This window comes from Mesorhizobium sp. M0715 (assembly GCF_040320355.1).
GTDB lineage: Bacteria > Pseudomonadota > Alphaproteobacteria > Rhizobiales > Rhizobiaceae > Mesorhizobium.
Genome location: NZ_JAMYPL010000007.1, coordinates 112,963 through 222,974, shown reverse-complemented (window position 1 = coordinate 222,974; position 110,012 = coordinate 112,963). Strand labels below are relative to the sequence as shown.

Sequence of the window (110,012 nt, the reverse complement as noted above, 5' to 3'; positions counted from 1 at the left end):
TTTCAAATCCGTCAGGAATTTGGCGAAGGTCATTGAACCTTCGGGCCACGGCCCGAAGCCTGAATCCGCGTTCAGATGACCGGTCTCGCCGGCATCGATGAATAGTGAGCCCCATGCACCGGCAATGTCTTCGGCGACATCGAAGGCGCAGAACGGATCGTTGCGGCTGGCGATCACGATCGAGGGAAAGGGCAGCGGCTCACGCGGGTAGGGACCGAAGGTCATCAGGTGCCTGGGCCTGATCTCGGGATTGGCGACGTCGGGAGGTGCCACGAAGAAGGCCCCGGCGATCGGCTTGCGGAATTGCGGAATGGCTTGCACCGCAGTGGTGACGCCGAGCGAATGCGCGACCAGGACGACCGGCCGCTCGGCCTCGTTGACCGCCTTGGCGACGCTCGCGGTCCAGTCCTCGCGAACCGGCTTCGACCACTCGGCCTGTTCGACGCGGCGCGCCGTCGACAGTTTCGACTGCCAGCGGCTCTGCCAATGGTCGGGGCCGGAATTGGTGTAGCCCGGCACGATGAGGATATCTGCGTCTCTGACCTTCATGGCGCTGAGATAGCGAGCGGCATCGCTTCGTGCAACCGGCGGGAACGCCACTTTTGATCACAATAGTGAACACCACGTTCGCTTCTTCGCGTCTTGTGTGAACGATGCCGATGGACGATCTGTGGTCAGGAAAAGAAACAGCCGTGCGCGGGAACCCTGACTTTGGAACTGACACGACGTACAATGATCGGCGGAGTGGGGCTTCTCGCTTTGGGAGCTTCATCGCAGGCCGGTCGAACGGAGCATTTGATGAGCGAGTTGCCTTTTGCCGCCACCACCCCAGTCAGCGTTGCCCGCGTCGGGCTGAAGGCGCGCGACGCGGAAAGCCTTGCCGCATATTACCGCGAAATTGTCGGTCTGCAGGAGTTGAGCCGTGCCGATGGTTCGATCACGCTGGGCGCCGCCAACCGTCCCTTGTTGGTGCTTGAGCAGGACGCTTCAGCTAAGCCGGATGATCCGCGCAGCGCCGGGCTGTTCCACACCGCCTTCCTGCTGCCCAGCCGCGCCGATCTCGGCCGCTGGATCAACCACGCTATATCGAACAAGATCGCGATCGAGGGCGCTTCCGACCATCTGGTCAGCGAAGCTCTGTACCTGACCGATCCCGAAGGCAATGGCATCGAGATCTATGCCGACCGCCGTCCGCAGGACTGGAAGTGGAATGGCGACAAGATTGCCATGGCGACAGAACGGCTGAACATTCCGTCCGTCGTTGCCGAAGTGCCGGCGGGTGATGCCGGCTGGCAGGGTACGCCGGAAAACAGCATTGTCGGCCATGTCCACCTGCGCGTCGGCAGGCCGGAAGACGCCGAAGCCTGGTGGAATCAGGAATTTGGCTTCGACACCATGGCCAAATACGGTGGCCAGGCGGTGTTCCTGTCGTCGGGCGGCTATCACCACCACATCGGCGCCAACGCCTGGCAGAGTTCGGGCGCCGGCCGCCGCGATCCCTCCCGGTCAGGTCTGGCCTGGGTCGAGATGCGTTCGGACAAGGCATCCACCGAAACCACGCGGGAAGACCCGTGGGGCACGGTGATCCGCACCGTGCCTGGCGCTGCCGGCTAAGCGCCCGCTGCGCTCTTAAACAGAACTGGCGGCGTAACCGGTCAGCAATCCGTGTGCCCAACTGTCGAAGCCGGCCGCCGTCGCGCGGCTGGATGCTTCGGCCCAGTCATAACTGACCGCGTGATGGCTGAACGACCATTCTCCGCGCTTGCGCGTGGCGAGGGCGTAGCGGGCATGCGGGCTGCCGGTCACGGTAAGGCCGGGAAACGCCTGAACACCGACGCTGCCGGGATTTAGGATCGTCTGGCGGTCGGAAAGCCGCACGACGCGCGGCGTATGGGTGTGGCCGCACAAGGTCAGCCCGGCATCGATGCTGCCGAGCTTGTGTCTGATTTCTTTTTGATTGGATGGATAGAAGTGATTGCCGCCGTCTTCCTCGAGCAGGAACGTCTCGTCGTCGCTGGGGCTGCCGTGGCAGAGCAGAATTTCAGGGGCGAGCGTCAGGGCAATCGGCAATGCCAAAAGCCAAGCCAATGACGTCTGGGAGAGGCAATGGTGGGTAAAGGCATCGACGTCTTCCAGCCCGGAAGCCGGCGGCTCGATCAGCACACGGTCGTGATTGCCGCGCACGGTCGGCCAGTTCTGTGCAATCAAATATTGCGCGGTTTCTTCCGGCCATAGCGGCCCGGAGAGACAATCACCCAGATTGACGATGATGTCGGATGATGTCGGGAGAATTGTCCTTGATCCGCGCATGAACCGCTTCAAGCGCGCGCAGATTCCCGTGAATGTCGGAAAGGACAGCCAGTCGCATGGAAATCCTATCCGAACACCCGCTTGAAGATCGTGTCGACATGCTTGGTGTGATAGCCCAGGTCGAATTTCTCGCGGATCTCGGCTTCCGGCAGCGCTGCGGTCACTTCCTTGTCGGACAGTAATTCCTCAAGAAAATCAGCGCCTTGCTCCCACACTCTCATGGCGTTGCGCTGCACCAGCCGGTAGGAGTCTTCGCGCGACAGGCCCGCCTGCGTCAGCGCCAGCATGACGCGCTGCGAATGCACGAGGCCGCGGAACTTGTTCATGTTCTTCAGCATGTTGTCGGGATAGACGAGCAGCTTGTCGATGACGCCGGTCAGCCGTGACAGCGCGAAATCGAGCGTGACGGTGGCGTCCGGGCCGATCATGCGCTCGACCGAGGAGTGCGAGATGTCGCGCTCGTGCCAGAGCGCCACATTCTCCATCGCCGGCAGCGCCATCGAACGCACCATGCGGGCAAGGCCGGTGAGGTTCTCGGTCAGCACCGGGTTGCGCTTGTGCGGCATGGCCGACGAGCCTTTCTGGCCCGGCGAAAAATACTCTTCCGCCTCCAGCACCTCGGTGCGCTGCAGATGCCGGATCTCGATCGACAGCCGCTCGACCGAGGAGGCGATGACGCCGAGCGTGGCAAAGAACATGGCATGGCGGTCGCGCGGGATCACTTGCGTCGACACCGGCTCGGGCTTCAGGCCGAGCTTCGCCGCGACATGCTCCTCGACATAGGGATCGATGTTGGCGAAGGTGCCGACTGCGCCCGAAACGGCGCAGGTGGCGATGTCTTCGCGCGCGTGCACCAGCCGCTCGCGGCAGCGCGAGAACTCGGCATAGGCCTGCGCCAGCTTGACGCCGAAGGTGGTCGGCTCGGCATGGATGCCATGGCTGCGGCCGATGGTGACCGTGTCCTTGTGCTCGAAGGCGCGGCGCTTGAGCGCTGCAAGCAGACCATCGATGTCGGCGAGCAGGATGTCGCTGGCGCGGGTAAGCTGCACCGCAAAGCAGGTGTCGAGAACGTCGGACGAGGTCATGCCCTGATGGATGAAGCGGGCGTCCGGCCCGACGAATTCGGCAAGATGGGTGAGGAAGGCGATCACGTCATGCTTGGTAACGCGCTCGATCTCGTCGATCGCCTCGACATCGAATTTTGCCGCCCCGCCCTTTTCCCAGATGGTTTTTGCCGCTTCCCTGGGGATGACGCCGAGTTCGGCCAGCGCGTCGCATGCATAGGCTTCGATCTCGAACCAGATGCGGAACCGGGTTTCTGGCGACCAGATGGCGACCATTTCCGGCCGGGAATAGCGAGGGATCATCGGTCAGTCCTGACATATCGAGAAGTTTGCCCGCGTCCTAACAGAGGCGAGCAAAATGCTCAACGCCGCTGGCGCGCAAACCAGACGCCCGCGGCAAACAGAGCGATGAAACCAACTGGAAAATAGAGCCGGATGCCCAGCACCACGAACTGATAAAGCGCAATCAACGTCGTGAAGACGAACTGGAGGACCCAGGTGCGGGTGAAAGCAGGCGCATGCCACTCGGCATAGTAGGAGCGGTACTGCAGGGCAAACAGCCCGGCGGTCAGGCCGATCGTCGCCGCGGCTAGGCACACGAAGGCCGCGGCAAAGGCGACTTCCCAGCGTCTTCCCTGCGAAACCAGCCGCGCCGCGAACAGGCCGATAGGAAAGGCCAGCGCAGCTCCCACCGCGAACAGTACGGTGACAATGCGGATTTTCGCCGGCGTCTCCCAGTCGTCCAACAACAGGGTGACGAGCGCACTGGCGCCCATCGTCGTGGCCCATAGCAAGGCGCCATAAAACGCAGTGCGCGGCGTCGGTATAGCGCGGCGAAGGCGGTTCAGCGAACGATCGCGCGGGGCGGGTGGGACAAGCGGTGTCACAGGCAGCCGGTCACCGCGATCCAGCGAAAGTCCGGGCCTTCAAAGCCGTACTGGCGCACCGCGATCAGCACGGCATAGGCGCTGAGACTGTCCATCGAAAAGGTCTGCACGGCGCCGATGCGGTAGCCGTTCGGGCAACCCCGGCTTTTCGGTATCGCCTTATCCTCGTGCAGCAGCTTGGTGGTGCCACCATCCTGCGCCTCGATGCGCAGCAGCCGGAAGCCGTTGATCTCGCCCTGGCTCTCGCAGCCCTCGGTGTTGTTCATGCCGATCTCGTCGAGCCGGAACTCGAGCGGTGGGTCGACCGGCGAAAAGATCGGGCGCGGGTTGACTGCCATCCGGTGCGGATCGGCCGAAAGTTCGGTCACCGGGTTGAAACCGGCGGTGATGCCGCGATTGGCGTCCAACTGGGCCTGACTGACAATGGCTTCGCCTTTTTGTCGGGCCTGAAGGCGCGCCGCATCCAGTTTGGCATTCTCGTCCTCAAGCCGGACCCGGATCGGCGTGCCCTTGAGAAAGCTGTCGGTGCTGGTGTCGATGTAGTAGCGGTTGGCATAGGGAAAACCCGATCCATCCTGCACGCCATATTCCTCGAAAGCAAAGACGTTGCCGTCCTTGGTGAAGCCGAGGATTTCAAGTTCGGCGACATCGCCGGCATGAGCCGCGATCGAGGTGGCAAACTGTGCAAGCAGGCCAACGGCAAACAGAAAGAGCATTCGCATCGGTCTTCACCCCGGTGATCGTCTCAATCCCCTAGCACGCCGAAATCAAAACGTCATGCGGTGCGAAAGCCGATGCATCCAATCGGCCCGTCATTTGTTATGGTCGGCAGTCCCAATGGAGAACCACCATGACCGACACCAGCAAAATTCGTGAGCATATGGAAGTCGTCGGCGCCGACGGCGTGCATGTCGGCACTGTCGACAAGGTCGATGGCCAGCGCATCAAGCTAACCAAGGCCGATAGCGGCGAGGGCGCTCACAAGGGCCATCATCACTATATTCCCCTGAGCCTGATTGCCGAAGTCGACGGGAAGAAGGTCTGGCTGTCGGCGAATTCCGATGTTGCGGTGACGTTCGAGGAAGAAAAGTCCGATCGGGTCTGATTGATCGCTTCACCTCAGGCGTGACGACCAGACCGGAAACAGATCGTTTTCGGCAGGCGTTGCCGCATAGACGCCGCGACTGATGGCGCGCGCCATGGTGGCGCCGGCGGCGGCGTAGAGATCGATTGCGGCATCGGCGGAGAGTTCGATACCGCTCGTGCCGGTCGCCAGCGCGAACACAAGATCGCCATCGGCCGGTGTGTGCGTCGGCCATATGGCGCGCACGAACCCGTCATGCGCCGATATCGCCAGGCGCTTGGCGGCAGCTTTTGTGAGCACCGCATCGGTGGCAATGACGGCGATGGTGGTGTTGCCGCCGGTCTCCATCTGCCTGCCAACATGCTTGTCGCGGTGTTTCAAAAGAATCCGTTTCGCATCGTCCGGCATCGGCGTGGGGTAACCAAGCCCGCCGAATTCGCCGCCGATTTCGAATGGTGCTGCCCAGAAATGGCGGGTTCGGCTGACGGTTACCGAGCCCGTCGGATTGACGGCGGCCAGCGCGCCGATGGTGACGCCACTTTCCAGCAGCGTCGAGGCGGAGCCGAGGCCGCCCTTTAGCCCCGAGGTCAGCGCACCGGTGCCGGCGCCGATTGTGCCGAGTTGGAAATCGGCGGTGGCGGTTTGCGCCGCCTCATAGCCAAGCTCACGGTAGGGCGGATAACGGCCCCAATCCTTGTCGCCGCCATTGCGCAGGTCGAACAGGATCGCCGATGGCACGATCGGCACGCGAAAGCCACCGACCTCGAGGCCGATGCCGCGTTCGCGCAACGCCGCCTGCACGCCGGATGCCGCGTCGAGGCCGAAAGCCGAACCGCCTGAAAGCACGACGGCGTGCACCACATCGACCGAATTGTGCGGTTCGAGCAGGTCTGTCTCGCGCGTGCCCGGCGCGCCGCCCAGGATCTGAACGCCAGCCACCGTCGGCGCATCGCAAAGCACGGTCGTCACCCCGGATTTCAGCCTGGCGTCGGACGCATTGCCGACGCGCAGGCCGGCAACGTCGGTGATCAGGTTGCGTGGGCCGGTGCGAAACATCAGTTGCTTTCCAAGGGCGCAAAGCGCGTGCCGTCGAAACGAAAGACGCGGTAGGGGCTCTGGCTGAGGTCGCCTTTTGCATCAAAGCGGATCGGCCCGATCGCCGTGGTGAAATCCTGCCCGGTCAGGGCTTCAGCCAATGGCTTGCCCGAGCTTTCGGACAAGCTTGATGCCGCCTTGGCGATTTCGACCGCGGCGTAGGCGGGCAGCGCATAACCGTCGGGCACGATCTTCCTAGCGTCAAATGCCGCCAGCACTTTTGGATCGGCGACATCGGCCCATTCCGGCGGTGCGATCATCAGCGTGCCCACGGCATAGGGCACGTCGCCCGGCGGTGTGCGGAGATTTTCGCCGCCGGCAAAGACGATGCCCGCCTGAAGCTGTGCGGCATCGCGGCCCATGATGGCGATGTCGCCGCCGTCGCCACCGGCAAAGACATGCGTCGCGCCGGCCTTCTTCAGCCGACCGATCATGCCGATCTGGTTGTCGAGCTGTGGCCGGAACGTATCGACGAACACCGGTTTCAGCGCTGCCTGTTCGGCCGCTGCCCGCAACGTCTCGGCGATCTCACGGCCGTAGATGGTGCCGTCGTCGATAATGGCGAACAGCTCGTTCTGCCACAGATGGGTGAGGGCAGAGGCGACGGTGTTGCGCTCATCGTCGCCGCGTGGTCCGAGGCGATAGACCGGCCAGCCGGTCTTGGCGCGGCGGTCGGTCAGGCTTTCGGTCCGCACGCCAACGGTGATGACCGGAATGCCGGCATCCTTCAGGATCGGCATCGCCGCCTCGATGGCCTCGGTGCAGAGAAAGCCGACCACGATATTGACCTTGGCGGCCGCAAACTTCCTGGCCGCGGCAGCGCCGCCATCGGCGGTGCAGGAATCATCCACCGTCTTCAGTTCGATGCCGTTCGCTTCGGCCGCCAGGCCGGTCCCGGCCTCGATCTGCTTGCCGAGAATGGCAGATGGTCCCGATAGCGGTGCCGCGACGCCGACGAGCAGCGTCTGGGCATCCGCGGCACTGGCCAGAAACAGCCAGAACAGCGCCGCTATTGTTCTTGTCCTGGGTCGCATTCGAGCGATGGGTCCCTCCGTGCCGGCTCTATGCTCCCGGCACTATTACCGCCAAGACCTAAAGGCTGCCCGGCCTTGGTGCAACACGCGAATTTCGGGATATGGCTCAGGCACTTCGCTTGTGGCGGGCTATGTCTGGCCATATATGTCGGTAGGATCCTGACCATGGAAAATTTACGGTGCTGAAGAAGAACGACATTGGGCCGCAGGCCTATCGCGATGCGATGAGCCACTTTGCCGGCCACGTCCATGTGGTCACCACCGACGGGCCGGCCGGCAAGCGCGGCACGACGGTGATCGCCGCCTGTTCGGTGTCGGACACGCCGCCGACCATCCTGGTCTGTCTCAACCGCGAAAATGCCAAGAATGAGCTGTTCGTGAAAAACGGCAGGTTTGCCCTAAACACGCTGGCCTCGCACCAGGAGCCACTGTCGGTCGGCTTTTCCGGCATCACCGGCCTGCCGGTCGAGGAACGTTTCGCGCTTGGCGAATGGGATGTGATCTCTACCGGCGTACCGACGCTGAAAGGCGCGCTCGCCGTGTTCGACTGCGAATTGATCGACACCAAGGATCTGGCCACCCATCGTGTGCTTTTTGGCAAGGTGACAGGTCTGCGTATGGGCGATAATTTGCGGCCGCTGATTTACCACGCCCGCGGCTACCACGTACTGGAAAGCGGAGCGGCGGCGTTCACGGAGAAAGAATGACCGAGCTGAAACCGCGCGCCGCGCCACGGACGATCGACGAGACGCTCGATCTCCTGACCGGTGCGGACTATGTGGCGGACCGGTCGCTGGCGACCGTGCTGTTCCTGTCGTTGCGTATGAAGCGGCCGCTGTTCCTCGAGGGCGAGGCCGGCGTCGGCAAGACCGAGATCGCCAAGGTGTTGGCACAGGCGCTCGGTCGCCGGCTGATCCGCCTGCAGTGCTATGAAGGCCTCGACGTTTCGTCCGCCGTCTATGAGTGGAACTACGCCGCGCAGATGATCGAGATCCGCATGGAGGAGGCGGCCGGCAAGGTCGAGCGCTCCGCCATGGAGCGCAACGTCTTTTCCGAAAAATACCTGATCCGCCGCCCGGTGCTCGATGCGCTGACCGGAAAGACGGGCGCTGCCCCGGTTTTCCTGATCGATGAGCTCGACCGTACCGACGAGGCGTTTGAAGCCTTCCTGCTCGAAATCCTGTCCGACTTCCAGGTGACGGTGCCCGAACTCGGCACCATCAAGGCGGAAGAACCACCGATCGTCATCATCACCACCAATCGCACCCGCGAAATCCACGATGCGCTGAAGCGGCGCTGCCTTTATCACTGGGTCGACTATCCCAATGCCGAGCGCGAGCTGGAGATCGTGCGCCGCAAGGTGCCGCAGGCCAACCAGCGGCTTTCGGCCGAAGTGGTCTCCTTCATCCAGAAGCTGCGCCAGATCGAATTGTTCAAGGTGCCGGGCGTCGCCGAAACCATCGACTGGGCCGGCGCGCTGACCGAGCTCGACAAGGTGGCGCTCGATCCTGAAACCGTCTCCGACACGATCGGCGTGCTGTTGAAATACCAGGACGACATTGCCCGCATCGAACAGGGCGAAGGCCGGCGCATCCTCAACGAGGTGAAGGCCGAGCTTTCGGCGGCGGAGTAGGCGATGTCGCGCCCCGAGCCAAAAGAGGCCATGCCGCACGGGCGGATCGCCGACAACATCGTCTATTTTGCCCGCACCTTGCGCAAGGCCGGCATGCGGGTCGGCCCGGCTTCGGTCAAGGACGCAATCGAAGCGGTGCTCGCCGCCGGCATCGGCTCGCGCGACGATTTCTACTGGACGCTGCACGCCGTGCTGGTGTCCAGGCATGAGGACCACGCCATTTTCGACCAAGCCTTCCGGCTGTTCTGGAAGTCGCGCGAACTGATCGAAAAGATGCTGGCTATGTTTTCGCCGGTGGCACCCGACAACAGGGAAAAGCAGAAGCCACGCGCCGCTGAAAACCGGGTCAGCCAGGCGATGTTCGAGGGCCACCAGAAGAACCAGCCGCCACAGGAAATTCCCGAGATCGAGGTCGACGCCCGCTTCACCTCTTCCGGCAACGAGGTGCTGCGGGCCAAGGATTTTGCCCAGATGAATACCGCCGAGATGGCCGACGCCAAGAAGGCGATCGCGCAGCTGCGGCTGCCTTTCGACATGGTGCGCACCCGGCGCTTCAAGGCCGATGCGCATGGCCGCCGTATCGATCCGCGCGCCATGATGCGTTCGGCCGCGCGCACCGGCGGCGAACTGATCCTGCCGAAATTCCGCTCAGCCCGCGAGGTTCACCCGCCGCTGGTGGTGCTGGCCGACATTTCCGGCTCGATGAGCCAGTACACACGCATCTTCCTGCATTTCCTGCATGCGCTGACCGAAAAACGCCGGCGCGTGCACACGTTCGTTTTTGGCACAAGGCTCACCAATCTGACCCGGCAGATGCGCCATCGCGACCCGGATGCAGCCCTTGCCGACTGTTCGGCGGCGGTCAGGGACTGGTCGGGCGGCACCCGCATCGGCGACACGCTGGCCGAGTTCAACCTGATATGGTCGCGCCGCGTGCTGGGGCAGGGCGCGGTCGTGCTTCTGATCACAGATGGGCTGGAGCGCGACGATGTCGCCGGCCTGTCTGAAGAAATGGAGCGCCTGCACAAATCCTGCCGGCGTCTGATCTGGCTGAATCCGTTGCTGCGCTTCGACGGCTTTCAGGCGCGCGCCCGCGGCGTCAAGACGATGCTGCCGCACGTCGACGAGTTCCGCTCGGTGCACAATCTCGACGCGCTCGCCGATCTTTGCGCGTCGCTGGATAAGAAGTCGGCAGAATCCGTCGATCCGCGCCGATGGCTGGAAGCTGGCGCGAGGCACGCCGCATAGCCATATCTTTCCCATCCGGAAAACAGATCCCGAGAAAAACAGACTTCTGGAGAAACGGTCATGGAAAACAGCATTTATCTGGATGAGGCCCGCGACCCGCTGATCATTGCGGAGGGCTGGATGAAGGACGGCAAGGACGTGGCCATCGCGACTGTGGTCGAGACCTGGGGTTCGGCGCCCCGACCCATAGGCAGCCATCTGGTCATTGATGCCGATGGCAATTTCCACGGCTCCGTTTCCGGCGGCTGCGTCGAAGGCGCTGTGGTCAGCGAGGCCATCGACGTCATCGACAGCGGCAAGGCCAGGATGCTGGAGTTCGGTGTTGCCGATGAAACCGCATGGCAGGTCGGCTTGTCCTGTGGCGGTCGCATCAAGGTGTATGTGGAAAGACTGGGCTAGAGCATGCCCAAAAGTGGGGCCCGGTTTTTGGACAAGATCATGCTCGGACAAGAGATTTCCTGATGGATCCCTACGCCTTAAAAACTTTGAACGCCGAACGACGCGCTCGCCGAGCGGCGATCCTTGTCACCGATCTCGGTGACGGCCGCGACAGGATCGTGCGCGAGGGCGATCAGGTCGCCGGCGATCTTGGCGCCGCGATCGCCAGGGCGTTTCGCACAGGCAATTCCGGTTCGGTCGAAGCCGAGGGGCGGAATTTCTTTCTCAACGCGCATCTGCCGCAGCCGCGTCTGGTCGTGATTGGCGCTGTCCATATCAGCCAGGCGCTGGCGCCGATGGCGAAGATCGCCGGCTATCCCGTGGAGATCATCGACCCCCGCACCGCTTTCGCCACGCCGGACCGCTTTCCCGAGGTGGCGCTTCATGCAGAATGGCCGGAGGATGTGCTGAAGCGCCAGCCGCTCGACAGCTACACCGCACTTGCCGCCGTCACCCATGACCCGAAGGTCGATGATTTCGCCCTGAAGGCCGCGCTCGACGCCAACTGTTTCTATGTCGGGGCGCTCGGCAGCAGGAAGACGCATGCCAAGCGGGTCGAACGCCTGCTGGCGCTGGGCGCGAGCGCCGATCAGATCGCCCGTATCCATGCGCCGATCGGGCTCGACATCGGTGCTGCCAGCCCGGGAGAGATCGCCGTTGCGGTGTTGGCCCAGGCGATCCACGCCTTCCGCTCGCGCGGTTTCGATGCCTCCGCATCGGCTCCAAAATCGAAATCGATTTTGGAAAAGCACGATGCGTAGATTCAAAGTAGTAGAGCGTCCTTTGCGCGTCCAAAAGGACGCGCGGCGCTCTACGGGCGCGGCGGCGTGAAATTCGGCCCGATCCCGATCGAGGCCGCGGAAGGCGCGGTGCTGGCGCACTCCACCACCGCTGGTGAACGCCGCTTCCGCAAGGCGCACAGGCTCAGCGCCGAAGATGTGGCGCTGCTGCGGGCCGCCGGCGTTTCCGAGGTCGTTGCAGCCGTGCTGGCTGCCGACGACCTCGCCGAGGATGCCGCCGCGCAGGAAATAGCTGAGAGCATGACCTTTCGCGGGATCGAGGCCAGGCCTGCCGCGACCGGGCGGGTCAACCTCCATGCCAAGGCGCCGGGCATCTTCACGGTCGATGCCGCTGCCATCGACGCCATCAACGCCATCGATCCCGCCATCACCATCGCCACGCTGGCGCAGCATGCGCCGGTGGAGAAAGGCCAGATGGTCGCGACCGTGAAGATCATCCCCTTCGCGGTCAGTTCAGCGCTGATCGGCGCCGCGACGAAAATCTGCGCCGGTGGTGAGATCTTTGCCGTCAACGCCTACCAGCCGGTGCGTGTCGGCGTCATCCAGACGGTTCTGCCGGGCATCAAGCCTTCCGTGCTGGACAAGACCCTGCGAGTCACCGAAGCGCGGCTGGCGCGCACGGGGGGCAGGCTGACGGCCGAGCGCCGCACGCCGCATGAGATCGCGCCGGTGGCTGAGGCCGCGGTCTCCCTGGTGCGCGACAACGATTTGGTGGTGATCTTCGGCGCCTCGGCGATGAGCGATTTCGCCGATGTCATTCCCGCGGCGATCGAGAGGGCGGGCGGTACTGTCATCCGCGCCGGTATGCCGGTGGATCCCGGCAATCTGCTGGTGCTCGGTATGCTCGGCGGCAAGCACGTCATCGGCGCGCCCGGCTGCGCCCGCAGCCCCAAGGAGAACGGTTTCGACTGGGTGCTGGACCGTTTGATCGCCGGTATCGACGTGACCGCCAGGGATATTGCCGGCATGGGGGTCGGAGGGCTGCTGATGGAAATCCCGACACGGCCGCAGCCGCGCGAACCGCTGCCGGCGAGAAGCCAGGTCAAGGTCGGCATCGTGCTGCTGGCGGCTGGCCGCTCAAGCCGCATGGGCGGGCCGAACAAGCTGCTGGCGCTGTTCGACGGCAAGCCGCTGGTGCGCCGCACCGCTGAGCGGGCGCTTGGCTCGAAGGCGTCCGGCACTGTCGTCGTCACCGGCCACCAGCGCGATCGGGTGCGCTCGGCACTGGCGGGCCTCGACGTGGCCTTCGCCGACAATCCCGATTTTACCGAGGGCCTGTCCACTTCGCTGAAGGCCGGCATTGCCTATCTGCCGGAAGACACCGCCGGCGTGATGATCGTTCTCGGCGACATGCCTGATATCACGTCTGGCGATCTCGACAGATTGATCGATGCTTTCCGCAAGGCCGGCGGCAATGCGGTGGTCCGCGCTTCGCGTGACGGCAACCGCGGCAACCCGGTGCTTTTGCCGCGCTCGCTGTTTCCGGCGATCGCCCATCTCGAAGGCGACACCGGCGCGCGCCATCTGGTCGAGACGGAAGGGCTCGATGTCATCGATGTCGAGATCGGCGCGGCGGCATCTGTCGATGTCGACACGCGCGAGGCGCTGGAAGGCGCCGGCGGCGTGCTGCAGGATTGACAAACCCAAGCCGAATTACGCATGCCTTGGACATGTCTATCCGCTGCCAAATTTTCTGTGCCTTTGCAGTCGCGACCGCGTTGCTGTCTCCGGCCGCGCAAAGCCAGACGCTGTCCTTGAAACCCTTCAAGGACGATCTCTTCGCCTATCCAGCCACGCTGTCGTCCGACACCAACGGCGCCTACACGGTCATCGATTACCGCGAGATGCGCGACATCAACCGGCGTGACCAGGTGCCCGAGCGCCGGGTGAACGTCCAATACACCGACACCGGCGTTCGCAAGGTGCAGCAGGATCTGCTGCTGAAGACCGACGCCGGCGATGTCAGGCATGTCGCCGCAGGCAAGACCGAGGGCGCCGGCATCATCGTGCTTTATCTGCACGGGCAGGGCGGCAGCCGCAAGCAGGGTGTCGACGACTTCACCTTCGGCGGCAATTTCAACCGGCTCAAGAACCTGATGGCCGGCAATGGCGGCCTCTATCTCAGTCCTGATTTCCCCGATTTCGGCGATACAGGAGCGGCACAGATCGCGGCCCTGATCGGTCACTATGCCGAACAGTCGCCAGGCGCGAAGATCTTCGTCGCCTGCGGCTCGATGGGCGGCGCGCTATGCTGGAAGCTGGCCGCGCGCAAGGATACGGGCGGACGCATCAATGGCCTGCTGCTGCTCGGATCGCTGTGGGATGAAAGCTTTTTCACCAGCCCGGCCTTCAAGCGCCGCGTGCCGGTCTTCTTCGGCCAGGGCAGCCACGACGTGGTCTACCCCGTGGCAAAGCAGGAGGCGTTCTTTCGCTCGATCCTGACCAAATCGAAGACCTATCCGACCCGCTTCGTCCGCTTCGAGACCGGCACCCATGGCACGCCGATCCGCATGACCGACTGGCGCGGCACGCTCAACTGGATGCTGTCGAAGGCGCCCTGACAGGCGCTGCCTGCAAGCCCATGTGACGCTCAAGGCGCAGTGTTGTAGTCGACGACAGTCTCGGGGTTTTGCTCGCCGTCATAGGATGCATCGACGTCGTACTGGACCAGCGAGAAATTGCCGTTGCGAAACAGATACGTGCCGGCGTCGGAAGCATCGCCGACCCCGCGCCACTTGTTGAATGTTGTGATCGTGTGGGCAGCCTCGTCATAGCCGGAATTGACCGCCCAGCCGGACGTCTGGAAACCGACGATACTCATGCCCAGCAATTTGCCGTTGCTGTCATTGTTCTCGTAGCGGATGTCCATCTTGGGCTCGGCGAACTGCAACTGCTGCACGCCCGACACGTCGTCGGTCATGTAGTAGACCGAGCTTTCATTGTAGGCCGCGGCCGAACAGGAAAAATCGAACAGTCGCGTCTCCTTGTCGGGATCGCCGGGCTGCGCATCCTTGTCCTTGTATTTGATCGAAAAAACAGTCGGCTCATTGGCGAGGAACTGCTTGTCGCACTGGTCGCCATAGGTTGCCAGAAATGCCTTCTTGGCCTGCTCCAGTGCGGTGTCTTTCTGCGGCGGTGGTGGGCCATCGCCGCAGCTTGGCGGCAGCGCCTCCTCGAAATCGGCGGTGGAGGGCTTCAGTGCCCCTTTCTCGATGTGGATCGGATCGAAGGGTGGCTCCACCTGGGTCTGGGCATTCACCTGGCGCAGCGTATAGCAGCCGGCAAAGACCTTTTCGCCGCCGGCCTTGTCCGTCGCGCGGATGGCGACGGGGACGTTGTAGAAAATGCTGCCCGCCGCACCTTCATCGGAAACCGCCCCGGTCTGGACTTCGACATTGTCCGTCCCATCATAGCCCTTGACGAAACTGGCGAAATCCTTTGCCGGCTTTGTATCGCCGAAATACCCCCATGCGCGGGCGAATTCGTGCCGGCTGATGGCGCTGTACAGCGAACGGACAACCGCATCGGCGCTCGACCGATCGTCGATATAGGGCGCTTCGGGGGCATCGTCGGCAGCCAATACCGTCTGGCCGATCGGTGCCAGGGAGAGAAAGGCAGTCGCTGCGAAAAGGGCGCGTCTCATCGGGAACCTCCGCTCGATAGAGGATTCTACGATGGCGATTGCGGCAACGTGGTGACGCAGGCTCGACGGACTTGAAGAATCGCGCGCGAAGGCGCTACGTCGCGTCCGCCGGCGTTCGGCCGGGCAGGAGATTTGACGTGACGATATCGATGTATGAGGCATCCGTGCCGGTGTTTGCAGCCAGGCTGAAAGCGCTTTCCAATGTGCTGGCGACCGCCGAACAGAATGCGCTTGACCGCAAGATCGATCCGCAGGTGTTTCTGACGTCGCGGCTGGCGCCAGACATGTTCGCCTTGACCAGGCAGGTGCAGATCGCCACCGATCATGCCAAGGGCGCGCCGTCGCGGCTCGCCGGCCGCGAAGTGCCGAAATACGAAGACAATGAGGCGAGTTTCGCCGATGTCCAGGCTCGCATCACGAAAACCCTGGACCTTCTGGCGACTTTTTCGGCTGCCGAGTTCGACGGCTCCGACAACAAGATCATCGAGCTGAAGCTTGGCGGGCGCGAAAGCTCGATGCCCGGCCTGCAGTATCTGCTGGATGTGGCCATGCCCAACTTCTATTTTCACCTCACCACGGCTTACAACATTCTTCGCCACAATGGCGTGCCGTTGGGCAAGGCGACGTTCCTGGGAACGCGCTAAGGAATTGAGTTTTTTGGAGATGTCCCGGATCGATCCGGGACATCACCGGAAGTACCTAGCGAATGGACATTTCGCGGGCGATGCGGGGGAAGTCGGCCGGCTTGATACCGATGTCGGCGCGGTCGGCATTGCTCATCGAATGAAGCAGCGCGAGCGCCGAGCGGTATCTCAGATGCTCCTGCGGCCGCGGCCGGGCGAACATTTCAGTGAAGAAACCCATGATTCAAGCCCCAAATTGGTCCTCCACGGCTGCCAATATATGTGAATCGTTACAATTGTGCAGTGCAGCATTTGCATACCTGCCATGTCTTGGCGAATTTTTCGCCACTTCCTCTAACGGGCGAACTTTTGGCCGGTGCGTATCGTAGCCTCGAACGCTGGCCACATGGCCGGTTTTTCCTCGCCACCTGGCGATTTTCCTCGCCACACCTGGCGAATTCCGGACTGCAAAAAATACAGTCTGAATTTTCGTTCTTGGGGTTGCGGTTGGTCACGCGGTGCAGGCGACGGCTAAATTCGTTAAGATCGGTGGCATGCATTTTTAACGAGCCGGTTCTATGCTTTGATACCCGAATGGTCGGGCGAGGGGGAGGCTGACATCGCTACTGGCGCCAAGCGGGATTTCGCTTCGTTGCTCGACGACCTCTTCATCGCCCCCGACAAGAATGGCGAGGGCGAAGAGGCCGGCGCTCGTCCATCCATCCCGTTCGACTATCTTTCGGTGGCCGATGAACTCCATTCCGGCCGCATCAAGGTTTCCGCTGCCGAATATCGCGAGGCGGGCGCGGATCTGGCGACGGAATTCGCCGCCTTGCTCGATCATGCCAAGCTGGCTCTCGCCGGCGAAGAGCCAAAGCCCGAGGAAAAGCTGCCGCCGATCGATCCCGAAGCCATCGCCATGGAACTCGGCCTCAATCAGCCCAAGCAGGTCGCCGATTTCGGTCGCATGCGCCGCAGCTTTGCCTTTGCCAACCATCCCGACCGTGTCGCCCCGCATCTGCGCCAGCGCGCCATGATCCGCATGCAAGTGGCCAACATGCTGATCGACGAGGCCAAGCGCCGTGCGCTGGCCGGCGCTCGCCGCTAAACCTTTCTGGTTCACGCAAAAGTCGGTCTGCCGAGGCTTGGAGAGCGGCTCTGCTTTGCCTATAGATGCGGCTTCCTCCGCGCAGTCGCGCCAGCCTTCCTCCGGAGCCGAATTCCATGCACAAACGCCGTCTCGGTCGGACCGATCTTCTTGTTACCCAGATCTGCTTGGGCTCCATGACCTGGGGCCAGCAGAACACCGAGGCCGAAGGCCACGCCCAGATGGACCTGGCGTTCTCGCGCGGCGTCAATTTCATCGATACCGCCGAGCTCTACCCGATCCCGCCCAAGGCGGAGACGCAAGGGTGGACCGAAAAGATCATCGGCAGCTGGATGAAAGCCAAGGGCAACCGCGACAAGGTAATCCTTGCCTCGAAGGTCGTCGGCCGCACGGCCAACAGCTGGTTTCGCGGCGACAGGCCGTCGCAACTGGTGCGCGCCGATATCTTTGACGCCATCGACAAGTCGCTGGCCAAGCTCGGCACCGACTATATCGACCTCTATCAGATCCACTGGCCGGAGCGGGATATCCCCTGGGGCGCCAACCCGACGCGCGTCGGCGCCGTGTCGCCGCGCGCCGATTCCGTCGGCGCACCGGCCGACGAAACGCCGGTCGCCGAGACGCTTGCCGTGTTCGACGAACTGGTGAAGGCAGGAAAGATACGCCATTTCGGCCTGTCGAACGAGAGTTCCTGGGGCGTGATGCGGTTCCTTGCCGAAGCCGACAAGGACATCGGCCCGCGCGTCGCGTCGATCCAGAACGCCTACAATCTCGTCAACCGCACCTTCGAGGTGAACCTCGCCGAGGTCTGCGAGCGCGAGCAAGTGTCGCTGCTGCCCTATTCGCCGCTGGCACAGGGATACCTGACTGGCAAATACGACCATGGCGCGCGGCCTCAGGGCTCGCGCACGCAGCTATTCAACCGCGGCCAGCGCTACGAGACGCCAGGTGCTGCCGAAGCACAACTTGAATACAATGAGCTGGCGCGCTCCTTTGACCTGGAGCCGGCACTGTTTGCCAATGCCTATGTCTCAAGCCGGCCGTTCGTAACCTCCAACATCGTCGGCGCAACGACGCTTTCGCAGCTCGACATGGCGCTGTCTTCCGTCGATGTCGTCTGGACCGAAGAAATGCAGAAGGCGGTGGATGCGATCCATCAGCGGGTCGGTAATCCCTGTCCTTGAACGGGGATTGGCCGCTGGCCGAATCCAATGATTACAATGGGAGAAGGGCAACAATGAATTTTCCGATCGAGCTGGTCCGCGAAAGATTTCCCGCTCTCTCCCTGACCGACAAGGGCCGTCGCCGCATCTATCTCGACAATCCGGCCGGCACGCAGGTGCCGCAAGTCGTCGCAGACGCCGTGTCGCGCTGTCTTTTGACCACCAACGCCAACCTTGGCGGCTATTTCGAAACGACGATTGCCGCGCAGGCCGTCGTCGATGAGGCGCATCGGGCAATGGCCGATTTCCTTGGTGCGGCGAGCCCGGAAGAAATCATCATCGGCGCCAACATGACGACGCTGACCTATCACATGTCGCGCACGCTCGGCCGCACGATGAAGCCCGGCGACGAGATCATCCTCACCCGCATGGACCATGAGGGCAATGTGTCGCCCTGGCTGCAGCTGGCCGAGGATCTCGGCCTCGTCGTGCGCTGGCTGCCGTTCGACGAAAAGAGCTGGCAGGTCGAAGAGGCGACGCTCGCCGGGTTGCTATCCGACAGGACCCGGCTGGTCGCGTTGAACTATGCCAGCAACCTGACTGGTTCCATCAACCGGGTGAAGGCGCTGAGCGCCATCGCCAGGAACGCCGGCGCGCTGGTCTATGTCGATGCCGTGCAGTTCGCCCCGCACGGCCTGATCGACGTTCAGGAGCTCGGCTGCGATTTCTTGATCTGTTCGGCCTACAAATTCTTCGGCCCGCATATGGGCATTTTGTGGGGCCAGCATGATGTCATCGATGATCTGAAACCCTACAAGTGCCGCTGTTCATCCAACGGCCTGCCGGAGCGGTTCGAGCTGGGCACGCCGCAGATCGAACTGATGGCCGGCCTCACGGCCGCGGTCGATTACTTCGCCGACCTTGGCGCGGCAGCGGGCGAGGGTGGATCGCGAAGGCAGAAGATCGCCAAGGCGTTCGCGGTGTCGATCGCCTATGAAAACCCGCTGGCGCAACAGCTGATCGACGGTCTGTCCGATATCGAGGGTCTGACCATCCACGGCATCACCGATCCGAAGCGGATTGGCGAGCGCGTGCCGACGGTGTCCTTCACCGTCGACGGCATCGTGCCGGAGACGATCGTACGGCAGATGAACGCCGAGAACATCTTCCTGTGGTCGGGGCACAACTATGCCTGGGAGATCGTCCATCAACTCGGCATCCCGGCCGAGTATGGCGCCGTGCGCATCGGCATCGCTCACTACAACACATCTGCCGAAATCGACGAGACGCTGGAGAGCGTGCACCGGGTCATCGCCATGCTCAGGCAGCAGCGCTCCTGACACTGGCTTGAGTACTCACCGCATCTTGCCGCCGAAGCCGGTGAGGAACGCGGTGAGATTGTCGCCGAGTTCGTCGCAGAGGTAGCCGCCCTCCTGGACGATGACCGTCGGCAGGTCGAGCTTTGCGATGGCCTCGCCGATGCGCGAGAAACCCGGCGTCGTCACCGAAAGTCCGCCGAACGGATCGCCCTCGAACGCGTCGAGGCCGAGTGCCACGACCAGCGCGTCCGGCGAAAAGGCACGGATGCGCTGGAACGCCACCTCGAGCGCCTCGAGAAACGCCGCGTCGGCGGATTTGCGCGGCAGCGGCAGGTTGAAATTGTAGCCGAGGCCTGGCCCTTCGCCGCGCTCGTCGGCATGGCCCCAGAAGAACGGGTAGAAACGCACGGGATCGGCGTGCAGCGAGACGGTCAGCACATCCGGTCGTGCATAGAAGATGCCTTGCGTGCCGTTGCCGTGATGCAGGTCGACATCGAGGATCGCCACACGTGCCGCCTGCTTACGCAGAGCCTGTGCGGCGACGGCCGAATTGTTGATGAAACAGAAGCCGCCGGCGACATCGGCAAAGGCGTGGTGACCGGGCGGGCGGCATAGCGCGTAGGCGGCCGGTACGCCTGACATCACCGCCTCGGCCGCATCGACCGCGCTCCAGACGCTCCACAGCGCGCTTTGCCAAGTCTCGCCCGAGATCGGGCAAGCAGTATCGGCCATGTGGTAGCCGGCCTGCCCGACTGCCGAGGCCGGGTAGGAGCCGTTGCGCGCGATCGGATGGATGTTGGGGATCACTTCGGCCGAAGCGCCCTCGATGCGCTGCCAGCGCGCGTAGATATGCTCGAGGAAATCCAGATATTCGGGCGTATGCACAGCCGCGACCGGGCCGAGCCCATGATCCCGAGACCGCTCGATCGTGCAACCGGCGGATAATGCGCCGGCTAACAATCTTTCGACGCGCTCCGGCTTTTCCGGATTGGGCTGCGCCGCACCGCTTGACAGAAAGGCCTTGGGGTCGTGACGCTTCTGTTCCTCGGCGTAGAAGGCTTTCATTCCTGCTCCTCATTCTCGGCCGTGTCGGCGAAGGCAAAGAAGGCATCGCCGATGATCTTCTGGGTCTGTTCGTAGCTCGACCAGGCGATGCCCAGCCTTTCATAAAAGGCCTTGGCGCCCTCATTGTCGGTGTCGACGGATAGCCTCAGATACACGCCGCCTTCTTTCCGGCACTGCGCCGCAACGTGCCGCAGCAGCCGCTCGCCGATCTTGCGGCCACGAAAACGATCCTCGACATAGAGGTCTTGCACATAGACGCCAGGCCGCCCCATCCAGGTCGAAAAGATCGGGAAATGCAGGCAGAGCCCGGCAAATTCGCCGCCGACTTCGGCGATCAGGGTGGAGAAGGATGGCTTTTCACCAAAGCCGTAAGTTCTGAGATCGTCCGGTGTCGAAATGATCTCCTCGGGCGCGCCGATATGGGTGCCGAGTTTCAGGATCGCCGCGTGGATCGTTTCGACGTCGTCGAGAGTGCCGAGTCGAAGGAGGATATTGGGCGGGGGGACAATCATCGGAGGTTCGGTGCCCAGGCACCCCCCTCTGTCCTGCCGGACGTCTCCCCCGCAAGGAGGGAGATTGGCAGTTTTGATACTACCGCCCATCCTGCAACGTTGGAAGTTAGCGAAAGCCGAAATGACATCCGATCTCCCCCCTTGCGGGGGAGATGTCCGGCAGGACAGAGGGGGGTGCGAAGGAACGCAATCATTTCAGATTGTCTCCCTTTCAAACGCCAGCATCTCAAAACGCCACCCGGTCGCCGCCCTTGAGCGCCAGCATGTCGCGCGCTTCGGTGGGGGTTGCAACCTCCAGCGACAGCCCATCGAGAATGCCACGGATGCGGCGCACCTGATCGGCATTGGATTTCGCCAGCTGGCGGCCGTCATAGAGACTGTCCTCCAGCCCGACGCGGACATTGCCGCCCATGGCCGCGGCGATCGAGATCAGCGGCATCTGCTGGCGGCCGGCGGCCAGCACCGAGAACTGGTAGCTGTCGCCGAACAATTTGTCGGCGATCCGCTTCATGTGGACGAGATTGTCCGGGTCAGCGCCGATGCCGCCCAGAATGCCCAGCACGAACTGGATGAACAATGGGCCAGACACCAGCCCCCGGTCGCGGAAATGCGCCAATGAGTAGAGATGGCCGACATCGTAGCATTCGAATTCGAAGCGCGTGCCGCAGCCCTTGCCCAGTCTTTCCAGCACCCCTTCCATGTCGGCGAAGGTGTTCTTGAAGATCGTGTCGCGGGTGGCTTCCAGCAGCTTCGGTTCCCACTCGTGCTGCCATTCCCTCGGCTTGTCGAGCATCGGGAACAGCGCGAAATTCATCGAACCCATGTTGAGCGAGCACATTTCGGGTTCGGCTCTGAGCGGTGCCGCCAGCCGCTGGTCCAGGGTCATCAGCGACGAGCCGCCGGTGGTGATGTTGATCACTGCATCGGTCGCCTGTTTGATGCGCGGCAGGAACTGCATGTAGACGTCCGGATCGGCGGTCGGGCGGCCGTCACTCGGATCGCGGGCGTGCAGATGCAGAATCGAGGCACCGGCTTCGGCCGCCGCGATCGCCTCCGCTGCGATCTGGTCCGGCGTCACCGGCAGATAGGGCGACATCGACGGCGTGTGCACCGAGCCGGTGACAGCGCAGGTGATGATGACTTTTCTAGGCGCCATCTTTGTCGCCTCAGCCTTCGACCGGTAGGTCGAGTTCGGAGGCCAGAACGTCCAGCGAGTCGCCGATGATGGAGACGATCTCGCCGACCTGCTCCCTGGTGACGATCATCGGCGGCGCGACCATGAAATTGTCGCCGTCGACGCCGCCCTTGACCCTGCGGCCATAGATGATCAACCCGCGTTCATAGGCGAGGTCGAGCAGCCGCTGCGTGGCCTTCTTGTTCTGGTCGATCGGCCTCAGCGTCTCGGGATCGGCAACCATCTGGGCGCCGGTGAGCAGGCCCTTGCCACGCATATCGGCGATGAACGGAAACCGCTTCGCCAGCCCCTTCAGCCCGTCCATCAGCACGTCGCCCATGGCGGCCGCATTGGCGATCAGGTCGAGCCGGTCCATTTCACCGAGCACAGCCAGCCCGGCGGCGCAGGCCAGCGGATTGCCAGCATAGGTGTGGCCGTGCTGGAAGCCGCCGGCGTCAAGCAGCGGCTGCACCAGCCGCATCGGGGCGGCGAGCGCGCCAAGCGGCGCATAGCCCGAACCCAGCCCCTTCGACAGCGCAACGATGTCGGGCTTGCAGTTCCAGTGGTCGCCGCCGAGGAATTTGCCGGTGCGGCCGGCGCCGCTCATCACTTCATCGTGGATGAGCAGGATGCCGTAGCGGTCGCAGATCTCGCGGATGCGCGGATAGTAGCTGTCGGGCGCCACCAGCGCTGCGGTCGCAGCGCCACCGATCGGTTCCATGATGAAGGCGACCACGCTCTCCGGCCCTTCGGCCAGGATCTTCTCCTCCAGCATGTCGGCATAGCGGATGCCGCGCTGTTCCATCGAAAGATTGTCGCGGTCGTGCCAGGCGTTCGGCGCCGGCACGGTCGGCATCACCCGCATCATCGGCTCGAAAGTTTCGGCCAGCGCATCGTCGCCGGTAATCGACAGCGAACCCAGCGTGCCGCCATGATAGGAGGGGAAGCGCGTGATCACCTTCCAGCGGCTGGCCTGGCCGGTGGCGACAGCCCATTGCCGCGCCAGCTTGATGCAGGATTCCGTCGCCTCCGAGCCGCCCGAGACGAAGAAGATACGGTCCATGCCTTCCGGCAGCTTGCCGGCCAGCTCACGTGCCAGTTCTTCGGCCGGCTCGTTCTCGAAATGCAGCCGATAGGCGAAGGTGGCGCGGTCCATCTGCCGCTTCATGGCATCCAGCACGTTGCGGTTGGAATGGCCGATATTGGCGACCATCGGGCCGCTCGAGCCGTCGATAAAGCGGCGGCCGTCCTGCGTCCACATATAGATGCCCTCGGCACGGTCGATCAGCGGCCGGCGCAGGCTGGACAGATAGAACAGATGCGAGTCTCGCCGGACTTCGGTTTCTTCAACGGCGGATTGGATTTTCGACATATCAGGGCTTTCCGAGGTAACGATCGAGGACATTTTTTGTGACGCGTTCGACCATCGGGTCCTGTCTTAGCAGGCCGGCGACCCATTCGCAGCTTCCGGCGTGGAACACCTCGCCCTTGCCGCGCGGGAAATTGACGATCATGCCATTGCCGCGTTTGACCTTTTCCAGATTGGCGTCGCTCGCCTCTCCGAACAGTGTTTCGGCGGTGAAGCGACCGTCTTCGTCGGTGAGGAACTGATCCTCGATCGGAATGTCGGCGCTTTCCTCGACCTGGGATGCCATGCCGACCGCGAGAACCTGCAGGCCGTCTGGCGCGCCGCTGGTCGCTGTGGGGTAGGGCAGGCCGCCGCGTATCTCGAAGTCGAGCCCATCGACTTCATAGCCATAGACATGGCTGTCGGAGCCCAGCAGGTCACCATAATAGATGCCGGTGCCGGCAAAGGCCCAGTGCTCCGGCCGGTAGACCGGAAAGCCACGCACGCCGCGCGGCGCGCAACCGCCCCAACCGGTATAAACCCCGCGCGTGGCGTTGAGCCCGAAGGTCGCCGAACCCGGCCGGCCGATTTCCGGCGCTTCCCAGGAGTTGGTGGCGCGGGTGATGTCGCCGCCTGGGAGATAGGCGGGGTCTTCGGCACGCGCGCGATATTTGTAGCAGACCTGCCGGCGGGCCTCGTCTTCCAGCCGCGTCTGCCACATGAAATTGCCGGCAAAGCGCGCCGCATGGCCGCCGCGCTCGACATAGGCGTCGACGGCATCGCGCATTTCCCAGGTCCAGTATTCGTCATGGCCGACGAAGACGGCACAGTCGTAGCCGTCGAGAATTTCGGACGAAAAATGCAGATCGTGCTGGCTGATGAGATCGACGCCATAGCCGGCCTGTTCGGCGAAGCGGAAGAAATGGCTGTCATAGCTGGCCCAGCCCGAAGAGGCGTATTTCTTCGAATGGCCTGTGGCGAGCGCCCATTCCATATGCGGATAGCGGGGAATCGTCTTGGGTGGCACGGCGACTTCCAGCGGCACGCGCGGCGCGTCTTTCGGCAGCACGACGAAGCCGCGGCACCAGGGGCGTTGCGTCGACACGATGGGCGAATACTGGTTGCGATCCGGCCCGGTGATGCCCTGGTAGTGGTTGGAGCCGCCCCAGGTGTTGTAGGCCAGCCATGTGCCTGTCGCAGCCACCTGCAGCACACGGCCGGGTTTACGGCCCGGCTGCGGGCTGACGATGAAAAGATGATGGGATTGGATCGGTTTGCCGTCGCGGCCGTCGGCGGTCAGCGTGACCCGATAGGCGCCGGACGGCCAGTCCGCCCCGACGCGAAATTCGAAGGATACGTCCCAGCCGCAGCCTTCAACCGAACACTGGTCAGGTGTGTCCTGCCGGCGTGCCGCGATGCCCGATTTTTCGAACGCTTTGGTCTCGCTGCCGCCATCCCGGGTGATTGTCATGCCGAAGTTCGGAGCTGTCGAACTGACATGCAACGCCACCGTTTCGCCGGCGCGATAGGAAAAGCGGTCGCTGTAGCACCAGATCTCGCCGCGCTCGCCATCCATCCCCGGCCATTCGTAGTAATGGCCACGCACCGCGTGGCGGCGCTGCTCCGGCGTCAGTCCGAAATCGGGGAATTCGGTCGGCAGATGGGTCATGAACACCTGAAAGGTCGAAGGCCGCCATTTCGGCGATCTGCGGTCGTTGCGTCAAATGGAAACGATCGGACCAGCATTCGTTAGCCGCACCCTTGGCCGCCTCCATCAAACGGACTATCTCAGGGCAGGCGGCGTTTCCGCCGACGGGGGGTCGGAATGCTCAGAGTGCAAAAGGTCAAAGTCGACGAGATCTACGTGCCGACAGCGCGCAAGAAGACGCTGCATCCCGAGACCGTCCGCCATCTGGCCGAGGACATACTGGAAAACGGCATGAAGACGCCGATCCAGGTCCGCCATGACGGCAAACGCCACATTCTCGTCGAAGGCCTGCACCGGCTGGAAGCGGCAAAGTGGCTCGGCGAGACCGAAATCGAGGCTTATCTGGTGCAAGCCAAGCGCCACTGAAACTTCCTTCGCAAAATTTTCGCGGCCGGTGTCGGTTTGCGGTTCATCGGCTCGTCCTTGGGACGGAAGCAGATCAACGCAGGACGCCATCATGACCATCAAGCTCGACATCGCCCCCACCAACGACCGTGAACTGGTTCTCGCCCGCATCATCGATGCGCCGCGCGAGAACGTCTATCGCTGCTGGACTGACCCGAAACTGATCACGCGCTGGTTCTCGCCAAAACCATGGACGACGCCGCGCGCTGAGATGGATGTGCGCACCGGCGGCTCGAGCCTTGTTCGTCATGGCTAGCCCGGACGGTAACGAATTCCCCAACCCGGGAGTCTTCCTCGAAGTCGTTCCCGGCAGGAAGATCGTCTTCACCGACGCCTACACAGAGGCTTGGCAGCCTTCGGAGAAGCCGTTCATGACCGTCCTGCTGACCTTCGAGGACGAGGGCAACGGCAAGACGCGCTACATCGCTCGGGTCAGGCACTGGAGCGTCGCCGACCGCGAACAGCATGAGAAGATGGGTTTCCACGAGGGTTGGGGACAGTGCGCCGACCAGCTCGAAGAACTCGCCAAAACGCTTTGATCCGCATGACGCTCTGATACCGGCAGGACGAGAGGAGATCGATATGTCCAAAACCCTGTTTTTCGCCATTCTTGCTTCGGTTGTAGCGCTCGTTGGCTGCCCAGGCACCACCAATGCGGAGGAGACAAAACCCGCCATCACGACTGAGACGAACGCACTGCCGAAGCCGGAAAAGTCTGGCCTGCTGCCGATCAACGGCCTGAATTATTATTATGCCATCTATGGCAAGGGCGAGCCGCTGCTTCTGCTGCATGGCGGTCTCGGCACCACGGATATGTTCGCGCCGATCCTGCGGAAACTTGCCGAAAACCGCACCGTCATCGGCGTCGACCTGCAGGGTCACGGCCGCACCGCGCTGGGTGACCGACCATTCACCGTGGAGGCGATGGGCGACGACATGGCCGCCATCATCAAGGCGCTCGGCTACGACAAGGTCGATGTCATGGGCTATTCGCTGGGCGGCGGCGTCGCCTTCCGCATGGCCGTCCAGCATCCCGAAGCGGTGCGCCGCCTCGTCCTGGTATCGACCGGCTACGCCACGGACGGCTTCTATGACGAGATGCGTCCCCAGCAGGCACAGGTGAGCGCGGCTGCGGCTGAGTTCATGAAGGACACGCCGATGTACAAATCCTACGTCGCGGTAGCGCCGCATCCGGAGGAGTTCCCGAAGCTACTCGATACGCTGGGCGGCTTCATGCGTCAGAACCGCGATTACTCGGCCGACGTCGCCAAGCTGAAGATGCCGGTCATGCTGATCTATGGCGACAGCGATATGTACAAGCCCGAACACGAGATCAAGTTCTATCAGATGCTCGGCGGCGGGCTGAAGGACGCCGGCTGGATGCGTGAGAACCTGTCGCAGAACCGCCTGGCGATCCTGCCCAACCGCACCCACTACGACACTTTCTTCGCCCCCGAACTCACGGCCGCCGCGCTGCCGTTCCTCAACGGCCAGACCAAGGTCAAAACCTGGGACGAGGTCGTCGGCGAAACGGAGTGAACGCCAAGGCCGCCGGTTGTTGGCTGGCAGCCGGCGGATCGTCATGCGGCCGCCATGACGGCTTTCGGCGTCATGACTTCAGCCCCACTCGCATCAGCATAAGCGATGACGTTGCATCAAAGCTTTTCAATTGACCCAATCGGCCGCGCCGATACCTTGCGCGCCTATTCTCCCCCACCAGTGGATCGATCCGGACAATGGCAAGATATGACGGCGGATGCCTGTGCAAGGCGGTGCGCTACCGCGCGGACGCGGCCCCCATCAACGAACGCGTCTGCCACTGCCGGGTTTGCCAGAAGGCGATCGGCGCCGCCTTCAACGCACGCGTCCTGTTTCGCATCGACGACGTGACGATCGACGGGCCGCTGGCGACCATAAACTCTTCGCCGGATCTCAAGCGCGGCTTTTGCCCGAGCTGCGGCACGACGATGTTTTCCCGGCGTGATTCCGCTGATATCATCGGCATCACCACCGGTTCGCTCGACGATCCCACGGTTTTCAAGCCGCAAATGCATATTTTCACCGCCTCGAAGCAGCCCTGGGTGGTGCTCGATGACAGCCTGCCGAAATACGAAGGCGCCCCTCCGCCAGGCTAATTTTCCCCTTTCCCTTTGTTGTGGAAGAAGGTGGATCGACGCGCTACGCCAGCGAGAAGGAAGAACGCAACCATGGCCAAAATTTAATCCAAATCGACACGAGATAGCCGGCAAAGCGTCATTGGCGGGCCATCATTGTCTCCCTATTTATGGGTCGCGGGTACGGCATTCGAGGAGACGACGGATGAACGACAGCATCAGCACCCTGGACGAGCTTTTGAGCGATCCGATGGTCCTGCTTGTGATGGAGCGCGATCGTGTGCGCCCCGAACAGGTGCGCATGCTGCTCGAACGGGCTCGCCGGCCTTCGACCGATGAGCCCGAAGTGCCGCCGGCGCATGTGATCGCCAGGACATGCCAGAAACTCTGGCTCTGCCCGTAGTCGCTTTGCGATTTTCCCTGTGTATCTCAAGCCGGCTCCAAGGTGGGCCGGTTTTCGAACGGCGTGCACTTCGGCACGCCAGCTTACAAATCCGTAAATTGATTATCCGGCCCATGACGATAAGGCTTGTCGGGGATTGACCGGTGGTCGGTCCACGCAACTCTGATCTCTCATGCACGGAATTCGATTTTGGCCGACATCTGCACACAAGGCCTGGACACGGGCTTCGTCGGGCTGGGGTTCGCCAAGGTGGCGTTCCTCGGCGTGGTGCAAGGCATCACCGAACTGTTGCCGATTTCCTCGACCGCCCATATGCGCATCGTGCCGGCCGTGCTCGGCTGGCAGGATCCTGGCTCCGCCTTCTCCGCCGCCATGCAACTCGCGGCTCTTGCCGCGGTGGTCAGCTATTTCTGGAGTGATGTCAGGAATATCCTGTTTGGTTCGTTCGACGCTCTGGCGCGACGCGATTTCGCCGACCGGCATTTCAAGCTGGCGCTCTGGATCGTGCTGGCGACGATCCCGATCGTCATCGCCGGCGTGGCGCTGTCGGGCGTGCTCAACGCCTGCAATTCGCCGCTACGCAGCCTAACGGTGATCGGCTGGGCCTGCATCGCAATGGCGATCTTGCTGGCGCTGGCCGAGATCTTTGCCCGTCACCGGCGCAGCATGGGCGGTGCGTCGCTGACCGATGCGCTGCTCGTCGGTGTTGCCCAGATCGGCGCGCTTGTCCCCGGCGTCTCGCGCTCGGGCTCGACCCTGACGGCGGCACTGGGGCTCGGCTTCAAGCGGGCCGAGGCGGCGCGCTTCTCGTTCCTGCTCGGGTTGCCGGCGATTGCACTCGCCGGCCTTAAGGAACTCTGGGAACTGCACAAGGTCCATCTCGACGCCCATGGGTGGTCGGTCCTTGCCGTCGGGCTGGTCGTCGCCTCGATCTCCGCCTTCTTCGCCATATGGGGGCTGATGCACGTGCTGGAGCGTTTCTCGGCCTGGCCGTTCGTCATTTATCGCGGCCTGCTCGGTGTCGTCCTGCTGCTGGGCGTGGCGATGGGATGGCTCGTCTAAGGCAAGTTCCACAGTATCGCTTGAAACGGGCTATATCCGTACCGGACCTCGAACTTCGATTCCGGTACGCACATGGATTTTTTGACCCTCCTGCAATCACTGCCGTTGCTGCTGGCGTTGGCCAAGGGCGCACTGCCGTCGGTGGCGGCATTTGGCCAGTGGGCCGCTTCACTGCCGCCATGCCGGGACTTCACCTTCGAGGCGACCAGCTATCTCGTTTGCGAGGTCGATCCGAAACGATACCAGCTCGAGCTGTTCTGGAAGGATGCGGCGGGCAAGCCGTTTCAGTCGCTGCACAATCTGCATGCCGCGCAACAGGCGATCGGGCGCACGATGGTGTTCGGCATCAATGCCGGCATGTATCACCCTAACCTCGCGCCGGTCGGCCTCTATGTCGAGCGTGGCCAGGAGATGGCCTCGGTGAAAACGGGATCGGGAAGCGGCAATTTTTCCCTGCAGCCGAACGGCATTTTCTACCTGCGCGACGGCAAGGCCGCGGTTCGTGCCACTCGGGATTTCGTGAAAAGGCGCCCGACCGTCGACTATGCGACGCAATCGGGGCCGATGCTGGTGATCGACGGCAAGCTGCATCCAAAATTCCAGGCTGACGGCACTTCGCGGAAAACCCGCGACGGTGTCGGGGTGCGAAAGGACGGCGTCGCGGTCTTTGCGATTTCGAACGGCACAGTGACCTTCCATGCCTTCGCCCGGCTTTTCCGCGACGCGCTTGGCTGCGACAACGCGCTGTTCCTCGACGGCACGATATCAAGCTTGTTTGCGCCTGCCATCGGCCGCAAAGACGACTACTGGAATCTCGGGCCGATGATCGGCGTTTTCAGGAAATCCTAGCCGGTTTTCCACCGCGCTTACCCACACGCGGTATGGGCGAAAAAAATTGATTCAAACTTTATTGGTAATTTCTCATTCATAACTGATCCGGTTTGTCCGTCGGCTGTCGTTTTGCCCTCGGTCTGTTGTGTTTTGAGTACAGGTCCAGATGCGGATTCCGGGCGTCGTCAGTTTTTTGATCGCATCGCTATGCCTTGCCGGCTGCTCTTCAACGGCCGGCGTCGACGCGCTGGATTTGCAGAAACCGTCCAACGAGACCACCAGTTCCGTGATTCGGCCGCCGGCACCGATCGCCGCTGCTCCGGCGGCAAGGGGCAACAGGGCGGCAAGGGCCGAATTGGCCCCCATGTCTGACAACGGTCCGAGGCGCCCGTTTGGTTTGGCGGAGGAGGAAGAGACGGGGGTGTTTGCCGCACCTGATGTGCCTGATCCCCAAGTGCCTGATGTCGGCGGGTTGCCGGTCGAGCCGGCAGCCTTGGTGTCGCCGCCCAAGCTGTTGACCCGCGCGGCACCGGCCATGCTTGCCGGGCCGCTCACCCGTTACGGTTTTCGTGATGCCAAGCCTATCAATTTCGGCAAGGCTTCGCCTCGCCGCCTTGCAGTGCACGGCGTCGACGTCTCGCGTTGGCAAGGCAACGTGAATTGGGACAAGCTGCGCGCCCAGGGCGCCAACTTCGCCTACATCAAGGCGACCGACGGTGGCGACCACCTCGATCCGATGTTCATGAAAAACTGGCGCAACGCCGACGCCGCCGGCTTGAAGCGCGGCGCCTATCATTTCTTCTACTGGTGCCGCACGGCCGGCGAGCAGGCGGACTGGTTCATCCGCAACGTGCCCAGGGTCGAAGGCGCACTGCCGCCGGTGATAGACGTCGAGTGGAACGGCGAGTCCAGCTGCAAGCGCCGGCCGTCGCGCGAAAAGGTGCTGGAAAAGATGCAGGTGTTCATGGACAAGCTGGAGCGCCATTACGGCCAGCGTCCCATCATCTACACCGCGCCCGATTTCTACCGCGACAATCTCAGGGGCGAATTCCTCGACTATCCGTTCTGGCTGCGTGCCGTGGCCCAGCATCCGTCAAAGGTCTATCCCGGCCGCAAATGGCTCTTCTGGCAGTATTCCGGCTCCGGCCTGTCGCACGGCGTCACCGGCCGTATAGACCTCAATGTCTTCCATGGCGACGAACGGCAATGGCGCGCCTGGGCCGGCGGCCGGCAGACGGTAGCCGACGCCAACTGAGACAGTCGTCAGTCCCGGCGCGCTTCGCTCTGCCTGATGCCCGCGGTCTGGGCAAGCGCGATATCGGACTGCTCGATGGACACGCTTCCGCCGGCAGCATTCGCTGAGGAAAGTGTCCGGCTCTTTGACCGACATGGACGCATGGGAGGAAAAGATGGGTGTGTCATCGGAGGCTCTGGCGCAGAGCCGTCAAACGATCAGCGCCTACGAGGATTATGCCGAACAATATGATGCCACCGTGCGCCATGTTCCCAACGAGAGGGAGCAGGCATCGCTGAAGCGCCTGGTGGCAATCGCCGGTGCAGGCGGCCGGATTTTGGAAGTCGGGTCCGGAGCCGGATATGACGCGGATTTTCTGGAGACTTTGGGTGTCAAAGTCCGGCGCACCGACGCAACCAAGCGGTTTCTGGAACTGCAGGCCGCGCGTGGCAAGCATGGCGAGTTGCTCGATCTCATCACCGATGATCTCGGCGGCCCCTACGACGCAGTCCTGGCCCTATGCGTCCTCATCCATGTGCCTCGCGACGAGACCGACCAGGTACTTGCCAAGATAGCCGGGTCGCTGCGGCCGGGCGGCGCCTTCCTCGTCTCGATGCGCAATGGCGACGGCGAGACATCAGGCGAATATCACATGGTCTACTGGCGCAGGGACGACTTCGCGGCCCGTCTCGAAGGCGCCGGGCTCGTCCTCATCAGGGACGATTTCAACGTCGGCCGCGATAGCGAAGAATGGAACACGTTCCTGGCCGTCAAGCCTGCATGACCCGCCGAACGCTGTCGCTGTTTGCGCTGCTCAGCCTTTTCAGATTTCGCGAATAAGCAAGACATTGCCGCAGCCTTGCTGTCTATGTGAAGTTCCTGCACTCCTGGGGGAGACGAGTTGGAACTCAAGATCATGCTTGTCGGCTTTGCCTGCGTGGTCGCGGGCGCGCTGTCGTTCATCACCTTCATGAAATGGCGAGAGGTGAAAGCGCTCAGCCGCTGGCTGCCGGCGCCGGGAAAGATCATTTCCTCGCGCGTCGAGGCACGTGAAGTGAGAAACTCGGGCGTTGGCTCGGACAGCAGCGATACCACCGAAATGCGGAATTTTCCGGCGATCACCTTCGAATACAAGGTCGGCGGCAAGAAATTTCAAAGCTCGCGCCACAGCGTGAAGGAGAATTTGGGGAATTTCGAAGTCGCTGAAACCCTTGCCCAGTTTCCCCGCGGCGCGGAGGTGACTGTCTTCTACAATCCGGCCGATCCGAGCAAAGCGGTGATCGAGCGCACACTGCCGGACGGCGCCTTCAAGTTCATGGTCCAACTTTCGGCAGGATTGGTGATCGGGGCGGTTGTGCTGGTGTTTTCCGTCGGCGGTGTTCTGGAAGCGATCGGGCCGCATTTGCCCAAGCCGCAGAATCTCGGTGCCGCGGCGTTGCTGCTTTTTATGGGCTTGTTCATCCTGCGCATGGGTTTTGCCCAGAAATCGTTGGCCGAACAGGCGGCAAAATGGCCGATCGCGGCCGGCCGCATCGAAACCTCAGGCCTGCAGGCGCTCCGAAACCATTCAGGCTATGGTCGCTGGCGCACCGTCTTCAAATCCCGCATCGTCTACTCCTATGGCGTCGCCGGCCAGCGCTACAGCGCCGATCGTGTGACCTTCGGCGCCACCGTGACCGCCTCGCTGCCCGGCCTCGTCGGCGGCCAGGCACGGCAATATGTCGAAGGTAGCAAGGTCGACGTTCACTATGACCCCGTCAACCCCGGCTCAGCGGTGCTCGAATGCCGGGTCCGGGGGCTTGGGCTGCTATGGATCTGCTCGGCAGGCTTTCTCGGCGGCGCCGCCTTTCTGCTCGGGCTGGTATGACACTGGTCAGGCGGATTCGGTCACGGCGCCGATCCGCCGGTAGACGAATGGTTCTTCTCTCGAAGGAATTGTGGCAATGCGCTTGGCTTCGTCGATCAGCATTGCCATGCGAGCATGGATCGGCGATTTCGCGCAAGCCGGGTCCGTTGCGGCGGCATCGCCGGCGATCGCCATCGCCTGGCAGCGGCAGCCGCCCCAGTCGATCTCGCGCCGCTCACAGCCGCGGCACGGCTCCTGCATCCAGTCCGTACCGCGAAAGGCATTGAACCCCGGTGAATCGGCCCAGATCGAGGACAGTCTGCGTGGTTCGAAACGCTCGAAGCTGAGAGACGGGATCGTCTGTGCGGCATGACAGGGCAGTACGGTGCCGTCAGGCGTCACCATGAAGGCGTCACGCGCCCAGCCGCCCATGCACGGCTTGGGATAGATCGCAAAATAGTCCGGCGTCACAAAATCGATGTTGATGATGCCGGCCAACCGCTCCTGTGCCTCCGCGACGATCTCCGCCTGCCTGTCGACCGCTTCACGCTCGGGCATCAGTTGGTCGCGATTGGTCAACGCCCAGCCGGCATACTGCACATTGGCGATCTCGAGCCTCTCCGCGCCCAGCGAAAGGGCGAGATCGATGAATTCCGGCACTTCCTCGATGTTATGGCGATGGATCGGCGCGTTGATGGTAAGAGGCAGACCGGCAGCGCGCGCGCGGCGTGCCGTCTCCAGCTTCTTTTCGTGAGCGCCCTTGTGGTTGCCGATGCGATCGGTGGTCGCCGGCCGCGCACCCTGAAAGCTCAGTTGCAGATGGTCGAGACCGGCTTCGGCAAATGCCTCGATACGGCCCTCGACGATGCCAACGCCCGCGGTAATCAGATTGGTGTAGACGCCGCGCCCCGCAAGCCCGGCGATCAATTGCTCGAGGTCGCGGCGCAGTGTCGGCTCGCCGCCGGACAGATGCACCTGCAGCACTCCGAGATCGGCTGCCTCCGAGAACAGAGCGAGCCAGGTCTCTGTGTCGAGTTCGCGATTGGCCTTCAGCAGTTCGAGCGGATTGGAGCAATAAGGGCATTGCAGCGGGCAGCGATGCGTCAGTTCCGCCAGCATGCCGATTGGAGGGAGGAGGGGCGTGCTCATAGCTTCACCAGCAGCTTGTCCGACCATTCCTGCAGGAAGGCGATGACGTCGGTCGCCACGGCCTCCTGTTCAGCCTCATAATCCGCGGCAAGGCCGGCAATGATGTCACCTGCCGTTGCCCGTCCATCGCAGCGGCGCAATATGTCGAGACTGACATCGTTCGGCCAGAATATCTTTTCCGGTGAAAGCACGGCGAATGCCTGCCGCACGGAATCGTACTGTATGCGCACGTGCTTCGGCAGCGAAGGTACCGACCGCAGCGACACCACGGCTCTTTCGCGCAGCGCCATCATAGGGCTGCCTCAGGCTGGAAGGCGCCGGGCGGTATGTTTCCCTGCTCGCCATAGGCGTGTTGAAGCGCATCAAGCATGGCCCAGAGTATATCGCATTTGAACACCAGTGCATCGATTGCCTGCTGCTGGCGCTCCGCCGTATCGGCGTGGCTGAGCACGTAGGCGAGGGCGAAGTCGGCGTCACGCGAGGCCTGTTCGGGCCGTTGCCTGAAATAGGCCAGCGTATCCTCGGTGATGTAGTCGTATTTGGCCAGCATTGCCGGCACCCGCTCGCCGATGATGAGTGGCGAGAACATCTCGGTCAGCGACGACGCGACCGCCTCGAACAGCGTCCGGTTTGTACAAAAGGAAAGGTAAGCGCCCACCGCGAAGCGCGTCGCCGGCAGCGCCAGCCTTTGGCTCTTCACGGCCTCGGCGTCCAGGCCGAGCGAAGTTGCCAGATGCAGCCAGCGCGCGATGCCGCCGCTCCAGCCGTCCTCGCCGTCATGGTCTTCGATCCGCTTGCGCCAAGCGGCGCGAAACGCCGGATCCTCGGCATGCACGAGGATCATGGCATCCTTGCGCGGGATGACCGCCTGATAGCAATAGCGGTTCAGCGCCCAGGCCTTCATCTCGGCCTTTGACAACGCGCCGCTGGTCATCCTGTGGTGAAAGGGATGGCGATTGTGATAGCGCTCGGCGCCAACCTGCCTCAATACGGCTTCGAGAGCGCTCGTGGAGAGTCCGCCTTTGGCTGCATCGCGGAAGTCGCTCAAAATTCCATCTCCATACCGTCGCTTGCGATTTCCCAGCCTGCCGCCTTGACCGCCGCGTGCTCGGCGGAATTCTCGTCAAGGATGGGATTGGTGTTGTTGATGTGGACGAACACACGGCGGCTAACCTTCACATCGGCCAAGCCGGCGATCGAACCCAATTCTCCCGAGATCGCCAGATGCCCCATGCGCGCGCCGGTTTTCTGACCGACGCCGGCGACGATCATCTCCTCGTCGGTATACACCGTGCCGTCGAACAAAAGACAGGCGGCATCGGCGAGACGCGCGCGTAAGCGCGCATCGATGCGCGCGCAGCCCGGAATATAGAAGACGGAGCCGCGGCTGCCGATGCCGGCGATTCGGACTCCGATCGTATCACCTGCGTCGGAGCTGAAATTGGCATCCGGATGGTCTCTATCCTCCAGATAGAGTGCTATCTTCCCGGGCACCGGAAAGGGCTCGATCATTACGCCGGTCTCGCGGCTTTCTGCATCGCAGATGGCCAATTCTTTCGTCGGCGGCAGGATGCGCCGCGGCACAAGCGCTGGATCGAGAACGTTGAAAATCGAATTCGCCTCCAGCGTCGCCAGAACCTGCGCCGTTGCATAGATGGCGAAAGGCTGCCGTTCGCGCAGGCTGAGCAGTCCGGCGATATGATCGACATCGGCATTGGTCAGCACCACCGCGCGAATAGGCGTCGAGCGCAGCGGCGCATCGCCCGCAGGCTGCAATTCAGGTGTTGCAGCGATTTGCTGGCGAATGTCGGGCGAGGCATTGAAAAGAACCCAGCCGAACCCGTCCGCAGAGGCGGCGACACTTGACTGGGTTCGTGAATGCACGCCGGCCATGCCGGTGCGAGCCGCACGACTCAGACGGTAGTTGCAGTTCCATTGCGGAAAGCCGCCGCCTGCCGCCGATCCGATGATCCTCAAATGCATGAAAATGCCCGCGCGCCGGCTTCTCTGACCTGCAGGCAATTTGCAGTCACAAAAAACGCTTCGCGCGCTTTGCGTGCGTCAAAATCTTTCACGAAAATCCCATGCGGCGAGGGGATGCGCGCCCCTGTCGCCAGGGACGCGCACCTCTGCGGCCTACTTCTTGGGAGTAATTTCAGCAGGCAGATACCGTGAAATTTCGAAGCCAGCGGCAACCTGACACATGGTCGGTTTTTTCCAGTTCTTCTTCATGACATTTCTCCTCTTATACCAGCCCGAAGGGACCGATCCTGTCGTTAGCCAACCATTGCAGGGCACCGACGCAATGGCTCGTCCATCAAGTCTTAAAATGGACAAATGAAACAATAGGTTTTGAAAAATTGAAAACAAACTATCGAGAATAATTGCAGTCCTTACTTCAATTGGTCGTGGCGTAGGGTTTTTTCTCCTCCAGTGGCAGGTTTGCATCTTCCCACCCATCAGCGCCAAGCGGATACCAGATTACTGAACTGTAGCCCCACTCGACGGCGCGTTTCGCCGCATTCCACGACATCCAGCAATTCGTCATGCAGTAGAACAGAATCGCGCGCGACTTGTCCGTCCCGGCCTTGGCCGTGAGGCCTCGGCGAAAATAGCTGGCGGTCTCCTGCGAAATAGCGCCGTATCCCACATTGGCCAGCCATATGCTGCCTGGAATGTCCTTTCTGACCTTGTCCCTCCATATGGTTCCTGCCGGCAAATTGGTCGGTTTGGGCGTGTCCGGCATCACGTCGAAGAAGATCGCCTTTTTCGCTCGCCACAGCGCTTCCGCTTCCACCGTCGTCACCACCCTCGCGCCTTGCAGCGTCCGCGGCACCGGCGCCCGATAGTCGTCCATCCGGAAACCGCTGGGTTCGACGACATCGCCAGCCCATGTCGGCTCGGTCGGACCCAGAAGGCTCGCGGCGACCAGCAAGAAAATAGTCTCCCTTCCATTCATTGGGTAATCAGGTTGTCGTGTTCGTCGATCAGCGGCACGTTATAGCTCAGCAGGATCCTGGTGATCTCCGCCTGGTTTTCCCTGATCACCCGGTTGAGCGTCCGCTTCCATTCCTGGTCGGACGGACGTACGCCCATGGTGATGCGGTAAGACATGCGCGAGCCGGTTTTTTCCTTCACCAGTGGAACGATCGTCACATCAGCTCCGAGTTCCCTTGCATAGTAACCTGCCATCGGTCCCCACAGCACCGCCGCATCGATCTTGTGTGCCAGCATGTCCTTGATCATGACCTCTCCCATGGATGGGGTGACGCGCGTATCCACCGCAAGCGGATAGATCTTGGCGGTCCGCAGAAGCTTGTTGGCGGCCATGTTGGCGGTTGGCGGCGTGCTTTCAACCACGCCGATCGTCTTGCCCATGAGTCTGGGATCCTCGATCGTTTCCACACCTTCCATATCGTGGCTTTTTGGATGCACCAGCACATAGGCGGAGCGATAGTAGGCGTTGGTGTTCTGCACCAGCTCATCGCCTTGGGCATAGCCCATGATGATGTCGCATCGGTTGGCCCCCAACGTATTGCGCACGAAGCCGGTGATCGTGGGAAACCAGGTGTAGGAGACGGACTTGCGCCCGGTTTTCGCGGCAACCAGCTCGGCCAGCTTGTTTTCGAAGCCTTCGCCGCTCTTGTCGGTGAAGGGCATATTCGAGGGATCGGCGCAGACGCGCAGAATGTCGGGATCGACCAGTTCTCCCGCCGCGCCAAGGCCGGCGCTTTGCGCATGCGCGTTCGACGGCAGCAAGGCGAGTGTGCCGAGGATCGGCAGAACGACGCGCAGCTTCAATGCATCGCGGCCAATCATGTCATCCACCCATGCAGGATGCTTCGGCATCCTTCGCCGCCTGGGCCTTGTCTTCGTGCTTGGGCGGCCGTCCGCGGGGGGCCGCGCCATCCGCGCGCGCGCGCAGGTAGATGTAGAGGTCGTCCATGTAGCAATAGACATTCTTGTTGTCGCCAAAGGCAGGCATGACGTTTTCCTTGCCGCCGCCGACATTCTTGCGGCCTTCGGCGACGATCGAGAGGAATGTGGCGTAATCCATGGTTTTCAGGCTGTTGACCAAAGCCGGCGCATAGCTCGAACCTGTCGCGTCCTGTCCGTGGCAGACATGGCAATCGGAGTGATACCGGCGGTAGCCGCTGAACGTGTACCAATCGACGGTTCCGTTTTCGATCTTGTAGGTCGGATTTCCATCCGCATCCAAATACTTGCCGCCTTCTTCCTTTACCGCCTTGGCTTTTTCCATGCTGTCGTCGGCCTGGGCGACGCCTGAGCTTGCCAGAGGCAGCAGAGCCAGGACCAAAGCCGAAATTACAATGCGAACGGACATTCAAACGCTTCCTTCATTTGCCAATGGACACGGTTTTGCTGTCGCGACCGGCCTTGATCGGTGTTTTTGGGTGCGTAACCGAATCGAGAGCCCGGACATGGCTTCCGGATGATCCGGGCTCTCGTTCTTCAAGCCTTTGGTCTCACAAGACCCGAGGCGTGCTCAAGGTTCCCGGCGCATCAATCCGGGAGACCGAAGACGGTGAGCTGACCGCCCAGCGTCGTGTAGTCGGCAAGTGCCGCGTAGCCGCCGACGGCACCAAGACCAGCGGTGCCAACGACCGCGGCCTCGTCGCCTTGGGCACGGCCCTGATCGACGGCGCCATGCCAGGCAGCGGCGTTATCAGGCGAAAGCAGGCCGCCTGCCAGGCCGATACCTGCCCAGCCACCGACGCCGGACAGAACGGCGATGTACTGCTTGCCGCCCTGCTCGTAGGTCGTGATGTTGCCGATGATGCCGGACGGGGTCTTGAACTTGTAGAGTTCCTTGCCGTCCTTATCGACCGCCTTGATGTAGCCTTCGAGTGTACCGTAGAAGACGACGTCGCCATCTGTCGCCAACGCACCCGACCACACCGAGAACTGCTCGGGCTTCGACCAGACGATCTCACCCTTGGCCGCATCCCAGGCAATGAAGTTGCCCATGTTGCCGTCGCCGCCAGGTGCGGGATACATCGACACGGTGGCGCCAACATAAGGCTGACCGGCGGTGTAGCTCACCTTGTAAGGCTCATAGTCCATGCAGACATGGTTGGTCGGGACATAGAACAGCCCGGTCTTCGGCGAATAGGCCGCCGGCTGCTGGTCCTTCGTTCCAAGCGCCGCCGGGCAGATGCCCGTCGAGTTGGTGTCTTCGCCGTTCTGCTGGGTCGAATATTTCGCCACGACCTGCGGGCGACCATATTGTTCGCTCTTGGGGTCCATGACGACTTCCGTCGCCCAGTTCACGGCCGGATCGTATTTCTTGGCGACGAGAAGGTCGCCGGTGGCGCGATCCATGGTGTAGGCGAAACCATTGCGATCGAAATGCACCAGCACGTCGTGCTTGGCGCCGTTGACCTCCATGCCATCGACGAGGATCATCTCGTTGATGCCGTCATAGTCCCATTCGTCATGCGGGGTCATCTGGTAGAGCCATTTGGCAACACCGGTATCCGCATCGCGGGCCATGATCGTCATCGACCAGCGATTGTCGCCGGGGCGTTGTACCGGGTTCCACGTCGAGGGATTGCCGGTGCCATAGTAGACCAGGTTCAGCTTGGGATCATAGGAATACCATCCCCATGTCGTGCCGCCGCCTGTCTTCCACTGCTCGCCTTCCCAGGTGTTCGTGCCGGAATCCTTGCCCACCGGCTTGCCGAGATGCGTGGTCTTCTCAGGATCGAGCAGGGTGTCCGCGTCCGGACCTTCCGAATAGGCTTTCCAGGCGAGTTTGCCATCTTTCAGATTGTAGGCGGCCAGCCAGCCGCGAACGCCGAATTCGGCGCCGGATACGCCGATGAGCACCTTGTCCTTGACGACGACGGGGGCAGCCGTACCGGATTCGCCTTTGCCGCCATCGGTCTGGTCGCCGTTCTTGACCGACCAGACGACCTTGCCGGTCTTCGCGTCGAGGGCGACGACCGTGGTGTCGGCCTGATTGAGAATGATCTTGCCGTCACCATAGGCAACGCCGCGATTGACTGTATCGCAACACATGATCGGAATGACGTTGGGATCCTGCTTGGGTTCGTATTTCCAGAGGATCTTCCCGTCATTCTTGAGGTCGAGCGCAAAGACATTGTTCGGGAAAGGCGTGTGGACATACATCACATCGCCGATGATAAGCGGTCCACCCTCGTGGCCTCGTAGCACGCCGGTGGAAAAGGTCCACTTGACCTGCAGGTTCTTCACATTGTCCGCAGTAATCTGGTTGAGTTTGGAATAGCGGGTGTTGGCGTAGTCACCCGTCTGCATTGCCCAGTTCTTCGAATCCGAAGCCAGCTTTGCAAGGTCCTCGTTAGCCGACGCCGTAAAGGCCGCGCCGAGCGACAGAAACGCCGCAGTGGTTAGAATATAGGTAGCTTTCGTAAGTACACGCATCCGAATTCCTCCCGAGGTTCATAGTGATGAATCATTTGCTGAGCCCACAAGGGCTTGCCCAAGCGATTCACGGGGGGGAAATATTTCCGGCAGCGTGTCACGACCTAAGCCAGATGTGCAGAGGGCACCGTTACTGCCCACCTCACCTTGGCCTACGAAAGACTGTCGCCGCTCCCTAATGACGGTGACGCCCTTGAAGCCGGAAACAGGGTGAGGCTATGTCATCGCAAAACGCTAGGCAAGCAAAAAAGCCTGGGTGTTTTTTTGCGCCGCAATATCGTAAATGCTGCGGCGCAATATAAGGAAATAAGTGGGGTAGTATTTGTTAGATGAAGTATTCCTGATTGAGAAATAACGGTGGGCCGGATAAAATTTGATTATTTTATGAGTTTTACATTTCACCTAAGCGTGGATTTTATTTGGAGGTATTCACTTCGATGTCTCGGCATGGCCATGTACGTGCCCGTTGGGAAACGATAGTGAGCCAAGCATGAGATGATCGTTGGAGTTGGAGCGTGGAGCGGGCCATGGGGGCCCCATGCGGAACCACCGTCGACCAGCACCGCATTCCTCCTTTGGTCGTATACGGAAGCCATGGGCGCTTGACTGACTCTGCGGCACGTTGCCAACTGCCACGGTGATCCCGACTGGGCGCATCACGCCCAGGCCAACCGGAGGTTTTCCCGTGATCAGATATGTTGGATTTTCGACTTTGCCGCTGCTCCTTGCCGCGCCGCTGGCCTTCGCAAACCCGGCGGGCGCCGCGGGAGATTACCCGACAGCAACGATTGCCGATTACGTGCTCGGCTGCATGCAGACGAACGGCCAGACACGTCAGGCGCTGGAAAGCTGTTCCTGCTCGATCGACGTCATCGCCTCGATCCTTCCCTACGACCACTATGAGAGAGCCGAGACTTTCAAGAGCATGTCTTTGACCACGGGGGAAAACGCGGGGCTGTTTCGCGAGAGCGCACCGGCGAAGGCAGCCCGTACCGAATTGAAGCGCGCGCAGTCGGAAGCCGACGTGCGCTGCTTTTAGAACCTGCTCAAATCCGCAAGCCGGATGGAGTTCCATCCTTTGTCTGGACAGTACCTTCCCGAAACAAGCTCCACTTTCGGGGTCAAGCTGGCAAGCACCCGGCAGTCCGGCAGGATATCGAGACTTCAGAGTCCCGCTGTCTCCAGCGGCCACTGATTGCGAAATGTCTTGCCATCCGTATCGATCGCTTCAACCTGGATTTCGCCGTTGCCGTGCACGGTGAAATCAAATCGGAAATTGGGGTCTTCCGAAATCGATATTCCACCTTCCATGGAGAGGATCGGCTGGCCGGCTTGGGAGATCGACAGTTTCTGGACAAAATGCGCCGGTATGAAATACTGGGTCAGCGGATCCCGCTGCAGCCCCGAATTGTTAGGGTGCCGGATCATCAACTGCAGTTCCTCGGTCTTGGTCATCGTCTCTTTGGGCGGGAACTGGCGCAGCTTCATCTGACCCATCGTCGCGTTGGCCTCGTCCTGGTTCTTGACCGCAGGGGCGGAGCATCCGCCTGACGCCTTGACGAAGGTCTGCGCCATATGGAGTTGGCCGCCCTGCGTCTCAGCGATGGCACGCAGATAGGAATAGTCGTTGACGCGCACGCGCGTCGACAGATGCGTCACGCCGGCATCCTTGCCGAGCTGGAACGTTGCCGCCACCGGTGCAGGGTTGGCATCGATGATCAAGGTAACGGATTTGATGCCGTCCGGCGCCTTGGCTGGATCGAGATAGATGTCGACGGGCACGATGGCGGCATCCTGCGCCCGCTTCGGCGCTTCGATCCTGACGACGCCGGTATCGACCAGAATTGCCCGATCGCCGAACACGTCGCCCTTCAAATCCTGCCAGATCCTATCCGAGGACGCGGTTGTTTGCTGTGCGCTGGCGGTTCCCGAGGAGCCGAGCAGCGTGCCGATGGCCAAGATGATCGCGACGAAAACGAATGCGAGTGGCAAAGCGAGCTGCCGGCTCGAGTAAGCGTGATTTTGCATTTCGATGCCTCCACCAATGCAAGAGAGGTGGTGCCCAGGCTGGCGTTGAGGATAAGCCTTTGGCGACGCCTTGGCAAATCGCCGTGCCTTACAGCTGCCTGGCGCATGTCGGTGTCGTCTATTCCCATTCGAGTTCGGCAAATGCGGCCGTTGCGTTGCGCTCGTTGTAGTCGTCGAACAGGTGCCAATTATCCCGTTCGCTTTCGCCAGCGGTTTTGACTGCTTCGCGCAGCGGCGTTCCGTCGGCGATCGCCTTGCGGATATCGCGCGCCAGAACCTCGAAATAGCGTCGCTCCCCCGCCAGCGCCTGTGGCCAGTCGGCCGTTAAAGGACCATGACCTGGAACGACGCGCGCGGCGTCGATCGCGGTGAGCGCATCCATCTGGCGGAGCCATCCAAGCAGGGATCCGTCGAGCGTCGGCAAGGAGCCCATAAACACGAGATCGCCGGCAAAGAGCGTTCTGGTCGCGGGATCGAACACGGTCAGGTCGTTGTCGGTGTGCGCCGCCTTCCATGCCCGCAGTTCGATCATGCGCCCGCCGAGGTCGAGTTGCAGGCGATCGTCGACCAGCATGGTCGGCGACACGATCTCGATCCCCTCCATCAGCGCCTCGCCAAGCTGTTCGCGATAGTTGTGCAGATAGAACGCGCCACGCGCCTCGAGGGCACGCGGCAGATTGCGGTGACCGACGATGGTCGCGCCGATCTTCCGGAATGCCGCATTGCCGAAGATATGGTCGGGATGCATGTGGGTGTTGACCAGGAAGCGAACCGGCTTTGCTGTCAGCTTTCCGATCGCGGCGAGAAAGGCGTGCGCCTCGATCAGGCTGCCACCGCTGTCGATGACGGCAACCGCATCGGTGCCGATGACGGCGCCCAGATTGCAGATCGCACCGTCGTTGGCGGCGGTCATCAACTCATCCGCGCCCTGGAAGGCGAAGACGCCGTCGGCGATTTGCCTGACCGAGAACCGAGAACTGCCGCCTGCGGCCAGAGCGGCTCGTCCGAGGCAGCATGGCAGCAAGGCGGCGCTGGTGGCGGTGCAGGCGAAGCCACTCACAAGCCTGCGTCTTAGCAGATCAACCGACATGAAGGCCTCCGATATGCATTTCGCCTGCTGGCGATCAGGTGACGTCCGGAAATCTATGATGGAACGACCGCAGAAGGTCGCTCATCACCTGCGAATTGCGATGTTGCCGTGGCAGCCGTACGTCGAACACGCCGAGCACATGGGTTGGCCGCGGCGCGAGCACGATGATGCGGTCCGACAGCATCAGTGCCTCGCGTAGATTGTGCGTCACCATCAAGGCGGTCGTTGGCCGTGCCGACCACACGGTCAAAAGCAGATGCCGAAGCCGCTCGGCGGTCTGTTCGTCGAGCGAGACAAAGGGTTCGTCCAGGAAAAGCACCGCCGGCTCGGTGGCGAAAGCCCTGGCAAGTGCTGCCCTGCGCGCAAGGCCGAGCGACAGTTCGGCAGGATAGAGCGAGCGCATGCCGGCGAGGCCGAGCGTGTCGAACAGCCTGTCGAGATTTTTCGCTCTCAAGCTTTTCGGCAACGCCAGCCTGACATTCTGCTCCACCGTTCGCCACGGCAGCAGGGTCGGTTCCTGGAATACGGCGGCGATGCGGTTCGAACCTCCTTGCGGCAACTGGAAGGAGCCGGAAAAGTCTTTGTCCAAGCCAAGCAGGATACGCAGCGTCGTGGTTTTGCCGCAGCCCGACGGTCCCAGCAAGCAGGCGAATTCGCCTTGCCGGACCTCGAAGGAAAGGTCCTGAAGCGCCGTGATCGAGACGCCTCGCGCGGACCTGAAGGTCTTTTCGGCGATGTCGACCTTAAGCGGGACGACGGCGCCAACGGGTTGCATGTCGTTCAACGGGCTGCACCAGGAGAAGTTCAATGACAAGCATCACCGCCACGAAAGCCAGCGTGTAGGCAAGAATGGCGGCGACATCGAAGAGCTGGAAATAGAGATGGATCTGGAAGCCGACACCGTTCGAGCGGCCGAGCAACTCGACGACCAGGACGATCTTCCAGATGAGGGCGATGCCGGATCGCGATGCGGCGGCAAGATAGGGCTGCAATTGCGGCAGCAGGATATGGCGGATGCGTTCAAGGCGGCCGAAGCGATAGACGGTGGCCATTTCGGCGTAACTTGGATCAAGCGCCCTGGCGCCTTCGCGCATCGTCACCACGACATTCGGGATCTTGTTCACCGCCACCGCGCCGATCGCCGCCACCTCGTTGAGGCCGAACCAGATATAGCCGAGGACGATGACCACCAGCGCCGGGATGTTGAGGAACAGGATCACCCACGGGTTGAAAAAACGGTCGACGCGACGATGGCTGCCGAGCAAAACGCCGATGACGGATCCGATGATCATTGCGACGATATATGCCGCGGCGACCCGGCCGAGGGTCACGCCGAGATGGTAAAAAAGGTCGCCGCTCGCAGCCTCCCTGAGAAGCACCTGCCAGACCTGCCCAGGTCCTGGAAAGGCACGGCTTGGCCAGACACTTGCCGCAAGGTTCCATAGCAGGCAAAGCCCGAGCAGGGAGACCGCTACGGTCAGCGCGGGCATGAGTGCCGTCGCCAGATTGCGTCGGCCGGACATGGTCGGCGGGGCATCACGCGCGCCGTCGGTTCCCAATGCGGTCATTTCTCGGGGTCCTGCCAGAACGTGCCGGGCGCCATTTCCGGCGCGCTGCCGACAAGCTTCGCGCCGCCGATCGCCGCAAGCACATGGTATAGCCTCCCGGCGTCGGCCGCTTCCTCGGCGATCGACCGGCTGGGAATGCCCTGGCGGTAGCGATCGCGCAGTTTTTCCAGTTCCTTGCCTTCCGCGCGAATGATCGGCGCCAGGCGCAGCCATTCGTCATCGGATCTGGCCAGCAAGTCCTTGGCTTGCGCGGACGCCCTCACGAAACCCCTGACGGCATCGGGGTTCTCGTTGGCCCATTGGTCATGGAAGACGTAACCGAGCGCCGAAACGGGTCCCAGAGCCCCGAGCGTCTTTGCCGCGTCATTCACGCCGATCAATCGACGGAAGCCATTGGCCTCGAGACGGGCGCAAAAATGCCAGAAATTCAGCACTGCATCGAGTTCGCCCTGTATCGCCTTTTCCGAAATCAGTGGCGGCGCGCCAAAGACGATGTCGCTGGTTGCCGACAGGTCGACGCCGAGATCGCGTCTGGTCAGCGCTTGTATCAGCAGCCAACTCTTGTCGAGCGGGCCGCCGGCGACGCCGATCTTCTTGTCCTTGAGATCGGCGACCGTCCGGATCGGCGAATCCTCCTTCACCATGATCGCACCCACCGCGGTCGAATAGGGGGTCAATGTGAGGTCGCCGCCTTCGGAGCGCTGGCGCGAGACCCACAGCCAGTCGGAGACGATCATATCGATCGCGCCAGCCAGCATCGCGACGTTGGTTGCATCCTCGCCGGCGAAGTCGATGATCTCCAGACCGATCCCGTTCGCGGCATCGAATTTGTGCTGCCTTAGCGTATCGAGTTCCCAACTCACGGTTCCAAACTTCAGCACACCGAGGCGAATCCTGGCTGCCGCAACGCCCGGCCTGGTAGCAAGAACAGCGGCTGTCCCGAGAACCGCCAGACGCAACGTCATGCGCCGTGAAACCATCATGACACCTCCTCCCCAGGGTTCCGCGCTGCCAAATCAGATGGCTCGTTCCTTGTTTGGAAATGCGCATTTCCAGCGCATGACCTTGAGGGTCGGGTGTTCTTGGGACCATTTCGCGATTTCGCTGGGGGCAAGGATCATGCATTGGAACAGAGTGCCGCGGCTCTCGAAATAGAGATGTTCGTCTCGGCAATTGCTCGGATTGGCGCTGAGGCAAACCGTCAATATGAGATCGACCATGTCCATTCAGCACCTCTTGCGCGTTCCCAAACGCTCATCCCGGCGAGCTCAGCCCAACCAGAAGCGAGGGCAAAATCACCGTTTGCCGGATTTCCCGAGGTGCCAATGGAGAAACCGGAGTGAGGTCAAGCTACGCGCTCGCCGGATCACCGTCAACAAAGACGAATGGACGGGTCTGTTGAGCACCCAGGCCTCTAAACCTTTGTACGATTGACTTTCACAACATGCCAATTAGCTTCTGAATCACGCGGCGCGGCTCCACGGGAGAAGCGGATATTCCACACCACCGCGTAAGGCGCATGCCGACGGATCAAAGGATCGGCATGCGCAAATCGTCCAGGGCACCCAGACGATCAATGAGGAAATGCCATGCGCGCAATCGCATTTTTCGCAGTCATGTCCGTTGTGCCCTTCATCGCGAGCCAATCCCAGGCACAGGATGCGGCGGCGGGTGAGAAGGTCTTCGCCAAATGCAAGGTCTGCCACGTCGCCGACCAGGACAAGAACAAGGTCGGCCCGTCGTTGAACGGCGTCATAGGCCGAACGGCTGGAACACACCCGGGGTTCAGCTATTCTCAGGCGATGGTCGCGGCTGGCAAATCCGGCGTCAAATGGGATGAGCCCTCACTGAAGACCTATCTTCACGATCCCAAGGCCATGGTCAAAGGAACGAAGATGGCGTTTGTCGGCCTCAAGCAGGACGAAGACATCGCCAATGTCATTGCCTATCTGAAGCAATTCTCGAAATAGAGCGCAGCCGGCCGTTCGAATTTGCGTTCGGCCGGCGGACGCCTCAATCACGCATCGGCTTGCAGCCTCTGCATTGCCGAAGGCAGATCGAAAAGGCTGTCGCAAACAAGGTCGGCGCCAAGCTCTTCCACCGGAATGTGGCTGTAGCCGCCGCGCAACAGAATGACGGGCAAGCCGGCGGCGCGTGCGGCGCCCAGGTCAGCGCCACTGTCTCCGACCAGCAGCGCGTCACCGGCGTCGACCCCAAGCTGTGCCAACGCCAGCAGCAGGGCATCGGGCGCCGGTTTCAGGAATGTCACCGCGTCTCCGCCAACGATGGCGCCGAAATATTCCGTCAATCCGAAATGAAGCAGGATTTCGCGGGTCGCCAACTGCGGTTTGTTGGTTACCACCCCCATGCTTACCCCGCCCAAATGAAAGTGGGTGAGAGCCTCCCTGACGCCAGGCATCAGCCTTGTCAGGCCGGTCAGATGCCGGCGGTAGATAGGCGCCATGACGCGGTTGGCCTCATCGAGAGCGTTACCGAGCAGTGGCGCTCCCGACGCCGCGAAGGCTCGCTCGATCAATTTCCTGACGCCGCCGCCGATCATGGCCGTGACCTGATCCAGGCGCAGCGGCGGCAGATCGCGGCTGGCCAGCAATTCGTTGACTGCGGCCGCTATGTCCGGCGCCGAGTCGACCAGCGTGCCGTCGAGGTCGAACAGGATCGCCTTCGGCGATCGAAGCGGCCTACCTGCGCCGACGTTCATGCGGCATCCTTCCACTTGATCGAGCAGCCGATCGAGGCGATCTGGTCCAGCGGCCCGTCGCCGGTTCGGGCAACCTGCTTCATCGCCTCGAACAGATCGCGTCTCAGCCCGGGCGCTCCGGCTTCTCGTCGCGAGGCGTCCAGCCGACCGCGATATTGCAGTCCCAACTCGCTGTTGAACCCGAAGAAATCGGGAGTGCACACGGCTGCGTAATCGCGCGCCACAGTTTGGTGCTGGTCGTGCAGGTAAGGGAAGCTGAAGCCGCTCGTCGTGGCGAAGAGCTTCATTTGGTCGAAGGAATCCTCCGGGTAGGCATCGGCATCGTTTGAGTTGATCGCGACAAAGCCGATACCTTCGGCCTTGAGGTCGTTGGCATCGCGCACGATACGTGAAATCACCGCCTTCACATAAGGGCAGTGATTGCAGATGAAGGCCACGACCAGGCCGTTCGGGCCGGCCTGGCTGAAGATCGAATGCGACCTGCCGTCGACGTCAGGCAAAACGGCATCGATGGCGCGCCAGCCGAAATCGCAGACAGGGGGGACGGCCGCCATGCTTGCCTCCGATGGAATGGTTTACGCGGCTTTCCGGATCGCACCGTCGGCCGCCTTTCGGATGGTTCCAATGTTGGCGCGATAGGCCGCCTCGGTGCCCCCCTTGAACACGGCCGACCCGGCGACCAGCACATTGGCGCCGGCCGCGGCGACCAGCGGGGCGGTTTCGGCCGTGACGCCGCCATCGATTTCGATGTCAATCGGGCGGTGGCCAACCAGTGCCTTGATTCGCCTGATCTTCTCGATGACCGCGGAAATGAAGGCCTGGCCGCCAAAGCCTGGATTGACCGTCATCAGAAGCACCAGGTCGAGCCTGTCGAGCACATATTCGATGGCGCTCTCCGGCGTCGAAGGATTCAGCGATACGCCGGCCTTCTTGCCGAGATTTTTGATCGCCTGCAGGGAACGATCGAGATGCGGCCCGGCCTCGGCGTGCACCGTGATGATGTCGCAGCCGGCGTCGGCGAAGGCGGCCAGATAGGGGTCGGCCGGCGCGATCATCAGATGGCAGTCGAAGACTTTGTCCGTTCGGTCGCGGATCGCCTTGATCACCGGCGGACCGAAGGTGATGTTGGGTACGAAATGCCCGTCCATCACGTCGAGATGGATCCAGTCGGCACCCGCCCGCACGACAGCTTCGACCTCGTCGCCGAGCCGCGAGAAATCCGCGGAAAGCACGGAGGGTGCGATGATTGTCCTGGTGACCATGGTCGTCGTCTCCAATCCTGTCTGCGCTGTTGGTCTCTGCGCCAGCCGGCTTCATCCCGTCAGCGCATCTTCGTCTCCGGTTCGCCTTCGAGTTTCCCTTCCGCGAACACGCGGCTGCCGCGGATGTCGGATTCCTCGATGGTGACAAGATCGGCCTTGGTCAACACCCTGCTGCGCGATGCGAAAAGCCGGTTGGCCTGCCGCAGCCGTGCCCGATCGAGCCCATTGCGGACCGAACGCGCGTTGGAGAAATGCGGCAGCCTCATGCGGATCGGAAGATACTCTTCGAGCGCACGGGATGCCGCCTCGCTGAGGCGATAATTCTGCTCCGCGAGCATAATCTCGGCGATTGATTTCAGTTCGCTGACACCATAGTCGGGGAAATCGAGATGGTGGGCGATGCGCGAACGCATACCGGGATTGCTGTCGAAGAAGCGGTCCATCTTGTTCTTGTAGCCGGCAAGGATCACAACCAGATCGTCACGGTTGTTCTCCATGCACTGCAGCAGGATTTCGATCGATTCCTGGCCGTAGTCGCGTTCGTTCTCGGGCTTGTAGAGATAGTACGCCTCGTCGATGAAAAGCACGCCGCCCATGGCACGCTTGATCACCTCGCGGGTCTTGGGCGCGGTGTGGCCCACATACTGGCCAACAAGATCGTCGCGCGTCACGGCGACCATGTGGCCTTCGCGGACATAGCCCAGACGATGCAGGATTTCGGCCATCCTCAGCGCCACGGTGGTCTTTCCGGTGCCGGGATTTCCCGTAAAGTTCATGTGCAGCGTCGGGGCGCCCGAGGTCAGCCCGAACTTGCGGCGAAGCCGGTCGACCAGGAGGAGAGCGGCGATCTCGCGGATGCGGGTCTTGACCGGCTTCAGGCCAACGAGTTCACGGTCGAGCTTGTCCATCACCTCGTCGATGTTGGAGGCCTCGAACTCGGCCTGCAGATCAACCGTCGCGTCCTGTGCGGCAGCGTCCTTGGTCATCGCGTTCAGCATGGTTCAGCTAGCTCCGCTCGCCCTCTGGCCTGTCGGTCGCATAAGGCACGATCGAATAACCCTGGCTGCGGCCGTCGCGCTCCTGGCGCAGCAGCCGGAACCCGGGTTCGCTGGGCGGCCGGTTGACAATGAACGACATGCGCGGCGCTTCCCAGCCCTTGGTCGAATCGAAGGCGGTTACCCGCACATACATGTTCGGACAGGCTTTCCGGCAAGCATTGACCTCGAGCAGTATGCCCGCCGGATCTTTCAAATCGAACATCGGGTTGCCGTACATTTCCCAGTAGGTGTTTCGCGGATGCGGATCGTCCGTGTACTCGACGCTGACCGCCCAATGGTTCTTCAGCGCGTATTTGATCTGCGCCGAAATCTGCTCATCGGTCAGGTCTGGCAGGAACGAGAACTGTCCCTGCGTGACCTTGTTTCCCGGATTGGTCATCATGACGATGGTTCCTTTCGTCTAGAAGCTGGGCGTTGCGGTTGGCACGAAGTCGGCCGTGTCGGTCGATTCGTAGTTGAAGGTGACGTCCTTCCAGGTCTCCAGGGCAGCCTTCAGCGGCGTGCACCATCTGGCCGCCTGTTCGAGGATCTTGGTCCCTTCGCGCAAATAATCGCGCCCCTCGTTGCGGGCCAGGATCATCGCTTCCAGGGCGACGCGATTGGCCGTCGCGCCTGCCTGGATGCCGTCCGGATGGCCGATTGTGCCGCCGCCGAACTGCAGGATGACGTCCTCGCCGAGATAGTGGATCAACTGATGCATCTGGCCGGCATGGATGCCGCCCGAGGCGACGGGCATCACCTTGTTGAGCGAGGCCCATTCTTGATCGAAGAACAGCCCGGTTTCGAGGTTCTGCGGCGTGCGCTCCTCACGCAGCGTGTCATAAAATCCCTTGATCATGAGCGGGTCGCCTTCCAGCTTGCCGACCACCGTGCCGGCATGGATGTGGTCGACGCCGGCCATGCGCATCCATTTGCAGATGACGCGGAAATTCATGCCGTGGTTCTTCTGGCGCGAATAGGTCGAGTTGCCGGCACGGTGCAGGTGCAGGATCATGTCGTTGCGGCGCGCCCACTTGGCCATCGACTGGATCGCCGTGTAGCCGATGACGAGGTCGATCATGACGATGCAGGAACCAAGCTGCTTGGCGAATTCGGCGCGCTCGTACATCTCCTCCATCGTGCCGGCGGTGACGTTAAGATAATGGCCTTTGACCTCGCCGGTGGCGGCCGACGCCTTGTTCACGGCCTCCATGCAGTAGAGAAAGCGGTCGCGCCAGTGCATGAAGGGCTGCGAGTTGATGTTCTCGTCGTCCTTGACGAAGTCGAGGCCGCCCTTCAGCGCTTCGTAAACGACGCGCCCATAATTGCGGCCCGAGAGGCCGAGCTTCGGCTTCGTCGTAGCGCCGAGCAGCGGCCGGCCGAACTTGTCGAGCCGCTCACGCTCTACCACGATGCCTGTCGCCGGCCCCTGGAAGGTTTTGAGGTACGCGACCGGGATACGCATGTCTTCCAGCCGCAGCGCCTTGACTGCCTTGAAGCCGAACACATTGCCGATGATCGATGCGGTCAAATTGGCGATCGAGCCCGGCTCGAACAGGTCGAGGTCGTAGGCGATGTAGGCGAAGTACTGTTGCTCGGTCTTGGTTCCGGGACCGGTGTTCGGCACCGGCTCGGATCTGAACGCCTTGGCGCGGTAGAGCTCGCAAGCGGTCAGCCGGTCGGTCCACACCACGGTCCACGTCGCAGTGGAGGATTCGCCGGCGATGGCCGCCGCCGCCTCCTCGTGGTCGACACCGGGTTGCGGCGTGATCCGGAACATGGCGATCAGATCGGTTTCCTTGGGCCTGTAGTCAGGCTCCCAATAGCCCATCTTCTTGTAGGGGATGACCCCTGACTTGTAGCGTTCCTTGCCTTCCTTGAGCGTCCCCACTGGCAGTATGTCGATCTTGTTCATGACAGGTCTCCTGTTTGTTGCTCAGGCGGCTTTCGCGGTTGCGATATGGGGGTCGAGTTTTCCCGCGGCGTAACGTTTCGCCATCTCGTCCATGGCGATGACCTTGATCTTCGAGGCGTTGGACGCCGTACCGAAGCGCTCGAAGCGGTCCCGGCAAAGGTCGCGCAAGGCATCCATGGCGGGTTTCAGGAATTTGCGGGGATCGAACTCGCGCGGGTCTTCCGTCGCGACGCGGCGGAACTGCCCGGCCATGGCCATGCGGCAATCGGTGTCGATGTTGACCTTGCGCACGCCGTAGCGGATGCCGCGCTCGATCTCCTCGACCGGAACGCCAAAGGTCTGGGGCATCTCGCCGCCGTATCTGTTGATGATGTCCTGCAGCTCCTGCGGCACCGAGGAAGAGCCGTGCATGACCAGATGCGTGTTGGGCAGCTTCTCGTGGATCGCCTCGATCACCTGCATGGCCAGGATGTCGCCGTCCGGCTTGCGGGTGAATTTGTAGGCGCCGTGCGAGGTGCCGCAGGCAATCGCCAGCGCGTCGACCTGGGTTGCAGTCACAAAGTCGACCGCCTGATCGGGATCGGTCAAGAGTTGGTCGTGAGAGAGCGCGCCCTCGGCGCCGTGGCCATCCTCCGCCTCGCTTTGGCCGGTTTCCAGCGAGCCGAGCACGCCCAGTTCGCCTTCGACGGAAGCGCCGACCCAATGCGCCATGCGTGCGACGCGTTCGGTTATGGCGACGTTGTAGTCGTAGCTTGCCGGCGTCTTGGCGTCCGCCATCAAGGATCCGTCCATCATCACCGAGGTGAAGCCGTGGCGGATCGCGGAAAGGCAGGTGGCCTCGCTGTTGCCGTGGTCTTGATGGATGCATAGCGGGATGGCCGGGTGGATTTCGGTCAGCGCCTCCATCATCTTGGCCAGCATGATGTCGTTGGCATAGGACCGGGCGCCACGTGAAGCCTGGATGATGACTGGCGCGTCGCAGGCCTTGGCCGCCTCCATGATGGCGAGGCCCTGTTCCATGTTGTTGATGTTGAATGCCGGAACGCCGTAGCCGTGCTCGGCGGCATGGTCGAGAAGCTGGCGAAGGGTGATGCGAGCCATTGTGAATCCTCCTAGATGATGAGCTTCAGCGCCGCTGCAGCAACCGCTTCGGATGTTATGTTGAAATGCCGGTAGAGGTCGGGGGCAGGGGCGCTGGCGCCGAAGCCGGTCATGCCGACGAAAGCACCGGTCTCGCCGATCCAGCGGTCCCAGCCCAGCCGGGCTGCCGCTTCGACCGCGACGCGCGGCGCCGAGCCGAGGACGGCCTTGCGGGTGGCGCTTTCCTGCTCCTCGAAAAGCTCCCAGCACGGCATCGACACGACGGCGGCGGCGACGCCATGCTCGGTCTCCAGCCTTTCGGCGGCAGCAACCGCGATCTCGACCTCCGAGCCGGTGGCGATCAGGGTGACGGCGCGGTGCTTTGACGGCTCGCGCAGGATGTAAGCGCCTTGGCAGGAGCGGTTCTCGTCGCTGTGCGACCGACGCAGCATCGGCAAGTTCTGGCGCGACAGCACCAGGACGCTCGGCCGATCCTTGCTCTTTAGCGCGAGTTCCCAGCACTCCGCCGTTTCGATGACATCCGCCGGGCGGAAGACGTTGAGATTAGGCGTGGCACGCAGCATCGCAAGGTGCTCGACCGGCTGGTGCGTCGGGCCGTCCTCGCCGAGGCCGATGGAATCGTGTGTCATCACATAGATGACGCGCTGGCCCATGAGCGCCGAGAGCCGCATCGCGCCGCGCGCATAATCGGCGAAGCACAGGAACGTACCGCCATAGGGCACGAAACCGCCATGCAGCGCGATGCCGTTCATGGCGGCCGCCATGCCGTGCTCACGAATGCCGTAGTGAATGTAGCGGCCGGCATAATCACCCGGCGCAATGCGGTTCATGCCCTTGGTGATCGTCAGATTTGAATGCGTCAGATCGGCCGAGCCGCCGACGGTCAATTCCGTTACGCCGTTGATGGCCTCCAGCGCCATTTCGGAGGCTTTTCGCGTCGCCACCTTGGTTGCCTTCTCGACATGTTCGCGACGAAAGGCGTCGAGCGCTTTGAAGACGGTGTCGGGCAGTTCGGCCGCGACGGCGCTCTCAAAAGCCTCGCGCCGCGGCGAGGCGGCAAGCCGCTGCTCCCAGGCGCGCCGCATCGCTTCGCCGCGACCGGCAATCTCGCGCCAGGCGAAAAAAATATCATCCGGCACATCGAACGGCGCGTGGGCCCAGCCGATGTTTTCGCGTGTCGCGGCGATCTCTGCTTCACCCAGCGGTGCGCCGTGCGTCTTCTCCGAACCGCCGAGATTGGGGGCACCCATGCCGATCACTGTGCGGCAGGCAATCAGCGATGGCCGATCCGACCGCCGCGCCGACTCGATTGCCGCGGCGACTGCCTCCATGTCGTGGCCGGCGACGCTTTGGACATCCCAGCCGGCGGCCTTGAAGCGCGCCGGCTGGTCCATCGACGTGGAGAGGGAGGTCGGCCCGTCAATGGAAATCGCATTGTCGTCCCAGAAGACGATCAGGCGGGAAAGCTTCAGGTGACCAGCGAGGTCTATCGCCTCGTGACTGATGCCCTCCTGAAGGCAGCCGTCGCCCGCAATCACATAGGTATGATGATCGACCAGATCGGTACCATAGCGGGCGGCAAGCATACGTTCCGCCAGCGCCATGCCGACCGCCGTGGAAATGCCCTGTCCGAGCGGTCCGGTGGTGGTCTCCACGCCAAGCGCATGGCCGTATTCCGGATGTCCGGCGGTGCGGCTGCCCAACTGCCGAAATCGCTGCAATTCCTCGATCTGCATGTCTTCATAGCCAAGCAGATGATGCAGCGCGTATTGCAGCATCGAGCCGTGGCCGGCTGAAAGCACGAAACGGTCACGGTCGGGCCAGCCCGGCCTCGACGGATCGATGTTGATGAAGCGGTTGAACAGCACCGTTGCGACATCGGCCATGCCCATCGGCATGCCAGGGTGACCCGAATTCGCCTTTTGGACGCTGTCCATCGCCAGCGCGCGAATGGCGTTCGCCATGTCGCGCTCCGAGACGGGAGCGGTTGTGGTGACGGGCTTCAGTGCTGTTTGGCTGGTCATTGCATCCTCCTCACGACACACGGCTCTTGCGTTCAGTCAATTGCAGAATGAGCGGCGTCAGGATCAGCTGCATGGCAAGATCGAGCTTGTTGCCTGGCACCACGATGGAATTTGGCCGCGACATGAACGAGTCGTGGATCATCGACAGCAGATACGGAAAATCGATGCCGCGCGGATTGGCGAAGCGGATAACCAGCATCGATTCGTCGGGCGTCGGAATCCAGCGCGCGATAAACGGGTTGGACGTATCGACGATCGGCACGCGCTGGAAGTTGATGGCGGTCTGCGAGAATTGCGGGACAATGTAGCGGACATAGTCGGGCATCCGGCGCAGGATGACGTCCATCACCGCCTCGGTGGAATAGCCGCGTGTCGAACGGTCGCGATGGATCTTCTGGATCCATTCGAGATTGATGACCGGCACGACGCCGATCTTGAGATCCGCATGCTTGGCCAAATTGATCGTGTCGGTGACGACACAGCCGTGCAGCCCCTCGTAGAAGAGCAGGTCGCTGGGAGCGAATTCGCGCCATTCGGTAAAGGTTCCCGGGGGCGTGCCGTGCTGCTTTTCCTCTTCCTCATCATGAATGTAGGTGCGGGTCTTGCCGGTTCCGCGGCGGCCATATTCCGCGAACACCTCTTCGAGAATTCCGAGTTCGTTGGCCGCGGCATTGAAATGGGTGAAGTTCGGGTTGCCGGCCTTTTCCTCCTCGGCCACCTTTGCCTTCATCGCCGCGCGGTCGTAGCGGTGGAATGCGTCGCCTTCGATGAAAGCGGCCTCGATGTTCTCGCGCCGGAAAATCAGCTCGAAGATGCGCTTGACCGAGGTCGTGCCGGCGCCCGACGACCCGGTGATGGTGATGATGGGGTGCTTGGCTGACATGGTGCTGCTCAGGCTCTGAACAGGCCGCGGCGGCTGAACAGCGGCGCACGCTCACCGATGTTGCTCGGCTCTGTGTGGTAGCGGGTGATGCGCGCGACTTCCCGCGCCGACCCGAAGATCATCGGCACGCGCTGATGCAGGCTCTCGGGTTCGATTTCCAGGATACGGTTGATCGCATCGGTGGCGGCACCGCCAGCCTGTTCTATGAGATAGGCGATCGGGTTGGCCTCGTAGACGAGGCGCAGCCGTCCCTGACCATAGCCCTTGCGCCGATCGCCGGGGTAGAGAAAAACGCCGCCGCGCATCAATATGCGGTAACAGTCGGCAACCAGAGAGGCGATCCAGCGCATGTTGAAATCCTTCTCGCGCGGTCCTTCGGTGCCCTCCAGGCAGTCGTCTACATAGAGCCGCACGGCCTCGTCCCAGTGCCGGTAGTTGGCGGCGTTGATGGCGAACTCCTGAGTGCGTTGCGGAATGATCCGGCTTTCATAGGCCTGGACGAAGGTTCCGAGCCTTGTCGAGAAGACGAAGACATGCGTGCCGCTGCCGAGCGACAGGACGAGTGCCAGCTGCGGCCCATAGATGAAGAAACCGGCGCCTAGCTGGTTCACGCCCGCCTGCAGGAAAGAGGCGGCCGGATCAGCGTCCGGCGCGCCAGTTGCGGTCAGGAGCGAGAAGATCGTTCCGATCGACACGTTGGTGTCGATGTTGGAAGAGCCGTCGAGCGGGTCGATCGCGATGGCGAGTGGCGCTTGCCTGTCGAGCAGGACTGGCTGCTCCAGCTCCTCGGAGGCGTAAAGCGCGACCGGTGCACGGCGCATGGCGTCGAGGAAGATGTCGTCGGAGAAGACGTCGAGATCCTTCTGGACGTCGCCATCGGCATTGGCGCCACGGGTTTCGGCAAAGGCGGCGCCGAGCACCCCTTGGTTGATGGTGTTGCGGACCTTGATGGCGGCCTGTGTCAACTGACGGACGGTCGTCACAACTGCCGAGCGAAATTCGTCAGGCTGGCCGAGATAGGAGTTCAGAAAAGCGTCGAGCGTTGCCGCTGGCATCGTAACCTCCCGGTCGGGCCGCATCTCCTCGGAGCGGCTGGACTGGAGGAATGGAAACAAACGTCGCCAGATAAGTAAAATTCAATAACTTTACTTAACCAGTAAAAATAATTTAGTATGCGGCATGAGAAACCTCACCCTTAAGCATTTCAAGACCGTCCAGGCAATCATCAAGTGCGGCAAAATTGTCAGCGCAGCCAAGATGTTAGGTCTGTCTCCTCCAGCGCTGACAATCCAGCTGCGGCAAGTGGAGGAAGAATTCCAGCTGGCTCTGTTCGACCGAACGTCGGACGGCATGCGTCCCACTGCCGCAGGTCGGGCTTTCGTCGAGACAGCGCAGGTTATCGAGGAGCATCTCGGTTTGCTCGAAGACAAGATGGATGCCATCAAGGGCGTACGCACCGGCAGCTTGAGGCTCGGCGTTGTTTCCACCGCCAAATATTTCGCGCCGCGGCTGATGGCTGCGTTCATGAAGGACCATCCCGACATCGACATGCGGCTTGCCATCGGCAACCGTGCCCAGACGATCGACAACCTCAGGAACCACGACATCGATATCGCGCTGATGGGGCGCCCGGCGAAGGAGGTTCCGGTGCGTGCTTCGGTCTTCGGCGATCACCCGCTGGTCATCATCGCGCCGCCCGACCATCCGTTGGTCGCGGCGCGCGATATCTCCAAGGAGCGCATCGCCGAGGAGCATTTCCTTATTCGCGAGCCCGGCTCCGGAACCCGCATCTCGTTGGAAATATTCCTGAGCGACGTACCTGGGCGCATCGACGACCTCGGTGTCGAGATGGCCTCGAACGAAACGATCAAGCAGGCGGTGATGGCTGGTCTCGGCATCGCCTTCATCTCTGCCCACACCATCGCTGCGGAAACCGAAGCAGGCCGGCTTGTCATCCTCGACGTTGTCGGCATGCCGATCCGCCGGCAATGGTTTTCGGTGATGCGAACCGATCACGCGATCTCGCCGGCCATGGCCACGTTCAACGATTTCCTGATGCGCAAGGGCGCGATGTATCTGCCCCTTTTCGGAAAGCTGTATCCAGACAAGGCGGGATGACATTGCACGAACGCAACGGATGAAAGCCCGGTGGATAACGCTCGCGATCGTTGGTGTTATATAAGCAATATGTTATGTTGCAGTGCGAAAGAGCGGGGGCCACGTCCTTTCACACCCGTAAGCGATCCGTATGTGCAACCCCTGCAGAAATCTCCCGGGTAGGGTTCGGGAATTCGATGGGGAAAAGGGGTAATGCTTTACACACTCGTTATGATGGTCTGCCTGACGGATGTACCGCGGACCTGCGAACAACGCGAACAAATGGCAGACGGTCTGGCGATGAATCCCGGGACTGCCTTCATGCAGGCGCAGCCGCTGGTGGCTCGGTGGATCGAGACGCATCCCGGTTATTTCGTGCAGCGCTGGCGTGTGCTGCCTGGCAGGGGGTCATGAGGCAGGCGCCAAGGTCTATTTCTTCACGACGAGCGTTTCCGAGACGGTCTTCGACAACTGGTAAAGCCGCTGCTCGATTATCGTGGGCACATCGCAGACATAAGTCAGCGACTGGACCCGTTCGGTGAAAATTCGCGTCGCGAAATTCAGCTGGTCGGTTCGCCGTTCGACTTCGTCCGGATCCGCATCGGCCTTGGCGCGCAGCGCGTCGACTTCGGATGCTTCCTTGCGCAACTGTGCCGCCATTTCGAGCTGTTTGTGCGCATAGCGGGAGATGCCGGAGATCACGTGCGAACGCTCGGCGTCCATATGGTCGAACATTCCCTGCACCAGCATCGTCATTTTTGGTGCGACCTGCTCGGCCGACAGGGAAGTCGCGAAATCCTTGATCTCTTTCTGGGCTTCGGCAACCGGCGTCCGCCGGGCCGCCACCGCCTCGACAAGCGCCGACACACGGGCATCCTTCGCCCAATCTTTCGCGGTCGCAGGAAGCTCCGGCCCATTCCAGATCTGGCCAAGCGAGAGCTGTGGCACCTTACGCTGCATGCAGGGCCAGTCGGGATCGGTGTTTGCCGCGCCGGCGCTCCCCATCGAGGCAAGCGTGGCGACCAGAACCAGAGTGTGAGCAAGCCTCATTCGCGCCATCAGGCGTTTCCTCCCATGTCCTGTTTGCGGATCACCAAACCGCGCGAAGGATCGTATGCGATGATGGCGCCGCCCAGAAACAGCAGCGTGCAGCCGGCGACGACGCCCAGCGACAGCCATTCGATCTGTCCGTAGAAGGCAAAGCGGATCAGTTCGACGGCATAGGTGAACGGGTTGCAGAGGCAGATCTTGTAGAGCAGCGGGCTCGCCTCCTGGATGCGCCACAAGGGATAGAGCGCCGGAGACGCGAAATAGCCGGGAAAGATGACGAAGTTCATGATGCCGGCGAAGTTTTCGAGCTGCTTGATCAGCGAAGACAAGAGCATACCGAGCGCGCAAAGCATCATGCCCGACAGGAACAGTGCCGGCAGCACGTAGAGGTAGCCGAGTGGCGGCGCCTTGACGCCCCACAACCAGGCAACGATCAGGAACGCGTAGACCTGCACGATCGATACGGCCACACCGGCCAGCATCTTCGACACCAGCAGGAACCAGCGCGGAAACGGGCTGACCAGCAGGATGCGCATGTTGCCCATCTCGCGGTCGTAGACCATCGACAGCGAAGACTGCATGCCGGAAAACAGCAGGATCATGCCGCAAAGGCCCGGTGTGATATAGACCTCGTAGAGCACATAGGTCTTGTAGGGCGGGATGATCGACACGCCGAGCACCTGGCGAAAGCCGGCGGCGAAGATGAACAGCCAGACGAGCGGCCGGACCAGCGAGGAAATGAAGCGTTCGCGCTGGTGCAGGAAGCGCAGGCACTCGCGCAGGACGACGCCTTTCAGGCAAATGAGATAGTGGCGCAGGCCGAATGGCTCAGACCGCACCGGCATGATGCCGGCGACCTTTCCAGGCATCGCAGGAGCGCTCATGGCGACGTCTCCGCCATGCCCGCCGCATCGACGCGGCTGAGCTTCGAAAAGGTTTCGCGAATCGAATTTCCACCGTTCGCACGGGTCACATCCGACACCTTGCCGCTCGCGACCAGATCACCCCGCCGCAGTATGACAACATGGTCGGCGTCTTCGACTTCGTCGATCAGATGCGTGGCCCAGAGCACGCCGATGCCCTCTGCCTGGACGAGCTTGCGGATGGTGGCGAGGATGCCCGCGCGGGATTCGATGTCGAGGCCGACGGTCGCCTCGTCAAGCAGGAGCAGGGAAGGTCGGTGAAGCAGCGCCCTGGCGATTTCGATGCGTCGCATCTGACCGCCGGAGAGGCTGCGTGCCTTGTCGTGCTGGCGGCCCTGCATGTCGACCGTTTCAAGCAGCGCGGCAATGCGCTGGCGAGCTTCGCGTCCGCCAATGCCATGCAGCGAGGCGTGGTAGGAGAGATTCTGGTAGACGCTGAGGTCGAGGTCGAGCGTGCGTGCCTGGAACACGATGCCGACCCGTCTGAGTGCTTCGCCGGACGCGCGGCGAATGTCATGGCCGAAGATGCGGATCGATCCGTGACGCGTGTCGTAGAGGTGGCTTATCAGTGAGAACAGCGTTGTCTTGCCGGCCCCGTTGAGGCCGAGCAGAACGGTGAAAGTCGCCGGCGCGATCGAGAAGGAGACGTCGTTGAGCGCCCGCTTCTGGCCATAGGAATGGCTGACGGCGCCGACATCGAGCGCCGCCACCTCTTCTCCCGGACCGTTTGTCCTCATATGCTGCATGCCGGGTCGCTCCTTCAGGACGCGTTGGCTATCTGGCGCCCTGGTCGCCTTTGTCTCACTTGATCGTAATCTTGCCCTTCAGTCCCTTGTCGGCAAGGTCGGGAACCGACCAGGTATATTCGCCCGGGCGAACGGTATGGAACTGCACCTGGATCGTTCCCGCATCGTCGAATTCCAGCCAGGCTGGTCCGCCGTCCATATGCACTTCCAAATCGTTGATGACGATCTGGTCCATCCAGACATTGCGGAAGAGGTCGGTCACGAACTTGTATTCGAAACCGCCTTTGGAGGTGATCTTCCAGCGATACCCCTGGCCGGCGATCAGCTCGAAGTCCTTCTGATTGACGGCATAGGTGGAATCGGCCGAACCGATAATCAATTCCGGCAGGTTCTTGCTGGCACGCGACGGTTTTGGTGTTGCGTCGTCGGCGCTTGCTCCGATCGGAGCAAGGACAAATCCGGCGAGCGCGGCGAAGAAAAACCTGCGGCAAAGTTTCATGTCTTGACCTCCCGATGATCAATGTCTGCTATTTGGGCGAAATGACCACACCCCAGGGCTGCTGGCCCACGGTGAGCGATTGGACCGGCTCGTCGGTGGCCGTGTCGATGAAGGTGATATCGTTGGAATTGCCATTAGTGGTGATTAGCGTTTTCTGGTCGGGCGTGAAGGCCAGATGCCAGACGCGCTGGCCGACGAGGATGTATTTCTCCACCTCGTAGGTATCGGTATTGATCACCGCGACATGGTTCGCCGGGCCGAGCGCGACATAGGCTTTCTTGCCATCGGCACTGATGGCGATGCCTACCGGCTGGATGGTTTCGGCCCGCAGTCCCTGAATCGCGAACTGGATCTTCTTCACCACTTCGCGTTTGGCGTTGTCGATGACGCTGACGGTGCCGCCAACCTCGGCGCTGACCCAGACCTGCGTGCCGTCGGGCTTGAAGTCGGCGAAGCGCGGGCGCGTGTCGACCAGCACGTTGTCGGTCACCTCATGCGTGCCGGTGTCGATGAAATGCGCCATGCTGGTGGTTTCCGAAGTGTTGACCATGGTCTTGCCATCGGGGCTGACACCCATGCCTTCCGGTTCCACGCCGACCGGAATCTCGGCCAGGACCTGCTTGCTTTCGACGTCGATGGCGGTGACGAGATTATCGTCCTCATTGGCGACATAAAGCGTCTTGCCGTCCGGCGAGAGCACGAACAATTCGGGATCGGGGCCGGATGGCAGCGTACCGACGATTTCAAGCGTCGCGGTATCGATGATCTGGACCGTATCGTCATCGCTGGCGCATAGGTAGACGAACTTGCCGTCATGCGAGATGGTGATGCCGCGCGGCCTCTGGCCGACTTCGACGGTCTTCATCACCTGCATCGTCGCCGTGTCGACGACGGTCATCGTGTTGTCCTTCTCGTTGGAAACGTAGGCCGTATAGGCCGATGCGGGGCTGACTGTCAGGCCGGCCGCGAGAATGGCGAATGCGCAAGCTCGTTTCTGCACGCAAATTCCTCCCGATTGACTCTACTTGAGAGCGCATTTCGTTTCCGGCTGATCGACACCGAGCGTGTCGAGTTCGGAGACCTGGTGAAGATAGCCCTCTTGTGGCGATGTCGAGACGACGGACTTGGTATCGCCAAGCAGGATCGGCTGGCGAAGCTGGAGGTTCCATTTGCGGAAGGTCAGCTTCTGCCCCTTGAAAGCAGCAACCGAAAAATCGTCAGAGCGCATGTAGTCGCTGATCTTTTTCGCATCGTCGCCGTTGGTGCGCGTGGTGGCCTCGCCGACGGCACGCACCGCCGTCCAGGCCGACATGTCCTTGGAGAGCATCCGCCGGCTCGTCGTCTTCAGGAAGCGGCTCTGCATCTGGATGCCGCCCCACTGTTCGCTGGCGGGATGCCACGACGATGCAACCAGACCGGCCGTGCCGGCGACCAGCCGCGGCGTCCAGGTGCGATAGGGCACGTAGGTCCCGAAAACCTCGCTTTCGTCGGCGACAAGCACCACGTCATGCTCCGGGAGATCTTGCGTGAACACGGAAATCTGCTGCTGTATCTGCGTGGCGCCGGTGTCGGTGCGCCTGGCTGTGCCGGTATCCTTGAATTCCTTCTCGGCGACGATCTGGCCGCCGAAGCGGGTCGCCGCGCGGCGCAACGCATCGGCGTAAAGATGATCCTGCTCATGCGATCCATAGAGCAGCACCCAATTCGGCCACTTCTTCACCATGAGATACTGCGCCAGCGCATCGGCCAGCATGCTGCGCGTCGGCGCGATATGGAAAACGTTGATGCGGCAGTCCTCCTCGCGAAGGCTGTCGTCGGTCGCGCCGACGTTGAAGATCAGCACGCCTTTTTCGCGGGCGATGTCGGCGATCGACAGCAATTGTTTTGCTGAAAGATCGGCGACCACATAGCGGTCGCCTTTGGCGATCAGGTCCTCGAATGCCCGAACCGCGTCGCCTTCGGGTTTGATCTCGGTCACGTCCAGGCTGAATTTCTGGTTGGTGAACTTTCCCGTCGTGTTGTTGTCGCCGATTGCCACCTCGGCGCCGGCGACACCTTCGTCACGTGGCGGCAGGTCGAGCATGGAAAGCGTCAATTGCGGTGCGTAGGCCCGCAAATAACCTATTTTGATTTCAGTTGTCTTTTTTTCCGGCTTCGCCACCGTTTCCTGGCCTGTCGCGTCGGAAACGTTGACGGTCAGGGAAAAAAAGCACAAAAAGGCAGCGAGAGTGCCTGGCACCGCGCTCGTCATCGATAGTAATTACCCATTCTTGCGCAAAGGTTCGACTGTTGCCGGACCCGCGCCAAGTCAAGGTGCCCATGATCAACTTAGCCGACCCGCAAAATTTATCAAACCCTATCGGACGACTTTTCGCGCCTGCCAGAACGGTGCGGAAAGTCGCCAGCGTCGATTCGCGTGGCAACACCGACGAGACGTGGCGCAGGGGCATCGACCGCCTTTATAAAAACGTCTTGTCCTCCAAACTGGAGAAACTGTTCAAATGACCAGAATGCTGGCAAGCGTCACCGGCATCGAAGAGGCGGAGATCGCTCTTTCTGGAGGTGTCGATATCGTCGACCTGAAGGACCCGAAGGCGGGAGCCCTGGGCGCGGTGTCCACGGAAACCATGCGCCGAACCATTTCGTTCATCGCTGGTCGGGCTCCGGTCAGCGCGGTCTGCGGCGACCTGCCGATGGAGCCCGAAACGATCCGCATCAAGGCCGAAGAGATCGCGGCGACCGGCGTCGACTATGTGAAGATCGGATTTTTCCCTTCGGCAAATATCTCTGCCTGCGTAGAAGCGCTCGAACCGCTCGCTGCACGAACGAAGCTGATTGCCGTGCTGTTTGCCGATCTGGCGCCGGAGTTCGAGCTTCTGCCGATGTTCGCCAGGCATCGCTTCCATGGCGTGATGGTCGATACCGCGCAAAAGGGGAAGGGCCGGCTGCTCGATCATCTGCCGCCGGAGCGTATTCCGGGATTCGTCGATCGCACGAAATCGCTCGGTCTGATGGCAGGCCTGAGTGGATCGTTGGAAGCTCCGGATATTCCGCGCCTATTGCCTTTCGCTCCGGATTTTCTCGGCTTTCGGGGGGCGCTGTGTGGCCATTCCGGTCGCACGAGTTCGATCAGCGCCGAGGCGGTCTCGCAGATTCGAGAGTTGATCCCGACGGAATCCGGGACCGGCGGTCAATTGAGTATCGACTATCGCCTGTTGGCGGCGAGAGGCTATTCGCCGGACACCGACCCGACACTGGGCACGGACAGGACTTTTGTGCGGGATTTTGTTCTGCCGGTCCAGATCGGCGCCTACAGCTTCGAGCATGGCCATACTCAAAAAGTGCGCTTTGATGTGACCGCCGACGTGCTGCAAATCACCGACCATCCCGAGGACATGCGCCATGTATTCTCTTATGACATCATCATGGACGGCATTCGCACCATCGTCGCGCGAGGCCATATCCAGCTCAGCGAGGCTTTGGCCGAGCAGGTGGCAGCGCACGTCCTGGAGAACCAGCGGGTCGTGCGCGTTACGGTAAGGGTGGAAAAGCTCGAGCTCGGTCCTGGCGGTGTCGGCGTCGAGATCGAACGCAAGCGCCAATCGGCGGGACGCGGCGCTGCCTCCGGCACCGCTGGCCGAGAAGACCGAAGCGTTGTCTTCCGGCCGCGCCAGGAACGCCCCGAAATGCTCCGACGGGCCATCGTCAAGCTTGGCGGCAGCACGGCCCACGCGGCGGAGATGAAGAGCTGGATCGCAGCGCTGGCGGGTTCCCGGCTGCCGATCGTCATCGTGCCCGGCGGCGGGCTCTTTGCCGATCATGTGCGTGAGACGCAGACACGCATGGATTTTTCCGACACCGCCGCACATGCCATGGCGATCCTGGCCATGGAACAGTTCGGCCATGTCATCCTCGACCGGGACGAAAGGCTGACGCCGGCACGGTCGCTGGATGAGATCGGGCGAGCGTTGGAGGCGGGGAAGGTTCCGGTGTGGCTGCCGTCGTCACTGGCACTGCCGGCGCTGGATGTTCCGGCCTCCTGGGACATTACCTCCGATTCTCTGGCCGCCTGGCTTGCCGGTAAGCTTGGCGCAAACGCGCTGTTGCTTATCAAGCAGACCGGTGCATTCTTCGACAGCGATACCGCTGACAGCCTGAGGACCCGAGGCATTGTCGACCCAGGCTTTGCCGCCATGCTGCCTGACGGCGTCGATTTCCATCTCGCCGGTCCGAAGGATGCTGCCGAGGCCGGCGCGATGCTCGTGTTAGGCAAGCTGCCCGGCATCAGGATCGTGGCTTCTACAGGGTCGTCGGCAAAGAAGGCGGGATAGCCGATGGTGAAGCTGCATGTGCCGCGCTGGGCGTGGGTTTTGACGGGTTCCGGGCATTTTTTTACGGAGAGCTTCGCACTTGTTCGCCAACTCGAACATTGCGATGTCTTCGTGTCGAAGGCCGCCAACGAAGTGCTGCGCATGTACAAGCTCAAACTTGATTTCCCGGAGACGACGCGCGTGCTGCACGACAAGACCGCGAGCGCGATCCCGGTCGGCGAATTCTACCACGGTGTCTATCACACGGTCGTGGTGGCGCCGGCCACGTCCAACACGGTCGCCAAATGCGTGCATGGCATTTCCGACACGCTCGCCACCAATGTCTTTGCCCAAGCGGGAAAGTGCCGTGTGCCAGCCATCGTCTTTGCTTGCGACACCGCACCGGAACTCGAAACCCAGGCACCGCACGGGCTGGTCAAGGTCTATCCGCGCAGGATCGATCTGGAAAATACCGAGCAGTTGAAGAGTTTCGAGCGGACCCAGGTGGTCGAGTCGCTCGCTGATCTCGAAGCCTCGCTCACACGGCGACAGGCCGAACTCGCAAGCGATGGCTGAGCGGCTGGTTTTTCTTACCGGCCATCTGGCCAAGGCGCGGCTGGAACGGCTGCTGGCCGGGCTGGGCAGAACCGAATTCGCGTGGGAAATCGTCGACGTCGGCGTCAAGGTCGCCGCGCTGATGAGCGAGGACATTGTGAAGCGTCGGCTCACTCTGACAGGAGACGCCGACCGCGTCATCCTACCCGGACGCTATCGGGGAAACATCGAGCACCTGTCGGAGCATTTCGGCGTGCCTTTTGTGCGCGGCCCCGACGAGATCGCCGACCTTCCGGCCTTCCTTGGCCGGGCGGGCAAACCGCCGGATCTGACGCGTCACGATATGCGCATCTTCGCCGAGATCGTCGATGCGCCGATGCTGTCGGTCGAGGCACTGATGGCGAGGGCCTCGATGCTAGCTGCGGCCGGCGCCGATGTCATCGATCTGGGCTGCCTGCCGGAGACGCCGTTTCCATTGCTGGCGGAGGCTGTGCGAGCGCTCAAGGCACGGGGATTTATGGTCAGCGTCGATTCGGCCAGCGTGGACGAACTGACGATCGGGGCACGCGCCGGCGCGGACTATCTTCTCAGCCTCGATGAGAACACGCTGCCGTTGATCTTCGATCATAGGGCTACGGCAGTGTTGATACCTTCCACGCCTGGCGATCTGGATTCGCTCGGCCGGGCCATCGAAGCCGCGCAAAAGGCCGGTATCGCCTTCATTGCCGATCCCGTGCTCGACCCGATCCATTTCGGCTTCGCCGTTTCACTCGGGCGCTTCATCGAGGCGCGGCGCCGCTGGCCGGACGTCGAATTGTTGATGGGCACCGGCAATCTCACCGAATTGACCGACGCGGACAGTTCTGGTGTTACGGCCGTTCTAGCGGGACTCTGCTCGGAACTCCGGATCCGAAACGTGCTGGCGGTGCATGTCAGCCCACACACGGTGCGGACGATCGAGGAGCACGATATCGCCCGCCGCGTCATGTTGGCTGCTTGCACGGACGGCGCCTTGCCGCGCGGCTATCACCCAGGCCTGTTGCAGGTCCACGATCGCAAGCCTTTCACAGCCTCAACCGACGATATCGAGGCATTGGCGGTCCAGGTGCGCGATGCCAACTTCCGGATCGCGGTAGCGGAGGACGGCATCCATGTTTTCAATAGCAAAGGGCATGCAGTTGCCACGGATGCGTTCGAACTTTTTGCCGGGCTGGACGTCAACGCCGATGGCGCACACGCTTTTTACCTCGGCGCGGAACTGATGAAGGCCGAGATCGCGTGGCGCCTCGGCAAGCGTTATGTGCAGGACGAGCCGCTCGCATGGGGCGTTGCCGCGCCGGCTCCCGAAACCGACCGTACCCGTCTTGCCGAGCCGGGCAAGACGCTCCGCGCAAGGAAAGAGCGCTAGGACCATGCCCTACATCCGCGAATCGATCATCACGACGGTCAACAAGGCAGGCAACGTCCACATCGCGCCGATCGGCATCATTGCCGAGAATGACGGCTGGGTGATTGCGCCGTTCCGGCCGTCGGTCACGCTCGACAATCTCGCCGAAGTGCCGTTCGCCATCGCCAATTATACCGACGACGTGCGTGTCTTTGCCGGCTGCCTGACAGGCCGCAAGCATTGGCCAATCGTTCCGGTTGACGGGTTTCCGGTGCCGAGGCTCGAGGCGGCGCTGGCGTATTCGGGGCTCCAAGTCCAGGCAGTCGATGACAATGGCGTGCGCCCCCGCCATTTCTGCCGCGTGGTGCGGGAGGAAGCGCTTGCGCCGTTCACCGGCCTCAACCGAGCCAAGGCGGCGGTGCTTGAGCTGGCCATCCTGGTCAGCCGGCTCGGCATGCTGCCGCGCGACAAGATCGAGGCGGAAATCGCCTACCTTTCGATCGCCATCGAAAAGACAGCAGGCGACGGTGAAAAGGAAGCCTGGGGCTGGCTGATGCAGCGTGTCAGCGATCACTTGACCGCCAAAAGTTCCGGTAGCGAGGACGCGCGAGCATAGGCGCGGGCGCCGCAACCTGCTTACGAAGGATATCCCGCCAAAAGCGCCACCGCGGACGCGGGTGCCGCGCTGCTCGCTTGCCCGCGAATGGTGTCATCAGCGGGGATGATGTCGGCGAAATCAATGTAACTGCGTTCCATGCGTTCTGCCAGTCGCCTGATCTGCCAGCGGCCGATTCCGGCGCCGACGATCGGGACATCCCGAGGCAGGGTTCCGGCAACCAGCGACGCTGCATCGTGCACTTTGCGCAGTTGCTGCTCGCTGAACCAGCGCGCGACTTCACCCCATTCCGGCGGGGTAAGGTCAGTGGCGTCGCGCCCGACCATGCGCGCCAGCCGCGCGATCGAGCCATCCACGGTCTTTTCCTTGCCGTCGGCGGGAGGGTGCCTGTCGTCGTCCTCGTCGAGCACGCCCAGGATGCGGTGAGCGTCGGCGATTGAGGCGAAATACTCGTTCATCAGCGGCGTTAGCCTGCCACGGACGGGAGCCGACGAGGCTACGCCGAACAGGAATGTTCTGGTAAAGCCGGTATAGACCAATTCGCCGGTTAGAAGCCGTCCGGCGTCGGTGTAGCCGTCATTGGCCACGGCGCCGTTCTTGATGGCGATGATATCGGTGGTGGTGGAGCCCATGTCGACGAACAGGGCATCGCCGGCAAGTTTTGCCACCAATAAGGCTGTCGCGTGCCAATTGGCGGAAGCCACATCGGCGCCTAGCTGCGCTGCCCGCTCGACCCCGACGAAACCGGATGGTCCGGCATAGACCAGCTTTTTGTCTGTGGGGAAATGGGTGGAAATCTGACCCAGCAGAGCCGCTACGCCGACATCGCGAGACGGAAAGATGTCCGACAGTTCGCCTGTCATGGTGAATGCGTTGAGATCCGCACCCGCGTAGATCGGAGCCGTTTCGTCGAGGGCTGAAGCCAGCTTGTGCAGCCCTTGCCAGAGCGGCGTTGCGATCGTTACCGCCTCGACGATGCGACCGTCTTGTGCGCGGGTCACCTTCAGATGTGCGCCGCCAATGTCGAAACCGGCAATGATGCCCTTTCTTTTTTCCACGCTTCAAGCTTTCATGACGGGGGCAATTGGTCGGTGAAAAAAGCGTTGCGTATCATTCCGGTTCTCGACCTGAAAGACGGCGTGGTGGTTCGCGCCCAGCAGGGAAAACGCGATCGCTACAGGCCGATCGTTACGCCGCTCAGCCGAAGCCCTGATGTCGTCGCGGTCGCTGAAGGACTGCGTGGGCTTTATCCTTTTTCGACCTTCTACATCGCGGATCTGGACGCTATCGAAGGCGGTGTGCCAAACAGCGACGCACTCGCCCGGCTGAGGACGATGGCGGAGCCGCCGGAACTTTGGGTCGATGCCGGTGTGGCCGACGAAAAGACACTTTTGGCGGCGCTTGCCGAACGCTCGCTGTCTCCTGTTTTGGGCTCTGAATCGCAGCGGGACGACATGTTGCTGCGGCGTTTTCGCGATCATCCCGATCTCATCCTGTCCCTTGATTTCGTCGGCGATAGTTTTTGCGGACCGCGTTCTCTTCTCGATGAGCCCGAGCTTTGGCCGCAAAAGGTGATTGTCATGACGCTGGCCAAGGTCGGTGCGGCCGCCGGTCCCGACTTCGGGCGGTTGCAGGAGGTCAAGGCCAAGGCCGGAAATCGCGCCGTCATCGCGGCCGGCGGCGTCCGAGATGAGACCGACATCAGCGCCTTGTCCGCGATGGGTGTCGCCGCGGCGCTGGTCGCAACCTCATTGCACAACGCTACGCTCACCCCCGGCCGCCTCGCGTCACTCGGCGCCTGACAATCGTCGCTCGTCAACTCCCGAAGGGCGAGCGCCCTTCGGGAGTTGACGTTTCAAAAGCCCAGAACCTTTTTCAGCCGGCGCAACAGACCATCCGTCTCAGAAGAGGGTTTTTCCTGTGCGGGGCTGTCTCTTGTCTAGGCTGCGAACGGATGCTTGACCTTGTCGCGCTGGGCCGTTGCTTCGGCGGCGGTCGGCGTTCCTGCAACGGCGCGCTGGATAGCTTCCTTTGTCGCCTCGTAATTGTATTTCTGGATCTTGGCGTCGTCCGCCGCGTCCCAATGGATGAATACCCCGACGCAGATGAACACGTCGTCCGCTTCGTTGGCCGGAATGGTCCCGTCCGCGACGCTGTCCTGCACGGCCTTTGCCACGGCGTGCTGCGCCGGGCCGAACATCTGGACCGCCTGCTTGGCGCCCTTGATCGTGACCTTGTTGAACATCACGGTGTTGGGCTTGCATTGAAGATTGGGCGCGATCACCGCCAAAAGCGAAGTAAAGCCGTCCTTGTTGTTGGTAAGCGCGTTGCAGAATGCCGTTTCGACCGCGCTCCCCCGCGGGCCGATGAGCAGGTCGACATGCGCGACTTCGTTGCCGTCTCCCACCAGCGATTCACCGACCATAACCTTTGAGATTTTTGCCATGCCAATTTCCTCCAAGACACAATTATGGTGTCCACGGACGCTGCAACCGAGCAGGCGCTCGATGGACAGCTATCCTTGTTGGCAGCGTCCGGATTTGCCCGGACCGGTTGGCTAGATAGCCGCGGAAGCACAGCTTCCGCTTTTGGAAGTCAAGCACCAACGCCGCGATTATGCAAGGTGAGGGCGAGGGTGTGGACTAAAAGAGTAGCCACGGTGAGGTCGGCCGAGGTGCCGGGATTGATGTTGTCGGCCTTTAACCGACGGTCGAACTCCATGAGCAGGCGAATGCGAGACGGTTCGTCGCCCTCGGCATGGAGCGCCGCCTGGACGGCAACGGCTTCCTGCCGCGCCTGATTTGCGACGTCAACGCCGTGCTTGCGCATCACATGGCTGTCGGGGAAGTCGGCGAAAAACGCCATGTAGACGAATATCGTCGGCCACATGCCGGTTTCTCCACGTGCCAACGCTCCATCCAGCGCCGCGAGCCCGACCCCGAACACGTCGCCGAAACAGCTGCCGTACTGGCGGGCGATCATGTCGCGGTCGGTGGCCTCCCGCATCGCGTCCAGCAAATGGATCTTCGGCTCCTGCCGCACATCGTTGGCGGCTTCTCCGAGGCCACCTGGCGCGGCCGTGACGATCGCCTCGAACACCGCCTTGGTATCCTGCACGCTCAAAGCCCGAAGCAGCGAGTCGAGATTGTCCTGCAGTCTGTCACCGCTCATTTCGGCGGCGCATATCAGTGGCCCTGTCAGAAGGATGATTCCGAGATTGGTATTGGTTGCGACCGCCAGTCGGGTCGCGCGCACCGCCTCCAGCATGCGCTGTCCGACCGGCAGACGAGGATCGGTCAGCGGCCCGGAAGAAACCTCCGCACTCATCATGAATTGAGCGGCCGACATGCCGTGTCCGTCGGCGAACAGATGGACGTTGCCCGGTTTGAGGGCTTCGATCTCCATCCTGCAGGCATCCTTGTAGCTGGCCCGGAGGCGTTCACGCGATAGCGCCAACCTAGCGGCCCTCACGAATTCGCAGGCGCGGCGAAACGGTAGGGCCGCGGCGCGGCGGCCGCTTCGGCGCGGTCGGCCAGGAGTTTCAGCAAGGCATCGGCGATTGCTTCGGCGATGTTCACGGCGACCACCGATTGCAATCCCGACCAGGCGGGCATGCTGTTCACTTCGAGTATGAGCAGATTGCCGTCGTCAGCCCGCACGATGTCCACGCCGGCAAAATCCGCGCCGACCGCAGCTGACGCGGCGACAGCCAGCGAGGCCAGTTCCGCCTTGCCATGTTCGGAAACCTGTTCCGGCACGCCGCCCCTGTTGACGTTCGTGATCCAGTCGTCGCTGATGCGGCTCATCATCGCCACGGTCTCGCCGGCGCAGACAAAGACGCGAAAATCCCGGAAAGGCGGACCGGCACGCGACACATATTGCTGAAGGTAGTAGACGCTGTTCACCTCTTCTGCGGCCGGCAGGTCCGAGAGCGTGCGGATCAGCTTTATCCCGCGGCCTTGCGCCCCGAACAATGGTTTCAGCACCAGCGGTCCCCGCGGAAGCTCTTGCGCCGCGATCTCCTCGGCGACGGCAAGTCCTTCTACGGCAAAGGTGCGTGGCGTAGGCAGGCCGGCATTTTTCAAGAGGAATGTCGTCATCGACTTGTCGACGCAGCGCTCGATCGCCTGCGCGGAATTCCACACGGGAACCGACAGTCTGCTTAACGCGTGCAGCACGCCGAGGCGCCGGGTAATCGCTTCGAACGATCCAGCGGCGATCGAACGGACGAGCACGGCGTCGGGCAGCGTGCCGCCGAAGCCAGGGATCGAAAGCCCGCTCGGGCTGCCGGTGTCGAATGCGATAGCCGCCAGCGGCGCGGCTGCAACGGCGGCGCCCCGCCGACCAAGCCCTGCCGCCAGGCCGTTGGAGCCGGTGTCCACTTTGTCGCTGACGATCAGGATGCGAGGGATCATGTGGCCTCTCGGGTGCGGGAATGTCGGCGGCGCGAGCGATTCCACGCCCTCATTGCCGCGTCCGCGGCAGGGCTGCACGAAATGCAGTCGTCGGGCAGGCGAATGACGGACGAATCCCTTTGCACCGCCATCCTCTTAGCCGAGACTCCGTTCGAGCATCTTCAGATCACGCCCACCGGCGCGAAACGTATCGCCGGTTTCGATCGCTGTCACGATCACTTCGGCCGGGCTGAACAGCAGCGGGTCGATGGCATAGAAATCGCCCTTGAACCGCGTGAAGATCTCGGCGAAGGGTTGGCCGTAGTCCCGTGAGGCGCTGCTTGGGAGTTTTTCCGCGAGTTTGCCAGCTTCTTTCGCGGATCCTTTCACGAAGAGCTGGACGCTGCCGCCATAGATGATGGCATCGTTGGTTCGGCCCATGGCGGTCAGGAAATCCGGATGGGGGGCGGGGATCGGAGCCGTTCCGATGCCATCGACAACGTTCTCCAGCGGGAATTTGAGATCGTTGATCTTGTGCAGGGCAACCTCGAGCGCGCGCGCAACGATCTGCACGCCGCCGGCAAGGCTTTGTGTCGGCGCATAGAGGAAGGTGAGCTTTTCCGTCGCCAGTCCAGTTGCCTTGCCCACTTTCTCAACGATCGCGCGGGGAGGCGGTTCGGCGGTCTCCAGGATAAGCACCGCGGACGATGCGATGTCGCGATAGGAAAGTGTTTCGAACAGCGGTTCGACCCGGGCGAGTGCCCGCGCCGGTCCAGATCCCATGGCGAAATAGTCCTGGCCAGACAGGTTCCAGCCCGCATACTGGCTGCCCAGGCAGGCTAGCACCGGCTGCGAAGATCGCGCTTCGACGGTGAACGGCCATTGCTGTGACGCGCGATCCATGAACACCGAAACGCTGCCGAGACCGCCCATCGCGGCCTCAGCCATGCGCAGCCCGGCTTCGACGCTGCCGACGGTCTTGGCGCCGGCATCGATCAGGCGCTCGCCCAATGGCCCCGTGGAGACGACGATACGCAGGCGTTCGGCGTCGCCGATCATGCCGTCAACGATGCGCTGTGCATTGTCGTTCAGGAATGCCGAACCGTCTTTCATGTCCGGTCTCCTTCCCATTGGAGTTGCAATTGACTGGCTTGTCCCTTGATGAGCCGCTTGGTCGATTGGACGCTCGGACCGCGTGCGAAGACCGTGCAGACAGGGTCGCCGGCAATCAGACGGGTGCCAGCCGACTGCTGGTCCGCTGTCCATTCAGGCCAGGCGATCGACGGAAAGTGAGTGATTGGCGTCGCGGCGTAAGTCACCATCGACGCCATCGAATCGACGAAGCGCGGCAAGCGGAAGACCTGACCCGTCGCGGCGCGCAGATGCGCTTCGATCAATGGCGCTTCGACATCGTCGAAAATGTCGAGGGTGGCGCCCGGCCTCGGATTGATCTCGATGAACTTGTAGCCATCCGGCCCGCGGATGAGATCGGCGCTGCACAATCCAACCAGGCCAGCGCGCCGCGTCAGACTTGAGAGCCAACCGCCGATGAGCGCCGCCTGTCTGCGATCGAAGCGTCTCAACCGCACGGCGCCGCCGTAGCGATAGGGCGCTGTCGGGGAGGGGGACGTCCATTGTTGGCTGAAGCCCACGACGTGCGCGGTTTGCCCGTTGCCGACGAACAGGGCCGAGATGCTGCGACCGGCAACGAAGCGCTGGAAGTAGCGGCCGGCGGTCGGGCTTTCTCCGGTTGCTCGTCTGACGTGCCCGCCACCGGCGCCGCCCGCGGTCTTGGCCACCCAGTTCTCCGGATCAGGCGGTTGGTCCCATCGCAATTGCGGATGCGGGATGCCAAGTTCGGCGCAATCATCAGCCAGCAACTGCGGATCCTTGATCCTGCGGATCGCGCCGCCGCCATTGCCTGCGAGCGGAAAGTGTCGCGCGATCTTGTCCACGGTCTCAGGCATCCGCTCAAACCCAGAGCCCAGGATAATGGCGACCGGGAGGTCGTCGCCAGCCAATCGCCGAAGCGTGTCGATGATGCGCTCGCCATCGACGCCCCCCTGCAGGTCGCCTGGCAATATCGTCGCGCGTTCTGCGAGCGCGACGGTGTCCGTATCGCAAAAGAAATCGGCGACCAGCGGACGATAGCCGGCGCGACGCGCGGCGGCGGCCAGCGCCCGGCCTGAAATTGCCGCGATCAAAAGAGATCCGGCGTTACTTGGCAATCTCGCGTGCAAGGGAAAACGCTTCCTGAAAATCGAGCGTGATCGTCTTTTCGGATTCGATCATTCTTTTGAAGAGACCGAATTCGACCTTATATTTGACATTGCCGATGGCAAGCGGACCAATGCCGACAGCTTTTGCCGTTTCGAGTGGATCACCATTGGCATTGACGGCCAATCCTTCGATGCCGGCCGGGGGAACAGCATTGACGTCGGCCGCAATAAGCAGGTCATTGCCTTTCAATTGGGCTTTGGAGACCACTTGGACGCCGGCTTTAGCGCAAGCCAGGATAATTTCGTTTGCCTCGACCAGCTTTGTCTTGCGGGCGTCGCTCGATCCGTCAGCGGCATCGACGATGATGTTGAATCTGCTTTCGATCTCGGCCGCGATCTGCTTGACCCTTTCGATGCCGTCATGGCCGACAAGTGTGACCCGTGCACCTTCCTCTGCCGCGATGACGGCGGTGCAGAAGCCGACGACGCCGGTGGCGCCGAAAACAGCCACCCTCGTATCCCTGAGCCCACGCTGGAATTTCTTCTCCAGCGCCTTTTCGACCTTGGCCACCATCGCCGCGGCCGTGGTGAACGAGCCGGCCGGATCGGCAAATACCGAAACCTGGAAAGGCGGCACCATCGCCTTCTTCGCGGCGTCGAACATGTCGAGCGCCAACGAGGCATCCTTCCCGGCGATGAAGATGCCGGTGTCGACACCCGCATCCGGCGGGCGCGAAAAGATCGCGTCCTGGACCAGGCCTGTCACTTCGGCGAGGCTTACATCGACATAGGGGACGACGGCGTCGAAACCTGCGTCGAGCGCCATATTCACGTCGAAGGGGCTCATCTGCTTCAACGGTGTCAGCATGTGCAGGATGTGTTTGCGGGCCATTTCTTGCCTTTCTGCCTGAAACGGGAGCGTCAGCTGCCGACGAGATTCAGCCTGGTTGAGCTGATCTTCGCGCCGGAGTTCCTGCCCTTGACGATCTTGATCTCAAGGCCGTCTCCAACTTTCGTCTTCCGAACCGCGTCGACGAACTTGAGTGCGGCGTCATGCGATGGCGCGAAGGCAAAGCCTGTCGGCCCCCAGGAACTCTGGCCGATGCCGACGGCGCCTTCTTCATTGAGACGGTGGGCCGCCATCTCGACCCGCTTCGAGGTGAACACGCCGCCCTGCGCCGGGGCGAAATGGCTGCCGATCAGCATCTGTATCGCGGTGACGGCGGCGCCGAATGCCGGAAGGTCCCGCTCGACCAGAGCCGGCATAATGCCCATCAGCACCCTCCGGCAGATCTCCCCGCTGCCTGCCGTTGGGAATGGCGGCAGCGAACGAAACGCCGCGACCTCGGCAGCGCCATGCAGTCCATGCCCGGAATGGTCGAGGATGAGGATGACGCGCCACTCTTCCGGAAACGGCAGCCGCGCGACGACCGGAGGCGTTCCGCCGCGGTCGTTCTTGCCGGCGTCGACTATGACGCCGCCGTCTTCGAAACTTGCGATGCCGATGCCGGATCGGCCGCCCCGCTCGAGCAGGCTGGCGTCGCCGACGATATCCAGAGGCAAATTATGGAGAGTGCGCAATGCCGAGGCGACGGCAAGGGCGATCTGCGTGCCGGACCCCAGACCCGCATGACTGGGGATCGACTGCTCGACCACCAGATGGTGCTGGCCGCGAATGCCGAGATGCTTGCAGAGCGTCGACAGATGCTCGCTGGCGCGGGTGCTCTCGGAGTCTTCGACGATGGTCTCGCCGGACCGCGACAGGGTGACGACGGTTTCGGGTTCGCTCAATGGAAGCCCGACGCTGCCGAACCGCCGTCCGGCATCGCCATTGAGATCAAGGAAGCCAAGGTGCAGGCGAGCGGGCACTCGTATGGTAACAGAATTCGACATCTGCCCCCCGATGGGTGCATCATGGATGCATCATGGAAGTTTAGGTGCCCGGTACCATGATAACTGTTTTCGTCGATGGGGCAAGCCAAAGAGAATGCATCACGTGTTTGCCGGCTCCGGCGCATAGACAGACCGAGCAATTCGCGGAGGTCGAGATGAACGAGACAGTCAAGGAAAAGGTCCATTCGGAAGCCGAGATCGCCGATCGGCTTGAGAAGGAGCTGCCGAAATGGCGTTACGAAAACGGCTGGATCCGGCGCAAATACAAGACCCACAGCTGGAAATCGACGCTCATGGTCATCAACACGGTTGGCCATCTCGCCGAGGCGGCGTGGCACCATCCCGATATCACCGCCTCCTATGCCTGGGTCGAGGTGCGCCTGACGAACCACGCGGCGAAAGGCATTACCGACAAGGATTTCGAGTTGGCGAAAAAGATCGAGGATGTTGTTCAGTGGCAGCCGGCCAAGGAAGGCGGGGCGCTGGAAGGCACTCCGCTGACCGATCAACGCTTCGCTTACGTCAAATATGACTAGGCAGGGTCGGAATTTGTTGACGCGTATGAAAACATTCGCTGATCCGCTGCAAGGTGGGGTTCACGGCCAATCCAGTTTCGTCTAGGATCGGGCCGGCACCAGAAAGTAGTTTAGCGAATGGCGGTTGCTTGGATCGGCAACCGGGAAGCGCTGATTGAGCACGCGGCTGCGCATGCCGCGTCGCTATTGTCGTCAAGTCGGTGCCCGGTTTTCAGCTTTGATACGGATATAGACGGCACCAGGGCGGCGATCGCGCTGGCCGAGCGGGCTGGCGCGGCATACGACCATGCCGATGGCGCGGCACTTGCCCGAGAGACCGCGCTTTTTACGGACACGGGGGCAATGACCGTCGCCCCCGGAGAGACGCGCCGGCGTGCCGATGTCGTGGTGATCGTGGGCGAGCTCCCGCGGATCCATCATGGTCTTGTTGGCGAACTCGCTGGAACGGTTCCCGACCTCTCGACCGGGAACCAGCGCGCGTTCTTCGTGGTAGGTCCAAACGGGATGTCTGTGCCGCCGCTGAACGGCGGGCGCAAGGCAACGCAACTTTCCTGTGGCCAAGCCAGCCTCGCCGCCACGCTGGCGGCACTGAGAGCACAGTACAAAGGGCAGCGTACATCGCAACCGGTGTCGAATTTCAATGATTTCGCCAAAGCTCTGGCGGCCGCGCATTTTCCCGTGTTCCTGTTTTCAGGCCACGCCGCCGAAGGCTTGGCTTTGGAGATGCTGCAAGGACTAATCGCCGATCTCAATCGCAAATCGCGCGCATCCGGCCTTCATCTGCCGGCGAACGAAAACGGCTGGGGAAGCACGCTCGCCTCGGCTTGGATGACAGGTTTTCCGCTGCGCACGGGCTTTGCGCGCGGCTTCCCGGAGTTCGATCCCTGGCGTTACGATGTGGCGCGCATGATCGCTGCCGGCGAAGCCGACCTGCACCTGCGGATCTCCGCCACAACGGCTCAAGCGATGGAAAAAAAGCGCCGCATGGCGCTGATTGCGTTGACGAAAACGCAAGAGCCGGTTGCCGGCGCCGTAGTCACCATCGCCATCGGCAAGGCTGGGGTCGATCACGATGCGGTTGTCTACTCCAGCCGCACGGGCTCGCTCAGGTCGATTGATGCGCAAGCGGCCTCGCAATTGCCCTCCGCCGCGACGATCATCCGCCTGATCGCTACCCATGCTTTCGCCGAGCCACTGCCATGCTGACGAAAATCGCCGGCGGCGACATCATCGATCCCGTCAACGGCCGTCTCGGCAAGGGCGACCTCTGGATCAAGGACGACAAGATCGTTCCGGCGCCGGCGGGAGGGGCGGCCGACCGGATCATCGAAGCCAGCGGCTGCATCGTGATGGCTGGCGCCATCGACATCCACTCCCACATCGGCGGCGGCAATGTGAACACCGCGCGGCTGCTCTTGCCCGAACAGCACGCCGCCCATCAGGTGAGGCCAGCAACGACGCCGCTCTCCAATGCCGGCTGGTCGACGTTCCAGACGGGCTGCCTCTACGCAAAGATGGGCTTTACGACGGTGGTCGAGCCGGCGATGTCGCCGGGAGCGGCGCTTCATACGCATCTCGAACTGGCTGACATCCCGATCATCGACAAAGCGACCCTTGCCATTCTCGGCAATGACGATTTCCTGTTGTCGATGATCCGCGACGACGCCCCCCGAACGATGATCGAAGACTATGTCGCCTGGACGGTCGCTTCGACGCGAGCGCTTGGGGTCAAGGTGATCAACGCCGGTGCGGCCGCCGCCTTCAAGGAGAACGTCCGCACCTTCGCGCTGGACGATGTCGTGCCTTCCTATGGCGTCAGTTCGCGCAAGATCGTCAAGACGCTGCAGGCCGCCGTCGACAGTCTTGGCCTGCCGCATCCCCTGCATGTCCATTGCAACAATCTGGGCAGCCCCGGATCGGCGGATACGGCGGCTGCGACGATTGCAGCGGCGGATGGGCTGCCGCTGCATCTCGCCCACCTCCAGTTCTATGGCTATGGCACGGAAGGAAAACGCGGGTTTTCTTCCGCCGCCGCACGGCTTGCCGAACTGGTCAATGCGACGCCGGAAGTCACCATCGATATCGGCCAGGTCATGTTCGGCCAGACGGTCACGGTCTCCTCCGACGTCATGCGGCAGTTTTCGGCGCGTGGCAGCGCGCACCCCAAAAAGACCGTCATTCATGACGGTGACGGCAATGGCGGCGGCATCGTGCCCTACAGCTATGGCAAGGACTTCTACGGCACGATGCAGTGGGCGATCGGGCTCGAGCTTTTTCTCCTGATCGACGATCCCTGGCGTGTGTTCTTCACCACCGATCATCCCAACGGTGCACCTTTTACCGCTTATCCGGCGCTGTTCGAACTGCTGATGAGCCGGGAAGCGCGCGCCGAAATGACCGCCGGACTTTCACGATCCGCCCTGGCGCTCTCTACCCTGGCCGCAATCGACCGCGAATACACGTTCGAGGAAATCGCCATCATGACGCGCGCGGCGCCGGCCAAGCTGCTCGGCTTGACGGATCGAGGCCATCTCGGCGCCGGTGCAATAGCCGACATCGCTGTCTATCGCAGGGACCGCAGTATCGCGAAAATGCTCGGACAAGCGGCGTATGTTTTCAAGGATGGCCATCTCGTCGTGCAAGACGGGGAAATCATCCATTACCGCTGGGGCAAGGCATTGAGGCTCAAGCCGCCTGTCGACAAGGCAATGGTGCGACGGCTCGAGGACTATCACCAGCAGCGCTACGGCTTGTCGCTGGACTGGTTCAATTTTCCGGATTCCGCGATTGCGCGCGAACAGCCATTCGGCGAGGTGCCATGCCGAACATGAGCGTCAATGGGGTGACGATCGACGATACCTTCGCCGAAGCCTTCGGCATGCGCGCAACCGCCATCGTCATCACCGCGCCGAGCCGGAAATGGGCTCGCCAGGCGGCGATCACGATGACCGGCTTCGCCACCTCGGTGATCGGTTGCGGCTGCGAAGCGGCAATCGATCTCGACCTGCCGCCATCGGCCACACCGGATGGCCGGCCGGGCTGCCGCGTCATGATTTTCGCGATGGGAACAGACGAATTGCAGAAACAACTGCTCAATCGTGTCGGCCAGTGCGTTTTGACCTCGCCGGGTTCCGCCTGCTTTGCCGGACTGCAGGGCAGCGCCGAGCTCAAGCTCGGTTCGGCGCTGCGTTATTTCGGCGACGGCTGGCAAATCTCCAAGAAGATCGGCGACAGGCATTTTTGGCGTATTCCCGTCATGGATGGCGAGTTCCTGTGCGAAGCAACGACCGGACTGACGAAGGAAGCTGTCGGTGGCGGCAATTTCTTTGTCATGGCGCAAAGCAGCCCCAACGCTTTGGTCGCCGCCGAGGCCGCGGTCGCTGCGATCGGCATGGTGCCTGGCGCCATCGTGCCGTTTCCGGGCGGCATTGCCCGTTCGGGTTCCAAGATAGGTGGCAAATACAAAGGCATGATCGCTTCGGCCAACGAAGCCTACGCCCCGACGCTGCGCGGCGTCGTCGCGAGTGAGATCGGTCCTGACATCAACGCCGTCCTGGAAATCGTCATCGATGGTGAAACCAATGATGCAGTTGCCGCCGCGATGAAGGCAGGCATCAAGGCTGTCATAAATCTAGGACCGAAAAGAGGCGCGGTTCGCATCAGCGCCGGCAATTACGGCGGTAAGCTCGGGAAATTCATCTACTCGCTGAAGGATATGCTGCCATGAAGGCGCTGACCTTCACCCTGGTTGCCGAGCCGCCGGAGCGCCTTGACCTGTCGCCGCTGACGCCGGAGCGGCTGGCCGGGATCGAAAGGCGCGACGTCGAAAGAATCCAGATCGGCATGTCGAAGCACGGATCGAAGGTGGGCGACATTTTTCGCGTCGCAGGCAGCGATCCGACAGTCATCGTGTTTGAGGGCGGAAGCACGCGCTTTGACCTTGTGGCGCAAGGCATGCGGGGTGGGTCGGTTCGCCTCGTTGGCAATGCCGGCGCCCAGGCCGGGCGCGCCATGCGCGGTGGCAAGCTGACGATCGAAGGCAATTCGGGCCCATACGCCGGCTCCGGCATGCGCGGCGGCAGGCTTGAAATAACGGGCAATGCCGGCGACCACCTCGGTGCGCCGTTCGTGGGGGAACTGGCCGGCATGAACGGCGGTGTGTTGATCGTCAGGGGCAAGGCGGGCGCCTTCGCGGCGGACCGCATGCGGCGCGGCCTGATCGCGGTGCTGAAAGGCTCCGGCGACCTTGCCGGCAGCCGCATGATCGCCGGCACGCTGGTGGTGGCCGGTGGCACCGGCGAGATGCCCGGCTATCTGATGCGTCGCGGTTCGATCCTTCTCGATCGCGCGCCGGCACGCATGTCGCCGAGCTTCGTCGAATGCGGCGCGCCCGAGAGCGTTTTCGCCGCCATCATCGATCATCATCTGATCGCCGAGGGCATTTTGAAACGGCCGCTTCTGGGGAGCGCACCGCGCAAATATGGCGGGGATAACGCAGTGCTCGGCATGGGCGAGGTTCTTTTTCCGCGCTGAGATCCGTCGACACAAGAACCATAGGATGGCAGGACGCAAGTGCTGCCGCTGGTTGGCAGTAGGGGGCGACCGTCATCCGACCCGCAACGTGGAGAACACATGAAAATCATCTCTCAAACGAAAGCCCATGGCGGCGTGCAGGGCGTCTATTCCCATTTGTCGACGAGTTGCCGTTGCGACATGACTTTTGCCGTTTTCATACCTCCGCAGGCGCGGGAGGCGCCTTGTCCCGTTGTGTGGTATCTCTCAGGCCTGACGTGCACCCACGCCAATGTAATGGACAAGGGCGAGTACAGGCGCATAGCCGCCGAGCTTGGCCTGATCGTCGTCTGTCCCGACACCAGCCCGCGCGGGGCCGACATTCCGGATGAAAAAGACAACTGGCAGTTCGGCTCCGGCGCCGGCTTCTATCTCGATGCGACGCAAGAACCTTATGCGAAGAATTATCGCATGTATTCCTATGTCACCGAGGAGTTGCCGGCTCTCATCGCGGCTGAATTTCCAGCCGATATGGCGCGCCAAGCTATCTCCGGCCATTCCATGGGCGGGCATGGCGCGCTGACGATTGCCTTGAAGAATCCGCAGCGTTTCAAAAGCTGTTCGGCGTTCGCCCCGATCGCCCAGCCAAGCACCGCCGGCTGGTCGAGACCGGCCTTTGAGAAGTATCTGGGCAAGGATGAGGCCTCGTGGCGAACCTGCGACGCGACGTCGCTCATCGACGACGGATACCGTTTCCCCGAATTTTTGGTGGACCAGGGAACGTCGGACGGATTTCTTGACGACGGGCTGAGGCCTTGGCTGCTTGAGGCGGCCTGCGCCAAAGCGGGTATTCCGCTTAAATTGCGGATGCAGGATGGATATGATCACTCGTATCTTTTCATCTCCAGCTTCATGGACGACCATCTGAGATGGCATGCTGAGAGGCTTTGATCTGGGCAGGCCGAAGGCATGGCTAGATGCAAACAAGTTATCGACTCCGACGCCTTACACCGAGGGCGCCGCGCCTGCCGCCGTCAAACGCTACACATTCAGCCCCGACGCCGCCCACGCGAAAGAACTGAAAGCAGTAGCCGACCTCAATGAAATCCCCGAGCCGCCCTGCGGCGAAATGCCTGACGGCATCCAGTATTTCGAGGTGCCCACGGGTGAGGGGCGCAAGGTGCTGTTCGTGCGGATAGGGTAGGACGAGCAGACGCTGGAGGTGTTGCCGTAGAGATAGCAGGCGGGATCAGAGCCTGATCCGATTGAGTGAATTGCCTTCTACGCCTCTACGTATTCCGCGAGGCTGACACCCTTGGGCACATCCAGCCCATCGGCTCGCAAACCTTCGATGTGAAAGCGTATTGCATCGCGAATCTCGGTTTCCACTTCAGGCACAGTGGCACCTGTCGCGATGCAGCCGGGTAGGTCCGGCACATAGGCAGAGAAATTACTTCCTGCTTTTTCAATCACCACCGCGTAACGCATGTCATCACTCCTTCAAACCTGACTGCTTGAGGATGCTGTTCAGTGTTCCCTGTGCAACCTCTTCAGACGGCTTGCCAGCCACGGTGACGCGGCCGGCTTTGACTTCATGCTTATATTGGCGATGGCTGCCCTTGGTTGCAACCAGATACCAGCCGTCGAACTGTAAGCCGAGGTGGCACTAGACCTCAGCTGCACCCGCTCGTGGAGCCGCACGTATCGCACTTCTCACAAGTCCCGTTCCGCACCATGGTGAAATTCTGGCACTCGGAGCAGGAATTGCCGGTGTAGCCCTGGAGCAGGGACTTGGCGCGGCGGTCGTTGGCGAGTTTCTTGGCTTCGGCCGCCTCGACGGCCGCGGCGTCGGTGAACAATCCCGCGGTGGCGTCGGATGCAGCCGCTTCCTCGAAGGCGATGTCCTCGGCCAGTTCCTTCGCCCGCTCCTCATAGTCGCGCTTGTAGGCGACCGCTTCGTCGCTGGCTGGCTTCAGCGCCAGCACGTTGGAGCCGGAGAAGGCGGTCGGTGCCGAGCGGGCAGGGGCGCCCGAGGGGGCTGCAAAGCCTTTCGGATCGTTGCCGCTGACGCGCGACACCAGCTTCACCGGCGAGGCGCCACGGGTCAGGCCCTTGGAGACCGCATCGGTCTTGCCTTCGCTGATGCCACGGCCAAGTGCGGTGTTGGAAAAGTCCGACTGGTCGACATGGGCGAGGTCGTTGCGGCCGAGATAGGAGATCGCCAGCTCGCGGAACACGTAGTCGAGGATCGACGTCGCGCTCTTGATGGCGTCATTGCCCTGCACCATGCCGGCCGGCTCGAACTTGGTGAAGGTGAAGGCATGCACATATTCGTCGAGTGGCACGCCATATTGCAGGCCCAGCGAAATGGCGATGGCGAAGTTGTTGAGAAGGCCGCGCAAGGTCGCGCCTTCCTTGTTCATGTCGATGAAGATCTCGCCGAGACGGCCATCGTCATATTCGCCGGTGCGCAGGAAAATGGTGTTGCCACCGATCTTGGCCTTCTGCGTGTAACCCTTGCGGCGTCCGGGCAGCTTTTCCTGCTCGCGCGACACGCGCTCGATGATGCGCTCGACGATCCGCTCGGTGATCTGTGCGGCACGTGCTGCCGCAGGTGCGGCGAGCAGCTGCTCGACGGCATCATCCTCGTCATCCTCGCCATCGGCGAGCAGCGAGGAGTTCAGCGGCTGCGACAGCTTCGAGCCGTCGCGGTAGAGCGCGTTGGCCTTCAGCGCCAGCTTCCACGACAGCATGTAGGCGCCCTTGGCGTCTTCCACCGTCGCATCGTTGGGCATGTTGATGGTCTTGGAGATGGCGCCGGAAATGAAGGGCTGTGCAGCCGCCATCATCTGGATGTGGCTGTTGATCGAAAGCGAGCGCTTGCCGATCTTGCCGCACGGGCTGGCGCAATCGAACACCGCCAGGTGTTCGGCCTTGAGGAACGGTGCGCCTTCCAGCGTCATCGCACCACAGACATGGATGTTGGCGGCCTCGATGTCTTTGCGGGAGAAGCCGAGCGCCGGCAGGATCTCGAACGAGAAGTCGTTGAGCTGCTCGTCGGTGAACCCGAACGTCTCCTTCACCCAGTCGGCGCCGAGCGTCCACTGGTTGAAGACGAACTTGATGTCGAAGGCCGATTTCAAGGCTGCGTTGAGCGCGGCGATCTTGTCGTCGGTGAAGCCCTTGGCCTTGAGCGCGCCGGGGTTGATGGCGGGCGCCTGGTTGAGGTTGCCGTGGCCAACCGCATAGGCCTCCATCTCCGCGATCTGGGCTTCGGAGTAGCCGAGCGTGCGCAGCGCTTCCGGCACGGCGCGGTTGATGATTTTGAAATAGCCGCCGCCGGCCAGTTTCTTGAACTTCACCAGCGCGAAGTCGGGCTCGATGCCGGTGGTGTCGCAATCCATGACCAGACCGATCGTGCCGGTCGGCGCAATCACGGTCGCCTGCGCGTTGCGGTAGCCATGCTCCTCGCCGAGTTCGATGGCGCGGTCCCAGGCGGCCTTAGCGTGGGTAGCAAGGTCCTGCTGCTTCAGGTCGGAAGCGACCAGCGGCACCGGATTGACGGCGAGCTTCTCGTAGCCCTGCTTCTCGCCATAGGCGGCACGGCGATGGTTGCGCATGACGCGCAGCATGTTCTGCGCATTGCGGTCGTAGTCGGCGAAGGCGCCGAGCTCGCCGGCCATCTCGGCCGAGGTGGCATAGGCCATGCCGGTCATGATCGCGGTGAGTGCGGCGCAGATCGCGCGGCCTTCATCGGAGTCGTAGGGAATGCCCGACGTCATCAGCAGGCCGCCGATATTGGCATAGCCGAGGCCGAGCGTGCGGTATTCGTAGGACTGCTTGGCGATCTCCTTCGACGGGAACTGCGCCATCATGACCGAGATTTCGAGAACGATGGTCCACAGCCGCACCGTGTGCTCGTAGGCTGCGATGTCGATCGTGCCGTCAGCGTTGCGGTAGGGCAGCAGATTGATCGAGGCGAGGTTGCAGGCCGTGTCGTCGAGGAACATGTACTCCGAGCACGGGTTCGACGCCCGGATCGCACCGGCCGATGCGCAGGTGTGCCAGTCGTTCATCGTGGTGTTGAAATGCAGGCCCGGATCGGCCGACGCCCAGGCGGCGTAACCGATCTTTTCCCAGAGATCCCTGGCCTTCAGCGTCTTCAACACCTTGCCGTCCTTGCGGGCGGTCAGGTGCCAGTCGGCATCGTCCTCGACGGCGCGCAGGAAATTGTCCTTCAGCGACACCGAATTGTTGGAGTTCTGGCCCGAAACCGTGAGGTAGGCATCCGAATCCCAGTCGGTGTCGTAGGTCTTGAACGACATCGAGCTATAGCCCTGCTTGGCGAACTGGATGACGCGGTAGATGTAGTTCTCCGGCACGGCCGACTTCTTGGCCGCCTTGATCTCGCGCTTCAGCGCGGAGTTGATCGACGGGTCGAAGCAGTCGTCGCCATTGCCTTCGCAGTGGACGCAGGCCTTCATGATCGCTTCGAGATGCTTCTTGACGATCTTCGAGCCGGTCACCAGCGAGGCGACCTTCTGCTCTTCATTCACCTTCCAGTCGATGAATTCCTCGATATCGGGGTGGTCGGCGTCGACGATGACCATCTTCGCGGCGCGGCGCGTGGTGCCGCCCGACTTGATCGCGCCCGCCGCGCGGTCGCCGATCTTGAGGAAGCTCATCAGGCCCGACGAGCGCCCGCCGCCGGACAGTTTTTCGCCTTCGCCGCGCAGCAGCGAGAAGTTGGAGCCGGTGCCGGAGCCGTATTTGAACAGGCGCGCTTCACGCACCCACAGATCCATGATGCCGCCCTCGTTGACGAGGTCGTCCTGTACGCCCTGGATGAAGCAGGCATGCGGCTGCGGATGCTCGTAGGAGGATTTCGACTTGGTCAGCTTGCCGGTGAACGGGTCGACATAGAAGTGGCCTTGGCTAGGGCCATCAATGCCATAGGCCCAGTGCAGGCCGGTGTTGAACCATTGCGGCGAGTTCGGCGCGACGCGCTGGGTGGCCAGCATGTAGGCAAGCTCGTCGCGGAAGGCGCGCGCGTCTTCCTCCGACCCCTTGAAGTAGCCGCCTTTCCAGCCCCAGTAAGTCCAGGTGCCGGCAAGCCGGTCGAAGACCTGGCGGGCGTCGATCTCGGAACCGTAGCGCTCGGCTTCCGGCAGCTTCGCCAGTTCCGCCTCATCGGCGACGGAGCGCCACAGGAAGGAGGGGACGTCGTTCTCCTCGATCTTCTTAAGGCGTGCGGGGACACCGGCCTTGCGGAAATATTTCTGCGCCAGGATATCGGCTGCAACCTGGGAGAACTGCGCCGGCACGTCGATATTGTCCAAGCGGAACACCACCGAACCATCCGGATTCTTGATCTCCGAAAGCGCCTTGCGGAATTCGATCTCCGCATAGGCAGATTGTCCTGGCTTGGTGAAACGACGCTCGATGCGCATTGGTCCGGTCCCTTTTGTCTATATATAGCGCTTTTCCCAAGGGATTTCTGCCCCCGATGCGAAACGCGCATGTCCGCCGTCTGCCGGGCGTTCGAAACGACCGGCTCTCCATTTTCGCGGTCTCCGCCGGCCCTGCTGGTCAAACTCCTTGCGAAGTATCTGTCCAACGCGCCGACGAACCCGCGGGTCCCTCAAAACTGATTTTTTCCGATTCCCTCGATCGAGGGAAATTCACACTATCTAGCGTCGAACCTACCTGCAAACACTAAATATAGTATTAACAGACAATTTATTCAAGCCCGACAATTGTCCCTATCGTCCCAACCGCCCCACAATCCCAACGCTTCCGCCGGCCTCGTAAACAGGCGGAAATGCGAGCAAAAACGCACATAGTCCGGGAAAAAAGACCGGGCTCAGAACTTTCCGGTCGCACTCTCAACAGGAGCACATGGCCTATAAAAGGCGACTCGTTTTGCGCCGTCAAGGATTCGTTTGCGTAGCTTTTGTGACCCCAACATCTTGTGTGTCACATATGTGGATAACGGGGATAGAATGCAGGCGCGGATCACGATTTTCCGCGCGCAAGCTTGCCCGGGCGTCAGCCGTAATGCAGCCGGGGTTTTGGCTCGGTGCCGGTGAACTGCACCCCGATACGGTCGTTGCGTCGCCAGCGGACCTCGCAACGATAGGCAATGCCGTCGAGCGGCACATAGAGAAGGAAGCGATCTGGGACCCGGGCTTCGAGCGGTATCTTCAGTTCGGCGCCGCCGTCGTGCTGATTGCGCAGCGTGCAGCCCACTTCCGAATTCGAAATTCCGGTGATGATCGACCCGCCCTTGAGCACGCGCGGACGACGCTCGCGCTGGGGCTCGTCGGACTCGTTTGGAATTGGATTTGCGGGATTTGCCATCGATCAAAAATACCAGAGCTGCCGAATCCTATCCTTGATTCCTTAGCAAAGCATTCATGTCGATACGCGGCAACGCATGTCCAGCCCTTGCAAGCCAGTCCCGTTTTGCAAAGAGCGCGGTGTGGCCGCCCGTCAGGAGAAGCTGTGCGGGTCGGCGCAGAAATAGGCGATGATCTGGCAAAGGTCGGGTTCGTTGACCATGCGCACCGCTTCGCTTGCGCGGACCCATTTGCGGGTGCGTGAGTGTTTTTCCTTCCAGCGGTCCGCGACTTTGTCGACATGCAGCGGAAACACCAGGACCTCGCACGGCACTTCTTCGCCGGAAGCCAGTACCTTGGCGTAGAAGTAACGGCCGGCTTCAAGATGAGAGACACGACCGCGCAGCCCGGCCTCCTCGCCGGCTTCGCGCGCCGCGGCCTCGCAGAGCGGCTCCCTGGCCTCGGGCCAGCCCTTGGGCAACACCCATCGACCCGTATCGCGGCTGGTGATCAGCATGATCTCGACGCCGTCTCCCGTGTCGCGCCAAGGCAGGGCGGCAACCTGCAGGCGGCACGGCGCCGTGCCGAAGAGCCGTCGGACCCTTTCGGCCAGATGATTGTGTGTCGTTGGCCTCGTCAACATCGAAGAAGCTAGCCCCAGCCTCCGGAATCGTTTGCCGTCTCACGAATCTTACGGCTAATTGTCGGCAATAAAAGTAAAAAATTTCATTCGCCTGGCCGATTTCCGCTGATAGACGTCGATTTCACAAAATATCCGGCCCTGCCGGACCTGTTTGCGAAAGCAAATCATCCCCAGTGCAAGCTGCCGGTCTGTAACAGGCAGGTAGTTCGAATCAGCCCGCGTGGTCGTCGGCGATCGGCTTCTGGTAGGTGAAGCCCATGTCCCACGGGAAATAGATCCAGGTGTCCTGGCTGACTTCGGTGACGAAAGTATCGACCAGCGGCCGGCCTTTCGGCTTGGCGTAGACGGTGGCGAAATGCGCCTTGGGCATCATCGCGCGCACGATGCCCGCCGTCTTGCCGGTGTCGGTCAGGTCATCGATGATCAGCACGCCGGCGCCGTCTTCGGCGAGCAGGGCAGGGGTGATCTCCTTGAGGACCTGCAGCTGCCCCTGGCTGGTATAGTCGTGATAGGAGGCGACGCAGACCGTCTCGATGACGCGGATGCCGAGTTCACGCGAGATGATCGCCGCGGGGACCAGCCCGCCTCGCGTGATGCAGACGATCGCTTTCCATTGTCCCTTGTTGGCGCCGGAAAGCCGCCAGGCGAGCGCCCGGGCGTCGCGATGGAACTGGTCCCAGGAGACCGGAAAGGCTTTTTCGGGAAGGGACATGTCGCGCACTCCACAGCACGCGGGGATCGCGCGCAGGTAAACAGGGGAATGCGCGCGGAATTAGCTGGAAAGCCCCCATCTTGGCAAGAGCAAGGGCCTTGGCAAAGGCAAGGGCCAACGATCGGTGTGGACCTACCGCGACAGGAAGGCTGCCACCGGCGCGGTGCGCAGCACGCTGCGCGTCACGCCGCCGAACAGAAGCTGACGCAGCCATGAGTGGCTGTAGGCACCAAGCACCAGCAGATCGGCGCCGGTTTCCGCGATCCTGGTCTGGATGATGTCATCGACCGAACTGCCGCCCGACTGCTGCACCGAGACGCTGACGGTGGCGCCGTGGCGCGATAGCGCCGACGCGATTTCGGCGCCGGCGGCCTCCGGGCTGTCGTCGAGCGTTTCAGGAGGGTCGATAACCAATATGTCGGTCTTCTCGGCTTCGATGATGAAGGGCAGCGCGTCGAAGGCGGCGCGTGCCGCTTCCTTGCTTCCGTTCCAGGCGAGCAAGACGCGTTTGAAGGTGGTGATCAGCGGACCCTCGTGCGGCACCACCAGCACGGGCCGGCCGGCATCGTAGACCAGCGTGTCTACGTCCGCGCTGGAATCGCCGCCCGTTTCGCGCTGCGCCGCTATGATCAGGTCGGCGGCCCGCACGCTTGAAATCCCGGTCAGCGCGCTGTCACCCGAAAAGCTTTCCAGGCTTCGCCACTCGAAGGAAAGACCGGAATCCTCGATATGCCTGAGAAACAGCGTCCTCAACTTCTCGGCCCGTTCCCGGTTCATGTCTGCCGAAACCTGCAGGAATTCGGTGTCGGGAAAGCCTGTGGCGGAGGTGTAGGGCACGGGAAGCGTTTCGGCGTGGATGCCGACCAGATGGCTCTGAAACCGGGTGGCGAGCGGAATGGCGCAGTCGAGCACGCGCTCGGCGTCCTGCTCGTTCTGCAGAATGGCGACGATGGTTTTGAATCGCATGATGATCCCTCAATCTACGAGCTAGCGAACTCGTGCCGGGGAAACGTTGCAGCGTCGTGCTTGGTTCCGGTCTGGCTCAGATCAGCCGGGATTGTCGGCGAACCCCGCGACCATTGCCTCGACATCGGCGCGGGCGGCGTCCAGCGCCTCCTGGCTGCGGGCACGCACGACCAACTCGGTCCAGAACTTGCCATCGCCATATTTCGGGTAGGAGCCGATGATCGTATCGGGATGCGCTTTCTGGATATCACCCAGCGGCCCGCCGATGAGGCCTTCGCCGAACGGGCAGGGCACGGTCGCCGACAGCATCTTCGTGCCGGCCTTCAGCGTCGGCACGACATTGTCGAGCATGGCTTGGAAAATCGATGGCACGCCGGCCATGACGTGGACGTTGCCGATGCGGAAGCCAGGCGCGACCGACACCGGATTGTCGATGAGATCGGCGCCGCGCGGCATCCGTGCCATGCGCTTGCGGGCCTGCGTGTATTCGATGCCGCGCGCGGCATAGCTCGCCTCCAGCATCGCATAGGCCTTGGCATCGTATTCGCAAGGCACGCCAAAAGCCTTGGAGATGGAATCGGCTGTAATGTCGTCATGCGTCGGGCCGATGCCGCCGGTGGTGAACACATAGGTGTAACGACTGCGCACGGCATTCACCGCTGCGATGATCTCGTCTTCCTCGTCAGGGACGATGCGCACTTCCTTCAGGTCGATGCCGATCGCCGTCATGATGTCGGCGAGATGGCCGATGTTCTTGTCCTTGGTGCGGCCGGACAGAATCTCATCGCCGATGACGAGCATGGCGGCGGTCACGATTTCAGGCATGGAAGGCTCCGGCAAGGCGAGTGGCCTGGGAAGGCGAGTGGTCTGAGATAGCGCGGCGCGACGGTGGCCGCAATGTCATCTTCGCGCCGCCACGGCGAGCCGATGAGGTCAAGGATCTAGGTTCGAACTGGTCGAGGGAATAGGGCACATGCCGCAATTCGTGATCCCGGAGCGAACCGCCGCATTCATCGAGCGCATCGCCGGCCGGGCTTTGCTGGTCAGGGCCTCACCTCAGCTTCACGACAATTTCAAGGAACCATTCGGCTGACTACCGGGTTTTATGAGTGTCGCACCAAGGCGGCTAAGATACGGAGTGATTCAATGGTTACAAAAATTCTCGCAGCATCTGTTCTGACGATCGGTCTCGCAACATCGGCGATGGCGCAGTCACTGGACGACAGGTATTCCAACAATCGTGATTGGTGGCTGTTCGGCGACAACGACCAGACAACTGTCGACCCCTATACCACGGGAAGCATCCGTGACGGCTCCGGTTTGAACACCCAAGGCAATACCGGCGCAATAGGCCCATGTGCCCACAACACGCCCGGCCCGGACGCCAACGCAGGGCAAAACGTCAACGATCAGTATTGCGGCAAATAGCCAGAACGCGATTTCCGAAAAGCGCACACTGATTTTCTGGAAAGCAATGTTCGAGGGCTAGTCCGCAAGGACAGCCGCTGGCCGCTGGCGCGTCCTTTCTCCGGACGGCGCTGCGGTCGGCGCCCTGTCGGACCGCTCAACATCAAGCGCTATACCGAATTAATCTGAGACTTCTGTCTGCGGCCGGTCGCGGCCGTCGGCCAATTCTTCGTGCCATTTGCCTTCGGCGTCCTCATACTGGATGCCGTCGGTCGCTCCGGCGACCTGCTGCTCGGCCGAGGCGATTTCGGCTGCGCGCAATGCGTCCTGATGCGTGGGAAACGTCTCGGAAAAGGTCGCTCCGACCTTGTAGGCCCAGCCGCCGTCATGCTCGACGATCTTGTAAGTCAGCTTCGCCATGGAAAACCTCCGGTTGAAAGGTCCGTCTGCTCAATGCAGCCGGTCGTCGGGCAGTCTGTCGTCGGGCACCAGCACTTCCGATTCCTTGGCGGCTTCAATCAGCGCCCGGCGCGCATCTGCTGTCGAACGATAACCTTCCAGCACTTTGAGGCAAGTGTCGAGGGCATCACGATGGCGCGGGCCGCGATTGAGCGGCCACACCGTCATCAGGCACTCCGCGGCCTCCTGGGCGCTGCGGATGTGGCGATATTTGCCGACGTGGCCAAGTTCGACGACGACCGGCACTTCAAAAGGTTTGTTGTCCATCATGGCCGCAACGCAAAGCAGCCAATTTGGTTGCAACCATGGCCGTCAGCCTGCGCCCAAACGTCTCAGAGGCTGTTTGAAGGCTCTACACCTGCGGTCAGCGCGCAACCGGCAAGAATGCCCTGAACAGTTTCCTCCCACGCCGGCCACGCCCGCCGCAGCCTCGTCCCACCCAACAGCTTGCGGACGGAATAGCTGCGAAGCACCGTCAAACTGTCTGGAGACAGGAGGGGCGCGCGTTTCGGGAGCGCGGACCGTTCAGCCCACCGCCTTCATCCAGTGCTGCATCGTGGTCACCGAACGGGCAAGCTGCGGCGCCGGGTGGATCGTTTCGCTGAATGTCGCCGCCGCACGCCATCCCCAGCGCGGATCAGCCAGGAAGGCCCGCGCCAGCGCCACCATGTCGGCGCGGCCCTCGGTGAGGATCGCTTCGGCCTGCTTGGGGTCGTCGATCAGGCCGACGGCACGGGTCGGAATATCAGCACCCTTGCGCACCGCCTCCGCCAGATGCACCTGATAGCCGGGGCCGGTGGGCAATTTCTGCAACGGCGAATTGCCGCCGCTCGAGCAGCAGAGATAGGCAACGCCCTCGTCCTTGAGCGCTTTGGCCACTTCGATCGCGTCCGCCACGTCGAAGCCGCCATCGACCCAATCCATCACCGACAGCCGCGCGCCGAGCATCAGCTTTGGCACCGCCTTGCGCACCGCCTTGGCGATTTCGACGGCAAGACGCATGCGGTTCTCCAGCGAGCCACCCCAGCGGTCCGAGCGCTGGTTGGACAAGGGCGACAGGAACTGGAAGATCAAATAGCCATGCGCGGCGTGCAGTTCGATGAAATCGAAGCCGGCGCGTTCGGCTCGCCTTGCGGCCTCGGCGAAGCGTTCGATGAGCTGCAGGATCTCCTCGTCCTCCAGTGCGTGCGGCACGTTCCAGCCGGTGTCGTAGGGGATGGCCGAGGCGGAAACGGTCTGCCAGGGATCCTCGTTTGGCTGCAATGGCCCGCCGCCTTCCCACGGCTTGCGGTTCGAAGCCTTGCGGCCGGCATGGGCGAGTTGGGAGCCGAATTTCGTGCCGGGTGCGGCGACGCGTCGTGCGGCGTTCAGTGCGCGGCGGGCGGCGGCTTCATTGTCTTCGGAATAAAGGCCGAGGCAGCCATGGGTAATACGCCCGCGCCGCTCGACATCGGTCATCTCGACTGTGACCATGCCGGCACCGGACATTGCGAGATTCATCCAGTGATGGAGATGCCAGTCACTGGCCGAGCCGTCGTCGGCGGAATACTGGCACATCGGCGCGACGGCGATGCGGTTGGGAAAGGTGAGGCCGTCGAGGGTGATCGACTGGAAAAGCGACGCTGTCATGAGAAACTCCGGGAGGGTTCGCAGCTATTTAGGCGACCGATGGCGCCTGCGCCAGACACGAGGCGGTGAAAGGGGTTCTGGACCAATCACTGACGGGATTGCCGAAATGCCGGTTCGCGGATAGGCCTCGGCAATGCATGGCGCCCAAAAGTGGCCCCGGTTTGGGAGAACGACACGCATAAAACAGGAGCATAAAGCGCGACGCGCTTTTGCATGGAGACCACGATGGAAGATCGTATTCGCGTCCGTTCGGAGGAAATCCTCTCCGACGACTGGGCCGTCCTGAAGAAGACCGTTCTCGACTACCGTCGGCGCGACGGTCAGTGGGAGACGCAAATCCGCCAGACCTATGATCGCGGCGATGGCGCGGTGATCCTGCCTTACGACCCCTTGCGTTCGACCGTGCTTCTGGTGCGCCAGTTCCGCTATCCCGCCTACGTCACCGGCCACCGCGAGCCGCTGATCGAGGCCTGTGCCGGCCTGTTGGACGAAAACGATCCCGAAACCTGCATCCGAAAGGAGGCGGAGGAAGAACTCGGCTACCGGCTGCAGAACGTCGAGCGGCTGTTTTCGCCCTATATGAGCCCCGGCAGCGTCACCGAACGTCTCTGGTTTTTCATCGCCCGTTATTCACCCGCCGACCGCATCTCGGCCGGCGGCGGCGCGCAAGAAGAGGGCGAGGACATCGAGGTCCTGGAAATGCCGCTCGACGAGGCCCTGGCCGGCATCGCCGATGGCCGTATCCTCGACGCCAAGACCATTATTCTGATCCAGCATCTGAAGCTCAATCCGATCGCTGCCTGAACCGAGCTTCGGTGGCCGCCACCCGAAGCTCGCAGAGCGAAGGGTGGTGCGGATGAAGGGACTCGAACCCCCACGCCTTTCGGCACTGGAACCTAAATCCAGGGCGTCTACCAGTTCCGCCACATCCGCATGGACCGGCAATCCCATGTGGCCATCATTCTGTCAATGTCAGAGACAAGATGTGGGTCAGCGACAAGATGTGGTCAGGCCCGAATGCTGGTTATTCGCCGGAATGCGAAGACTGTTGAAAATTGGCCTCGCCTGTGACAAAAGGCGTGTCAAATGTGACGGGACGCGACGATCCGCTTCTGCAGAATGTGATAAGAAGTAGGAAAAACAAGAACTTATTCACATTTTGGAACGCAGTTTGGGAGAGTTTGAGCCGGGTTTTCGGTCAAATCGCCAGGTTCCGTACCAAAAGCCATTCCCGGCAAGAATATACCGGCAGGCTGTGAACGGCAGAGGCCGTGGCAGTCTCATTGGTGAAAACAAAGGTTTTACGATGCAGGTCACCGAAACGCTCAACTCCGGTCTCAAGCGAGAGATCAAGATCACCGTGCCGGCCGGTGACATGGAAGCCAAGCTGATGGCGCGGCTTTCGGATGCCCGCAACAAGGTCCGCATCAACGGCTTCCGTCCCGGCAAGGTGCCGGTGCAGCACCTGCGCAAGGTTTACGGCAAGTCGTTCATGGCCGAAGTGGTCAACGAAATCCTCAACGATTCGACCCGTTCGATCATTACCGGGCGTGGTGAAAAGGCTGCCATGCAGCCCGAAGTCATCATGACCGAGGATGAGAAGGAAGCCGAGAAGATCCTGGCCGGCGGCGCCGACTTCGAATTCCGCCTCAACTACGAGATCATCCCGGCGATCGAGATCAAGGACTTTTCCGACATCAAGGTGACACGCCAGGTGTTCGACGTTCCGGATACCGAGATCGACGAGCAGGTTCAGCGCGTTGCCGAATCGGCGCGCAGCTATGAGCCGAAGACCGGCAAGGCCGCCAATGGCGACCGCGTCACCATCGACTATGTCGGCAAGATCGACGGCGAGGCCTTCAATGGCGGCGCCGGCACCGATCAGCCGCTGGTGTTGGGTTCGAAGGAATTCATCCCCGGCTTCGAGGATCAGCTGGTCGGCGCCAAGGCCGGTGACGAAAAGCAGGTCACCGTGACTTTCCCGGAAAACTACCAGGCCGCGCATCTGGCCGGCAAGGAAGCGACCTTCGACGTCACCGTCAAGGAAGTGTCCCAGCCCGGCGCGCTGGAAATCAACGACGAGACCGCCAAGAACCTCGGCCTGGAGTCGCTGGAGCGCCTGCGCGACGTCGTACGCGGCCAGATCGAGAACCAGTTCGGCGCTATGACGCGCCAGAAGGTCAAGCGCCAGCTGCTCGACCAGCTCGACGCGGCCTATTCGTTCGAGGCGCCATCGAAGCTCGTCGACGCCGAGTTCAACAACATCTGGGCGCAGGTCAATCGTGACCTGGAAGCAGCCGGACGCACCTTCGCCGACGAAGAGACGACGGAAGAAGAGGCGCGCGCCGAGTATCTGCGGCTTGCCGAGCGCCGCGTACGCCTTGGCCTGGTACTGGCTGAAATTGGCGAGAAGGCCGGCGTCACCGTATCGGACGAAGAGCTGCAGCGCGGCCTGTTCGAGCAGGTGCGCCGCTATCCGGGCAACCAGCAGCAGGAAGTCTTCGAGTTCTACCGCAACAACCCGGAAGCGTTGAACACGCTGCGGGCACCGATGTTCGAGGAAAAGGTGGTCGACCATCTGCTCGGTCAGATTTCGGTCACCGACGTCAAGGTCAGCAAGGAAGAGCTGATGGCCGACGACGAAGAGGACGAGACCGCCGTCAAGGCGAAGCCGGCGAAGAAAGCCGCCGCCAAGAAGGCCGACGCCAAGAAGGCCGACGACGCGGAAGAGCCCAAGAAGAAGGCTGCGCCGAAGAAGAAGGCCGCCGAATAACACCAGCGCTCCGCTGAAACAGGAAGGCCGCCGTCGAGGCGGCCTTTTTCGTTGCCAAACTGCAACAGCCGCCATGCTTCGCACGCGACGGCCTGTGGCGACCAAGCTTTGATCATTATCTGCGCTTCTATTGCAAGCCGCTTGGTTGTTGGAGGGCGTGTTGAGACTGTTCGTCGAATTGGGACACGCTTCGGCAATCGCGCTGATGCTTGTCTCGGTCTGCGGCATTGCCCAGGCCGGCACGGTGCCTGACAACTGGCGGTTCGGCACGAGTGAAGACGGCCTCGTCACGGCCTCGCTCTATGCCACCAACAAGCTGATCACCGGCGGCGGTGCCTTGAGCTACAGCCCGATCCTGACGATTGCCTGCCGGGTAAACGGCGAGCCGCATTGGACTGAATGGCTGCAACTGAACGACGCTGTTTCGGCCAGCCGCAAGATCACCATGTCGATCACGGTCGATCAGGAGAGCAAGTTCGATGAAAGCTGGTCGGTCGGGCCGCGCGGCCGGATGCTGGTGCGCGATGGAGCCGACGGCATCAGGCGCCTTGTCGCCGCGAACCGGCTCCAGCTTTCCTGGCGGTTCGGGCTGCTGGCGGGGCGCGGCGAGGCCGATTTCGACCTCGCCGGGTTCGGCGAAGCGGTCAACCAGGTAGCCGGCAGCTGCAACACCGATCCGCCGTGAACGGACCGCAACGGGCACGGCTTGCTGCACAGGCGTTCAGCTCAAATCACGTGCGCAAGCTCGCCGGGTGTCAGAACGCGACGACGTCACCAGGCAGGGGCGCAACCATGCCTGCAGTGTGGCAAAGATCGATCACTTGCCGCATGGCGGGAACTCGAGGGCGTGCCGCCGCCGGTCGATGACCAGAAGCTGCGGCTCCTGTCGAAGGGCCATGGCCCCTATGCTGCGTTGTCGCACTGCCAATCGTCTGCCCGCTAGCGGCACCATTTTTCGACGGCAATTGCAATTGCCTTGGTGCAATCGACGAGATCGCGCACCGAAACGCGTTCGTTCGGCTGATGCGCCTGCGCGGGGTCGCCGGGACCGAAATTGACGGTCGGCGTGTTGCCGAGTCCGGTCGGCAGGCCGATGTCGCTGTGCGCGCCAAAGCCACTCAGGACCGGCGAGAGATTGGCTTCTTTGACGGCCTCCTGGAAGACGCCGACAAAGGGATTGTCCGCTGGGATCTCGGCGCAGTCGGCGTCGAGAATCCATTCGACGCGGGCAGGGCGCTGGCGAAGATAAGGGTCTGCCTGGCAGACATTGGCTATGTGCTCTTCGATTTCGCGTTTGACGTTGCCGCCCAATTTGAACTCGTCATGCTCGCTCGGCAGATATTGAGCGTCGATGATGATCTCGCCGCGCCCTGCCATGGAGGACGGATGTTCGCCGGCGCTCATCTGGGTGACGATGATCTGGTTGGGCAGGTCCATCAACGGATGGTTCTTTCTGGGATCGAACATCCAGCGCCGGTTGAGGATGTCGATGCCGTCGAGGATCTGCCGGCAAAGCTGGACGGCATCGACCGGGCCGCTCGAATACCAGGCATTGGGCGTCAGCTCCGCATGCCCGCCTATGCCGTCAATGATGATCTTCCCCCACAGAATGCCGTGACAGAGCGGTGCGATCCTGTTCGCGGTCGGTTCGGTCATGATGCCGGCGTCGGCGTGAAAGCCGCGATCGACCATGGCCAGCGACCCCATGCCGCCGATTTCCTCATCGACCACGGTGGTGAAGACGACGTCTCCGGACAGGGGAATGTCGAGTCCCCTCAGGATCTCGACGGCCATCAGCATGCAGGCGACGCCGCCTTTCATGTCGACCGTACCACGGCCGTGTAGAAAACCGTCCTTGAGGACGGGCTGGAACGGGTCGGTCGTCCAGTGACCGGCGGCGCCGGGCGGGACGACATCGATATGGCCGGTCAGCATGATGGAGCGACCGCCGCCCGTGCCCTTCAAGACGCCGCCGAGATTGGGCCGGCCTTCGAACGTCCTGCCTTTGTTGGCGCCGGCCCGCCCCTTGTATTTTTCGTAGAGTGCTGGGCCGTCCGGGTCCCAAAGATCGGTCGAGAAGCCTAGCGCCTCGATCCGCTTTTGCAGATAGAGCTGGCAATCACGCTCGCCGGGGCCGGCCTCCTTTGGATCGGATTTCACGATCGAGGGGAAGGCGACGAGATCGCTCAGCGTTTGGACGATACGGTCAGCGCTTGCTTCGACGCGCGCGGCAATGATCTCTTCCATGGACGGCATCATGATCTCCAACGTTGGGAAAGTCGGTCGGCGAGAAGGACGAAAACCAGAAGGGCGCCGACAATCCCCACCTGCCAAACCGTGTTGATGTTCAATTGCAGAAGGCCGGTCTTCAGCGTGACCAGCAGCAGGACGGCCGCGAACACGCCGCCGACGCCGCCACGCCCGCCGGTGATGGCGATGCCGCCGAGCATGGCCGCAGTCAGCGATTCGAGTTCGAGGTTCTGGCCGATATTGGGCCTGCCGCTGCCGAGCCAGGCGATCGAGACGAGTCCCGCGGCGCCGGCGAGCGCGCCACTCAAGGCGTAGAGGACCAAGCGAACGCGATCGACCGGAATACCGACCAGCCTGGCCGAGCGTTCGTTGAAGCCCATGGCGTAGATCCAGCGCCCCCACGCTGTCGAGAGCAGCACCAAACCGGCTAGCGCAAAGCAGGGGATGGCAAGGGTGAGAAAGGGCAGGGGAATGCCCATGACGACGCCGCGCCCCCACACAAGCAGCCAGGAGGGCACGCCGGCTTGGGCCGCGCCGCCGGTAATGGCAAGTGCAGCGCCGGAATAGACGAAGAAGGTGCCGAGCGTCGCGATGAAGGGGAGAAGCGCGAGCCCGTTCACCAGCCATCCGTTCAAGGCACCGAGCATCGCGCCGGCCAGGATGCAGACGGCGGGCAGCAGGACCGGCGGCAATCCCAGCTTGAGGCAAAGCATCGCGACGATGGCGGACAGCGAGACCGCGCCGCCGACCGAGAGGTCGATGCCGGCGCCACCGGCCATGATGACCAATCCCTGCCCAAGGCCGACCAGGGCCAGGATCGTCGAGAACTGAAGAATGGTGGTGACAGTGCCGAGATGGAAGACAGACGGCTTGAGCGCCAGCAGGCCGACAATGACGATCAGCCAAAGCGTACAGAGCAAAGCCAGGGTAAGGGCCGGGCCCTGCAGGTTGCGGAACGTTTTCATGCGCGGGCTCGTTGAAATCTGCCGAGCGGCAATCGGTTGCAAACAGCTTCGAAGCCAAGCACGCCGATGATGAGAACGCCGGTGACGACAGGCTGCCAAAGGGAGGGGACACCGATCAGCAGCAGACCGTTTTGCAGGATTCTAAGCAGAAGCACGCCGAGCACGGTGCCGATCAGGCTGCATCTGCCGCCCAATATGCTGGTGCCGCCAAGAATGACCGCGGCAATGGCGTCGAGCGCCAGCGTGCTGCCGATCGTCATCTCCACATTGCGATAGGTGGCGACATAGAACGTGGCGGCAATGCCAGTCAGCACACCGCTGATGGCGAAGGTCATGAAGCGGATCTTGATCACTGGGATGCCAGAAAGCCGCGCTTTTTCCTCCGAATTGCCGATCGCCAGCAGATGCAGCCCATAAGGGGTTCGCCGCAGCGCCAGCCAGACGGCCAGATAGGCAGCGGCAATCACCAGGGCAGGGACGGGGACGCCGAGCACGCTGGTTGCAAGAAGATTTGTAAGGCTCGAGGGCAGGCCCGAAAGCCATTGCCCTCCGAGAAGTACGAAGACGGCGGTGCGGTAGACACCGAGCAGGCCGAGTGTACCGACAATTGCCGGAACGCGGCCGAGGACAACGACGGCGGCGGTCACGCATCCCAGCACCGCACCGACCAAAGGACCCGCAATGAGCGCCAGCAGCGGATTGCCGCCGGCGCCGAGCACGCGCCCAATGGCGATCGCCGCCAGACCCATGACGATGCCGATCGAGACATCGATGCCGCCCATGGCGAGCAGCAGGGTCATGCCAAGGCCGATCAGCAGCAACTCGACACTGTTGCGCAAGACCGTGGCTGCATTGCCTGATGTCGCGTAGTGCGGCGATGCGACAGAAAAGATGACGATCGCCAGCAAACAGGCGACAAGCAGAGACCACTCCCGCCCGCTCATGGAGAAGACACCGTTTCCAAACTGCCGCACCACGTTCATCTCAGAGCTCAGAAGTTGAACTTGTCGACATTGTCCTTGGTGAAGACAGCCGGCGGCCCGAGAAGCAAAATGCCCTTGGCGGCATCATAGGTGACTGGCTTTTCCAGGCCGGCGACCTTGTTTTCCGCTTCGAAGCTCTTGCCGTCGATCAGCTGTTTGCCGGCCCAGACCGTGAGATAGCCGAGTTGCTCGGGATCCCAGAGCACGGTGAAGCCGAAGGCTCCGCTCTTCAGGTAGGACCGTGCCGTGTTCGGGCTGCAATAGCCGGCACCGATGACCGAGCCGATCTTGCCTGCGGTTTCGATGGCCTGGGCTACGCCCGGGCATGTCGAGGAGGCGACGGCGATGATGGCCTTGATGTCCGGGTTGGCCGCCATCAGATCGCCTGATATTTGCGCGGCGCGTTCGGCGGTGCCGCCGGCGAATTGCGGCGCGAGCAGCTTCAGCTTCGGATATTTGGCGGTGGCTTGCTTCTGCATGAAGCCGATCCAGGCGTTGAGATTGGACGCCGTTGCCTCGCCGGAGACGATGCCGATGGTTGCGTCCTCGCCGACGCGCTTGACGAGTTCGTCGACAATGGTTGTGCCGAGGCCTTCGTCGGTCGCCTGCGCCACATAGACGGCGCGGCCGCTGTCGGGCGCGTCGCTGTCACTGGTGAACAGCTTGATGCCTTTCGCCTTGGCGCTCTCGACCACGGGTGCGATGCTGGAGGCATCGAGGACGCTGACCGAGATCGCCTCGACGCCCTGATCGATCAGGTTCTGGACGATCTGCAACTGGTCGACCGGATTGGTGTCGACGGGACCGGAATAGATGAAATCGACGCCCAGGTCCTTGGCGGCGCGATTACCGCCGGCTTCCATGGCGTTGAAGTAAGGGATGCCGATCAATTGCGGAACGAAGGCGACCTTGTGTTTGTCCGCGGCATGCGCCGCGGTTGCAATGGCGAGTGACAGTGCGGAAGCGGCGAGCACTTTCTTGAGCTGTGAAAGCATTGTGTTTGAACCTCTCTGGAAATGACGTGCGTTTCAGTTTGTTTTTTCAAGCGCCCGCACGTCGGGATGAGCGCCTGTTATGAGCGAAACGACTTCCTCGTGATCGGTATCGGCGGCCAGCCGTTCGGCCACCTTGCGGCCGCGCCGGAACACCACGATGCGGTCGGCGACCTCGAAGACCTCGGAAATGTTGTGGCTGATGAGCACAACGGCACAGCCGCGCGCGGCAAGCCGCCGTGTCAGTGCCAGGACCTTGCGCGTTTCGGCAACGGCAAGGGCCGCGGTCGGCTCATCCATGATGACCAGCCTGGCATTCAGATTGAGCGCCCGGCAGATTGCGACGGCCTGACGTTGGCCGCCCGACAGGCTGCCTACGGGCGCTTCTGGATCGGAAATATGAGCATCGAGCTCCTTCAGCAGGCCGTCGACGCGCTGGCGCATTTCTTTGCGCTTCAGGAACGGAATGCCCAAAATGGAGCGTTTCAATTCACGGCCGAGAAAGACGTTTTCTGCGATCGACAGGTTCTCCGAAAGCGCCAGTTCCTGAAAGATCGTCGCGATCCCCGATGCCGCGGCATCCTTGGGCGAGTGAAAGGCGACCGGATTGCCCTCGATCACAAGCTCCCCACCACTGGGCGGATGAGCGCCTGCCAGGATCTTGATGAAGGTCGATTTGCCGGCGCCATTATCGCCGAGAAGCGCCAGCACCTCGCCGGAGCGGATCTCCAGATCGACATTTGCCAGCGCGGTCAGAGCGCCGAAGCGCTTGGCGATGTTTCTGGCGACAAGAAAGGGCTCTGTCATGACGGGTTCCCCGACGATTGCGGATCGGCTAGGCGTTGCTGACCCAGCGCAGCACGTTGGTCCAAAGCCTCGCGTAGCCAGGCCATTCGACAAAACTGTTCGGCAGCCAGTGAGGACCGATGTCCGACGTCCAGACCAGCGTACGCCCTTCGCCATGGCGCCCGGTGACCAGCAGGGGATGACCGCCCTGGTCCTGCGGCAGCCGCGCCAGGACCTCGACATCGTCGCGATCACGGGCGATGACCTCGTTGGCACCGAGCAGCAGCGGCCATTCGCCCTCGATGCCGGCAAAAAGCGGGTGGTCTCTGGAACCAGTGATCTCAGGACGAAAGCCCTCCGGAATTTCGAGCCGGTCATCATTGGGAAGGCAGGTCACCGGCAGCGCCTCCTCGACCGCCGTGCGATGCCAGCGCGCCTTGCCGTCAATGCCCTGGAAGCTGAAATAGCCGCCGATCATGATCAGGCCGCCGCCGGCCAGCGTCCAGTCGCGCAGGAGCTTGAGCCGGTTGGGAACCGTTTTGCCGTGCAGCCAGACATCGGGGTGGAGCAGGAGCGAATTCGCGCCAATGTCGGACAGGATGATCGCCCTGTATTGCGACAGCCCTTCCATGGTGAAAGGCAGCTTCTCGACGGCCTCGTGGGCGGGCATGTAGTCGAGATCGAATTCGCTGCCCTTCAAAGCGTCCACCAGGGGTGTTGCGCCCAGGTGAAAGGTGACGCTGCCGAACTGGTCGAACCCCTTGTAGTGGGTCGCCGAACTCACCCAGCTTTCGCCGACAAGAAGGACTTTTGTTTTCGCCATGATCATACTCTCCTGATTTCGTCGGTTGATGCGGTTTTCCGCGCCAGGTCGAACGTCGATAAGCCATTGTTTTAACTGGCTATCACGGCATTGTTCGCCAGGGCCGCAGCCTTCAGCGTGGCAAAGTCTGCGATGTAACCCTGCGCGCCTTCGACCGTTGTCGTCAGGCTCGCCCCGATTGCCGCATAGCGCGCGGCGTCGCCCAGCGACGCGCCATGCAGCCAAAGGGCAAGGAAGATGCCGGCAAAGCTGTCGCCGGCGCCCGTCGCGTCGACGCGATTGACCGGCAGCGCCGGCACCTCGATCTGCGGACCGCCATTCGCCGGAAAAACGACGGCGCCGAACTCGCCGAGGGTGAGCACGACCGTTCCCCGTTGTTTGATGCGTGACAGCATCAGCCGCACCTCTTCGATCGTCGTCGCCATGCGGCTGCGAAAGTCGAAGATCTCCCGTATCATCACATCGTTGATGAAGGTCAGATCGATCTGTTTGACCATCTGCGAGAAGGTTTCCGGCGTGCGGACGCTTTTGGGAAGACCGGCCGAATGCAGGCTCACCTTCCAGCCCGCCTGATGAAAGCGCGCGATGGACGCGGTCATCGTCTCGTAGTGAAAGCCTTCGATATGAAGGCAGGCCGAACGTTGCTCGGGCTGGATATCCAGATTGGCTGTCAGGTCGACCTCGCCAAGCTCGAACGGTTCGCTGATGATCGTCCGGCTGCCGTTGCGCTCGATGATCACGATCGCCTGGGAGAGGCGGTTGTTGGGCGTGTTGCGGATCGGCAAGGCGTGGACCCCCAATTTCGAAAGCGCGCCGAGCGCCCAATCGCTCTCTGGATCCTGGCCGACCGCTGTCGCCAGCTCAACGTCCAGCGCGTAGGGAGCTCCGATGCCGGCGGCGGCAACCGCGAGATTGGCCGCGGGGCCACCCAACGCCTTGTCGATGTGGCTGGCGGTGATCCGGTCGTCGCGATGCGGCAGCACGTCGACGCGGCACAGGAAGTCGACACTCACCCTACCGGCGACCAGAAGTCTTGGCAGATGGTCGAGATTCTTTGGCCTGCGTGGTGCGCGGCCCGGCAGTGAGCGCGCAAAGGAGCTCGGCCGATACATCAGCGCGGCAACCGCCTTCTCGATGCGGTCGCGCGTGCCTTCCCTCAGGCTGGCCGTTCCATTGATGAAGTTCGACACCGTGCCGATGGAGACACCGGCGGTTCGTGCGACATCCGCTATGGTCGGGCGCTTGCGTTGCAATGGCGGAGTTCCAATTGAAGCGTTTCAAAACGGTAGCAGCGAAAATGCGATGCCTCAACGGAATTATCTTCTAAAAATCAAAGAGAGAATTCTTATAGATTGGAAGATTAATCCAGAAATAGAGCGGATACTGGGCTCCTCTTTCCAAGATTGAACAATTTTCAAATTTTTTGGCAAAAGATTGTGCAAGCGAATTTCCTGCACTTCATTCGATCGCCCGGGCTTGATCGGACGGTCGTGGCATGCCCCCGGCCCGTCAGATCAGCAACAGGCCCTTCATGCTGGCGTATCCCTTGCGCCCGATGATGATGTGGTCGTGCACCGCGATGCCCAGCCGCTTGCCCGCCTCGATGATCTCCTTCGTCATTTCGATATCGGCTCGTGAGGGTGTGGGGTCGCCTGACGGGTGATTGTGGACCAGGATGATGGCGGTGGCCGAGAGTTCGAGGGCGCGCCTGACCACCTCGCGCGGGTAGACGGGCGTATGGTCGACGGTGCCTGTCTGCTGAACCTCGTCGGCGATCAGCGCGTTCTTCTTGTCGAGGAACAGGATGCGGAACTGCTCGCGCGCCTCGAAGGCCATGACCGACCGGCAATAGGCAAGAAGCTGTGTCCAGGACGAGAGGACTTCGCGACTCTGCACCTCTCCGCGCGCCATGCGCTGCGCGGTTGCCGCGACGATCTTGAGATCGAGCGCCACCGCAGGGCCAATGCCCTTGACTTCCTGCAGGAGGCCAACCGGCGCCCCGAGCACTTCGGCCAGCGTGCCGAAGCGTGCCAGCAGCGCCTTGGCCGCCGGTTTGGTGTCGGCACGAGGGATCAGGCGAAAGAGCAGAAGTTCCAGAAGTTCGTAATCGGGCAGGGCATCCGGACCCGCCAGGGCAAAGCGCTCGCGCAAGCGGTCGCGATGGCCGAGGTAATGCGGCTTTTCGTCGAGCGTCGCCTTGGCTTTCGCCGCAGGCCGCATCGGCGCTTCGGAGAAGAAACTCCGCTCGTCGTCGTCGCTTGTGTTCCCCATACACCGCCTACATTGCTCCAGCGCAGACATTAGAGCTGTTCTGGCCTGGATTGAAACAGTTCTGTTCCCCGATCGCGAGACGATCCACGGCAGATCGTGGCAGCTCCCGCTGTCAGTCTATGGCTTCCCTATACGGCAAGATGAAACCACGATTGCGCAACAAAACTTAACATCACTTAACGCATGCGGCCACTTTCACCTGACATGTTGGCGCCATCGGAGGCTCGTGGCCTCGCTATACTGGAGCGCGCATGTTCGCCAAAATTGACTCTGGACTATTTGCCGGCCGGGCATCTCTCGCGGCCATGGCAATCCTGTTTTCAACGCATTCGGAGGGCGCGCTGGCGGCAGACGCCATTGCGGTGAATTCCGATGATTTTACCCTGCCGCCCGAGCCTTCCCGTTTCGCGCGCTTCGAACAGAAACTGTCCGACTGGCATGTCGTGCTCGGCGGCGGCGCCATCATCGTCCCCAAATACGAGGGCAGCGATGAGTTCAAGATCATGCCGGTGCCTTTCGTCACGGCGACATTCCTCGACACGGTGACGATCGACCCGACAGGTGCCAACATCGCCGTCTATGAACAAGGACCGTTCGCATTCAGCGCTCGGCTTGGCTATGAGATGGGCCGCAAGGAAGACGACTCCGACCATCTGCGCGGCTTGGGGGACGTCGACATGGGCGCGACGGTCGGCGTGAAGGCGGCGGCGAAGTTCGGTCCGGCCGAAATATTCGCGCAACTGGACAAGACCATCGGCGGCAGCGATGGCCTGGAGGGCAGGGTAGGGATCGAGGTGACCCGGCCTCTGTCTCAATCGTTGATGATCGGCGCCAGCGCGTCCGCCGTCTTTGCCGACGAAAATTACATGCAGGCCTATTTTGGCGTCACGCCCGAACAATCGGCTCGCTCGGGGCTGGCGCGCTATGATGCCGGCGCCGGTTTGAAGCGCGCCGATTTTTCGATTTCCGCCACATATATGCTCGACGAGAACTGGATGGTGCGCGGCGAAGCGGGGGTCGGCGTTCTCTTGGGTGACGCTGCCGACAGCCCTGTTGTCGTCGAAAAGATCCAGCCTTCTGGGATGCTTCTCGTCGGATATCGGTTCTGACGCCTACCCAGGCACCAAATGCAGGCTAGACAAACTCCGGAATGGCACAGCAACGGCACCAAAGCGATTTGAGCGCCGAATGCAGGTCGGCAAGGCAAGGTTCGCGCATCCTCATTGTCGAAGACGATCTTGAGATCGCACGCATGCTGGGCGAGACGCTCACCGACAACGGCATGATCGTGGAAATTGCCGAGAGCGGCGTCCAGATGAATGCCGCGCTTCGCAACCAGAAATTCGATCTCATCGTGCTCGATGTCATGCTGCCGGGCGAAAACGGTCTCAACATCTGTCGCCGTCTTCGTGCCGGAACCAACATTCCGATCCTGATGCTGACCGCGCTCGGTGAGGAAATCGACCGCATCTTCGGGCTGGAAATCGGCGCGGACGACTATGTGACGAAACCGTTCAGCGCGCGCGAACTGACGGCCAGGATACGGGCGCTGCTGCGCCGTACAGCCTATACTCCAGACGAGCGGGACTGGTCGAAGGTGCTTCGTTTCAACGGCTGGCGCCTCGATCCCATACGACGGCAATTGCATGACCCCAACAATGCGCGGGTTACGACCACGACGCATGAATTCGACCTGTTGCTTGCGTTTTGTCGCAATGCAGGACGGGTTCTCTCTCGCGAGGAGCTTCTGGGCGTAACCCATGCCGGGCTCGCGGGGCCTATCGAGCGTAGCGTCGATGTCCATATCAGTCGAATCCGCAGGAAGATCGAAAAGGATGCGCGCGATCCGGTGCTTTTGAGGACCGTTCGGTTGGGTGGCTACATCTTCACCGCGACGGTGGAGGAAGCATGAAGGGTTTCATCCGCCGTTTCTTGCCACAGTCCGTGCGTGGGCAGTTTGTGGCGATCATTTTCATCGCGGTGATCGTGATCATGTTCGTCGGTTCGGTCGTCGAGAGTTTCATGGAGAACGTCGACCTTCCCGCCGCGGAAGATAACGCAAGGCGTGCGGCCGTTGTTGCTGCCTTGTTGCAAGAAACGCCGGCGGAGGCGCGTGGGGCAATTCTGGCGACAGCAAAGCGGGCCGGCTTTGATTTCGAGATATTGCCCAAGGACCAGATACGCGGCATTCCCCAGTCCTATCTGCAATGGCGAAGTGTCGAATGGCTTTTGCGTATCGACAGGGGGACGGTTGATGGACGCTGGCTAAGGATCGGCGGCCGATACGCATTTGTCATCGATTTGGACCAGCAGGACGTCCTGGCCCATTTCGGCATGCCCGATTCCTGGCTGACATCGGGCCTCGTCCGTGCCTCGTTCTACAGGTTCATGGCTTTCGTCGCCTTGCCCGTGCTGATCTGGCTGTTTGCGGTTTGGGCCGTGACGGATCCATTGAAGCGCATCTCGGCAGCAGTCGGTTCGGCCGAGATCGAGAATGGCGAACAGCTCTTCGTCGAACACGGCTCCATTGAAATGGTGGGCTTGGCGCGCGCCCTGAACAGGATGAGGACGCGCATCCGCACCATGATCGAAAATCGCACGCGCATGTTGCGCAGCGTCAGTCATGATCTGCGCACGCCGTTGACGCGGCTGCGGCTTCGCGCCGAGCGTATGGATGATGGCCCAATCCGAACCGCAATCCTGTCCGATGTCCAGCACATCGAAATCTTGATCGACGAGACCCTGACCTATCTGCGCAACGATGTTTCGACGGAGAAGCTGCAGCGCGCCGACATTGCCAGCGTTCTGCAAACCGTCTGCGCCGAATTCTCCGATGTCGGATTTCCTGTCTCATATTCCGGGCCGGACCGGCTCCTGGGCTGGTGCAAGCCCAATGCATTGGCGCGTGCCATCGCCAATCTTTGCGACAACGGGGTCAAATTCGCTGGCAATGTCACGGTCGCCTTGACGGCGACCGGCACGGCGGCGCGCATCACGGTAGGGGATGACGGGCCGGGTATTCCGATGACGGCACGTGCTCGTGTTTTCGAACCATTCTTCAAGGAAGATGCGTCGCGCGGCATTGCATCGAAGCATGGCTTCGGTCTGGGCCTCTCGATCGTTGCCGACATCGTCCAGGGGCACGGCGGCAGGATCGAATTGGAGGACAACCAGCCCAGCGGACTGGTCGTTACCATCGACCTGCCGAATGCTGCGGATTTGCAGTCGGCATAGACGGCCTCCTGCCGGGTAGATGCGCCGCTAGGCCGGCAGGCCGGGGCGATCGAGCTTTTTGGGCGACAGCGTGAAAATCTCGCACCCTGTGTCGGTCACGCCGATCGTGTGCTCGTACTGCGCCGACAGCGAGCGGTCGCGCGTCACCGCGGTCCAGCCGTCCGACAGAACCTTCACATGCGGCCTGCCCAGATTGATCATCGGCTCGATGGTGAAGATCATGCCTGGCCGCATCTCGACGCCCTCATTGGCGCTGCCGTAATGCAGGATGTTCGGCGCGTCATGGAACAGCTGGCCGACGCCGTGGCCGCAGAAGTCGCGCACCACCGAGCAGCGCTCGCCTTCGGCAAAGGTCTGGATGGCGGCGCCGATGGCGCCGGTGCGGGCTCCCGGCCTGACCGCCGCAATGCCGCGCATCAGGCATTCATGAGTGACTTCGAGCAGGCGCTCGGCGGCGCGCTTGATCGTGCCGACCGGATACATGCGCGAAGAATCGCCGTGCCAGCCGTCGAGGATGTAGGTGACGTCGATGTTGACGATGTCGCCATCCTTGAGCGGCTTGTTGTCGGGAATGCCATGGCAGACGACATGGTTGATCGAGGTGCAGGACGATTTCGTGTAGCCGCGATAGTTGAGCGTCGCCGGCAGCGCGCCGTGGTCCATGCCGAATTCGAAGACGAAGCGGTCTATT

At 61.9% G+C, this 110,012-nt stretch carries 118 protein-coding genes, 1 tRNA gene and 2 pseudogenes (2 of these 121 only partly in view); 46 read left to right on the top strand and 75 right to left on the bottom strand.

All coding sequences use genetic code 11. From position 1 onward, the window contains the following. Positions 1-549, bottom strand: the 5' portion of a protein-coding gene (locus NKI21_RS11645) for an RBBP9/YdeN family alpha/beta hydrolase (protein WP_352630255.1). The gene continues 6 nt to the left of window position 1, outside the view; the window shows 549 of its 555 coding nt (coding positions 1-549); the start codon lies at positions 547-549; its stop codon lies off the left edge, out of view. Positions 550-798: 249 nt separating this feature from the next. Between NKI21_RS11645 and NKI21_RS11640 the strand changes: the two genes are divergently transcribed. Further along, positions 799-1,614 (top strand): VOC family protein, encoded by an 816-nt coding sequence (locus tag NKI21_RS11640; RefSeq protein ID WP_352865622.1) that lies wholly within the window; start codon positions 799-801, stop codon positions 1,612-1,614. A 15-nt stretch (positions 1,615-1,629) separates the two neighbouring features. On the opposite strand, the gene NKI21_RS11635 is transcribed toward NKI21_RS11640, so the two are convergent. The 4 genes from NKI21_RS11635 to NKI21_RS11620 form a co-directional block, all read right to left on the bottom strand. Next, positions 1,630-2,322 carry a metallophosphoesterase family protein gene (locus NKI21_RS11635; RefSeq protein WP_352865620.1) on the bottom strand — a complete coding sequence of 231 codons (693 nt, stop codon included), beginning with the start codon at positions 2,320-2,322 and terminating at the stop codon, positions 1,630-1,632. Between the two features lie 53 nt (positions 2,323-2,375). Then, positions 2,376-3,677 (bottom strand): adenylosuccinate lyase, encoded by a 1,302-nt coding sequence (purB, locus tag NKI21_RS11630; RefSeq protein WP_352552709.1) that lies wholly within the window; start codon positions 3,675-3,677, stop codon positions 2,376-2,378. A gap of 59 nt (positions 3,678-3,736) precedes the next feature. Then, the gene (locus NKI21_RS11625; protein ID WP_128303287.1) at positions 3,737-4,150 is read right to left on the bottom strand and encodes a hypothetical protein; all 414 of its coding nucleotides are present in this window, start codon (positions 4,148-4,150) and stop codon (positions 3,737-3,739) included. 107 nt (positions 4,151-4,257) lie between these two features. Then, entirely contained in the window at positions 4,258-4,983 is a 726-nt protein-coding gene (locus NKI21_RS11620) for a DUF2259 domain-containing protein (protein ID WP_352865618.1), read from the bottom strand. Between the two features lie 128 nt (positions 4,984-5,111). Between NKI21_RS11620 and NKI21_RS11615 the strand changes: the two genes are divergently transcribed. Further along, on the top strand, positions 5,112-5,366 hold the full coding sequence (locus NKI21_RS11615; protein WP_127269889.1) for a DUF2171 domain-containing protein: 255 nt from the start codon (positions 5,112-5,114) through the stop codon (positions 5,364-5,366). Between the two features lie 9 nt (positions 5,367-5,375). Here NKI21_RS11615 and NKI21_RS11610 read toward each other — a convergent pair whose 3' ends face one another. Together NKI21_RS11610 and NKI21_RS11605 are read right to left on the bottom strand one after the other, a co-directional pair. Beyond that, entirely contained in the window at positions 5,376-6,401 is a 1,026-nt protein-coding gene (locus NKI21_RS11610; RefSeq protein ID WP_352796628.1) for a P1 family peptidase, read from the bottom strand. After that, the gene (locus tag NKI21_RS11605) at positions 6,401-7,474 is read right to left on the bottom strand and encodes a branched-chain amino acid ABC transporter substrate-binding protein (RefSeq protein WP_352865616.1); all 1,074 of its coding nucleotides are present in this window, start codon (positions 7,472-7,474) and stop codon (positions 6,401-6,403) included. Before NKI21_RS11605 ends, NKI21_RS11610 begins: the two co-directional genes overlap by 1 nt. A gap of 179 nt (positions 7,475-7,653) precedes the next feature. Between NKI21_RS11605 and NKI21_RS11600 the strand changes: the two genes are divergently transcribed. The 7 genes from NKI21_RS11600 to NKI21_RS11570 all read left to right on the top strand — a co-directional run bounded on the left by NKI21_RS11600 (position 7,654) and on the right by NKI21_RS11570 (position 14,154). Further along, positions 7,654-8,181, top strand: a complete 528-nt coding sequence (locus NKI21_RS11600; protein WP_023810353.1) for a flavin reductase — start codon at positions 7,654-7,656, stop codon at positions 8,179-8,181. Then, positions 8,178-9,107, top strand: coding sequence for an AAA family ATPase (locus NKI21_RS11595; RefSeq protein WP_023810354.1), 930 nt, complete (start codon positions 8,178-8,180; stop codon positions 9,105-9,107). The genes NKI21_RS11600 and NKI21_RS11595 overlap by 4 nt, the downstream gene beginning before the upstream one ends. Before the next feature lie 3 nt (positions 9,108-9,110). Next, positions 9,111-10,355: a vWA domain-containing protein gene (locus tag NKI21_RS11590; RefSeq protein WP_023810355.1), complete on the top strand. Its 1,245-nt coding sequence runs from the start codon at positions 9,111-9,113 to the stop codon at positions 10,353-10,355. Between the two features lie 60 nt (positions 10,356-10,415). Further along, positions 10,416-10,754, top strand: coding sequence for an XdhC family protein (locus NKI21_RS11585; RefSeq protein WP_128303293.1), 339 nt, complete (start codon positions 10,416-10,418; stop codon positions 10,752-10,754). A 62-nt stretch (positions 10,755-10,816) separates the two neighbouring features. After that, positions 10,817-11,554 (top strand): XdhC family protein, encoded by a 738-nt coding sequence (locus NKI21_RS11580; RefSeq protein WP_352759220.1) that lies wholly within the window; start codon positions 10,817-10,819, stop codon positions 11,552-11,554. Positions 11,555-11,620: 66 nt separating this feature from the next. Continuing rightward, positions 11,621-13,231 (top strand): NTP transferase domain-containing protein, encoded by a 1,611-nt coding sequence (locus NKI21_RS11575; RefSeq protein WP_352865611.1) that lies wholly within the window; start codon positions 11,621-11,623, stop codon positions 13,229-13,231. Positions 13,232-13,263: 32 nt separating this feature from the next. Then, positions 13,264-14,154, top strand: a complete 891-nt coding sequence (locus tag NKI21_RS11570) for an alpha/beta hydrolase (protein ID WP_352793690.1) — start codon at positions 13,264-13,266, stop codon at positions 14,152-14,154. A gap of 29 nt (positions 14,155-14,183) precedes the next feature. Here NKI21_RS11570 and NKI21_RS11565 read toward each other — a convergent pair whose 3' ends face one another. Beyond that, a complete protein-coding gene (locus NKI21_RS11565; protein ID WP_352865609.1) occupies positions 14,184-15,236 on the bottom strand; it encodes a DUF1176 domain-containing protein in 1,053 nt (350 codons plus the stop codon). 137 nt (positions 15,237-15,373) lie between these two features. On the opposite strand from NKI21_RS11565, the gene NKI21_RS11560 reads away from it, so the two are divergent. Continuing rightward, positions 15,374-15,880: a DUF1993 domain-containing protein gene (locus NKI21_RS11560; protein WP_352865607.1), complete on the top strand. Its 507-nt coding sequence runs from the start codon at positions 15,374-15,376 to the stop codon at positions 15,878-15,880. 55 nt (positions 15,881-15,935) lie between these two features. On the opposite strand, the gene NKI21_RS11555 is transcribed toward NKI21_RS11560, so the two are convergent. Then, a complete protein-coding gene (locus tag NKI21_RS11555; protein WP_023810361.1) occupies positions 15,936-16,100 on the bottom strand; it encodes a hypothetical protein in 165 nt (54 codons plus the stop codon). Positions 16,101-16,511: 411 nt separating this feature from the next. On the opposite strand from NKI21_RS11555, the gene NKI21_RS11550 reads away from it, so the two are divergent. From NKI21_RS11550 to NKI21_RS11540, 3 genes are all read left to right on the top strand, one after another. Next, positions 16,512-16,967: a hypothetical protein gene (locus tag NKI21_RS11550; protein ID WP_023810362.1), complete on the top strand. Its 456-nt coding sequence runs from the start codon at positions 16,512-16,514 to the stop codon at positions 16,965-16,967. Positions 16,968-17,083: 116 nt separating this feature from the next. Further along, positions 17,084-18,151 (top strand): aldo/keto reductase, encoded by a 1,068-nt coding sequence (locus NKI21_RS11545; protein ID WP_128303300.1) that lies wholly within the window; start codon positions 17,084-17,086, stop codon positions 18,149-18,151. A gap of 53 nt (positions 18,152-18,204) precedes the next feature. After that, positions 18,205-19,470, top strand: coding sequence for a cysteine desulfurase-like protein (locus NKI21_RS11540; RefSeq protein WP_128303301.1), 1,266 nt, complete (start codon positions 18,205-18,207; stop codon positions 19,468-19,470). A 15-nt stretch (positions 19,471-19,485) separates the two neighbouring features. Here NKI21_RS11540 and NKI21_RS11535 read toward each other — a convergent pair whose 3' ends face one another. From NKI21_RS11535 to NKI21_RS11515, 5 genes are all read right to left on the bottom strand, one after another. Beyond that, positions 19,486-20,514, bottom strand: a complete 1,029-nt coding sequence (locus NKI21_RS11535) for a histone deacetylase family protein (protein ID WP_128303302.1) — start codon at positions 20,512-20,514, stop codon at positions 19,486-19,488. After that, on the bottom strand, positions 20,511-21,026 hold the full coding sequence (locus tag NKI21_RS11530; RefSeq protein ID WP_031212950.1) for a GNAT family N-acetyltransferase: 516 nt from the start codon (positions 21,024-21,026) through the stop codon (positions 20,511-20,513). Before NKI21_RS11530 ends, NKI21_RS11535 begins: the two co-directional genes overlap by 4 nt. 226 nt (positions 21,027-21,252) lie before the next feature. After that, complete coding sequence (kce, locus tag NKI21_RS11525) at positions 21,253-22,182, bottom strand: 3,5-dioxohexanoate:acetyl-CoA acetone transferase (RefSeq protein ID WP_128303303.1); 930 nt, start codon at positions 22,180-22,182, stop codon at positions 21,253-21,255. A gap of 10 nt (positions 22,183-22,192) precedes the next feature. Then, the gene (locus tag NKI21_RS11520; RefSeq protein ID WP_128303304.1) at positions 22,193-23,572 is read right to left on the bottom strand and encodes an aminotransferase family protein; all 1,380 of its coding nucleotides are present in this window, start codon (positions 23,570-23,572) and stop codon (positions 22,193-22,195) included. Position 23,573: 1 nt separating this feature from the next. Continuing rightward, entirely contained in the window at positions 23,574-25,217 is a 1,644-nt protein-coding gene (locus tag NKI21_RS11515) for a N,N-dimethylformamidase beta subunit family domain-containing protein (protein WP_023810369.1), read from the bottom strand. A 156-nt stretch (positions 25,218-25,373) separates the two neighbouring features. Between NKI21_RS11515 and NKI21_RS11510 the strand changes: the two genes are divergently transcribed. The 7 genes and pseudogenes from NKI21_RS11510 (at position 25,374) to NKI21_RS11480 (ending at position 30,089) form a co-directional block, all read left to right on the top strand. Beyond that, positions 25,374-25,622, top strand: coding sequence for a ParB N-terminal domain-containing protein (locus NKI21_RS11510; RefSeq protein WP_013532091.1), 249 nt, complete (start codon positions 25,374-25,376; stop codon positions 25,620-25,622). A gap of 91 nt (positions 25,623-25,713) precedes the next feature. Then, a pseudogene (locus NKI21_RS11505) lies at positions 25,714-26,200 on the top strand (SRPBCC family protein). Between the two features lie 43 nt (positions 26,201-26,243). Further along, the gene (locus tag NKI21_RS11500) at positions 26,244-27,200 is read left to right on the top strand and encodes an alpha/beta fold hydrolase (protein ID WP_352865601.1); all 957 of its coding nucleotides are present in this window, start codon (positions 26,244-26,246) and stop codon (positions 27,198-27,200) included. 197 nt (positions 27,201-27,397) lie between these two features. After that, positions 27,398-27,796, top strand: a complete 399-nt coding sequence (locus tag NKI21_RS11495; RefSeq protein ID WP_023810373.1) for a GFA family protein — start codon at positions 27,398-27,400, stop codon at positions 27,794-27,796. Between the two features lie 184 nt (positions 27,797-27,980). Next, the gene (locus NKI21_RS11490; RefSeq protein WP_013532087.1) at positions 27,981-28,178 is read left to right on the top strand and encodes a hypothetical protein; all 198 of its coding nucleotides are present in this window, start codon (positions 27,981-27,983) and stop codon (positions 28,176-28,178) included. 189 nt (positions 28,179-28,367) lie between these two features. Next, positions 28,368-29,240 (top strand): undecaprenyl-diphosphate phosphatase, encoded by an 873-nt coding sequence (locus NKI21_RS11485; RefSeq protein ID WP_023810374.1) that lies wholly within the window; start codon positions 28,368-28,370, stop codon positions 29,238-29,240. 72 nt (positions 29,241-29,312) lie between these two features. Beyond that, entirely contained in the window at positions 29,313-30,089 is a 777-nt protein-coding gene (locus tag NKI21_RS11480; protein ID WP_128303307.1) for a phosphodiester glycosidase family protein, read from the top strand. Positions 30,090-30,161: 72 nt separating this feature from the next. Here NKI21_RS11480 and NKI21_RS11475 read toward each other — a convergent pair whose 3' ends face one another. Continuing rightward, positions 30,162-30,437: a hypothetical protein gene (locus NKI21_RS11475; protein WP_245490376.1), complete on the bottom strand. Its 276-nt coding sequence runs from the start codon at positions 30,435-30,437 to the stop codon at positions 30,162-30,164. Here NKI21_RS11475 and NKI21_RS11470 point away from each other — a divergent pair. The 3 genes from NKI21_RS11470 (at position 30,325) to NKI21_RS11460 (ending at position 33,172) form a co-directional block, all read left to right on the top strand. Next, on the top strand, positions 30,325-31,326 hold the full coding sequence (locus NKI21_RS11470; protein WP_502895807.1) for a glycoside hydrolase family 25 protein: 1,002 nt from the start codon (positions 30,325-30,327) through the stop codon (positions 31,324-31,326). The genes NKI21_RS11475 and NKI21_RS11470 overlap by 113 nt on opposite strands. A gap of 154 nt (positions 31,327-31,480) precedes the next feature. Next, a complete protein-coding gene (locus NKI21_RS11465) occupies positions 31,481-32,089 on the top strand; it encodes a class I SAM-dependent DNA methyltransferase (RefSeq protein ID WP_352440177.1) in 609 nt (202 codons plus the stop codon). 117 nt (positions 32,090-32,206) lie between these two features. After that, on the top strand, positions 32,207-33,172 hold the full coding sequence (locus tag NKI21_RS11460) for a DUF3592 domain-containing protein (RefSeq protein WP_352440178.1): 966 nt from the start codon (positions 32,207-32,209) through the stop codon (positions 33,170-33,172). Positions 33,173-33,178: 6 nt separating this feature from the next. On the opposite strand, the gene pqqE is transcribed toward NKI21_RS11460, so the two are convergent. The 9 genes from pqqE to NKI21_RS11420 all read right to left on the bottom strand — a co-directional run bounded on the left by pqqE (position 33,179) and on the right by NKI21_RS11420 (position 40,726). Beyond that, positions 33,179-34,300 carry a pyrroloquinoline quinone biosynthesis protein PqqE gene (pqqE, locus tag NKI21_RS11455; protein ID WP_128303309.1) on the bottom strand — a complete coding sequence of 374 codons (1,122 nt, stop codon included), beginning with the start codon at positions 34,298-34,300 and terminating at the stop codon, positions 33,179-33,181. Continuing rightward, positions 34,297-34,590: a pyrroloquinoline quinone biosynthesis peptide chaperone PqqD gene (gene pqqD / locus NKI21_RS11450; RefSeq protein ID WP_352865596.1), complete on the bottom strand. Its 294-nt coding sequence runs from the start codon at positions 34,588-34,590 to the stop codon at positions 34,297-34,299. Before pqqD ends, pqqE begins: the two co-directional genes overlap by 4 nt. Continuing rightward, complete coding sequence (gene pqqC, locus NKI21_RS11445; RefSeq protein WP_352440179.1) at positions 34,590-35,348, bottom strand: pyrroloquinoline-quinone synthase PqqC; 759 nt, start codon at positions 35,346-35,348, stop codon at positions 34,590-34,592. Before pqqC ends, pqqD begins: the two co-directional genes overlap by 1 nt. Continuing rightward, a complete protein-coding gene (pqqB, locus tag NKI21_RS11440; protein WP_352773162.1) occupies positions 35,345-36,283 on the bottom strand; it encodes a pyrroloquinoline quinone biosynthesis protein PqqB in 939 nt (312 codons plus the stop codon). The genes pqqC and pqqB overlap by 4 nt, the downstream gene beginning before the upstream one ends. A 153-nt stretch (positions 36,284-36,436) precedes the next feature. Further along, a complete protein-coding gene (locus NKI21_RS32380) occupies positions 36,437-36,532 on the bottom strand; it encodes a coenzyme PQQ biosynthesis protein A (RefSeq protein WP_013532074.1) in 96 nt (31 codons plus the stop codon). Positions 36,533-36,698: 166 nt separating this feature from the next. Further along, a complete protein-coding gene (locus NKI21_RS11435) occupies positions 36,699-37,259 on the bottom strand; it encodes a PQQ-dependent catabolism-associated CXXCW motif protein (RefSeq protein ID WP_352865594.1) in 561 nt (186 codons plus the stop codon). Continuing rightward, positions 37,256-38,149 (bottom strand): quinoprotein dehydrogenase-associated putative ABC transporter substrate-binding protein, encoded by an 894-nt coding sequence (locus NKI21_RS11430; RefSeq protein ID WP_352552676.1) that lies wholly within the window; start codon positions 38,147-38,149, stop codon positions 37,256-37,258. Before NKI21_RS11430 ends, NKI21_RS11435 begins: the two co-directional genes overlap by 4 nt. Further along, positions 38,121-38,645 (bottom strand): c-type cytochrome, methanol metabolism-related, encoded by a 525-nt coding sequence (locus NKI21_RS11425; protein WP_352773165.1) that lies wholly within the window; start codon positions 38,643-38,645, stop codon positions 38,121-38,123. The genes NKI21_RS11430 and NKI21_RS11425 overlap by 29 nt, the downstream gene beginning before the upstream one ends. Positions 38,646-38,824: 179 nt before the next feature. Continuing rightward, positions 38,825-40,726 (bottom strand): methanol/ethanol family PQQ-dependent dehydrogenase, encoded by a 1,902-nt coding sequence (locus tag NKI21_RS11420; protein ID WP_127293373.1) that lies wholly within the window; start codon positions 40,724-40,726, stop codon positions 38,825-38,827. Between the two features lie 685 nt (positions 40,727-41,411). On the opposite strand from NKI21_RS11420, the gene NKI21_RS11415 reads away from it, so the two are divergent. Further along, a complete protein-coding gene (locus NKI21_RS11415) occupies positions 41,412-41,765 on the top strand; it encodes a hypothetical protein (RefSeq protein ID WP_023810388.1) in 354 nt (117 codons plus the stop codon). A 125-nt stretch (positions 41,766-41,890) separates the two neighbouring features. Here the strand turns inward: NKI21_RS11415 and NKI21_RS11410 are convergent, their stop codons facing one another. From NKI21_RS11410 to NKI21_RS11385, 6 genes are all read right to left on the bottom strand, one after another. Then, a complete protein-coding gene (locus NKI21_RS11410; protein ID WP_023810389.1) occupies positions 41,891-42,754 on the bottom strand; it encodes a quinoprotein dehydrogenase-associated SoxYZ-like carrier in 864 nt (287 codons plus the stop codon). Positions 42,755-42,872: 118 nt separating this feature from the next. Continuing rightward, positions 42,873-43,844: a quinoprotein relay system zinc metallohydrolase 2 gene (locus NKI21_RS11405; protein WP_352865590.1), complete on the bottom strand. Its 972-nt coding sequence runs from the start codon at positions 43,842-43,844 to the stop codon at positions 42,873-42,875. A 34-nt stretch (positions 43,845-43,878) separates the two neighbouring features. Next, on the bottom strand, positions 43,879-44,619 hold the full coding sequence (locus NKI21_RS11400) for an ABC transporter ATP-binding protein (RefSeq protein ID WP_023810391.1): 741 nt from the start codon (positions 44,617-44,619) through the stop codon (positions 43,879-43,881). After that, the gene (locus NKI21_RS11395; protein ID WP_031212962.1) at positions 44,588-45,412 is read right to left on the bottom strand and encodes an ABC transporter permease; all 825 of its coding nucleotides are present in this window, start codon (positions 45,410-45,412) and stop codon (positions 44,588-44,590) included. The genes NKI21_RS11400 and NKI21_RS11395 overlap by 32 nt, the downstream gene beginning before the upstream one ends. Next, positions 45,409-46,395, bottom strand: a complete 987-nt coding sequence (locus NKI21_RS11390) for an ABC transporter substrate-binding protein (RefSeq protein WP_023810393.1) — start codon at positions 46,393-46,395, stop codon at positions 45,409-45,411. Before NKI21_RS11390 ends, NKI21_RS11395 begins: the two co-directional genes overlap by 4 nt. Positions 46,396-46,428: 33 nt before the next feature. Beyond that, positions 46,429-46,638, bottom strand: a complete 210-nt coding sequence (locus NKI21_RS11385; protein WP_023810394.1) for a hypothetical protein — start codon at positions 46,636-46,638, stop codon at positions 46,429-46,431. A gap of 363 nt (positions 46,639-47,001) precedes the next feature. On the opposite strand from NKI21_RS11385, the gene NKI21_RS11380 reads away from it, so the two are divergent. After that, a complete protein-coding gene (locus NKI21_RS11380) occupies positions 47,002-47,382 on the top strand; it encodes a c-type cytochrome (protein ID WP_023810395.1) in 381 nt (126 codons plus the stop codon). 47 nt (positions 47,383-47,429) lie between these two features. On the opposite strand, the gene gph is transcribed toward NKI21_RS11380, so the two are convergent. The 10 genes from gph to NKI21_RS11330 are packed head-to-tail and all read right to left on the bottom strand — an operon-like array spanning position 47,430 to position 57,408. Beyond that, positions 47,430-48,131: a phosphoglycolate phosphatase gene (gph, locus tag NKI21_RS11375; RefSeq protein ID WP_352440185.1), complete on the bottom strand. Its 702-nt coding sequence runs from the start codon at positions 48,129-48,131 to the stop codon at positions 47,430-47,432. Next, entirely contained in the window at positions 48,128-48,685 is a 558-nt protein-coding gene (locus NKI21_RS11370) for a thioredoxin family protein (RefSeq protein WP_023810397.1), read from the bottom strand. Before NKI21_RS11370 ends, gph begins: the two co-directional genes overlap by 4 nt. A 21-nt stretch (positions 48,686-48,706) precedes the next feature. Next, positions 48,707-49,393: a ribulose-phosphate 3-epimerase gene (rpe, locus tag NKI21_RS11365; RefSeq protein WP_352440186.1), complete on the bottom strand. Its 687-nt coding sequence runs from the start codon at positions 49,391-49,393 to the stop codon at positions 48,707-48,709. Between the two features lie 59 nt (positions 49,394-49,452). Then, positions 49,453-50,391 (bottom strand): CbbX protein, encoded by a 939-nt coding sequence (gene cbbX, locus NKI21_RS11360; RefSeq protein WP_023810399.1) that lies wholly within the window; start codon positions 50,389-50,391, stop codon positions 49,453-49,455. Positions 50,392-50,398: 7 nt separating this feature from the next. Beyond that, the gene (locus NKI21_RS11355) at positions 50,399-50,833 is read right to left on the bottom strand and encodes a ribulose bisphosphate carboxylase small subunit (RefSeq protein WP_013532057.1); all 435 of its coding nucleotides are present in this window, start codon (positions 50,831-50,833) and stop codon (positions 50,399-50,401) included. Between the two features lie 18 nt (positions 50,834-50,851). Beyond that, the gene (locus NKI21_RS11350; RefSeq protein ID WP_023810401.1) at positions 50,852-52,345 is read right to left on the bottom strand and encodes a ribulose-bisphosphate carboxylase large subunit; all 1,494 of its coding nucleotides are present in this window, start codon (positions 52,343-52,345) and stop codon (positions 50,852-50,854) included. Between the two features lie 21 nt (positions 52,346-52,366). Next, positions 52,367-53,446, bottom strand: coding sequence for a class II fructose-bisphosphate aldolase (gene fba, locus NKI21_RS11345; RefSeq protein WP_023810402.1), 1,080 nt, complete (start codon positions 53,444-53,446; stop codon positions 52,367-52,369). Positions 53,447-53,457: 11 nt separating this feature from the next. After that, positions 53,458-55,470: a transketolase gene (gene tkt / locus NKI21_RS11340; protein ID WP_352440188.1), complete on the bottom strand. Its 2,013-nt coding sequence runs from the start codon at positions 55,468-55,470 to the stop codon at positions 53,458-53,460. A gap of 10 nt (positions 55,471-55,480) precedes the next feature. Further along, positions 55,481-56,353, bottom strand: coding sequence for a phosphoribulokinase (locus NKI21_RS11335; RefSeq protein WP_352440189.1), 873 nt, complete (start codon positions 56,351-56,353; stop codon positions 55,481-55,483). An 8-nt stretch (positions 56,354-56,361) separates the two neighbouring features. After that, positions 56,362-57,408: a class 1 fructose-bisphosphatase gene (locus NKI21_RS11330; protein WP_023810405.1), complete on the bottom strand. Its 1,047-nt coding sequence runs from the start codon at positions 57,406-57,408 to the stop codon at positions 56,362-56,364. Between the two features lie 124 nt (positions 57,409-57,532). Between NKI21_RS11330 and NKI21_RS11325 the strand changes: the two genes are divergently transcribed. Together NKI21_RS11325 and NKI21_RS11320 are read left to right on the top strand one after the other, a co-directional pair. Next, a complete protein-coding gene (locus NKI21_RS11325; RefSeq protein ID WP_127319312.1) occupies positions 57,533-58,471 on the top strand; it encodes a LysR family transcriptional regulator in 939 nt (312 codons plus the stop codon). Positions 58,472-58,663: 192 nt separating this feature from the next. After that, complete coding sequence (locus NKI21_RS11320; RefSeq protein WP_352440190.1) at positions 58,664-58,864, top strand: hypothetical protein; 201 nt, start codon at positions 58,664-58,666, stop codon at positions 58,862-58,864. A gap of 15 nt (positions 58,865-58,879) precedes the next feature. On the opposite strand, the gene NKI21_RS11315 is transcribed toward NKI21_RS11320, so the two are convergent. From NKI21_RS11315 to NKI21_RS11290, 6 genes are read right to left on the bottom strand one after another with little or no spacing between them, the layout of a single operon-like run. Continuing rightward, positions 58,880-59,509 (bottom strand): hypothetical protein, encoded by a 630-nt coding sequence (locus NKI21_RS11315; protein ID WP_352440191.1) that lies wholly within the window; start codon positions 59,507-59,509, stop codon positions 58,880-58,882. Further along, the gene (locus NKI21_RS11310) at positions 59,509-60,345 is read right to left on the bottom strand and encodes a lanthanide ABC transporter permease protein PedC (RefSeq protein WP_050580490.1); all 837 of its coding nucleotides are present in this window, start codon (positions 60,343-60,345) and stop codon (positions 59,509-59,511) included. The genes NKI21_RS11315 and NKI21_RS11310 overlap by 1 nt, the downstream gene beginning before the upstream one ends. A 35-nt stretch (positions 60,346-60,380) precedes the next feature. After that, positions 60,381-61,169, bottom strand: a complete 789-nt coding sequence (locus tag NKI21_RS11305; RefSeq protein WP_128303321.1) for a lanthanide ABC transporter ATP-binding protein PedB/LutE — start codon at positions 61,167-61,169, stop codon at positions 60,381-60,383. A 55-nt stretch (positions 61,170-61,224) separates the two neighbouring features. Further along, positions 61,225-61,668, bottom strand: coding sequence for a hypothetical protein (locus NKI21_RS11300; protein WP_023810411.1), 444 nt, complete (start codon positions 61,666-61,668; stop codon positions 61,225-61,227). A 28-nt stretch (positions 61,669-61,696) separates the two neighbouring features. Further along, entirely contained in the window at positions 61,697-62,668 is a 972-nt protein-coding gene (locus NKI21_RS11295; RefSeq protein ID WP_352440192.1) for a YVTN family beta-propeller repeat protein, read from the bottom strand. A gap of 21 nt (positions 62,669-62,689) precedes the next feature. After that, positions 62,690-63,919: a lanthanide ABC transporter ABC transporter substrate-binding protein PedA1 gene (locus NKI21_RS11290; RefSeq protein WP_352440193.1), complete on the bottom strand. Its 1,230-nt coding sequence runs from the start codon at positions 63,917-63,919 to the stop codon at positions 62,690-62,692. A 250-nt stretch (positions 63,920-64,169) separates the two neighbouring features. Between NKI21_RS11290 and NKI21_RS11285 the strand changes: the two genes are divergently transcribed. The 4 genes from NKI21_RS11285 to NKI21_RS11270 are packed head-to-tail and all read left to right on the top strand — an operon-like array spanning position 64,170 to position 68,536. Then, positions 64,170-65,999, top strand: a complete 1,830-nt coding sequence (locus tag NKI21_RS11285) for a (5-formylfuran-3-yl)methyl phosphate synthase (RefSeq protein WP_023810414.1) — start codon at positions 64,170-64,172, stop codon at positions 65,997-65,999. Positions 66,000-66,002: 3 nt separating this feature from the next. Further along, complete coding sequence (locus tag NKI21_RS11280) at positions 66,003-66,554, top strand: flavoprotein (protein ID WP_023810415.1); 552 nt, start codon at positions 66,003-66,005, stop codon at positions 66,552-66,554. Beyond that, on the top strand, positions 66,547-67,941 hold the full coding sequence (locus NKI21_RS11275) for a DUF6513 domain-containing protein (RefSeq protein WP_352440194.1): 1,395 nt from the start codon (positions 66,547-66,549) through the stop codon (positions 67,939-67,941). Before NKI21_RS11280 ends, NKI21_RS11275 begins: the two co-directional genes overlap by 8 nt. A 4-nt stretch (positions 67,942-67,945) precedes the next feature. Beyond that, entirely contained in the window at positions 67,946-68,536 is a 591-nt protein-coding gene (locus NKI21_RS11270; RefSeq protein ID WP_023810416.1) for a DUF447 domain-containing protein, read from the top strand. 20 nt (positions 68,537-68,556) lie between these two features. Here NKI21_RS11270 and NKI21_RS11265 read toward each other — a convergent pair whose 3' ends face one another. After that, positions 68,557-69,594, bottom strand: coding sequence for a hydantoinase/oxoprolinase family protein (locus tag NKI21_RS11265; RefSeq protein WP_023810417.1), 1,038 nt, complete (start codon positions 69,592-69,594; stop codon positions 68,557-68,559). 33 nt (positions 69,595-69,627) lie between these two features. On the opposite strand from NKI21_RS11265, the gene NKI21_RS11260 reads away from it, so the two are divergent. After that, positions 69,628-70,338, top strand: a complete 711-nt coding sequence (locus tag NKI21_RS11260) for a HisA/HisF-related TIM barrel protein (protein ID WP_128303328.1) — start codon at positions 69,628-69,630, stop codon at positions 70,336-70,338. Between the two features lie 137 nt (positions 70,339-70,475). On the opposite strand, the gene fae is transcribed toward NKI21_RS11260, so the two are convergent. The 7 genes from fae to NKI21_RS11225 all read right to left on the bottom strand — a co-directional run bounded on the left by fae (position 70,476) and on the right by NKI21_RS11225 (position 77,042). Then, positions 70,476-70,982: a formaldehyde-activating enzyme gene (gene fae, locus NKI21_RS11255; RefSeq protein WP_013532036.1), complete on the bottom strand. Its 507-nt coding sequence runs from the start codon at positions 70,980-70,982 to the stop codon at positions 70,476-70,478. Positions 70,983-71,131: 149 nt separating this feature from the next. Continuing rightward, positions 71,132-72,007 carry a triphosphoribosyl-dephospho-CoA synthase gene (locus NKI21_RS11250; RefSeq protein ID WP_352440195.1) on the bottom strand — a complete coding sequence of 292 codons (876 nt, stop codon included), beginning with the start codon at positions 72,005-72,007 and terminating at the stop codon, positions 71,132-71,134. Beyond that, positions 72,004-72,951, bottom strand: coding sequence for an ATP-grasp domain-containing protein (locus NKI21_RS11245; RefSeq protein ID WP_352440196.1), 948 nt, complete (start codon positions 72,949-72,951; stop codon positions 72,004-72,006). The genes NKI21_RS11250 and NKI21_RS11245 overlap by 4 nt, the downstream gene beginning before the upstream one ends. A gap of 135 nt (positions 72,952-73,086) precedes the next feature. Then, positions 73,087-74,043, bottom strand: coding sequence for a methenyltetrahydromethanopterin cyclohydrolase (gene mch, locus NKI21_RS11240; protein WP_352440197.1), 957 nt, complete (start codon positions 74,041-74,043; stop codon positions 73,087-73,089). Next, positions 74,040-75,134, bottom strand: coding sequence for an ATP-grasp domain-containing protein (locus tag NKI21_RS11235; protein ID WP_352865583.1), 1,095 nt, complete (start codon positions 75,132-75,134; stop codon positions 74,040-74,042). The genes mch and NKI21_RS11235 overlap by 4 nt, the downstream gene beginning before the upstream one ends. A 13-nt stretch (positions 75,135-75,147) precedes the next feature. After that, positions 75,148-76,041, bottom strand: coding sequence for an NAD(P)-dependent methylenetetrahydromethanopterin dehydrogenase (locus NKI21_RS11230; RefSeq protein ID WP_023810423.1), 894 nt, complete (start codon positions 76,039-76,041; stop codon positions 75,148-75,150). A 29-nt stretch (positions 76,042-76,070) separates the two neighbouring features. Continuing rightward, entirely contained in the window at positions 76,071-77,042 is a 972-nt protein-coding gene (locus NKI21_RS11225; protein ID WP_352440199.1) for a beta-ribofuranosylaminobenzene 5'-phosphate synthase family protein, read from the bottom strand. A 155-nt stretch (positions 77,043-77,197) separates the two neighbouring features. Between NKI21_RS11225 and NKI21_RS11220 the strand changes: the two genes are divergently transcribed. The 7 genes from NKI21_RS11220 (at position 77,198) to NKI21_RS11190 (ending at position 83,294) form a co-directional block, all read left to right on the top strand. Beyond that, the gene (locus tag NKI21_RS11220; protein WP_352440200.1) at positions 77,198-77,578 is read left to right on the top strand and encodes a 4a-hydroxytetrahydrobiopterin dehydratase; all 381 of its coding nucleotides are present in this window, start codon (positions 77,198-77,200) and stop codon (positions 77,576-77,578) included. A gap of 117 nt (positions 77,579-77,695) precedes the next feature. Then, complete coding sequence (locus NKI21_RS11215) at positions 77,696-78,784, top strand: tungsten formylmethanofuran dehydrogenase (protein ID WP_352440201.1); 1,089 nt, start codon at positions 77,696-77,698, stop codon at positions 78,782-78,784. Continuing rightward, positions 78,778-80,409: a formylmethanofuran dehydrogenase subunit A gene (locus NKI21_RS11210; RefSeq protein ID WP_352440202.1), complete on the top strand. Its 1,632-nt coding sequence runs from the start codon at positions 78,778-78,780 to the stop codon at positions 80,407-80,409. Before NKI21_RS11215 ends, NKI21_RS11210 begins: the two co-directional genes overlap by 7 nt. Continuing rightward, positions 80,397-81,305: a formylmethanofuran--tetrahydromethanopterin N-formyltransferase gene (gene fhcD, locus NKI21_RS11205; RefSeq protein WP_352440203.1), complete on the top strand. Its 909-nt coding sequence runs from the start codon at positions 80,397-80,399 to the stop codon at positions 81,303-81,305. Before NKI21_RS11210 ends, fhcD begins: the two co-directional genes overlap by 13 nt. Then, entirely contained in the window at positions 81,302-82,111 is an 810-nt protein-coding gene (locus NKI21_RS11200) for a formylmethanofuran dehydrogenase subunit C (protein ID WP_352865578.1), read from the top strand. The genes fhcD and NKI21_RS11200 overlap by 4 nt, the downstream gene beginning before the upstream one ends. 99 nt (positions 82,112-82,210) lie before the next feature. Next, positions 82,211-83,041, top strand: coding sequence for an S-formylglutathione hydrolase (gene fghA, locus NKI21_RS11195; protein WP_352440308.1), 831 nt, complete (start codon positions 82,211-82,213; stop codon positions 83,039-83,041). Further along, positions 83,025-83,294: a hypothetical protein gene (locus tag NKI21_RS11190; protein ID WP_352440205.1), complete on the top strand. Its 270-nt coding sequence runs from the start codon at positions 83,025-83,027 to the stop codon at positions 83,292-83,294. The genes fghA and NKI21_RS11190 overlap by 17 nt, the downstream gene beginning before the upstream one ends. 77 nt (positions 83,295-83,371) lie before the next feature. Here NKI21_RS11190 and NKI21_RS11185 read toward each other — a convergent pair whose 3' ends face one another. The 8 genes and pseudogenes from NKI21_RS11185 to NKI21_RS11150 all read right to left on the bottom strand — a co-directional run bounded on the left by NKI21_RS11185 (position 83,372) and on the right by NKI21_RS11150 (position 91,574). Next, positions 83,372-83,578 carry a type II toxin-antitoxin system HicB family antitoxin gene (locus NKI21_RS11185; RefSeq protein ID WP_127293307.1) on the bottom strand — a complete coding sequence of 69 codons (207 nt, stop codon included), beginning with the start codon at positions 83,576-83,578 and terminating at the stop codon, positions 83,372-83,374. 4 nt (positions 83,579-83,582) lie between these two features. Then, positions 83,583-83,744 (bottom strand): annotated as a pseudogene (locus NKI21_RS11180) (type II toxin-antitoxin system HicA family toxin); the annotation flags it as partial. Between the two features lie 19 nt (positions 83,745-83,763). Next, positions 83,764-87,540, bottom strand: a complete 3,777-nt coding sequence (locus NKI21_RS11175; RefSeq protein ID WP_352865574.1) for a vitamin B12-dependent ribonucleotide reductase — start codon at positions 87,538-87,540, stop codon at positions 83,764-83,766. A 598-nt stretch (positions 87,541-88,138) separates the two neighbouring features. Then, entirely contained in the window at positions 88,139-88,450 is a 312-nt protein-coding gene (locus NKI21_RS11170) for a PilZ domain-containing protein (RefSeq protein WP_023810434.1), read from the bottom strand. A 132-nt stretch (positions 88,451-88,582) separates the two neighbouring features. Beyond that, positions 88,583-89,071 (bottom strand): NUDIX hydrolase, encoded by a 489-nt coding sequence (locus tag NKI21_RS11165; protein ID WP_023810435.1) that lies wholly within the window; start codon positions 89,069-89,071, stop codon positions 88,583-88,585. Positions 89,072-89,282: 211 nt separating this feature from the next. Then, complete coding sequence (gene gpt / locus NKI21_RS11160) at positions 89,283-89,783, bottom strand: xanthine phosphoribosyltransferase (protein WP_128303340.1); 501 nt, start codon at positions 89,781-89,783, stop codon at positions 89,283-89,285. 132 nt (positions 89,784-89,915) lie between these two features. Beyond that, entirely contained in the window at positions 89,916-90,749 is an 834-nt protein-coding gene (locus tag NKI21_RS11155; protein ID WP_023810436.1) for a universal stress protein, read from the bottom strand. Positions 90,750-90,830: 81 nt separating this feature from the next. After that, complete coding sequence (locus NKI21_RS11150) at positions 90,831-91,574, bottom strand: competence/damage-inducible protein A (RefSeq protein ID WP_352440207.1); 744 nt, start codon at positions 91,572-91,574, stop codon at positions 90,831-90,833. A 321-nt stretch (positions 91,575-91,895) separates the two neighbouring features. Between NKI21_RS11150 and NKI21_RS11145 the strand changes: the two genes are divergently transcribed. Further along, on the top strand, positions 91,896-92,177 hold the full coding sequence (locus tag NKI21_RS11145) for a hypothetical protein (RefSeq protein ID WP_023810439.1): 282 nt from the start codon (positions 91,896-91,898) through the stop codon (positions 92,175-92,177). 159 nt (positions 92,178-92,336) lie between these two features. Here the strand turns inward: NKI21_RS11145 and NKI21_RS11140 are convergent, their stop codons facing one another. The 3 genes from NKI21_RS11140 to NKI21_RS11130 form a co-directional block, all read right to left on the bottom strand. Then, positions 92,337-92,576, bottom strand: a complete 240-nt coding sequence (locus NKI21_RS11140; protein ID WP_013532013.1) for a DUF2188 domain-containing protein — start codon at positions 92,574-92,576, stop codon at positions 92,337-92,339. A gap of 30 nt (positions 92,577-92,606) precedes the next feature. Further along, on the bottom strand, positions 92,607-92,885 hold the full coding sequence (locus tag NKI21_RS11135; protein WP_013532012.1) for a DUF982 domain-containing protein: 279 nt from the start codon (positions 92,883-92,885) through the stop codon (positions 92,607-92,609). A gap of 255 nt (positions 92,886-93,140) precedes the next feature. Continuing rightward, on the bottom strand, positions 93,141-94,244 hold the full coding sequence (locus NKI21_RS11130; RefSeq protein ID WP_352865569.1) for an NADH:flavin oxidoreductase/NADH oxidase: 1,104 nt from the start codon (positions 94,242-94,244) through the stop codon (positions 93,141-93,143). A 225-nt stretch (positions 94,245-94,469) separates the two neighbouring features. On the opposite strand from NKI21_RS11130, the gene NKI21_RS11125 reads away from it, so the two are divergent. Then, positions 94,470-95,048, top strand: a complete 579-nt coding sequence (locus NKI21_RS11125) for an NUDIX domain-containing protein (RefSeq protein WP_352555253.1) — start codon at positions 94,470-94,472, stop codon at positions 95,046-95,048. 44 nt (positions 95,049-95,092) lie between these two features. Here the strand turns inward: NKI21_RS11125 and NKI21_RS11120 are convergent. Further along, positions 95,093-95,177: transfer RNA gene (locus tag NKI21_RS11120), tRNA-Leu, on the bottom strand. A 373-nt stretch (positions 95,178-95,550) separates the two neighbouring features. Between NKI21_RS11120 and tig the strand changes: the two genes are divergently transcribed. Both tig and NKI21_RS11110 read left to right on the top strand, forming a co-directional pair. Further along, positions 95,551-97,017: a trigger factor gene (gene tig / locus NKI21_RS11115; RefSeq protein ID WP_352555251.1), complete on the top strand. Its 1,467-nt coding sequence runs from the start codon at positions 95,551-95,553 to the stop codon at positions 97,015-97,017. A gap of 160 nt (positions 97,018-97,177) precedes the next feature. Continuing rightward, positions 97,178-97,702, top strand: a complete 525-nt coding sequence (locus tag NKI21_RS11110; RefSeq protein ID WP_023810444.1) for a hypothetical protein — start codon at positions 97,178-97,180, stop codon at positions 97,700-97,702. 254 nt (positions 97,703-97,956) lie between these two features. Here NKI21_RS11110 and NKI21_RS11105 read toward each other — a convergent pair whose 3' ends face one another. From NKI21_RS11105 to radC, 8 genes are all read right to left on the bottom strand, one after another. Further along, positions 97,957-99,273, bottom strand: a complete 1,317-nt coding sequence (locus NKI21_RS11105; RefSeq protein ID WP_352673740.1) for a M20 family metallopeptidase — start codon at positions 99,271-99,273, stop codon at positions 97,957-97,959. Next, complete coding sequence (locus NKI21_RS11100; protein ID WP_128303348.1) at positions 99,273-100,232, bottom strand: ABC transporter permease; 960 nt, start codon at positions 100,230-100,232, stop codon at positions 99,273-99,275. The genes NKI21_RS11105 and NKI21_RS11100 overlap by 1 nt, the downstream gene beginning before the upstream one ends. Then, positions 100,229-101,176 carry an ABC transporter permease gene (locus tag NKI21_RS11095; protein WP_352865566.1) on the bottom strand — a complete coding sequence of 316 codons (948 nt, stop codon included), beginning with the start codon at positions 101,174-101,176 and terminating at the stop codon, positions 100,229-100,231. The genes NKI21_RS11100 and NKI21_RS11095 overlap by 4 nt, the downstream gene beginning before the upstream one ends. A 47-nt stretch (positions 101,177-101,223) precedes the next feature. Next, complete coding sequence (locus tag NKI21_RS11090) at positions 101,224-102,210, bottom strand: autoinducer 2 ABC transporter substrate-binding protein (RefSeq protein WP_127293279.1); 987 nt, start codon at positions 102,208-102,210, stop codon at positions 101,224-101,226. A gap of 33 nt (positions 102,211-102,243) precedes the next feature. Next, a complete protein-coding gene (locus NKI21_RS11085) occupies positions 102,244-103,014 on the bottom strand; it encodes an ATP-binding cassette domain-containing protein (RefSeq protein ID WP_023810449.1) in 771 nt (256 codons plus the stop codon). A gap of 28 nt (positions 103,015-103,042) precedes the next feature. Continuing rightward, the gene (locus NKI21_RS11080; protein WP_023810450.1) at positions 103,043-103,816 is read right to left on the bottom strand and encodes a glutamine amidotransferase; all 774 of its coding nucleotides are present in this window, start codon (positions 103,814-103,816) and stop codon (positions 103,043-103,045) included. A gap of 71 nt (positions 103,817-103,887) precedes the next feature. Next, positions 103,888-105,069, bottom strand: a complete 1,182-nt coding sequence (locus tag NKI21_RS11075; RefSeq protein WP_023810451.1) for a carbohydrate kinase family protein — start codon at positions 105,067-105,069, stop codon at positions 103,888-103,890. Positions 105,070-105,325: 256 nt separating this feature from the next. After that, positions 105,326-106,087, bottom strand: coding sequence for a RadC family protein (radC, locus tag NKI21_RS11070; protein ID WP_023810452.1), 762 nt, complete (start codon positions 106,085-106,087; stop codon positions 105,326-105,328). Positions 106,088-106,338: 251 nt separating this feature from the next. On the opposite strand from radC, the gene NKI21_RS11065 reads away from it, so the two are divergent. Genes NKI21_RS11065 through NKI21_RS11055 form a run of 3 tightly spaced genes read left to right on the top strand, consistent with a single transcriptional unit; the run spans position 106,339 to position 109,321 of the window. Next, positions 106,339-107,196, top strand: coding sequence for a MipA/OmpV family protein (locus NKI21_RS11065; protein WP_352720278.1), 858 nt, complete (start codon positions 106,339-106,341; stop codon positions 107,194-107,196). Between the two features lie 41 nt (positions 107,197-107,237). Further along, a complete protein-coding gene (locus NKI21_RS11060) occupies positions 107,238-107,999 on the top strand; it encodes a response regulator (RefSeq protein WP_352673733.1) in 762 nt (253 codons plus the stop codon). Then, entirely contained in the window at positions 107,996-109,321 is a 1,326-nt protein-coding gene (locus NKI21_RS11055; RefSeq protein ID WP_352865562.1) for a sensor histidine kinase, read from the top strand. The genes NKI21_RS11060 and NKI21_RS11055 overlap by 4 nt, the downstream gene beginning before the upstream one ends. Before the next feature lie 27 nt (positions 109,322-109,348). On the opposite strand, the gene map is transcribed toward NKI21_RS11055, so the two are convergent. After that, positions 109,349-110,012 carry the 3' portion of a type I methionyl aminopeptidase gene (gene map, locus NKI21_RS11050; RefSeq protein ID WP_013532002.1) on the bottom strand. Its footprint extends 164 nt past the window's final position, so only the last 664 of its 828 coding nucleotides appear in the window; its start codon lies beyond the right edge, outside the window; its stop codon occupies positions 109,349-109,351.

Excerpts from the sequence above, each read along its gene's own strand:
- NKI21_RS11640 (WP_352865622.1), top strand. The coding sequence starts at position 799 with ATGAGCGAGTTGCCTTTTGCCGCCACCACCCCAGTCAGCGTTGCCCGC.
- purB (WP_352552709.1), bottom strand. The coding sequence starts at position 3,677 with ATGATCCCTCGCTATTCCCGGCCGGAAATGGTCGCCATCTGGTCGCCA.
- NKI21_RS11625 (WP_128303287.1), bottom strand. The coding sequence starts at position 4,150 with ATGGGCGCCAGTGCGCTCGTCACCCTGTTGTTGGACGACTGGGAGACG.
- NKI21_RS11620 (WP_352865618.1), bottom strand. The coding sequence starts at position 4,983 with ATGCGAATGCTCTTTCTGTTTGCCGTTGGCCTGCTTGCACAGTTTGCC.
- NKI21_RS11615 (WP_127269889.1), top strand. The coding sequence starts at position 5,112 with ATGACCGACACCAGCAAAATTCGTGAGCATATGGAAGTCGTCGGCGCC.
- NKI21_RS11610 (WP_352796628.1), bottom strand. The coding sequence starts at position 6,401 with ATGTTTCGCACCGGCCCACGCAACCTGATCACCGACGTTGCCGGCCTG.
- NKI21_RS11605 (WP_352865616.1), bottom strand. The coding sequence starts at position 7,474 with ATGCGACCCAGGACAAGAACAATAGCGGCGCTGTTCTGGCTGTTTCTG.
- NKI21_RS11595 (WP_023810354.1), top strand. The coding sequence starts at position 8,178 with ATGACCGAGCTGAAACCGCGCGCCGCGCCACGGACGATCGACGAGACG.
- NKI21_RS11590 (WP_023810355.1), top strand. The coding sequence starts at position 9,111 with ATGTCGCGCCCCGAGCCAAAAGAGGCCATGCCGCACGGGCGGATCGCC.
- NKI21_RS11585 (WP_128303293.1), top strand. The coding sequence starts at position 10,416 with ATGGAAAACAGCATTTATCTGGATGAGGCCCGCGACCCGCTGATCATT.
- NKI21_RS11580 (WP_352759220.1), top strand. The coding sequence starts at position 10,817 with ATGGATCCCTACGCCTTAAAAACTTTGAACGCCGAACGACGCGCTCGC.
- NKI21_RS11570 (WP_352793690.1), top strand. The coding sequence starts at position 13,264 with ATGTCTATCCGCTGCCAAATTTTCTGTGCCTTTGCAGTCGCGACCGCG.
- NKI21_RS11565 (WP_352865609.1), bottom strand. The coding sequence starts at position 15,236 with ATGAGACGCGCCCTTTTCGCAGCGACTGCCTTTCTCTCCCTGGCACCG.
- NKI21_RS11555 (WP_023810361.1), bottom strand. The coding sequence starts at position 16,100 with ATGGGTTTCTTCACTGAAATGTTCGCCCGGCCGCGGCCGCAGGAGCAT.
- NKI21_RS11545 (WP_128303300.1), top strand. The coding sequence starts at position 17,084 with ATGCACAAACGCCGTCTCGGTCGGACCGATCTTCTTGTTACCCAGATC.
- NKI21_RS11540 (WP_128303301.1), top strand. The coding sequence starts at position 18,205 with ATGAATTTTCCGATCGAGCTGGTCCGCGAAAGATTTCCCGCTCTCTCC.
- NKI21_RS11535 (WP_128303302.1), bottom strand. The coding sequence starts at position 20,514 with ATGAAAGCCTTCTACGCCGAGGAACAGAAGCGTCACGACCCCAAGGCC.
- NKI21_RS11530 (WP_031212950.1), bottom strand. The coding sequence starts at position 21,026 with ATGATTGTCCCCCCGCCCAATATCCTCCTTCGACTCGGCACTCTCGAC.
- kce (WP_128303303.1), bottom strand. The coding sequence starts at position 22,182 with ATGGCGCCTAGAAAAGTCATCATCACCTGCGCTGTCACCGGCTCGGTG.
- NKI21_RS11520 (WP_128303304.1), bottom strand. The coding sequence starts at position 23,572 with ATGTCGAAAATCCAATCCGCCGTTGAAGAAACCGAAGTCCGGCGAGAC.
- NKI21_RS11515 (WP_023810369.1), bottom strand. The coding sequence starts at position 25,217 with ATGACCCATCTGCCGACCGAATTCCCCGATTTCGGACTGACGCCGGAG.
- NKI21_RS11510 (WP_013532091.1), top strand. The coding sequence starts at position 25,374 with ATGCTCAGAGTGCAAAAGGTCAAAGTCGACGAGATCTACGTGCCGACA.
- NKI21_RS11500 (WP_352865601.1), top strand. The coding sequence starts at position 26,244 with ATGTCCAAAACCCTGTTTTTCGCCATTCTTGCTTCGGTTGTAGCGCTC.
- NKI21_RS11495 (WP_023810373.1), top strand. The coding sequence starts at position 27,398 with ATGGCAAGATATGACGGCGGATGCCTGTGCAAGGCGGTGCGCTACCGC.
- NKI21_RS11490 (WP_013532087.1), top strand. The coding sequence starts at position 27,981 with ATGAACGACAGCATCAGCACCCTGGACGAGCTTTTGAGCGATCCGATG.
- NKI21_RS11480 (WP_128303307.1), top strand. The coding sequence starts at position 29,313 with ATGGATTTTTTGACCCTCCTGCAATCACTGCCGTTGCTGCTGGCGTTG.
- NKI21_RS11475 (WP_245490376.1), bottom strand. The coding sequence starts at position 30,437 with ATGGGGGCCAATTCGGCCCTTGCCGCCCTGTTGCCCCTTGCCGCCGGA.
- NKI21_RS11465 (WP_352440177.1), top strand. The coding sequence starts at position 31,481 with ATGGGTGTGTCATCGGAGGCTCTGGCGCAGAGCCGTCAAACGATCAGC.
- pqqE (WP_128303309.1), bottom strand. The coding sequence starts at position 34,300 with ATGAGCACGCCCCTCCTCCCTCCAATCGGCATGCTGGCGGAACTGACG.
- pqqD (WP_352865596.1), bottom strand. The coding sequence starts at position 34,590 with ATGGCGCTGCGCGAAAGAGCCGTGGTGTCGCTGCGGTCGGTACCTTCG.
- pqqB (WP_352773162.1), bottom strand. The coding sequence starts at position 36,283 with ATGCATTTGAGGATCATCGGATCGGCGGCAGGCGGCGGCTTTCCGCAA.
- NKI21_RS32380 (WP_013532074.1), bottom strand. The coding sequence starts at position 36,532 with ATGAAGAAGAACTGGAAAAAACCGACCATGTGTCAGGTTGCCGCTGGC.
- NKI21_RS11435 (WP_352865594.1), bottom strand. The coding sequence starts at position 37,259 with ATGAATGGAAGGGAGACTATTTTCTTGCTGGTCGCCGCGAGCCTTCTG.
- NKI21_RS11430 (WP_352552676.1), bottom strand. The coding sequence starts at position 38,149 with ATGCCGAAGCATCCTGCATGGGTGGATGACATGATTGGCCGCGATGCA.
- NKI21_RS11425 (WP_352773165.1), bottom strand. The coding sequence starts at position 38,645 with ATGTCCGTTCGCATTGTAATTTCGGCTTTGGTCCTGGCTCTGCTGCCT.
- NKI21_RS11420 (WP_127293373.1), bottom strand. The coding sequence starts at position 40,726 with ATGCGTGTACTTACGAAAGCTACCTATATTCTAACCACTGCGGCGTTT.
- NKI21_RS11410 (WP_023810389.1), bottom strand. The coding sequence starts at position 42,754 with ATGCAAAATCACGCTTACTCGAGCCGGCAGCTCGCTTTGCCACTCGCA.
- NKI21_RS11405 (WP_352865590.1), bottom strand. The coding sequence starts at position 43,844 with ATGTCGGTTGATCTGCTAAGACGCAGGCTTGTGAGTGGCTTCGCCTGC.
- NKI21_RS11400 (WP_023810391.1), bottom strand. The coding sequence starts at position 44,619 with ATGCAACCCGTTGGCGCCGTCGTCCCGCTTAAGGTCGACATCGCCGAA.
- NKI21_RS11395 (WP_031212962.1), bottom strand. The coding sequence starts at position 45,412 with ATGACCGCATTGGGAACCGACGGCGCGCGTGATGCCCCGCCGACCATG.
- NKI21_RS11390 (WP_023810393.1), bottom strand. The coding sequence starts at position 46,395 with ATGATGGTTTCACGGCGCATGACGTTGCGTCTGGCGGTTCTCGGGACA.
- NKI21_RS11385 (WP_023810394.1), bottom strand. The coding sequence starts at position 46,638 with ATGGACATGGTCGATCTCATATTGACGGTTTGCCTCAGCGCCAATCCG.
- NKI21_RS11380 (WP_023810395.1), top strand. The coding sequence starts at position 47,002 with ATGCGCGCAATCGCATTTTTCGCAGTCATGTCCGTTGTGCCCTTCATC.
- gph (WP_352440185.1), bottom strand. The coding sequence starts at position 48,131 with ATGAACGTCGGCGCAGGTAGGCCGCTTCGATCGCCGAAGGCGATCCTG.
- NKI21_RS11370 (WP_023810397.1), bottom strand. The coding sequence starts at position 48,685 with ATGGCGGCCGTCCCCCCTGTCTGCGATTTCGGCTGGCGCGCCATCGAT.
- rpe (WP_352440186.1), bottom strand. The coding sequence starts at position 49,393 with ATGGTCACCAGGACAATCATCGCACCCTCCGTGCTTTCCGCGGATTTC.
- cbbX (WP_023810399.1), bottom strand. The coding sequence starts at position 50,391 with ATGCTGAACGCGATGACCAAGGACGCTGCCGCACAGGACGCGACGGTT.
- NKI21_RS11355 (WP_013532057.1), bottom strand. The coding sequence starts at position 50,833 with ATGATGACCAATCCGGGAAACAAGGTCACGCAGGGACAGTTCTCGTTC.
- NKI21_RS11350 (WP_023810401.1), bottom strand. The coding sequence starts at position 52,345 with ATGAACAAGATCGACATACTGCCAGTGGGGACGCTCAAGGAAGGCAAG.
- fba (WP_023810402.1), bottom strand. The coding sequence starts at position 53,446 with ATGGCTCGCATCACCCTTCGCCAGCTTCTCGACCATGCCGCCGAGCAC.
- tkt (WP_352440188.1), bottom strand. The coding sequence starts at position 55,470 with ATGACCAGCCAAACAGCACTGAAGCCCGTCACCACAACCGCTCCCGTC.
- NKI21_RS11335 (WP_352440189.1), bottom strand. The coding sequence starts at position 56,353 with ATGTCAGCCAAGCACCCCATCATCACCATCACCGGGTCGTCGGGCGCC.
- NKI21_RS11330 (WP_023810405.1), bottom strand. The coding sequence starts at position 57,408 with ATGCCAGCGGCAACGCTCGACGCTTTTCTGAACTCCTATCTCGGCCAG.
- NKI21_RS11325 (WP_127319312.1), top strand. The coding sequence starts at position 57,533 with ATGAGAAACCTCACCCTTAAGCATTTCAAGACCGTCCAGGCAATCATC.
- NKI21_RS11320 (WP_352440190.1), top strand. The coding sequence starts at position 58,664 with ATGCTTTACACACTCGTTATGATGGTCTGCCTGACGGATGTACCGCGG.
- NKI21_RS11315 (WP_352440191.1), bottom strand. The coding sequence starts at position 59,509 with ATGGCGCGAATGAGGCTTGCTCACACTCTGGTTCTGGTCGCCACGCTT.
- NKI21_RS11310 (WP_050580490.1), bottom strand. The coding sequence starts at position 60,345 with ATGCCGGTGCGGTCTGAGCCATTCGGCCTGCGCCACTATCTCATTTGC.
- NKI21_RS11305 (WP_128303321.1), bottom strand. The coding sequence starts at position 61,169 with ATGCAGCATATGAGGACAAACGGTCCGGGAGAAGAGGTGGCGGCGCTC.
- NKI21_RS11300 (WP_023810411.1), bottom strand. The coding sequence starts at position 61,668 with ATGAAACTTTGCCGCAGGTTTTTCTTCGCCGCGCTCGCCGGATTTGTC.
- NKI21_RS11290 (WP_352440193.1), bottom strand. The coding sequence starts at position 63,919 with ATGACGAGCGCGGTGCCAGGCACTCTCGCTGCCTTTTTGTGCTTTTTT.
- NKI21_RS11285 (WP_023810414.1), top strand. The coding sequence starts at position 64,170 with ATGACCAGAATGCTGGCAAGCGTCACCGGCATCGAAGAGGCGGAGATC.
- NKI21_RS11280 (WP_023810415.1), top strand. The coding sequence starts at position 66,003 with ATGGTGAAGCTGCATGTGCCGCGCTGGGCGTGGGTTTTGACGGGTTCC.
- NKI21_RS11275 (WP_352440194.1), top strand. The coding sequence starts at position 66,547 with ATGGCTGAGCGGCTGGTTTTTCTTACCGGCCATCTGGCCAAGGCGCGG.
- NKI21_RS11270 (WP_023810416.1), top strand. The coding sequence starts at position 67,946 with ATGCCCTACATCCGCGAATCGATCATCACGACGGTCAACAAGGCAGGC.
- fae (WP_013532036.1), bottom strand. The coding sequence starts at position 70,982 with ATGGCAAAAATCTCAAAGGTTATGGTCGGTGAATCGCTGGTGGGAGAC.
- NKI21_RS11245 (WP_352440196.1), bottom strand. The coding sequence starts at position 72,951 with ATGATCCCTCGCATCCTGATCGTCAGCGACAAAGTGGACACCGGCTCC.
- mch (WP_352440197.1), bottom strand. The coding sequence starts at position 74,043 with ATGAAAGACGGTTCGGCATTCCTGAACGACAATGCACAGCGCATCGTT.
- NKI21_RS11230 (WP_023810423.1), bottom strand. The coding sequence starts at position 76,041 with ATGGCCCGCAAACACATCCTGCACATGCTGACACCGTTGAAGCAGATG.
- NKI21_RS11225 (WP_352440199.1), bottom strand. The coding sequence starts at position 77,042 with ATGTCGAATTCTGTTACCATACGAGTGCCCGCTCGCCTGCACCTTGGC.
- NKI21_RS11220 (WP_352440200.1), top strand. The coding sequence starts at position 77,198 with ATGAACGAGACAGTCAAGGAAAAGGTCCATTCGGAAGCCGAGATCGCC.
- NKI21_RS11215 (WP_352440201.1), top strand. The coding sequence starts at position 77,696 with ATGGCGGTTGCTTGGATCGGCAACCGGGAAGCGCTGATTGAGCACGCG.
- NKI21_RS11210 (WP_352440202.1), top strand. The coding sequence starts at position 78,778 with ATGCTGACGAAAATCGCCGGCGGCGACATCATCGATCCCGTCAACGGC.
- fhcD (WP_352440203.1), top strand. The coding sequence starts at position 80,397 with ATGCCGAACATGAGCGTCAATGGGGTGACGATCGACGATACCTTCGCC.
- NKI21_RS11200 (WP_352865578.1), top strand. The coding sequence starts at position 81,302 with ATGAAGGCGCTGACCTTCACCCTGGTTGCCGAGCCGCCGGAGCGCCTT.
- fghA (WP_352440308.1), top strand. The coding sequence starts at position 82,211 with ATGAAAATCATCTCTCAAACGAAAGCCCATGGCGGCGTGCAGGGCGTC.
- NKI21_RS11190 (WP_352440205.1), top strand. The coding sequence starts at position 83,025 with ATGCTGAGAGGCTTTGATCTGGGCAGGCCGAAGGCATGGCTAGATGCA.
- NKI21_RS11185 (WP_127293307.1), bottom strand. The coding sequence starts at position 83,578 with ATGCGTTACGCGGTGGTGATTGAAAAAGCAGGAAGTAATTTCTCTGCC.
- NKI21_RS11175 (WP_352865574.1), bottom strand. The coding sequence starts at position 87,540 with ATGCGCATCGAGCGTCGTTTCACCAAGCCAGGACAATCTGCCTATGCG.
- NKI21_RS11170 (WP_023810434.1), bottom strand. The coding sequence starts at position 88,450 with ATGGCAAATCCCGCAAATCCAATTCCAAACGAGTCCGACGAGCCCCAG.
- NKI21_RS11165 (WP_023810435.1), bottom strand. The coding sequence starts at position 89,071 with ATGTTGACGAGGCCAACGACACACAATCATCTGGCCGAAAGGGTCCGA.
- gpt (WP_128303340.1), bottom strand. The coding sequence starts at position 89,783 with ATGTCCCTTCCCGAAAAAGCCTTTCCGGTCTCCTGGGACCAGTTCCAT.
- NKI21_RS11155 (WP_023810436.1), bottom strand. The coding sequence starts at position 90,749 with ATGCGATTCAAAACCATCGTCGCCATTCTGCAGAACGAGCAGGACGCC.
- NKI21_RS11150 (WP_352440207.1), bottom strand. The coding sequence starts at position 91,574 with ATGCCTGAAATCGTGACCGCCGCCATGCTCGTCATCGGCGATGAGATT.
- NKI21_RS11145 (WP_023810439.1), top strand. The coding sequence starts at position 91,896 with ATGGTTACAAAAATTCTCGCAGCATCTGTTCTGACGATCGGTCTCGCA.
- NKI21_RS11140 (WP_013532013.1), bottom strand. The coding sequence starts at position 92,576 with ATGGCGAAGCTGACTTACAAGATCGTCGAGCATGACGGCGGCTGGGCC.
- NKI21_RS11135 (WP_013532012.1), bottom strand. The coding sequence starts at position 92,885 with ATGATGGACAACAAACCTTTTGAAGTGCCGGTCGTCGTCGAACTTGGC.
- NKI21_RS11130 (WP_352865569.1), bottom strand. The coding sequence starts at position 94,244 with ATGACAGCGTCGCTTTTCCAGTCGATCACCCTCGACGGCCTCACCTTT.
- NKI21_RS11125 (WP_352555253.1), top strand. The coding sequence starts at position 94,470 with ATGGAAGATCGTATTCGCGTCCGTTCGGAGGAAATCCTCTCCGACGAC.
- tig (WP_352555251.1), top strand. The coding sequence starts at position 95,551 with ATGCAGGTCACCGAAACGCTCAACTCCGGTCTCAAGCGAGAGATCAAG.
- NKI21_RS11105 (WP_352673740.1), bottom strand. The coding sequence starts at position 99,273 with ATGCCGTCCATGGAAGAGATCATTGCCGCGCGCGTCGAAGCAAGCGCT.
- NKI21_RS11100 (WP_128303348.1), bottom strand. The coding sequence starts at position 100,232 with ATGAAAACGTTCCGCAACCTGCAGGGCCCGGCCCTTACCCTGGCTTTG.
- NKI21_RS11095 (WP_352865566.1), bottom strand. The coding sequence starts at position 101,176 with ATGAGCGGGCGGGAGTGGTCTCTGCTTGTCGCCTGTTTGCTGGCGATC.
- NKI21_RS11090 (WP_127293279.1), bottom strand. The coding sequence starts at position 102,210 with ATGCTTTCACAGCTCAAGAAAGTGCTCGCCGCTTCCGCACTGTCACTC.
- NKI21_RS11085 (WP_023810449.1), bottom strand. The coding sequence starts at position 103,014 with ATGACAGAGCCCTTTCTTGTCGCCAGAAACATCGCCAAGCGCTTCGGC.
- NKI21_RS11080 (WP_023810450.1), bottom strand. The coding sequence starts at position 103,816 with ATGGCGAAAACAAAAGTCCTTCTTGTCGGCGAAAGCTGGGTGAGTTCG.
- radC (WP_023810452.1), bottom strand. The coding sequence starts at position 106,087 with ATGGGGAACACAAGCGACGACGACGAGCGGAGTTTCTTCTCCGAAGCG.
- NKI21_RS11065 (WP_352720278.1), top strand. The coding sequence starts at position 106,339 with ATGTTCGCCAAAATTGACTCTGGACTATTTGCCGGCCGGGCATCTCTC.
- NKI21_RS11060 (WP_352673733.1), top strand. The coding sequence starts at position 107,238 with ATGGCACAGCAACGGCACCAAAGCGATTTGAGCGCCGAATGCAGGTCG.
- NKI21_RS11055 (WP_352865562.1), top strand. The coding sequence starts at position 107,996 with ATGAAGGGTTTCATCCGCCGTTTCTTGCCACAGTCCGTGCGTGGGCAG.